Raw genomic sequence first — 115,343 nt, 5'->3', positions numbered from 1 at the left:
GCATCCGGAACTTCCTCATTATAAAGAGGAGGTAGTCTGTTTTAGGAGTGAATATAAAGACAGAAGTTATCCGGCAAATGAATGTTATTTCAATCGGGAACTTTATATGATATTCGTTCTTGAAGGTCGTTCGGAGATTCTGCTGAATGGAGAGTTTATTGCGATAGAACCGAATATGCTGCTTATTCATGGAGCAAATTATCTCACGGAGCATCTTTACTCAAGCCGTGATATTCAGTTTATTACTCTTGCCCTTTCCGAATCCATGCGGACAGACGACTCTTATTTGACACAAATAACGGCTATCTTATTGGCGACAATGAGGCAGAATAAACAATATACGATACAGTTGACAGAGTACGAAGCCCAAATCATCCGTAAGGAACTGGAAGTGTTGATGCGCCTGCTGAATATTGAACATCATTTTCTTTTCCGGCGCATACAGGCAGCGTGCAATGCTTTATTTCTTGATATAGCTGATTTTCTTTCCCGAAAGACAATTATTAAAAAAGAGGTCAGTCGTAAAGACCACGTTTTACAGGAGTTTCATGCATTGGTTACCCGGAATTTCAGGGAAGAACATTTTGTGAGCTTTTATGCGGATAAACTGGCTATCAGTGAGCAGTACCTGGCCCGTATTGTACGCGCCGGAACAGGCAAGACTATCAATAGTATTATAAACGAACTGTTGGTTATGGAAGCGCGTACCTTGTTGAGTTCTACAAAATCTACGGTTGGTGAGATTGCTTCCAAGTTAGGGTTTAGTGATGCGGCAGCTTTTTGTAAGTTCTTCAAAAGGAATGCAGGACAGACTCCATTGAATTATCGAAAAGGATTGTTACTTCATATCGAAATGAAATAGGTTGATGTAATTGTCTTAACCGACAATATACATCAACCTGTTGAATATATAGTGAATGGGTTTGATTTTAACCGATAAGTGCTGTGATATCTTCTACAATCTGCTCATCTGTCAAGTGATTGGCACGGAGAAACTCCTGTAAATCAAAACGATCTACAAATTCCTTTTTAGCTCCATAGTTCAGGACTTTCATGTCTGTAGCACCATAGTAGCGGGCAATTTTTTCACCGAAACCGCCATCCAATACACCATCTTCCAATGTTATCACTAACTCGTGATCTGCTTTCAGTTCATCCATCAGTTCGTTGTCTACACCGGTGATGTAACGCGGATTGATGAGTGTTGCGTCGACATTGTTTTTTTCTTTCAGAAGTGATGCAACCGACTGTCCTAATCCATAGAATGAACCCAAAGCCACAATGGCCACTTTCGAACCGCGATGAGTAACTTTGTAACGATTGAGAATGCTGTAATCGGAATCTACCGGTTCTCCGCTACTGATTACATCTGTTGCCGGCACGCGGATAGCAACCGGGTGTTCATTCTGACGGATACTCCATTCCAGCATGGCAATATATTCTTCCTTACAAGTCGGAGCCAGATAAACCATATTAGGAATATTGCTGATAAGCGGAATATCGAAGAAACAGAGATGAGTCACATCATTCATTCCGGATAACGTACCCCAGAAGACCAACAAAACAGCCGGATTGTTATTGATACAAAGGTCTTGTGAAAGTTGATCGTAGGAGCGTTGGATGAATGTACTATATACTCCGTAAACGGGTTTCCCACCATTGGCTGCGATACCCGAAGCAAGAGCTACTGCGTGTTCCTCGGCAATGCCTACATCTACGAATTGCTTGCCTGCTTCCTGACGACGGTCCGGAGTAAATCCCAGAACGGTGGGAGTACCAGAAGTGATTGTTACCACACGCGGGTCCTCCTTCATCTTTTTCAGCAGGTATTGGGCGGTTACCTCGCTGTAATCTTCTTCTTCATCACTCACTTTTGCTTCTCCGGTTTCTACATTGAATGGAGTACGCCAGTGGTAAGTCTCTTTATCTTGCTCGGCACGTGCATAACCCTTACCTTTTAATGTATTGATGTGTACTACTATCGGATGCTGAATATCTTTCACTTTAGAGAAAGCTTCAATCAATGCCTGTACGTTATTACCATCATTTACATACATATAATCCAGTCCCATTGCCTTGAAGAAGTTGCATTCGCACTGACCGTTACTGTCACGTAATTCTTTCAGATTCTTGTACAATCCTCCGTGGTTCTCGGCAATAGACATCTGGTTGTCATTAACGATAATAATCATGTTAGTACCAAGTTCTGCTACATAATCCAATCCCTCGAAAGCTTCACCTCCGCTTAAAGAACCATCCCCTATGACGGCTATGATATTTTCATTGCCGCCTGTAAGGTCGCGTCCCTTTGCCAATCCGCTGGCCAGGCTGACAGAAGTAGAAGTATGTCCGATGATGAAGAAATCATGTTCACTTTCTTGCGGTTCGGTATAACCTGATACGTTATCGTATTTTTCCGGATGAAGGAACGCATCTTTACGACCGGTCAGCATCTTGTGTACATAACTCTGGTGCGATACGTCAAATACAATTTTGTCTTTGGGTGAATTGAATACATAATGTAAAGCAATCGTTGCTTCCACCATTCCGAAATTAGGTCCGAAATGCCCGCCATGTTCACTTAATTTTTGCAGGAGTGCTGCACGGATTTCTCCACCTAACTCGTTTAGCTCTTTTTCCGACAGTTTCTTAACATCTGCAGGAGAATAAATATTTTCTAAATACATATCAAACAGTTTTTCTAAATAATGTTTTTACTTATTTCTTTATGACACCGCAAAGATACTGCAGGATTTGAAATCTGTTTGTATATGAATTACGGATTAATTTACCCATATTACAGTTCCCCATAATAGGATAACTCAACTTTTATAAGGAAAAGTATTGATGTGTTATTAAAAAAAGAAACGTTTTCATTTTTGTGGAAGCATTTATAGATTATATATGCGGAAAATACCTTATTATTATGAGCGATAAATATTCATAAGGTTATTTATGCAGTAGCATAATACGGCCATCTTTCTTATTTACAACAATATTATTTTCTCTTGCCAACCAATAGCTAAAACTGCTTCTTCAAAAGTCATAGTTAGCTTTTGACACAACTCTTGTATGGAAAATTCGAATGTTCTTTTCTCAAGTTCATTCCATACACGTCCGGCATTACTGCCAATTTCTGTAATTCTTAAATTCATTTGTCCAATTACATTCTTTCTTAATATTCTACAATCTGTAATTGGGGTTATAATGTCAGTAATTCGTCTACAAACGGTCTCTTTCTTTCATCGTACTTTTGCAATGTTGAAAATAGGTAATCAATTTATTAATTATTAAAGCGCAAGAGATATGAAACGGATTTTATTATTAACGGTTGTATTTATGATGATGCTCGGAACCAGTTTTTCCTCAGCACAGACAAATGCTGATAATTTTTATAAAAGTGATTGGGTAAATGTAGAAAAAGTCTCTTTTTCTAACCAATATAAGATGAAAGTAGTGGGTAATCTTTTTCTGCCCGAGAGTATGAAAGAAGGGGAAAAATATCCTGCAATCATTGTAGGGCATCCGATGGGGGCTGTTAAGGAGCAGAGTGCGAATCTCTATGCAACGAAAATGGCGGAAAGGGGATTTGTTACACTGTCCATCGATTTGTCTTTCTGGGGTGAGAGTGAAGGCGAGCCGCGTAATGCAGTTTTGCCGGAGGTTTATTCGGAGGACTTTAGCGCTGCGGTTGATTTTTTAGGTACGCGTCCGTTCGTTGACCGGAATCTTATTGGTGTAATTGGAATTTGTGGGAGCGGAAGTTTTGCTATCAGTGCAGCGAAAATAGATCCTCGTCTCAAGGCCATTGCAACAATCAGTATGTATAATATGGGAGCAGCCAACCGTAATGGATTAAATCACTCATTAACGTTGGAACAGAGAAAGCAAATAATGGCTGAAGCGGCGGAACAGCGTTATACAGAATTTTTGGGTGGGGAAACTAAATATACCAGTGGCACTGTACATCAGTTGACAGAAACGTCCAATCCGATCGAACGGGAGTTTTATGAATTCTACCGTACGCAGAGAGGAGAATTTACTCCTGACGGAGCAACTCCTATGACCACTACACACCCTACGCTCTCAAGCAATGTGAAATTTATGAATTTCTATCCTTTCGAAGATATTGAAACTATTTCACCCCGGCCTATGCTTTTCATCACCGGAGAGAATGCCCATTCACGTGAATTTAGTGAAGACGCCTATCGATTGGCTGCCGAACCTAAAGAACTGTATATAGTACCCGGTGCCGGACATGTAGATCTTTACGACCGTGTGGGTCTTATCCCGTTTAGTAAGCTGGAATCTTTCTTTAAGGAGTATCTGAAGAAATAAGTTTCAATACTATAAATATGAGATACTATATAATAACAATTCTTGCTATACTGACATTATCAGTCGGTTCCGCATCATGTAGTGAAGATGAACCTATACAGGGAACAGGGCAACAGGTAATTCCGGGTAATGGCTCTAGTGATAATGGCAGTAATAATAGTGGTAATAACACTGGTGATAACGACGATAACAATGATGATAATCCTGTGAGTAATAATCTTAAAGTAACAATCGGGACTGTTTCATTCAATGCTACATTGGAAAATAATGAGACAGCAAAAGCATTTGAGAGATTGCTTCCTATGACAGTGAATATGTCCGAATTGAACAATAATGAAAAGTATTATTATCTACAAAACGGTTTACCAACAACCCCATCCAGCCCAGGTACGATTCGGACAGGTGATTTGATGCTTTACGGATCCACTTGTGTGGTACTTTTTTATGAAACTTTTTCCACTTCATACAGCTATACCCGTTTAGGGCGTATAACTAATCCTTCAGGGCTGCTTTCTGCCCTTGGAGCGGGAAGTGTAAATGTGATTTTTGAAATAACAGACTAAAAAATAAAATGATGCAACAAATAAGAAATAAAGAATATGGAGGCGAACGCCCTCTATTTGCAACCCATGACATTCAGTTGGAAGATGTAACGATTCATGCCGGTGAATCGGCACTGAAAGAATGTAGTAATATCATAGCGATAAACTGCCGTTTTGAAGGGAAATATCCTTTCTGGCACACCAATGGATTCATTGTGAAGAATTGTCTTTTTACAGAAGGAGCTCGTGCCGCCCTGTGGTATTCTCAAAGTCTACAAATGGCGGATACCTTGGTGGAAGCACCGAAGATGTTCCGTGAAATGGATGGGATAAAACTCGAAAATGTGCAGTTGCCCAATGCCTTGGAAACGTTTTGGTATTGTCGTAATATAGAACTGAAGAACGTACAGATTGATAAAGCAGATTATCTTTTTATACATAGCGAGAATATCCATATACAAAATTACGTTCAAAATGGAAACTATTCGTTTCAATATTGCAAGAATGTAGAAATCCGTAATGCAGTCATCAACTCCAAAGATGCTTTTTGGAATACGGAAAATGTAACTGTCTATGATTCGGAACTGAACGGAGAATATCTGGGATGGCATTCTAAAAACCTGCGTTTGGTAAATTGTAAAATTTCGGGTACTCAACCACTTTGTTACGCACATGATCTGGTGATGGAAAATTGTACGATGGCGGAGGATGCTGACCTTGCTTTTGAACATAGTAGCGTGCAGGCAACGATTAAAAGCCCGCTTCATAGTGTGAAAAATCCTCGTACAGGGAGTATTGTTGCCGAAAGCTTCGGCACAATTATTTTGGATGAAAATCTGAAAGCACCGGGAAATTGTGAATTGAAACTCTGGGACGACCTAACCTGTTTTGATTGAAATATGAAGTATAATTTCGATGAAATTATTTCACGCAGAGGTACGAATTCTTATAAATGGGACTCGTCCGCAGATGCGGATGTCTTGCCGATGTGGGTGGCTGATATGGATTTCCGTACGGCTCCCCCCGTCGTGGAGGCATTGAAGAAGCGGGTGGAACATGGGATTTTCGGATATGTACGCGTGCCTGACGCATACTACGAGGCGATAACCAACTGGTTTGCACGACGACATGCCTGGCGGATAGAAAAAGAATGGATTATTTATACTACCGGAGTTGTGCCGGCAATATCTGCTGCAATTAAAGCACTGACAGTACCCGGCGATAAAGTGATGGTGCAGACGCCTGTATACAATTGTTTTTTCTCCTCTATCCGTAATAACGGGTGCGAGATGATTGCCAATCCTTTAGTATATAGAAACAAAGGGTATCAGATTGACTTTGATGATTTGGAGAGGAAAGCTTCCGATCCGAAGATAAAACTCATGTTGTTATGTAATCCGCATAATCCTGTCGGAAGAGTATGGAGTAAGCAGGAATTAAGGCAGATAGGTGAGATTTGTATTCGGAATAATGTGTTTGTGATCGCTGATGAAATTCATTGTGAATTGGTTTTTCTGGGGCATGAATATACTCCTTTCGCTTCTATATCAGAAGAGTTTCTTGTGAATTCGGTAACCTTTGTTTCGCCTAGCAAGGCTTTCAATCTGGCAGGGCTTCAGATAGCCAATATTATTTCTGCAGATGCAAATGTACGGGTGAGGATAGATAAAGCGATTAATATAAATGAAGTATGTGATGTGAATCCTTTCGGAGTGGAGGCGTTGATGGCTGCTTACAATGAGGGTGAAGAATGGCTGGAAGAACTTAAAATCTATTTGTTTGCGAATTACATCTATTTAAAAGGTTATTTTGATGAATATCTTCCGGAATTTCCCGTAATGATGTTGGAAGGTACGTATCTGGTTTGGGTAGATTGCTCGGTCTTGAATCAAACGTCAGCAGAAATAGTAAAAGACTTGTTGAAGAAAGAAAAGCTTTGGGTGAACGAAGGCAGTCTGTATGGAGAGACTGGTGAAGGGTTTATCCGTATCAATATTGCATGTCCGCGACAGCGGTTGATAGAAGGATTAAACAGATTGAAGCGGGTACTGAAATCATAAATACGAATGAAAAGCTAATTGTTCCATTTCTGCAGGTGAAGCATCACCCCCATGAAACAGACACAGGTAATCGCTTTTCCATATTTACCAAGCAGGATAGAAAACCTTCTTCATATTTTAGATTTTCTGAAAGCATAATAGATGTTAATAGGGCTCATAGCTTGCGAACTAATTTTTGGTATGATATGTTGTCTAAAGTGAATAACGAATTAAAAAATGAACTAGAAAGTTAGACATGAACATACAATACATTTCTAATGATTTAGCAGATAAAACATTACATTTAAAAACTTATGAATATGAGAAAATCTATTATTTTATTAGCTTTTATATTGGGTGGCTTTACAGCAGCAAATGCCCAATCAGTTGTAGAAGGTACCAAACTTACAGATAATTGGTCTGTCGGAGTAAATGCCGGTGGAGTCACTCCCCTTACTCACAGTGCTTTCTTTAAAGGTATGCGTCCCGCTTTTGGAGTGGGAGTCTCAAAGCAATTAACTCCTATCTTCGGTTTGGGATTCCAAGGAATGGGATATATCAATACCACATCCAGTAAAACGGCTTTCGATGCTTCGGATGTCAGCGTATTGGGTAAAGTCAATCTGATGAATCTATTTGCAAGTTACACGGGCGAACCTCGTTTGTTTGAAGTGGAAGCTGTGGCCGGAATAGGTTGGTTACATTATTATGTGAATGGCGATGGCGATCAGAACTCCTGGTCTACGCGTTTGGGATTGAATTTCAATTTCAACTTGGGTGAAAGTAAAGCATGGACATTGGGAATCAAACCTGCCATTGTGTATGATATGCAAGGTACTTACCCTGAAACAAAGAGCCGTTTCAATGCTAATAACGCAGGTTTTGAGTTGACAGCCGGATTGACATACCACTTTAAGACAAGTAACGGAACACATCATTTTGCCAAAGTGAGAGTATATAATCAAGCCGAAATTGACGGACTGAACTCTTCAATCAATGCACTTCGTGCAGATGTAAACAACAAAGATGGTGAGATCAGCAATGCAAACCGACGTATCAACGGATTGCAGGAAGAACTTGAAGCATGCCGCACAAAAGTGGTTCCGGTGGAGACTGTAGTAAAAACCGCCCGTGTACCCGAATCTATCATTACTTTCAGACAAGGTAAATCGTCAGTTGACGCTTCACAACTTCCTAATGTGGAACGTGTAGCTGCCTACATGAAGAAGTATGCTGATTCAAAAGTGGTTATTAAGGGATACGCTTCTCCGGAAGGTAGTGTTGAAGTGAATGCCAGAATTGCTGCAGCACGTGCAGAAGCTGTAAAAACGATCTTGGTCAACAAGTATAAAATCAGTGCATCTCGTATCACTGCCGAAGGTCAGGGTGTAGGCGATATGTTTACTGAACCGGATTGGAACCGTGTAAGTATATGTACTATTGAAGATTAAACTGATGTATTACAGAAATAGAATAATGAAGGCTGCCCCCAAAGGCAGCCTTTGTTGTATATCTTGGGTTGTATTTTTGAATACTCTGAAAGTTTAGTAAACAGATTTCTTTGTACATTACATAAAATGGTTATTTTTGCAGGTATTGTTCATGCGCGTTCTGTGTTGAGTGTGCAAATATCAACCATTAAAAACTGTATTATGAAGAGAGTATTCGTTTTTCAAGATTTTAAATCGCAGAAATTCTGGAGTATAGATGTAGTCGGAACAGATGTTACTGTAAATTATGGTAAGTTGGGGACCGACGGACAAACACAAGTGAAAAACTACGCAACGACTGAAGAGGCTGAAAAAGCTGCCGGCAAACTGATTGCGGAAAAGACCAAAAAAGGGTATGTAGAAACTGCTGAAGAAACTGCACGTGAAATGAAAGTGGAAGCCAAGAAATATACTTTGAGTTACGATGAGTATGAAAACAATGTGAATCTTTTGGATAAGATATTGAAAGATAAACATCTCTCTGAATATAAACAAATAACAATCGGTTGTTGGGATTATGAGGGTGGCGACTGTTCTGCCTTATTACAGGGAATGATTGAAAATAAGGAGAAGTTCGCACAAATAGAAGGCTTGTTCTGGGGAGATATTGAGCAGGAAGAACAGGAGATTTCATGGATTGAACAAGCTGATATTAGTCCGCTGCTCGATGCCATGCCTAAATTGAAGGATCTGAAAATCAAAGGAACTAATAATCTGCGTTTGGGAAAGACTTCACGGCCGGAGTTGCGGTCACTGGAAATTATCAGTGGTGGCCTGCCTACTGAAGTGGTAGAAGATATTCTTGGTTCTGATTTCCCCAATCTGGAAAAACTGATTCTATATGTTGGTGTGGAAGATTATGGATTTGAAGCTGATATTGAGATATTCCGTCCGTTGTTCTCCAAAGAACGTTTCCCGAAGCTGACTTATCTGGGGATCGTCAACTCTGAAGAACAGGACAAGATTGTAGAAATGTTCCTGGAGTCGGATATTCTTCCCCAACTTGAAACAATGGATGTTTCGGCCGGTACTCTCAAAGATGAAGGTGCCCAATTATTGCTGGATAATATGGATAAGATCGCTCATTTGAAGTTTATCAATATGCGCTACAATTATTTGAGCAAGGATATGAAGAAACTGCTGCAGAATCTTCCTATGAAAATAGATATTGCTGAAACTGAAGAGGCGGATGAATATGATGGTGAATTGTGGTATTACCCGATGATTACAGAATAGGAGATGCAGATAATCGTTGTCAGCAACTCTTTGTCAAAACGTATAGAATACTTTATTGAAGCAGGTAAATACTTGCAGACGGAAGTTCGTTTTATGACTTACGGGGAACTTTTTAATTGCTTGCCGCAATTACGGCAGGCAGTTATCAAGCTGGAACCTTGTGTAAGCAATGAAACGGATTTCCTGAAATATGCGCTGTTGAATCAGGCATATAAGGAAACACTGCAACGTTTAGGCGAGATGAGGCTATCTGATGACGTGCACTTTTTGAACACTCCCCATGCTTTGTTGCGTGCTCTTGACAAAAAGGAGACTAAACAAGTGCTGGTGGACAGAGGTTTGAGAGTGACTCCGATGTTATCTTCTCCCCATTCTTTTGATGAGTTGAGAGAGCTTCTTGCCGATTGCGGTAGAGGATGCTTTTTGAAACCCCGTTACGGTTCGGGGGCGGGAGGCATTATGGCTGTTCGCTATCAACCCAACCGGAATAAATGGGTAGTCTATACTACCTTGCAACAAGTGGATGGAGTCATTCATAACACCAAACGTATCCACCGTTTGAGTACGGAAAAAGAGATGATCCCGTTGGCGGAAGCGGTGATGCAAACAGAAGCTATTTTAGAAGAATGGATTCCTAAAGAGCAGTTGCAGGGAGAGAATTATGATCTCCGGGTAGTGTGCCGGGAATCTGAAATTGATTATATCGTTGTGAGATGTAGTAAAGGAAGCATAACCAATCTGCATCTGAACAATAAGGCACATTGGTGGAACGAGTTGTCTTTGCCGGAAGTAGTGCGGCAACAAATCTATTTTCAGTGTCAGGAAGCGGTCCAATCCTTGGATTTGCAGTATGCCGGAGTGGATGTCCTGATGGAGAGAGGAGCAGATATACCTTATATAATAGAAGTCAACGGACAGGGAGATCATGTGTATCAGGATATGTTTGCTCATAATTCTATTTATATTCAACAGATAAAAAACATAAAAAAGAGATATAACCATGCAAATAGATGAACTGCCGGCTGGCGAACAGACCCAAAATCCGGATCTGGATATGAATCAGGTGGTGGGTACTCATGATATATTGATGCTTTGCTTTGATACCTTGCGTTATGATGTCAGCAAGGAGGAAGAAGCGGCAGGAAGAACACCGGTACTGAACAGTCACGGAAAAGAATGGGAAAAAAGACATGCGCCGGGAAATTTTACTTACCCGTCTCATTTTGCCATCTTTGCAGGATTTCTGCCTTCTCCGGCGGAACCTCATTCGCTACGCAGCCGTAAGTGGTTGTTTTTCCCTGTGCAAGCTGGTACGGGACGTATTCCGCCTGCGGGAAGTTATCCGTTTACGGAAGCAACTTTTGTGCAAAGCCTTGCCAATGTAGGTTATGAAACGATTTGTATAGGAGGGGTGAACTTCTTCAGCAAGCGTAATGAACTGGGGCGTGTGTTTCCCGGTTACTTTACTAAAAGTTATTGGCTGCCGACCTTTGGATGCACGGCACCCGATAGTACTGAAAAACAAATTGATTTTGCATTGAAGAAACTCGAAAACTATCCGGAGGACAAACGGATTTTTATGTATATCAATTTTTCTGCTATTCATTATCCGAACTGCCATTATGTGGAAGGCAAAATGAAGGATGATAAGGAATCACACGCTGCCGCGCTGCAATATGTCGACAGTCAGCTACCCCGTTTATTTCAGGCCTTTCAGAAGCGGGGAAATACGCTGGTGATTGCTCTTTCCGATCATGGCACTTGCTATGGAGAGGATGGATATGAATATCATTGCATATCTCACGAAACGGTTTATACAGTCCCTTACAAACACTTTATTTTAACGAAAAAATGAATCAACCGCTACCACGATATGTAGACTATATGTATAGTTATCCACATAAAACTGCTTATCGTTCTTTTCCGTCCCCGGTTTCGCTGGTTCCTTACCTGAAACAGGTGGAAGGACAGAAAGCATCGCTTTATTTCCATATTCCTTTTTGTAGCCATAAATGTGGATATTGCAACTTGTTTTCTCTGCAAACAAATCGTGCGGATTATATCGCAACTTATTTGGAAACTCTTCACAAGCAGGCTCAACAGTTGTCTCCACTCACTACCGGACTGGCATTTGATAGTTTCGCCATTGGAGGAGGCACACCGTTGCTCCTCACTGTTCCTCAACTGGAATACCTATTGGATACGGCTGCCTTATTCGGAGTGCATCCTTCACATACCTTTACTTCCGTAGAAACATCGCCGGAATATGCCGATCCTGCCCGTTTGGACTTGTTGAAGCAAGCAGGAGTGGCTCGTGTGAGTATTGGCGTACAGAGTTTCCTTGACGAAGAATTAACAGCTTTGAAAAGACGTCCCCGGCAAGACATGATTAATCAGGCGCTGGAGGCTATCCGGAAGAGGCAATTCCCATTTTTTAATATTGATTTGATTTATGGAATCAAAGGACAAACTGTAGCCAGTTTTCTTTATTCATTGGAACAGGCTCTTCTGTTTCAGCCTAACGAACTCTTTATCTATCCGCTATATGTACGACCGGGAACGGCTATCACGGAGCGGGAATCCGACGATGTCTGTTTTCAGATGTATTGTGCCGCTTGTGATTTGTTGAAAGACAGAGGTTTTCTACAAACTTCGATGCGACGTTTTATTCATCATCCGTCTATTGATGCGGAAATCTCATGTGGGGATGAAGTGATGCTGTCGTGTGGCTCCGGCGGACGCAGTTACCTGGGTAATTTGCATTATGCCACCCGGTATACTGTTTGCCAGCGTTGTATTGCCGGAGAGATAGATGATTATATGGGCACTACTGATTTTACAGTGGCTCGTAATGGATTTATTCTTTCGCAGGAAGAACAGCGACAACGTTTCATCATTAAAAATCTGATGTATTATATGGGGCTTGATAAGGCCGAATATAAGTGTCGCTTTGGAGAATCACCGGATAATGTGACGTTGTTCCGACAGTTAGCTGAACGGCAATGGATAGAAGATACGGATAACGGTCGTGTTTGTCTGACTTCCGAAGGAATGGCATACTCCGATTATATTGGTCAGTTGTTCATTACTCCTGAAATAAGAGAACTGATGGAAACTTATTCTTATTGAACGAAATAGAAATGGAAAACGAAGGCTCTTTACTTTCCTTCAGGCGTATATATTATCGCGGCAAATTGAATAGCTGCAACTATACCTGTTCTTATTGCCCTTTCGGCAAGAAGTCGCATCTGGCAGATACGACCCAGGATGAACAGGCATGGAATCGTTTTATAGCAGCTATTGAACAATGGAAAGGGGAGCCGTTGCAGTTATTTATTATTCCTTACGGTGAAGCATTGATCCATCGTTATTATCGGAAAGGAATGATGCATTTGGCAGCATTGCCACAGGTGGCCGGAATTTCCTGTCAGACTAACCTTTCTTTTCCGGCTAAACACTGGCTTGATGAGATTCGTGTGACTCCCACTGTGATAAGTAAGATAAGGCTCTGGGCTAGTTTTCATCCAGAGATGACTTCGGTAGAGAAATTTGCGCATCAGATTCATATACTCCATCATGCGGGAATACAGGTATGTGCCGGAGCGGTAGGAAATTCCTCTGCAAAGGCCGTACTCAATGATTTACGGAATACTCTTTTGCCGGATATTTATTTATTCATTAATGCTATGCAAGGGTTAAGAACACCATTAAGTCAGGAAGATATTCAGTTTTTCAGTCAACTGGATAATCTTTTTGAGTATGACTTGAAGAATGCTCCGGCACAATGGGAAGTTTGCGCAGGAGGAAGGAATAATTGTTTTATCGATTGGAAAGGGGATATGTATGCTTGTCCCCGAAGCCGGGTGAAGATTGGTAATTTTTATCAAGGTGATGGAGCTGTTGTGCCGCTATCTTGCGAGAGGAAGGTTTGTGATTGTTATATTGCGTTTAGTAACCTGAACAATCACCCTTTACATCGAATCATGGGAGAAGGGGCGTTCTGGCGAATACCTGACAAGCCACTTATTACGACTGTTTTCTTCGATGTGGATGGAACACTGACTGATTCACAGGGAAAAGTTCCTGAAAGTTATGCTAACGCTTTGCGATATATGGCACAGTCCGTTTCCTTATATCTTGCCACTTCTCTGTCGATGGAGCAGGTGAAGAAAAAGCTGGGAAAGGCTCTTTTCGATTTATTCAGGGGAGGAGTGTTTGCAGATGGAGGTTTATTATCTTATTCGGGCCAGATCAGGTGTTTGCCGGTGAAAGTATATCCGGAGGTATATGGAGAATCTGCAAAAGTCACTATTCATAGTTATGAAGGAGTGGTTTACAAGTATAGTATATTGGTACGTGATAAAGAACAGAGAGAAGCTATTCTTACCCGGTTGAAAGAGAATCCCTGCCAGGTCTTTCATAAAGCTCCGCTGATAACAGTCATTCATCCTGAAGCAAGTAAAAAAGAGGGGGTGATTCAGTTATGTAAGGCTTTGACTTTATCTTTTGAACACACCTTAGTTGTAGGAAATTCGTTAAAGGATTGGCCGATGATGTCCGTGGTTTCTCATTCTTGTGCCGTAATGAATGCGGAACCCTTATTAAAAGAACGCGCACGTTATACGCTGAATCCGGATCGGTTGGCAGCTTTCTTTCGTTTTTCTAACGGAGATCCTATAGATCAAACCTCGTCTGATAATAGTTGATATATAGCTAGTTACATCTCCATAAGAAAATAAAAACCGGTTAAAATTTGGTAATTATGAAAACAAAGCCCATATTTGCAGCCCTGAAATAGGGACAGGCATAAAAATCCTCATCGGAGGGTGCTATAATAATAATTATAGTGCTGGATAAGATGAATGGTGCAAATCATTCGCTTGTCCGGCACTTTTTTTATGTTGTAACAAAATAAGATAAAGAGGAAAAGTATCGAAGAAACTATGAAAGAGTTAGATTTGACACAAGGAAGCGTACCGAAGGTATTGTTGCAGTTTGCAGTACCTTTTTTAATTGCTAATGTACTTCAGGCACTTTATGGCGGGGCTGACCTTTTCGTTGTCGGACAATATGATGATTCGGCAAGTGTGGCAGCCGTAGCTATTGGTAGTCAGGTGATGCAGACAATAACAGGTATTATTCTGGGTATTACTACCGGGACAACAGTGCTGATTGCTATTGCTACCGGAGCCAAAGACAATCGGAAAGTAGCTTTTACTATCGGGTCTTCCGTATGGTTGTTTTCAATAACCGGTGTAGTGCTAACTTTGGTCATGGTACTTTTTCATGGTCGGATAGCAGAACTGATGCATACTCCCGTAGAAGCTATGGCAGATACGAAAAGCTATATTTTGGTATGCTCTCTGGGTATTCTGTTTATAGTGGGATATAATGTTGTATGTGGCATTTTGCGTGGACTGGGTGATTCTAAAACACCACTTTATTTTGTTGGGCTGGCATGTGTGATAAATATAGTGCTCGATTTTATATTGGTCGGTTATTTCCATTGGGGGGCTACGGGAGCGGCTATCGCTACTGTAACTGCACAAGGAGTCAGCTTTGGAATAGCGCTCTGGTTCTTATACCGGCACGGATTCCATTTTGACTTTTCACGGAAAGATATTCGATTGAACCGGAATCTGTCTAAAAAGATCTTGGTGTTGGGAGCACCTATTGCTTTGCAGGATGCTTTAATCAATGTTTCTTTTCTGATTATCACTGTCATTGTCAATCAGATGGGAGTCATTGCATCTGCTTCCCTGGGTGTTGTTGAGAAAATCATCGTGTTTGCTATGCTGCCTCCGATGGCTATATCATCGGCTGTGGCAACCATGACTGCACAGAACTATGGAGCGGGACTTATCAAGAGAATGAATAAATGTCTGGCTTCGGGGATTGGGATTGCTCTTGTTTTCGGTGTGTCGGTTTGCGTGTATTCGCAATTCCTGCCGGAGACTCTTACTGCTTTCTTTACGAAAGATGCTGCTGTGGTGGCAATGGCGGCAGATTATTTGCGAGGGTATAGCATCGACTGTATCGTGGTTAGTTTCGTGTTCTGCATTAATTCTTATTTCAGCGGACAAGGAAACTCGTTATTCCCGATGATTCACAGTCTGATAGCCACTTTCCTGTTCCGTATACCGTTGTCATACTGGTTCAGCCAGATAGATAGCTCGTCGCTGTTTATCATGGGATTTGCTCCACCCATTTCAACGGTCGTTTCATTATTGATTTGTATCTGGTATTTACGATATACCCAAAGGAAATTATATTTGAGAGGCACAATGATGCCTGCTATGTCGAATTAGGTGTTTTTAAGTGACATATATTAACTAAAATCTATTTTGTATGGAAGCTTATTTGAAGAAACTCTGTTTTGAGTATCAGGTGGATGAAAGAGAAGTGAAAGAGCTGTTGGCTCGAATGGAAATGGTGTATCTGGATAAAGGAGAAACGATTGCTTCTGCCACAATGCCGGAGCAGAGCTTGTACATTATTGTTTCCGGTATTTTGCATACATATACCACTCATGAAGGAGAGGAGAGAACCAACCGGTTTTTCTCTGCGGGTGATGCTGTGTTATGCTATAATTCAAGTCAGTATTCTATCAAGACACTGACGAAATGTGCTGCTTATTACATCAGTGAAGAGGAGATTGAAGAGTTGTGTGCATCTTCAATTTCATTTGCGAATCTGGTCCGTCAACTGATGGAGTATCAGTTTTACTTTAAAGAGGAAGAGGATATGAGTGCCTGCAAACTGACAGTAAGGGAAAGGTATCTCTCTTTATTGGCGGAAATCCCGGATATTCTGTACAGGGTGCCATTGAAGCACATTAATCATTACTTGGGGGCAGATGTAACCAGTTTGGGGTATCTGGCCGGAGATTCTAAATAGGAAATATAACCTAGACATATTTTTTCTATGTATTCCTTATCAGATGGCTCATGGCTTATTCAATCGAATCGATTTTGGAAAGTCTTTGGATTATTTGGTAAGGAATACTATTTTTGTATTCTGAATGAAAAACTCAATACCTCGATATACTTTTTATAAGCATAAGTATGGGAGTGAACTTTTGGTCGATGTAGTAGAACTGAAGTATGTGAAGAAGTTCCTGGCTAAAAGTACTGTCCACACTCTCAACTATTATGATATTACTTTCATAACAGAAGGTAAGGGAGCTTTTTCAGTCGATAACCAAACCTATGAAGCAATTCCATGTGACGTTCTTTTCTCTAAACCGGGGGAAATCCGGAACTGGGATACTCATCATATCATCAATGGGTATGCTCTGATTTTCGAAGAAGAGTTTTTGTCTTCCCTCTTTAAAGATTCTTTGTTTGTACGGCATCTTTCGTTTTTTCAGATAGAAAGTTTTTCATCGCGACTACATTTGTCTGATGAACTTTATACACGCATACTTGAAACCTTGCATGATATAAAGATGGAGATTGATTCGTATCAACAGGACGATGTACACGTTTTGAGAGCATTGCTTTATGAAGTCCTGATGTTGTTGGATCGTGCTTATCTTAAAAAGACTTCGATGGAAGAAGGCAGAAACAGGGAAGTTTCCAATAATCATGTAAGCAAATTCATGAATTTGGTTGCTACACATGCAAAAGAGCAACATTCGGTTCAATATTATGCAGATAAGCTCTGTATTACTCCTAATTATCTGAATGAGATGATAACCTCGACCATGGGGTTCAGTGCAAAACAATATATCCGGAACAAGGTGATGGAAGAGGCTAAAAGGCTGCTTGTTTATACGGACTTTCCTATAGCTGATATTGCATTTGAACTCTGTTTTTCAACAGTTTCTTATTTTATCCGTAGTTTTCGGCAGCATACGGGAGAAACTCCATTATTGTATCGTAAAGCACACAAACCGTAAAAAGTGCTATTTCTACCTTTCTTTTTATTGCATTACTTTTCTGGTATTTCTCTACTTTCGCATCAGATAATAAACCAATAATAAAAAGTAAAATGATGAGAGACGCGGAAAAAACAGTAGGCAACATGATTGATAAGCTGAAAACAGCTTTTATCGGTTCGGTAGACGGTGAAGGATTTCCTACCATCAAAGCAATGCTGCAACCTAGAAAAAGAGAGGGCATAAAAACGATTTATCTGACAACAAACACTTCGTCCATGCGTGTGGCGCAATACCGGGAGAATAACCATGCATGTATCTACTTCTGTGATACGAGATTTTTTAGAGGTGTTATGCTACGCGGCGCGATGGAGGTCTTGACGGACAGTGCCAGTAAAGAGATGATCTGGCAGGAGGGAGATACCATGTACTATCCGGAGGGAGTGACGGATCCCGATTACTGTGTATTGAAGTTTACTGCTGTTTCAGGACGTTTCTATAGTAATTTTAAATCGGAAGATTTTGTGGTCGAATAATGTCTATACTATTCCTCATAACATAATAAGTTCTGCCACTGGTTGATGATATTTTGCTTCCTTTATTTGATAAAGGAATCCGAGTAAACACTCTTATATTTTTATCTTAGCGGCAGTAGAGCTTATGTCTAACCCCACTTTATATGCATTCATATACCAAACATCTTAAATTAAACCCAATGTTTGACATCTGTGTCAGACGCAAATGTATGTAAAATATGGTAGATGCCGTGAGTCGTATTCAACGTTTTGGATTTAATTAGCGAATTGGAAAAATAGAAAGATGGGATGTGGAGGAGGAAAACGATTGTGTAAATAAAGAAGTAAATGAATTATTGTGTATTTATATTACCTGTAGAGCTGTTCCGAAATTTTTTCGTGGTGAATGCTAAAATTATTGCTTACTCTATTTTTGACAAAAGAAAACGTCGTTTTTAATAAACCCGAATCCTGTTTATAATAAACTTCTTGATAGTTTTAGTAAAACGGTATTCGAGTTTATTATAAACTATTTGATAGCAGTTTTAGAATTAGACGAGAGATTTTAAGCTGAATTATAAACAAAATGGGGCAATAATCATTCGACTATTGCCCCATATCATATAGGAGTCGGTATTGTAAAATACCGGGTTGTTTATGATTTATGTATGATTATTTCTATCTAATTTCATGCTTTTTATACTTTTTCTTTTCTCAAAGATACAACATAAAAAGTCATTTGTCAAGAGTCTGATGCGAAAAGTATCTTATCGGTTTTAAAAACAGAAGAAGAATTTTGCTTCTAATAACTGATTTTTATCCGGCTTGTGCGCGGTACTCATTGGGGGTAGTTCCAATGTTTTTCTTAAATACCCTGCTTAAATGATGGGGATATTTAAAACCGAGTTCGTATGCTATTTCGCTGATTGTTTTATTACTTTCAATCAATAGTTCTTTTACTTTTTCCATTATGGCCAGTTGGATATATTCCTGTGCGGACTTTCCGGTTTCCTTTTTTACCAGATCTCCAAAATAATTGGGAGAAAGGTGCATTTGTTCTGCACAGTATTGTACGGAGGGCAAACCGATCTCGGAGGGTTTGTCCGAATTGAAATATTGCTGAAGTATCTGTTCGAATTCGGTTAGTAAATCATGGTTGACTACTTCACGAGTGACGAACTGGCGTTCGTAAAAACGCACGCAATGATTGAGCAGGGTCTCTATATTGGAAGTCACAATTTGTTTGGTATGCTTGTCGATTGCATTTTCCAATTCTTCCCGTATTTCATGAAAACAGTTCAAGATGATCCGGCGTTCCCGGTCAGACATGTGAAGAGCTTCATTAGATTCATAAGAGAAAAAAGTATAGTCTTTCATTCTGCGGGCAAGGGGAGTACCATATAACAAATCGGGGTGAAACATAAGCACAAGACCTTTGGGATTTATAGTCTCACCGCCATCATTCACACCGGCTATTTGTCCCGGAGAAATGAAAACTAACGTACCATCTTCGTAATCGTATTTGTTACGACCATATTGAAGCACACCGCAATCAAGTTCTTTATAGAACACACAATAAAAGCCGAAATTCTTTCGACAGTGCTTGAGGGATTGGAGCGTAGAGAAATCGGTTACACTAACCAGAGGATGCAGGGTTTCTGCACCTAGAAGTCTGTTATATTCCTGGATAGTTTCCAGTTTAATTATATTCTCCATATTCATATTCTTTTGTTTCACAACAAAAATAAAGGTTTTCAATGAGAATGCCATACGGGATATGTCATAAAAGGTAATTTGTGTTTGATATTCTGTAATTTGTGTTAGTGTGCTGATTTGCAATATCGTGTGCTTAGTAAAAATGGTTATAATATCAGTAATTTGTCTATTGTGTTACTTTCTATATTCCGGTAACTTTGCATCATCGAAAGGTAATAACTAAAATGAAATTGAAGATGAGAAAATTAGTATTGATTATGATGATGTGTTTAGCGGCATTGAGTTCTTACTCATGTGCCCAAAGTGATGAACCGGTCACCCAGGTGAGTGGAAAGAAAATCCTTGTTGCTTACTTCAGCTGGGGAGGTACTACAAAACGTTTGGCGGAGGAGATTGCTTCACTTACAGGTGGCGATTTGTTTTCTATTGAAACCGTTACACCTTATCCAACGGATTATACTCCTTGTACGGAGGTGGCGAAAGAGGAATTGGAGAAAGGTATTCGTCCTCCATTAAAAGATGTTGTTAAGAATATGGATGATTATGATATTGTTTTTGTAGGCTGTCCGGTGTGGTGGCATACAGCTCCAATGGCGATATGGTCATTTCTGGAAAGTAAAGAATACAATTTGAAGGGAAAAATCATTGTACCATTCTGTACTTATGCAGCCACTTACCGAGATGAAACTTTGGCTAAAATAGTAGAACTTACTCCGGATTCAGAACATTTGAAAGGTTTTGGCTCTACAGGTAGTACAAGTGGAGCAAAAGGTTGGTTGAAAGAAATTGGAATAATAAAATAACAATAGATACAAATAGGATAAGTATTATGAAGTATAGAGAATTAGGAAATAGTCGGCTTCGGGTGTCTGCTATCTTTAATCATAAGAAAGCATCTCGTCGTCAATTTCAGATATTGCTTTCTTTTCTGCATCCGAGAGGGGGGCAATAAAATGATTCCAAATTTTATTTTGTAGGGGGCTTCGAGTTTGAGATATTCTGTAAGTTTGGCTTTTATCGGACGTGTCATGTCTGACATGTAGGCTTCACTGTTTTCAAATGGAATGTATGGTCTGCTATTACTTCTGTTGGTATTGCCAAGTATAATATTGTTAATTTATAAAAAGAGAGAACGAGCCGTTGATAAATAATTAATTTTGTAGCAACAAAGAGTGATATGGTAATGTGCATGGAACAGGGCATAAATGGACAGAGTAATGAAAATGATTGTAATATGTATTGTTGGCATTTGTAGCTTTTCTTTCTTATCTGCTCAAAATTTGGCAGATAATGTTATGGCGGAAAGAAGAGATAGTTTGCGTATCTCTACAACAACCAATTTTAGTAGAAGGCTTGATAAATTCTCATCTTCCCGTTTCTATCAGATGACGTATATCGGCATTCCGTTAATGGTTGGTGGCTTGATTGTAAAAAATGAGGACGATCATTTTCGAGGTTTACGTAACGACTATCTGCCCCGTTTCAATCGTCATTTGGATGATTATATGCAATATGTCCCTGCTGCAGTGATGCTTGGTATGAAAGCAGCCGGAGTGCAAAGTCGCAGCTCATGGGGTAGAATGCTCGTTTCCGACGCTTTTTCCGCACTGCTGATGGGTGGTGTGGTAAATACTTTGAAGCAAACGACAAACGTCGAACGTCCGGATGGCTCAAACAAACATTCTTTTCCATCCGGACATACGGCTACGGCATTTATGACTGCTACCATGTTTACCAAGGAATACGGACATAAAAGTCCATGGGTAGGTGTCGGGGCATATAGTGTGGCTACTGCAACCGGTCTTATGCGGATGGCAAACAACAAGCATTGGTTAAGTGATGTGCTGACGGGGGCAGGAATCGGAATATTGTCGACGGAAGTGGGGTATTATTTTGCAGATCTGATATTCAGGGAAAAAGGAATCAATAGGTTTGCAGGTGAAGATAGGTTCGACAGAATGGATAGGCCTTCATTTGTCAGTTTGTATCTTGGATTGAATATCCCGTTGAGCAGTTATGATATCGACGAACAAATGGAGTTTCGTACTTCATCAGGCAGTTCGGCCGGTGTGGAGGGGGCCTGTTTCTTTAATCCGTATGTAGGCGTGGGAGGGCGATTCACTGTTTCCAATACTTTGATTATTGTCAATGAAGAACAGGCAGAAAATAACACATTTGATGCGATATCGCTTTGCGGAGGAAGCTATTTTTCATATCCGTTGTCTTCACGATGGCTGATAGGCAGTAAACTTCTGGGTGGATACGTGCATTATCCACAATTGGAATTAACTGACCGGTCGGTTTCTGCAAGAAATGGTTTCTGCATGGGAAGTGGGGTTTCCTTGACGTTCAAAGCAAAGGAATATTATGGAATCCGTTTTTTTCTCGACTATGATTTGCTTCCGTCGCATAGTAGGAACAGTGGTGAGTATATGAATATGCTTACTTTAGGGTCATCATTTATGATTACGTTTTAAATCGTAGCATATTTTATTCTTGCCTTTTTATATAAAGACTAATTCTGTGAGCGGAATTCATTGGGGGTACAACCCGTAATCCGTTTGAACATCCGGCTTAGATGTTGCGGATATTGGAATCCTAGTCCGTAAGCAATTTCACTTGTAGTCTTATCTGTTGCCAGCAAAGCTTCTTTGGCGCGTTCGATCAGTTTATTCTGGATATATTCCGAGGCGGTCTGTCCCGTCTGTTTGCTAATCATATCTCCGAAATAGTTTGCTGATAGAAATACTTTGTCGGCAAAGTATTTAACAGTAGGTAATCCCTCTCGTAGCGGAGTCTCGTTGTCGAAATACTCATCCAGCAACCGTTCGAAACGGACAATGATGTCTTTGTTCACTTCTTCGCGTGTTGTGAACTGCCGTTCGTAGAAACGCATGCAATAATCGAGCAGTAGTCCGATATTGGCACAAATTAATCGGCGGCTGTGCTTGTCTATGTTGTGTTTCAGTTCTATTTCAATCTTATGCAGACAATCCATCACGGTCTCCCGTTCTTCCTCTGAAAGGTGTAATGCTTCACGGGTTTCGTAGGAAAAGAAAGAATAGTTCTTGATCTCCTGACCGAGTGCCGTGCCACGAATCAGGTCGGGGTGAAACAGGATGCCGTGAGCATTTGGCTGGACATTTTTAACCATCTTGGTTTCCGTTACCTGACCCGGAGCAAAACTGACAATCGTGCCGTCCTGATAGTCATAGTTCTGACGGCCATACATGATATTTCCGCAATAAGTATCTTTCAGAAAAAGAGCATATACGCCGTAGTTGATCTTGAAATGTTCCGGCCACTGCGTTGCTTTCGACAGATCGACAACACTTACCAATGGGTGTCGTGTTTCGAGTCCGAAAAGTTTGTTGTATTTATCTACCTCATCAAGTTTAATAACCTCTTCCATAATCCTTTCTTTTATATTCTTTATCGCAAATATAATTCATTTTATTTGAATTATAGATGGCTTTATTACAGAATCGAGGATTTGGGTACAAATATCAGTAAATCATATACAAGCCCACTCATTTTATTGCAGTAGATTTGCAATCAAAAGTTTAACAATGAAAAGATAGAAGATTATGGATCGCAGAAACTTTTTGAAAAGGGCATGCAAATGTCGATTGACTCAGCAAACCATATTAGTAACTTCATTCAATAAACGAAATGATTATGAACAAACTCCTTTTATTTTCAGTATTTAGTATTTTAACACTCAATGTTATGGCACAAGAAAAGATAGTACAGACGGCAGGACGTGACCAGTTAGGAACGTTTGCCCCCAAGTTTGCGGAACTCAATGACGATGTTCTCTTTGGAGAAGTTTGGAGCCGCACTGACAAACTCGGTCTGCGTGACCGCAGTTTAGTAACCATTACCTCCCTTATCAGTATGGGAATCACGGACAATTCGCTCGTTTATCATCTTCAGTCGGCGAAGAAGAACGGCATCACCCGCACGGAGATCGCAGAGATTATCACTCATATAGGTTTCTATGCAGGTTGGCCGAAGGCGTGGGCAGCGTTCAATTTGGCAAAAGGAGTATGGTCTGAAGATATTGTTGGTGAGGATGCCAAAACAGCTTTCCAGCGTGAGATGATTTTCCCTATTGGCGAACCCAATACAGCCTATGCACAGTATTTTATTGGTAACAGTTATCTTGCTCCGGTTTCGCGCGAGCAGGTGAATATCTCTAACGTTACTTTTGAACCACGTTGCCGCAATAACTGGCATATTCACCGTGCAACGAAAGGTGGCGGACAGATGCTTATCGGTGTAGCCGGTCGAGGATGGTATCAGGAAGAAGGTAAACCGGCGGTAGAGATTCTGCCTGGTACGGTTATCCATATTCCTGCTAATGTGAAACACTGGCACGGGGCTGCTGCCGACAGTTGGTTTGCTCATCTGGCTTTTGAAATTTCCGGTGAAAACACCTCCAATGAGTGGCTTGAACCGGTTACAGATGACGAGTATAACAAACTCGAACAGACGAAATGATGATTTCTGCTAATCCTGTTTTATCTTTTGAAAGGAAATACTATGACTACCGAGGAATTTAAGGAATATGTAAAGACGCGCAGGGCGCTTAATACAGAAGAAATACATCGTTTGATGGATGATATGAGTAATGAGGCAAGACGTATCACCTTCCAACTGAATACGGCATATCACACACCGGACGAAGTGCGCCGATTACTCTCCGAGTTGTTCGGTTATCAGGTGCCATCGTCGCTCCGGGTCTTTCCACCGTTTTATACGGATTTTGGTAAGAATATTACCGTTGGTGAGGGTGTGTTTATGAATGCCTGCTGTCATTTTCAGGATCATGGTGGTGTGACTATTGGTGATGGTTGTCAAATCGGGCATAATGTGGTTTTTGCTACACTTAATCACGGGTTGGCTCCGCAAGACCGTAAAACGACTTATCCTGCACCTATCGTACTCGGTAAGAATGTATGGATAGGTTCTAACGCGACGATTCTTCAGGGAGTGACTATCGGTGATAATGCTGTTGTTGGTGCCGGAGCTGTAGTGACAAAAGATGTGGAAGCGAATACGGTTGTGGGTGGTGTTCCTGCACATTTTATCAAAGTAATAGAAGAATGAGAAGCCTGTGGGGTTACTCCATCGTGATAATGTCTAAACTAATTAGTGATAAGAAATATTTAAAATCAAAATAAAATGAAACAGATTATATTCATATTTATGAGTCTCCTTTGCTTTAGCTGCTCATCAAAAGCGCAGAATCAGACAGCGGATACTAATGTACAGTCCGATAAGAAAATCCTGGTTGCCTATTTCTCTTGTACTGGAACTACAGAAAAAGTTGCCGATGCCATTGCAAAAACGATTGGCGGCAAACTTTACCGGATAACTCCCGTTACGGCCTATACCTCAGCAGATCTCGACTGGAACAATAAGAGTAGCCGTAGCTCAATTGAAATGACGACTGAAAATTCACGTCCGGAATTGGGTGGAGAAGCGCTTGATCTGAAAGATTACGACGTGGTATTCCTTGGTTATCCGATATGGTGGAATTTATGTCCGCGTCCGGTCAATACATTCCTTGAGAAATATGATTTCTCCGGTAAAACCGTTATTCCATTCGCTACTTCCGGAGGAAGCTCGATAACTAATAGTGTAAAACAACTCAAGAAACTTTATCCAAAAATTACATGGGGAGAAGGGCAGTTGTTGAACGGAAGCGTTAAGCAAGCCGGAGAGTGGGCGAAAGGAGTAATGTAAAAACGTAAATTTATGGTAGAGAACAATAAAATGAATATTAGCCGTCGCGGATTTCTCAAGGCGACGGCACTGGCGGGAGCAGCATTAGCTGTGCCAACTGGATTGGATAAGGTTTTTGCATCTGAAACGAAGCAACCCGAAACACCTCGTACTGACAATGAGTCTGCACGTATTAGAGAGCATCGGGTATTGGGTACAGGCAAGGCGGCTTTCGAAGTATCGGCACTCGGTTTCGGTGTGATGGGGATGACTTACAACCGCAGTCAACATCCGGACAAGAAACAGTGCATCCGCTTGTTGCATGAAGCGGTAAATCGTGGCATTACGCTTTTCGACACCGCTATTATCTATGGACCGCTAACAAATGAAGAACTGGCCGGGGAAGCATTATCCGAATTTAAAGGCCGGATTAACGTAACGACTAAATTCGGACATGAGGTAATTAACGGAAAAGCCACGGGGCGTCAGAACAGCCGCCCGGAAACCATCCGTCGTTATTGTGAAGAGTCACTCCGTCGTCTCCGACTCGATTCACTTCCCATGTTTTACCAGCACCGCGCTGATCCGGATACTCCGGTGGAAGAGGTAGCATCGACTATTGCCGACCTGATGAAAGAAGGGAAGGTGCAGCGTTGGGGAATGTGTGAAGTGAGTGCCGAGAGTATTCGCAAGGCTCATGCTGTATGTCCGCTCACAGCGATTCAAAGTGAGTATCATTTGATGCATCGTTTGGTGGAAGAAAACGGAGTGCTCGACACCTGTCGGGAATTGGGTATCGGGTTTGTTTCATACAGTCCGTTAAATCGCGGTTTTCTAGGTGGTTGTATCAATGAATACACGGTTTTTGATCCGAACAATGATAACCGCCAGACCTTGCCACGTTTTCAGCCGGAAGCGATGCGGATGAATACCCGTATCGTGAATGTTCTACAAGCTTTCGGCCGCACGCGAGGCATGACCTCGGCGCAAGTAGCACTCGGCTGGCTGTTGCAGAAAGCACCTTGGATCGTACCCATTCCCGGAACGACGAAACTGTCACATCTCGAGGAAAACCTATACACATTGTCTTTTGCTCTTTCGCCCGAGGAGTGGAAAGAATTGGAGGATGCCGTTGCAGCTATTCCTGTTATAGGAGACCGGTATAATGCAGAACAGCAACGGCAGGTAGGTCGTTGAGAATCTCTTTTCTTTGTTATATAGAACTTGGAACAGGATAAGCATTTATTATCAACAAAAAAGGAGAATGATTTTACTCATTCTCCTTTGCGGTGCGTACGGAAGATGAACCTTTCTTCTATTCTTCACGTACTCAATATCTTAGCAAGCTCTTAATTCTTTCCCCCACTAATAACCCCACATGTGCAATTCTTTAGATTGCATGGTGTTGCGGTGGTTGTTTGAGTTGGTGCAAAGATAGGCGTTTATTATAGAGTAATAAAATAAAAGAGCCATATTTAACACGAAAATGCAGAGAGTTTTCTTACTTTTGCAATATGTTATATTACAGAAGAAAAATATTATTAGCATTGATTGAAGCATTTGGTGGTCATTTGACTGCCAAACAGCTTCAGAAATATTTGTTTCTTTTTACAAGGAAACAAGAGGAAAAAGCATTTGATTTTATTCCTTATTACTATGGTTGTTTTTCATTCCAAGCAAATCAGGATATAATGACATTAGCTAAATTGGGCTACTTAAGTATTATAAAAAGCGAGAATGGTCGTAGAATACAAATTTGTCAACCCAATAATTATTTGATGATGCTTGATATGTTTGAACAGCAAGCTATAAAAGAAATAAAAGAAAAATTTGGTTGTCTATCTCAAAACGAGTTAATTCGTTACACTTATATCAATTTTCCTTATTACGCAACAAAAAGTACAATAGCAATTAATTTGCTAAATGAGGAAGAATTAGCAGTAATAGATAAGCAAAAAAGAACCTTTGCAGAGCCTCAATTATTCACTATAGGATATGAAGGACGCTCTTTAGAAAAATACATTAATATTCTTCTCGTGAATGATGTACATATTCTCTGTGATGTCCGCAAAAATGCCTATAGTCAAAAATATGGATTTTCAAAAAGTCAATTAGAGAAAGCATGTACAGGAGTAGGTATAAAATATATCCATATACCGCAACTAGGAATAGAATCAGAACAAAGACAAGATTTAAAATCACAAAAAGATTATGAAATTCTTTTTGAGTCATATGAAAAATCTACCCTAAAAGAAAATTGGGATTATCTTTTATATGTCCGAGAATTGATTGATACAGAGAAACGTGTAGCTTTAACTTGCTTTGAAGAAAGTCACAAACAATGCCATAGAGGAAGAGTTGCGAAATATTTAATGCAACTACCTGACATAACTTACACCCTTAAACATCTATAAAACATGCCTACAACTCGAGTTCTAATTGCTGTAAAAACATATCCTACTCTATCGGAAAAATACGATGAATTAGTTTGTACTGCTGGTTTCTTGGAAGATGGCACTTGGATAAGAATATATCCTATTCCTTTTCGTAAATTAAGTTATGATAAGAGATATAGTAAATGGCAGTGGATAGAACTTGATTTGGTTAAAAACACAAGTGATTTTAGGAAAGAAAGTTTTCGTCCTGCAAATATAGATAATGAAATAAAAATAGTAGGAGAAATTGGTACAAAAAATGGCTGGGCAAAAAGAAAGTCTATTGTTTTAAAACATGTCCGTTATAATATGGCTGAGCTTATTGAAGAAGCTAAAAATCCCCAAATAGGAACATCATTAGCCGTATTTAAACCTCAAAGAATTATTGATTTTGTTTGGGAAGAATCTACAAGAGAATGGAATAAGCAGAAATTAGATGCTGTATATGCCAATCAAGCCCAACATAGTTTATTTGATGTAGAAGAAACTAAAAGAATATTCAAAGTAGCTAAAAAATTGCCTTATGAGTTCTCATATAAGTTTATATCAGAAGATGGTAAAGAACGAAAACTCATGATTGAAGACTGGGAATTAGGAATGCTTTATTGGAATTGCCTTGCAGCTGCTAATGAAAACGAACAAGTTGCATGTGAAAAAGTAAAAGAGAAATATTTCACAGAATGGTGTAAAAAAGATATATACTTCTTTTTAGGGACAACTAAGAAATTCCATAATGTAGGTACTAATCCTTTTATTATTATCGGAACTTTTTATCCACCCAAGGAGTTACAATTAAGAATTTCTTTTTGAAATATGTCCGAAAGTATTCCACAGTTCTATAAAAGAATCCAGCGTTGTGACCCTCAACTGGGTACAACTTACTCTAAAGAGAAACCATATTTCAATGTTCTTTCCCGACAATGTAATTTTGGGACAGTACAATTCAGTTACAGAGATTTTTATAAAGTCACATTGATTATTGGTGTGGGAAAATTATATTATGCAGATAAATGGATTTTAGTAAATCGTCCTGCTATGTTATTTTCTAATCCTTTAGTCCCTTATGCTTGGGAATCAATCAGTGAAGAACAGAAAGGAATGTTTTGTATATTTAATGAGCAATTTGTACAGTCAGAAGACAAGAACGGCTCTTTGGCTAATACACCATTATTCAAAGTTACTGGAGATAAGGTTTTCTTCTTGAATGACGAACAAGTTGCCAAAGTCATGGATATATACAGACAAATGCAGGAAGAAAATCAATCAGATTATGCAAAAAAATCTGATGTCTTACGCTGCTATCTTCATTTACTGATACATACAGCTTTGAAAATGCAGGAGTCGAATAAAAATGAATCACATCCGAATGCTTCGCAACGTATTACCGAATTATTTATAGAATTATTGGATAGACAATTTCCTGTTGATTATCCACATTCAGTATTGAGTTTGCGTACTCCTGCCGATTATGCAAACCGTTTGTCTATACACGTTAATCATTTAAATAAAGTGGTAAAAGATACTACTGGAAAAACTACCTCTACAATGATTGCGGAAAGAATAATCAAAGAATGTACCCAGTATTTATTACATAGTAATTTTTCTATTTCAGAAATTGCTTATAGCTTGGGATTTGAAAATATAGCCTATTTCAGTAAATTCTATCGTAAGCACACAGGAAAATCGCCAAGCGAAATTAGATAACAACAATTATTTGATTTGTGCAAATGATGCTTTGAATAGTGTTAATCAGCCATATTTCCATTACCTAATTTTGTACCGACTAAAAAATATAAATAATGAAGTACAGAAAATTAGGCAAAACAGAAGTAAACCTATCCGCTATCGGATTGGGTTGTATGGGAATGAGTGCTGCGTATGGAGTAGCTGATGAAAAAGAAAGCATTAAGACATTGCATCGTGCTTTAGAACTTGGCATTAATTTTTGGGATACTGCGGATGTGTATGGAAATGGTGCTAATGAAGAATTGCTATCCAAAGTGTTAGCAGAAAAAAGAAATCAGATTTTTATTGCAACAAAATTTGGTTTTCGCTTACGCAATAGTCAAGGTAGTGTGTTTGCCGGTGGTGAAAGTTATGTGGATGCTTCTCCAAAGTATGTAAAACAAGCTGTAGAGAACAGCTTGAAAAGATTAAATATTGAAACTATAGACTTGTATTATGCGCATCGGATTGATCCCACAATACCAATCGAAGAAACTGTTGACGCTATGGCAGAGTTAGTAAAAGAGGGTAAAGTACGCTACTTGGGATTAAGTGAATGTTCTTCTGATTCGTTGAGAAGGGCTTGTGCCGTTCATCCCATAGTTGCGGTTGAAAGTGAATATTCTTTATTGACCCGCGATGTAGAAAAGGAGATTTTGCTATTGACGAAAGAATTAGAAGTAACTTTAGTCCCATTTTCACCGTTAGGCAGAGGGCTGTTGACAAATACTGTCAACGTAAACTCTTTGGGAGAAAATGATTTCCGCAAACACCTACCACGTTACAATGGCATATATTGGGAGAATAACCGAAAGTTGGTTACTGAATTTGCAGAAATGGCGGAAAATAAAAATATAACTTCTGCCCAACTAGCTTTAGCTTGGATATTGAAACAGAGCGAGAATATTATACCTATACCAGGTACGAAACGTATCAAATACCTGAATGAGAATATAGAAGCTGTCAATATAGAGTTATCTAAAGAAGATATTGAAAATATAGAATGCTTATTAAGAAAGTATCCTATCATTGGAGATCGATATAATGAATTAGACTTCAATTTTGTGAATAAATAATCTTTTGTTCAGAAGATTCTACGAATAAGCCATATGAATACTGCCTGAAGCTGGATTGTAGAAAAAAGCAAAGCTCTGAAATCTTTGAATTTCAGAGCTTTGCTTTAATTTAATATTTGCTTTCGCGGTGCGTACGGGACTCGAACCCGTGACCCCATGCGTGACAGGCATGTATTCTAACCAACTGAACTAACGCACCAAATTTTAATTGGATTAACTCATTTCTATTCTCTTTGCTTCTTAATGAAAGAAGCGGTGCGTACGGGACTCGAACCCGTGACCCCATGCGTGACAGGCATGTATTCTAACCAACTGAACTAACGCACCAGAATTTCAATTTATTAATCTGCATCTCTCTCGATTGCGGGTGCAAAGGTAGTTGTTTTTTGTAAACCTGCAAGCGTTTTGAGAAAAGTTTTTTTCAAGAAAAAACGAGAAAAATGCTTAGTGTCTCATTTTGAGTACTTTTGTAATGAAAAAAAATATTCGTTTTTCTTCAGATCGGATAGTGACGGTATCCGGTTATTATAGTGACGCTATCACGATGGAATACCGTCACTATCCGAAGGCAATGGCGTCACTATCCTAAAGTTTGTCATTCTTTTCATTGAAAATAACTCCCGATATCTTTCTATCTGTAAGAAATCACCGTTTTTATATCAACTTTCTGCTTGAATAATTCGTAATTTTGCAATAAATCGTTATTTTTGCGGACTAAAATTAGAAAGGTGGAAAATAATCCGCCTAGAATCGTTAATTAGTAAAAAGAATGATGACAACAGCCAAACTGTTATTGCACTGTCCCGACAAACCGGGAATCCTTGCGGAAGTGACAGACTTTATTACGGTAAACAAAGGAAATATTATCTATCTGGATCAGTATGTAGATCATGTAGAGAACATCTTCTTCATGCGTATTGAATGGGAACTGAAAGATTTTCTGGTTCCGCAGGAAAAAATTGAAGATTATTTCAGAACACTCTACGGGCAAAAATATGAAATGGATTTTCGTCTTTATTTCTCTGATGTTAAACCGCGTATGGCTATTTTTGTATCCAAACTGTCACATTGTCTTTTCGATATGCTAGCCCGGTATACGGCAGGAGAGTGGAATGTAGAGATACCTCTTATTATAAGTAACCATCCGGATTTGCAGCACGTAGCAGAGCGCTTTGGAATTCCTTTCTATCTGTTCCCTATCACTAAGGAGACGAAAGAAGAACAGGAACGCAAGGAGATGGAGCTGCTTGCTAAACATAAGATTACATTTATCGTATTGGCACGTTATATGCAGGTGATCTCCGAACAGATGATTAATGCTTATCCGAATAAGATTATCAATATTCATCACTCTTTCCTTCCTGCGTTTGTAGGGGCGAAGCCTTATCACGCAGCTTTCCAGAGAGGGGTGAAAATTATTGGTGCAACTAGTCATTATGTAACGACAGAACTGGATGCCGGACCGATTATTGAACAGGATGTAGTGCGCATTACTCATAAAGATGCTATCGAAGACCTTGTAAATAAAGGAAAGGATTTGGAAAAAATCGTTCTTTCGCGTGCAGTGCAGAAGCACATCGAGCGCAAAGTTTTGGCTTATAAAAATAAAACAGTAATATTTAGCTGATGAAAGTAGCAGTTGTAAAATACAATGCCGGCAATATTCGTTCTGTGGATTATGCTTTAAAGCGGTTGGGGGTAGAAGCGGTGATTACTGCTGATAAAGAAGAACTCCAATCGGCTGATAAAATTATTTTTCCCGGAGTGGGAGAGGCGGAAACTACCATGAACCACTTGAAAGCAACGGGACTGGACGAACTGATTAAGAATCTCCGTCAGCCTGTATTTGGAATTTGTCTTGGCATGCAGTTGATGTGCCGGCATTCCGAAGAAGGAGAAGTCGATTGTTTGAATATCTTTGATGTGGACGTGAAACGTTTTGTCCCGCAGAAACATGAAGATAAGGTGCCGCACATGGGATGGAACACCATTGGGAAAACGAATAGCAAATTGTTTGAAGGGTTCACCGAAGAAGAGTTTGTCTATTTTGTGCATAGCTTCTATGTGCCGACCTGCGAATTTACTGCTGCTACAACTGACTATATTCACCCGTTCAGTGCTGCACTGCATAAAGATAACTTTTATGCTACCCAGTTCCATCCGGAGAAAAGTGGCAAGACAGGAGAGAAGATTCTGACAAACTTTTTAAACCTCTAAGATGCATATCTTAGTTTCTAAAATAGATTAGAGATACCCGAAAGCGTATGCAGCTAAATAATTAAATAGTAAATTGTCAAATAGTAAATAAACAGATGATAGAAATTATTCCAGCCATTGATATTATTGACGGAAAGTGCGTACGCCTTTCCCAGGGAGATTACGATAGTAAAAAGGTGTATAATGAGAATCCGGTGGAAGTTGCTAAGGAGTTTGAAGCGAATGGTGTTCGCAGGCTTCATGTGGTAGACTTGGATGGTGCTGCTTCTCATCACGTTGTTAACTATCGGGTGTTGGAACAAATTGCTGCACGCACTTCTCTCGTTATTGATTTTGGTGGAGGAGTAAAGAGTGATGAAGATTTGAAAATAGCTTTTGAGAGCGGTGCGCAGATGGTAACCGGAGGAAGCATTGCGGTGAAAGATCCGGAATTATTCTGTCATTGGCTGGAAATATACGGCAGTGAGAAGATTATTTTGGGGGCAGATGTGAAAGATCATAAGATAGCCGTCAATGGTTGGAAAGATGAAAGTGCCTGTGAACTTTTTCCATTTCTCGAAAATTATATAGATAAAGGTATACGAAAAGTAATCTGTACGGATATTAGCTGTGACGGAATGTTGAGTGGCCCTTCTATTGATTTGTATAAAGAGATGCTGGCAAAATTCCCTGACCTTTATCTGATGGCTAGTGGCGGGGTGAGCAAGGTGGATGATATTGTTGCCTTGGATGAGGCCGGTGTTCCCGGAGTTATTTTCGGTAAGGCATTATATGAAGGACATGTCACTTTACAGGATTTGAGAATCTTTCTATAATGAGCGTATCGGAATAAATAAGATGCCTTTATTATAAGGGAGATAAGAATCAAGCTTCAGGAATATAGATTATAAATTGTTGAACAATAAATAAAATAGGATTGTGTTAGCAAAAAGAATAGTACCTTGTCTGGATATAAAAGACGGACAAACCGTGAAAGGAACGAATTTTGTCAACTTGCGCCAAGCCGGTGATCCGGTGGAGTTAGGCCGTGCTTACAGTGAACAGGGAGCAGATGAACTTGTTTTTCTGGACATTACTGCAAGCCATGAAGGACGTAAGACTTTTACGGAATTGGTAAAACGGATTGCTGCTAATATCAATATCCCATTTACCGTAGGTGGTGGAATCAATGAATTAAGTGATGTAGATCGTCTGCTGAATGCAGGAGCGGATAAGATTTCTATCAATTCTTCCGCTATCCGCAATCCCCGGTTGGTTGACGAAATTGCAAAGAATTTCGGCTCACAGGTTTGTGTGTTGGCTGTGGATGCTAAACAGACCGAAAATGGTTGGAAATGTTACCTGAACGGAGGGCGCATCGAAACGGATAAAGACCTGTTCGAGTGGACTAAAGAGGCACAGGAACGCGGAGCAGGAGAAATACTCTTCACAAGCATGAATCACGATGGTGTAAAAGCCGGTTATGCAAATGAAGCACTTGCTGCTTTAGCGGATCAGCTCTCCATTCCCATCATAGCTTCGGGAGGTGCGGGCTGTAAGGAGCACTTCCGTGATGTCTTTTTACAGGGAAAGGCAGATGCTGCATTGGCTGCCAGTGTTTTTCACTTCGGAGAAATTAAAATTCCCGAATTAAAATCGTATCTTTGCGGCGAAGGAATTACCATCAGGTAATTGCTGTGCTGCAAAAATTAGCCTTTAGGCTGCGGCGAAGGAATTACCATCAGGTAAAAAAAACATTCGTAGGCGATAGATAGTAATTGTAAATTGAAATAGTAATTAGAACTTATATAAAAATGGAATTGGATTTCGATAAAATGAACGGACTCGTTCCGGCTATCATACAGGACAACGAGACACGTAAGGTCTTGATGCTGGGTTTCATGAATAAAGAAGCTTATGATAAAACGGTAGAAACCGGAAAAGTAACATTCTTTAGCCGTACGAAGAATCGTTTATGGACAAAAGGTGAAGAAAGCGGTAACTTCCTTCATGTTGTATCTATAAAGGCCGATTGCGACAATGATACATTACTGATTCAAGTAGAACCGATAGGCCCTGTGTGTCATACAGGCACAGATACTTGTTGGGGGGAGAAAAACGAAGAACCGGTCATGTTCCTGAAAGAATTGCAGAACTTCATAGACAAGCGTCACGAAGAAATGCCCGAAGGTTCTTATACGACCAGTCTGTTTGAGTCGGGAATCAATAAGATAGCTCAAAAAGTAGGTGAGGAAGCTGTGGAAACAGTGATCGAAGCAACGAACGGTACTGACGAACGTTTGATCTACGAAGGAGCCGACCTCATTTATCACATGATTGTATTGCTTGCTTCAAAAGGCTATCGCATTGAAGATCTTGCACGTGAACTGCAGGAAAGACATAGCAGTACATGGAAGAAGCATTAATAAGTAAAGATTAGAAATTAAAATTAAAACGGGAGTCGGCATGGATGACGGGGCGTTGATACAATATAAGAACGTAGAAATCCATCAACAGGAACTCTGTGTGCTAAGTGATGTAAATCTGGAATTGCACAAAGGAGAGTTTGTCTATTTGATCGGAAAAGTAGGCTCGGGAAAAACGAGTCTGCTCAAGACTCTTTATGGCGAACTGGACGTAATTGACGGTGAAGCGGAAGTGCTGGGCTATAATATGCGATCTATCAAACGTAAGCATATCCCGCAGCTGCGCCGCAAATTAGGCATTGTATTCCAGGATTTTCAGTTGCTTACAGACCGTACTGTATATAATAACCTGGAATTTGTGCTTCGTGCCACAGGTTGGAAAAACAAACAGGAGATACAGGATCGCATTGAAGAAGTGCTTCAACTGGTAGGAATGTCCAACAAAGGTTATAAACTTCCGAACGAACTTTCCGGTGGCGAACAGCAGCGCATTGTGATTGCACGTGCCGTACTCAATTCTCCGGCTATCATCCTGGCGGATGAACCTACCGGAAATCTGGATGTAGAGACAGGTAAAGCTATCGTTGAATTGTTGCACAATATCTGCGAATCCGGCTCATCGGTAGTGATGACGACGCACAATTTGCAACTGCTGAAAGATTATCCGGGCAGGGTATATCGTTGTGCCGACCATCAGATTGTAGATGTGACCGATGAATATATGCCCAGACAGAGAACAATAGAAATAGATTTAAATATAGATAACTAAAACAGTAACGAAAATGAAAGTTTTAAAGTTTGGAGGAACTTCCGTAGGTTCTGCTCAGCGCATGAAGGAAGTAGCCAAATTGATTACCGATGGTGAACAGAAGATTGTTGTTCTTTCTGCTATGTCAGGAACAACAAACACATTGGTGGAAATTTCGGACTATCTGTATAAGAAGAATCCGGAGGGTGCCAACGAGATTATTAATAAGCTGGAAGCAAAATATAAACAGCATATTGATGAGCTTTTTGCAACCCAGGAATATAAACAGAAAGGTCTTGAAGTTGTCAAATCCCACTTCGACTACATCCGCTCCTATACTAAAGACCTTTTCACTTTGTTCGAAGAGAAAGTGGTTTTGGCACAGGGAGAGCTTATTTCTACGGCGATGGTAAACTTCTACCTGCAGGAATGTGGTGTGAAGTCCGTGTTGCTTCCGGCTTTGGAATTCATGCGTACTGATAAGAATGCAGAACCGGACCCCGTATATATTAAGGATAAGTTACGTGCTCAACTCGATCTTTATCCGGATACGGAGATCTACATTACGCAAGGTTTCATCTGCCGCAATGCTTACGGTGAGATAGACAACCTGCAACGTGGTGGTAGCGACTACACCGCTTCTCTGATCGGCGCAGCAGTGAACGCTTCCGAAATCCAGATCTGGACAGATATCGACGGTATGCACAATAACGACCCGCGTATTGTTGACAAGACCGCTCCGGTGCGTCAGCTTCATTTTGAGGAAGCAGCCGAGTTGGCTTACTTCGGTGCAAAAATTCTGCACCCTACTTGTATCCAGCCGGCTAAATATGCCAATATCCCTGTCCGTCTGTTGAACACAATGGATCCGGAAGCTCCGGGTACATTAATCTCCAACGATACGGAAAAAGGTAAGATCAAGGCAGTAGCTGCAAAAGATAACATTACTGCTATCAAGATCAAATCCAGCCGCATGTTATTGGCTCACGGTTTCTTGCGTAAGGTGTTCGAAATCTTCGAAAGTTATCAGACATCCATCGATATGATCTGTACGTCAGAGGTCGGTGTATCTGTTACGATAGATAACACGAAACATCTTAATGAGATTCTGGATGACCTGAAGAAATACGGAACAGTAACCGTTGATAAAGGAATGTGTATCATCTGTGTTGTAGGTGACCTTGAATGGGAAAATGTCGGTTTTGAAGCAAAAGCACTCGATGCGATGCGTGATATACCGGTGCGAATGATTTCGTTTGGGGGAAGTAACTACAATATCTCCTTCCTCATTCGGGAGTGCGATAAGAAAGTAGCTTTACAATCGTTGAGCGATATGCTTTTCAACGGCAAGTAATTCCATAAATAACACGAGCGCTTTTACCGAACTGATAAAAGCGCTCTTTTTTAACCAACTAAACAAGTTTTTCGAATTATGAAGGGAATATTTCCAATCGATAAATTCCGCACTTTGCAGACACCTTTCTATTATTACGATACCAAAGTGCTGCGTGATACATTGTCGGCTATTAACCATGAGGTTGCCAAATATCCTAATTATTCAGTGCATTACGCTGTCAAAGCAAATGCCAACCCGAAAGTACTTACTATCATCCGTGAGAGCGGAATGGGAGTCGATTGTGTGAGCGGTGGAGAAATCCGCGCCGCTATCCGTGCAGGATTCCCGGCCAATAAAGTCGTTTTTGCAGGAGTAGGTAAAGCGGACTGGGAAATCAACCTCGGGCTGGAGTACGGAATCTTCTGTTTCAATGTAGAGTCTATTCCCGAACTGGAAGTAATCAATGAATTGGCTGCTGCTCAAAATAAGGTGGCTAATGTTGCTTTCCGTATCAATCCGGATGTAGGCGCACATACTCACGCAAATATCACTACCGGTTTGGCAGAAAACAAATTCGGTATCAGTATGCAGGATATGGACAAGGTGATAGATGTGGCACAGGAGATGAAAAACGTAAAGTTTATCGGCCTTCACTTCCACATTGGTTCGCAGATTCTGGATATGGGCGATTTTGTAGCTCTCTGTAATCGTGTTAATGAATTACAGGATAAATTGGAAGCTCGCAGAATTCTGGTAGAACATATTAACGTAGGAGGTGGTTTGGGTATTGACTATGGACATCCCAACCGTCAGGCTATCCCGAACTTCAAAGACTATTTTGCTACCTATGCCGGGCAACTGAAATTGCGTCCTTATCAGACGTTACATTTTGAATTGGGGCGTGCTGTTGTAGGACAGTGCGGTTCCTTAATTTCTAAAGTTCTGTATGTAAAACAAGGTGCTCGGAAGAAATTTGCCATCTTGGATGCTGGCATGACCGATCTTATCCGTCCGGCTCTGTATCAGGCATTCCATAAAATGGAAAATATTACTTCCGAAGAACCATTGGAAGCATACGACGTGGTAGGACCGATCTGTGAATCGTCGGATGTTTTCGGAAAAGCGATTGACCTGAACAAAGTGAAGCGTGGTGACTTGATAGCCCTTCGCTCTGCCGGTGCTTATGGTGAAATAATGGCTTCCGGATATAACTGCCGTGAACTGCCGAAAGGATATACCTCTGACGAACTGGTGTAAGTAAAAAGTGAACCGCTACAATCAAAGTGTGAATGTAGTTTAAAAATGTAGGGTGCGTGGAACAATTTTAACTGAAAGCTTGTTATTTTTGTAATGAGTTCAAAAAGAAACTACATTAACAACTTAATAAAAAATACGATTATGATTTCAGAAAAATTACAGAATGCAATTAACGAACAGATTACTGCTGAAATATGGTCTGCTAACCTGTATTTAGCAATGTCTTTCTATTTCGAGAGAGAAGGTTTCAGTGGATTTGCTCATTGGATGAAAAAGCAATCTCAAGAAGAAATGGGACATGCTTATGCCATGGCAGATTATATTATCAAGCGTGGAGGAGCTGCTAAAGTTGATAAAATAGATGTTGTTCCTAACGGATGGGGTACTCCTTTGGAAGTATTCGAACACGTTTACAAACATGAATGTCATGTTTCTCAATTGGTAGACAAGCTGGTAGACGTAGCTGCTGCTGAAAAGGATAAAGCGACACAGGATTTCTTGTGGGGATTTGTTCGTGAACAAGTAGAAGAAGAAGCTACAGCACAAGGCATTGTTGACAAGATCAAGAAAGCCGGTGATACCGGAATTTTCTTTGTAGACTCACAATTGGGACAGCGTTAATGATGTTACTCTGAAAATAGTTCTTTAATATATTATAGAAGCTGCCTGAATTCCAGTTCGGGCAGCTTCTTTTTTTTCACTTATTTGGCTTATGTTCGAAAATAAACTACCTTTGTATTACGAGTCAGAGAGAAATTAATCCCGGTTATTATAAATGAATGGTTTGAACAGAGGAATTGTAAGATTGCTCCTTTTATCTTTATTGCTCCTTTTAGGGGTGAGTAGTTGTTCTCAAAAAGAGGAACGACGTATTTTAGTTGTCCACTCTTATGAGGAAACTTATGCAGCTTATCCGGAATTTAACCGGATGATAGCGGAGCAATTTGAAAAAGAGAAAATTGATGCTGATATTCGTACCGTTTATTTAGACTGTGAATCTTATTGGGAGGAACCGGAACTGGAACGGATGCGCTTTCTGGTTGATTCCGTTTCGAGAGACTGGCGACCGGAAGTGATTCTGGTGAATGAAGACCAGGCCACTTATTCATTGATGAAATGTGGAATTCAGTTGGCGAAAGAAGTGCCTGTGGTTTTTGGTGGTGTCAATTATCCGAATTGGGGATTGTTGAAACATCATCCCAACGTGACAGGTTTTCATGACAAGATAGCCTTTAATGAGAATATCAGTGTGGCAAAAGAGCTCTTCGGTGAGCACGTCCGCTTGTTTACCATGCTCGACACTACCTATATCGACAAACAAATCAGACGAGATGCAAAGGAGCAGTTTAAAGGATGTAAAGTGACCGGATTCATAGATAATCCTGAACTTTCTCCGGAAGAACAGATACGTTTGGTGCAGGAAGAAGGTTATACCCGCTTCATGGCTATTCCTTTGCGTAATGCCAGAAATCATTCGGATGCCACTTTTATGTGGGTTTTAAACAGGAGCTACCGCGACCAATGTTATATTCAGTTGAAACGTGATTACACCACTATTAATATTGGAAGCATCTGCGGTAGTCCCAGTCTGACAGCCATTAATGAAGCCTTTGGGTTTGGTGAGAAGTTGTTGGGTGGATACATCACTTCGCTACCTATTCAGGTAGAAGAAGAAGTGAAAACTGCCGTTCGCATATTACATGGTACAAGCCCCTCGGATATACCCATTGTTGAAAGTCGGAAAGAGTATGTCGTAGACTGGAATACAATGAAACAAATTGGCTTGGGCAAGGAAAGTATTCCTGCAAAATATAGCATTATTAATATTCCGTTCAGAGACAAGTATCCATTTCTTTGGGGAACTTTAGTCGCTTCACTAATTCTTTTCCTGACATTTCTTTTTGCTTCGCTTTGGTGGTTATACCTTCGGGAACAGACGAGAAAAAAACAGGCGCTTATAGCATTGGCTGATGAAAAAGAAACATTGTCATTAGCTATTGAGGGTGGAATGACGTATGCTTGGAGATTGGATAACGGTTGTTTTGTTTTTGAAGATGCATTCTGGTCGTCGCAAGGGCTGAATCCTAGACAACTTTCGTTTAAGGAATTCATGAGCTTTATTCATCCCGATCATTGGGAAGGAGTGAAGTTCAACTGGCAAAATCTGAAAACAGCCCAAAAGAAAGTAGTACGGGAGCTTTGTAACTTCGACGGTAAAGGATATCAGTGGTGGGAGTTCCGTTATACTACTAAACAGCTACCGGGTGGCGAATATAAAACAGCAGGTTTGCTGCTCAACATACAAGATATAAAGGATCGTGAAGAGGAACTGGAAGCTGCGCGCTTGCTCGCTGAAAAGGCAGAATTGAAACAATCCTTCCTGGCAAATATGAGCCATGAGATACGTACTCCGCTTAATTCGATTGTTGGTTTTGCCAATATTCTGGCATTGGAAGATGGGTTGAGTTCCGTAGAACGCGAAGAATATATCGGTACCATTAACAAGAACAGCGAGTTGCTGCTCAAACTGATTAACGATATTCTGGAGCTTTCCCGTATCGAATCAGGCTATATGTCTTTCTCATTCAAGAAATGTAGGGTGAGAGAGCTGATTGATGACATTTATATGACTCACCAGGTATTGATTGCCCCACGTCTGGAATTCCTGAAAGAAGTGGATAATATACCTTTGGAGATTAATGTGGATAGGGAGCGTTTGATACAAGTTCTAACAAACTTCTTGAATAACGCCAGTAAGTTTACGGAAACCGGGTATATCAAATTAGGGTATATTTATCTACCGGATGAAGGTAACGTGCGGATTTATGTAGAAGATACCGGAAAGGGTATTCCACGTGAAGAACAACGGATGATTTTTAGCCGTTTTTACAAACAGAACGAATTCTCACAGGGAGCAGGATTGGGACTTTCTATTTGTCAGGTGATTATAGAAAAGTTGGGTGGAAGGATTGAACTCAAATCCGAAGTAGGCAAGGGAAGTCGCTTTACGGTCATCCTTCCTTGCCGGGTAGTGTCTTGATAAAAACTAATGGAAGGGAATGCCAACCGTATTATTTCTTGTTTTTCCCTTTCTCCATTGTTCCCAGGTAAATCTCCAGTGAACGGGTGGAAATCTGTATTTCGCGGAAAGATACGCCTAGAGAAGCTATCAACAGAATCAGTGCCAGTCCGAATACGTAAGCGGAAAATAATTGCAGTCCGATATAAATAAGAAACATACTGACTACGCAGAGAAAAAGGCTTGCAATACCCAGTCCTTGCATTGTACGGGTCAGATTCAACCGTTTCCGTAAATTCTCGATTTGAGCTTCAGTGATATCCGAAGGGTTTTCCACGTAGCGGTCACGTAGTTGGCGTACAAGTTGGGCATACGATAAGAAACGGTTGGTATAAGCTAGTAAAATCAATGAAACTGCCGAGAAAAGCAGGGTAGGAGTAGTGAGGGTTAATTCTTCCATAATCTTTTTATAGTTAAGCAGCGGTTCAAAATTCATTAAATAAAAGAGATTTTTTAGGCACGGATTACACGGATTTCACGGTTTTTAGAAATATGCTTGCATAAAGCAACAGCGTAATCCGTGTAATCCGTGCCTAAAAATGGATTCTGCAAGGAAACCTTGCTTCGGAGTTATTCCGTTTTCAATACGTTAAGCTCTTTACCTACCTTGATAAAGGCAGCGATACACTTGTCAAGATGTGCTTTTTCGTGTCCTGCAGAAATCTGTACACGGATGCGGGCCTGATCTTTCGGCACTACCGGATAGTAGAAACCTGTTACATAGATCCCTTCTTCCTGCATGCGTGCAGCATAAATTTGAGACAGTTTCGCATCATACAGCATTACCGCACAAATAGCACTTTGTGTCGGTCTAATATCAAATCCGGCAGCCGTCATCTTATCACGGAAATAGTTTACATTTTCAACCAACTTGTCATGCAGTGTATTGCTCTCTTTCAGCATCTTGAAAACTTCAAGACTTGCACCGATGATACCCGGAGCCAATGAATTGGAGAACAAATACGGGCGGCTGCGTTGACGGAGTAAATCAATGATTTCTTTGCGTCCGGTGGTAAATCCTCCCAGTGCACCGCCGAAAGCCTTACCCAACGTTCCTGTGTAAATATCTACACGTCCGTGAGTCTTATACAACTCGCTTACGCCATGACCAGTGGCACCTACCACACCGGCAGAGTGAGATTCGTCCACCATTACCAACGCATCGTATTTCTCGGCAAGATCACAAATCTGATCCATCGGAGCTACATTGCCGTCCATTGAGAACACACCGTCCGTAACAATAATACGGAAGCGTTGTGCCTGCGCTTCTTGCAGACATCTTTCCAAGTCTTTCATGTCAGCATTGGCATAACGGTAACGTTTCGCTTTGCAAAGACGTACCCCGTCAATGATAGAAGCGTGGTTTAGCGAATCCGAGATAATGGCATCCTCTTCGGAGAAAAGCGGTTCGAATACACCGCCGTTAGCATCGAAGCAGGCAGCATACAGAATCGTGTCTTCAGTCTGGAAATAGTCCGAGATAGCAGCTTCCAGTTCTTTGTGTATATCTTGTGTTCCACAAATGAAACGGACAGACGACATTCCGTATCCACGGTTATTCATCATTTCCTGTGAAGCCTTGATTAATCGGGGATGATTGGACAATCCTAGATAGTTGTTTGCGCAGAAGTTTAATACTTCCTTACCTTTTACAGTGATGGCAGCTTGCTGCGCACTTTCAATCAGTCGTTCTTCTTTATAAAGTCCGGCTTCCTTGATTTCAGCCAATGTTTGGCGGAGATATTCTTGCATTTTACCGTACATAGTGTTTGGGTGATTAAGTTATATTGCAAAGGACACAATTTTTCTTGGAATAACAATGTCTTTTTGATTAAAATCTGAAAAAAAAGTGCTTACTTTGCGCACTATTTAAGCTTGATATTCTAAGTCAGAAGAAAAAATGGAACACATTTTGATTATTGGAGCTACCGGACAGATAGGGTCGGAGCTAACGATGGAGCTACGGAAACGTTACGGAAATGCAAATGTAGTAGCAGGTTATATTCCGGGTGCAGAACCTAAAGGGGAATTAAAGGAGTCGGGACCGTCGGCAATTGCTGATGTAACAGATGGCGATGCAATTGCATCTGTAGTAAAAGAGTATCACATTGATACGATTTATAATTTGGCTGCTCTGTTGTCCGTAGTTGCCGAGTCGAAACCCAAGTTGGCTTGGAAAATAGGCATCGACGGATTGTGGAATGTGCTGGAAGTGGCACGTGAACAAGGGTGCGCAGTGTTTACTCCGAGTTCTATCGGTTCGTTTGGAGCTAGTACGCCTCACACGAAAACACCGCAGGACACCATTCAGCGTCCGCGTACCATGTATGGAGTCACCAAAGTAACGACAGAGTTATTGAGTGATTACTATTTTAATAAATACGGTGTCGATACCCGTGCTGTCCGTTTCCCGGGCATTATTTCGAATGTGACCCCTCCGGGAGGAGGTACGACTGATTATGCTGTCGATATTTACTACTCGGCAGTGAAAGGAGAAAAGTTTGTGTGCCCCATTAAGCAAGGCACTTTAATGGATATGATGTACATGCCGGATGCGCTGAACGCAGCAATTACGCTGATGGAAGCCGATCCGGCAAGATTGATACACCGCAATGCTTTCAATATCGCTTCCATGAGTTTCGACCCGGAAACGATATATCAGGCTATCAAGAAGCATGTGCCGCAGTTTGAGATGATCTATGATATAGATCCTCTGAAACAGCGTATAGCCGATAGCTGGCCCGATAGCCTGGACGATACCTGCGCTCGTGAAGAGTGGGGATGGAAGCCGGCCTACAATTTGGAAAGCATGACGGTAGATATGCTTGAAAAGTTAAGAGAGAAACTGAAATAATGAAAAAACTAATTGCAGGGGTCATACTGCTCGGTATATTGAGCTCTTGTGGAAACAAGAAAACAAATATTGACCCTTTCGCATCTATTACTAAAGAGGTGGATTCAATCCGGCAGATAGCCGATTCTAGCCACCATGATAAATCGCCGGAAGATCCGCAGCCTATACAGGCAGATGAATCTTTCGATGATTTTATCTACAATTTTGCTTCCGATGAAGTGTTACAGCGTCAGCGTGTGAAATTTCCATTGCCCTACTACAATGGAGATAAGAAATCAAACATCGAGGAACGCAACTGGAAGCATGATGACTTGTTTACCAAGCAGCATTATTATACTCTGCTGTTTGATAGAGAAGAAGACATGGATTTAGTAGGAGATACCTCCCTCACTTCTGTGCAGGTAGAGTGGATGTTCGTGAAAACGCGAATGGTGAAAAGATACTATTTTGAACGTATCAAAGGTGCATGGATGCTGGAGGCAATCAACCTGCGGCCCATTGAGCAAAGTGATAATGAGAACTTTGTTGAGTTTTTCGGACATTTTGCAACGGATAGTCTTTTTCAGAGTCAGCGTGTGAGGGAGCCGTTAGCTTTTGTAACTAGCGATCCGGACGATGATTTCTCCATTTTGGAGACAACCCTCGATCTTAATCAGTGGTTTGCCTTCAAACCGGTACTTCCTGTCGACCGCCTTTCTAATATTAATTACGGACAGCGGAATGGCGATGATTCGCCCACGAAAATTCTGGCGTTGAAAGGTATCGGCAATGGTTTTTCCAATATCCTTTATTTCCGCCGGAAAGCCGGAGAATGGGAATTGTATAAGTTTGAAGATACAAGTATCTGATACAGGTTACGACGCACTATAACAGTATAACTTATAACTAGAAATATATGTATTCTCTTTTGCCCTACAATACATTCGGCATCGATGTCAGTGCCGCTCGTTTTTTAGAATATTCTTCGGTTGAAGAATTGAAGAAGCTGATTGTGCAAGGTGCCGTTGTGACACCTTTTTTGCATATTGGTGGCGGCAGTAACCTGCTGTTTACCAAAGATTACGACGGATTGATACTCCATTCCCGCATTGAAGGAATCGAAGTGACGGAAGAAGATGAATACTCTGTATCGGTACGAGTGGGAGCGGGGGTAGTATGGGACGACTTCGTTGCATATTGCGTAGAACATGGATGGTATGGAACGGAGAATCTGTCGCTCATTCCCGGTGAAGTGGGAGCGAGTGCGGTACAAAACATTGGAGCTTATGGCGTTGAAGTGAAAGATCTGATAACAGCAGTGGAAACAGTGAACATTCAAGCTGAAGAACGCGTTTATTCGGTGGAAGAGTGTGGGTATACCTACCGTAACAGTATTTTTAAACGTCCGGAAAACAAGTCGGCTTTTGTCACCTATGTCCGTTTCCGGCTTAGTAAAAAAGAATATTATACGTTAGATTATGGAACCATTCGTCAGGAGCTTGAAAAATATCCGGCATTGACGCTTTCTGTTGTACGGAAAGTGATAATTGAGATTCGTGAGAGCAAGTTGCCCGACCCGAAAGTAATGGGTAATGCTGGCAGCTTCTTTATGAATCCCATTGTGCCGAAAGAAAAACTGGAAGCCTTGCAGCAGGAATATCCCCGGATACCATACTATGAGCTGTCAGACGGTCGGGTGAAAATCCCGGCAGGATGGATGATCGATCAATGCGGCTGGAAAGGTAAGGCTTTAGGTCCGGCTGCCGTGCATGATAAACAAGCACTGGTATTAGTGAATCTTGGTGGAGCAAAAGGTAGCGATATCCTTGCGCTTTCAGATGCAGTTCGAACCTCTGTTCGTGAGAAGTTCGGCATTGATATCCACCCGGAAGTTAACTTAATAAATTGAGAAGTAAAAATTGAGAATGAAGAATAGCTATATGAATAATGAAAAGTGTTCAGGTGTAGAAATACTCTATAACCTTTCTTTTTTTCGTTCTCAATTCCAAAATTCTCATTCTCAACTATTATTTTTTAATTCTCAATTTTCAATTCTCAATTAAACAAGTGAAAGTAAGAATCATTGGAAGTGGAACATCGACGGGAGTACCCCAAATCGGCTGTACATGTCCGGTTTGTACTTCTGCCGATCCGAAAGATAACCGATTGCGTGCATCTGCTATTGTCGAGACAGATGATGCGCGGATTTTGATAGATTGCGGTCCGGATTTCCGGACACAGGTATTGCATCTTCCTTTTGAGAAGATAGATGGTGTGCTCATTACGCATGAACATTATGACCATGTGGGCGGGTTGGACGATTTACGTCCGTTTTGCCGGTTTGGTTCAGTGCCTATTTATGCGGAAAATTATGTGGCGCAAGGCTTGCGTTTGCGTATGCCCTATTGCTTTGTCGACCATCGTTATCCGGGCGTTCCCGACATTCCTTTGCAGGAAATTTCTGTGGGGCAGGCCTTTTCTGTTAACCACACGGAGGTGCTTCCTTTACGTGTGATGCATGGGCGATTGCCTATTTTGGGATATCGTATCGGGCAATTAGGTTATATCACTGATATGTTGACTATGCCCGAAGAATCTTATGAACAATTGGCGGGAATAGATGTTTTGGTAGTGAATGCACTTCGGATTGCCTCGCATCCTACCCATCAGAATCTGGAAGAAGCATTGGCAGTGGCGCGGCGCATTCAAGCAAAGAAGACGTACTTTATACACATGAGTCATGATATGGGCTTACATGCGGAGGTTGAAAAGAGCCTTCCGGAAAATATTCACCTGGCATTCGACGGATTGGATATCTATCTTTGATTATCGGTGAAATTTTTAGCAAAAGTTTTGTTTTCTTTGTAGAAATTATTATTTTTGCACTTAGCCGATAAACAGCGAATATTATGAAACTTCGTACGATAGTGAAAATAGCGATCACGTCTTCTGTTGTACTTTTGTGCTCAGGTTTCGCATTGTACTCTTTTTTTAGACTGTCGGCGGCCGAAGGGCAGAAGGATTTTAATCTTTATGAACTGGTTCCGTCCACCACTTCAGCCGTGTTTGTTACTGATGATGTGCTCGAATTTGTAGCGGAGGTCGATGATCTGACTTGTAGTAAAAATCAGCAATATCTTTATGTGTCCAAACTTTTTTCTTATCTGAAACAAAGCCTTTATGCCCTCTCGGAAGATACTCCTCATGGTTTGAGCCGGCAAATGAATCAGATGCTGATTAGTTTCCATGAACCGGATAACGAACGGAACCAGATACTTTATTGCAGATTGGGAAATGGGGATAAGGAGTTGGTAAACAAGTTTGTGCGTAAATATATATCTTCGCTTTATCCGCCGAAAACATTTGCTTACAAAGGAGAGGAAATAATCATTTACCCGATGGCGGATGGTGATTTTCTTGCCTGCTATCTGAAGTCTGACTTTATGGCATTAAGTTTTCAAAAAAAACTGATTGAAAACGTTATTGATGCATATAAGAGTGGCAAATCGCTGGCGGATGATCCTACCTTTACAGGGGTGCGTGCTCCGAAAAAAAGTGCAGCGGCCGCCACAATCTATACCCGTATGAAAGGGATGATGGGATGGACGGAATTTGATATGAAGATGAAAGATGATTTTATCTATTTCTCCGGCATTACTCACGATGCGGATACTTGCTTTGCATTTATAAACCAGCTTCGCCAACAGCAATCAGTCAAAGGCTTCCCGGGTGAGGCACTGCCTTCTACTGCTTTCTATTTTAGCAGACAGGGGATTGCGGACTGGACATCTTTGCTTTCTTATGGAAATGCGCAGGAGCAGAATGAGACGGTTCGCACGAGCGAAGTGCAGAATAGAGATAAAGAATTTTCTCGCTATCTGATGGAAAATGCCGGACAGGACTTGGTTGCCTGTCTCTTTCTGCGTGAAGATACGTTACAGGATCAGGATGCGGCGGCAGTCTTGAGCCTGTCTGTGGCAGATGTGACGGAGGCTGAAAGAATGCTTCGTACCCTTGTCAATACTGCTCCGGCAGATGAAGGAAGAAAAACTCCCCGAATTACTTTTTGTTATACTGTAAATAAGGCATACTTGGTCTATCGGTTGCCTCAAACAACCTTGTTTAAACAACTGACCGGTTTCGTAGAGCCGACTTTGGATATGTATGCGGCATTTTATGGTGGACGCTTGTTGCTTGCTCCGGATGAGAACAGTCTGTCGCATTATATTCGTCAATTGGATAAAGGTGAAGTGCTCAATGGTGCAATAGCTTATCAGACGGGTATGGATCACTTGTCTGATTCGTACCATTTTATGTTGATGGCAGATTTCGACCACGTATTCCGGCAATCGGAAAATTATGTCCGTTTCATACCGGATTTCTTTCTGCATAATGCCGGCTTCTTCCGTAATTTTACACTCTTTGTCCAGTTTGCCTGTACGGACGGAGTAGTATATCCCAATATTATTTTGAAATATAAATCAGAATAAAAATTACGGTTTATATACAATTGTTTATCTCTATGGTTTTGGAGCGGATTATCTGTATGAATAAAAATATCTTCAATTATAAAAAAACTCCCGATAGGATTATCCCGTCGAGAGTTTTTATGCTTATGCGTCGGATGAATGACTTTCAGTTTAGAATGGCAGATCGTCTTTTGCATCACCCGGAGTAAATTCGGGCATAGCCGATGGAGCCGGGGGAGGAACGGGAGAACCAGAAGCCATTGGAGCACCTGCACTGACGCGCTCTACTTTCCATGCGCGGATACTGTTGAACCAACGGTCATTCCATTGGCGGGCGTCAACGTCGAATGATACGGTCAGTTCTTCACCCATTTGAATGTTGAATTGCTCGATTTTGTCTGCACCAAATACGTCGAAACACATTTTGCGCGGATATTGATCATGGTTTTCAATAACGTACTCTTGTGATTTCCACTCGTTGCCGCTAGTTTTTGAAACTCCGCCTCTCGGGGGGAGGATAGCGATGATTTTTCCTGTAAATTCCATTGCGATAATTTTAAATTCTGCGGCGAAGTTACAATTTTTTAGTAATATCCCTCACACAATGCCTGTTTTTTTCTTTTGTTTTATTGGGCAGCCCAAATCTTTTTTCGTAACTTTGTGCGATAGAACATTTAAAACTTAAATACACGAAAATATATGAAATTTATCGTTTCAAGTACTGCTCTTTCCAGCCATTTACAGGCCATCAGCCGTGTGATTAATTCAAAAAATGCGCTGCCAATTCTCGATTGTTTCCTCTTCGAATTGGAAGACGGAACATTGTCTGTGACTGTATCCGACAGTGAAACAACGATGGTGACTACCGTAGAAGTGAATGAAAGCGATACGAACGGGCGTTTTGCCGTAGTAGCGAAAACATTGCTTGATGCACTGAAAGAAATCCCGGAACAGCCACTCACATTCGAAATCAATCCGGATAATTATGAAATAACAGTGCAGTACCAGAACGGAAAATACAGCCTGATGGGGCAGAATGCGGATGAATTTCCGCAATCGGCTACATTGGGTGATAATGCAGTCCGTGTAGAGATGGAAGCAAGTGTACTTCTGGGAGGTATCAACCGTTCGGTGTTTGCTACTGCCGATGACGAACTTCGTCCGGTGATGAACGGTATTTATTTCGATATTACTACAGAAGATATTACAATGGTTGCTTCAGACGGTCATAAACTGGTGCGTTGCAAGACATTGGCAGCCAAAGGTAACGAGCGTGCAGCTTTCATCCTTCCGAAGAAACCGGCTACGTTGCTTAAAAATCTTTTGCCGAAAGAACAAGGCACAGTGACGATCGAATTCGATGAACGCAACGCTGTATTCATGCTCGAAAGCTACCGGATGGTTTGTCGTCTGATTGAAGGACGTTACCCGAACTACAACTCGGTAATTCCGCAGAACAACCCGCACAAAGTCACCGTAGACCGCCAGCAGTTGGTAGGAGCTTTGCGTCGTGTGTCTATCTTCTCGTCGCAGGCAAGTAGCTTGATAAAACTTCGTATGCAGGAAAACCAGATTGTGATTTCCGCACAAGATATTGACTTCTCTACTTCTGCTGAAGAAACACAAGTTTGCCAGTATGCAGGTGCAGCAATGAGCATCGGTTTCAAATCGACATTCCTCATTGACATCCTGAACAACATTTCAGCAGACGAAGTAGTCATCGAACTGGCGGATCCTTCACGTGCCGGAGTAATCATCCCGGTAGAGCAGGAAGAAAACGAAGACCTGCTGATGCTGCTGATGCCGATGATGCTAAATGATTAATGTTAATTCACCACAGAGGACGCAGAGGACACAGAGGATAAATTTGAATATTTGTTAAATAACCCTCTGTGTCCTCTGCGTCCTCTGTGGTGACCCAATAAAAAAATAGAAATGAAATTAAACCTGAAAAATCCCATTGTTTTTTTTGATTTAGAAACAACCGGAACCAATATCAACACAGACCGAATTGTTGAAATCTGCTATCTGAAAGTATATCCGAATGGAAATGAAGAAGCAAAAACATTACGTATCAACCCTGAAATGCATATCCCGGAAGCATCTTCTGCTATACATGGCATTTATGATGCCGACGTAGTCGATTGCCCAACTTTCAAAGAAGTGGCGAAAAACATAGCCAGGGACATTGAAGGTTGCGATTTGGCAGGATTTAATTCCAATCGTTTTGATATTCCTGTCCTTGCCGAAGAGTTCCTTCGCGCCGGAGTGGACATTGATATGACGAAACGCAAATTTGTAGACGTACAGGTGATCTTCCACAAAATGGAACAACGCACCCTGTCTGCTGCCTATAAATTCTATTGCGACAAGAATCTGGAAGATGCACACACTGCCGAAGCAGATACACGGGCCACTTACGAAGTGCTGAAAGCACAGCTCGACCGTTACTCCGATCTTCAGAATGATATTGCGTTCCTGGCAGATTATTCAAGTTTCAGCAAGAATGTAGACTTTGCCGGACGCATGGTGTACGATGATAATGGAGTGGAAGTATTCAACTTCGGAAAATATAAAGGAATGTCTGTAGCCGAGGTTTTGAAGAAAGATCCCGGATATTACAGTTGGATTTTGAATAGTGATTTCACGCTGAACACTAAGGCGGCATTGACAAAAATCCGTTTGCGTGAAATGAGTAATTTGATTACAAAATAATGCTAAAAGGAAAAAAAATAATTCTTGGAATTACCGGCAGTATTGCCGCGTATAAGGCGTGCTATATCATTCGCGGACTGATAAAACAAGGAGCGGAAGTGCAAGTTGTCATTACTCCGGCGGGAAAAGAATTTATTACTCCCATCACTCTTTCGGCTTTGACCAGCAAACCGGTCATTAGTGAGTTTTTTGCTCAGCGTGACGGAACGTGGAATAGCCACGTCGATCTCGGACTGTGGGCGGATGCTGTACTGATTGCACCTGCCACCGCCTCTACTATCGGCAAAATGGCAAATGGAATAGCCGACAATATGCTCATAACAACTTATCTTTCGGCAAAAGCTCCCGTGTTTGTTGCTCCGGCAATGGACCTCGATATGTTTGCCCATCCCGCCACCCAGAAAAATCTGGATATATTGCGTTCCTACGGTAATCACATTATCGAGCCGGGAACAGGAGAGTTAGCTAGCCACTTGGTGGGAAAGGGACGTATGGAAGAGCCGGAAAACATTATCCGGGTATTGGATGAATTCTTCGCTTCGAGTGACGAACTATCCGGAAAGAAAGTGATGATTACAGCCGGACCGACTTACGAAAAGATTGACCCGGTGCGTTTCATAGGCAATTATTCTTCCGGAAAGATGGGATTCGCATTAGCAGAAGAATGTGCCCGTCGCGGAGCGCAGGTGACATTGATAACAGGTCCTGTGCAGCTCAAAACGCAACATTCCCGTATCCGGCGTGTAGATGTGGAATCAGCAGAAGAAATGTATGCGGCTTCACAGATCTATTTTCCAGATGCTGATGCAGGTATTCTTTGCGCGGCAGTAGCCGACTATCGTCCGGAAACAGTGGCCGACAAGAAGATTAAGCGGGAGAAAGAAGAGGAACTAACCCTCCATCTTCAGGCAACACAAGACATCGCTGCCAATTTAGGAGCACTAAAAAGGAAAAATCAGTTATTGGTTGGCTTTGCCCTCGAAACCAATAATGAGCAGCAGAATGCCGAAGGAAAGCTCGAACGCAAAAATTTCGACTTTATCGTGCTCAACTCGTTGAATGACGCTGGAGCCGGTTTCCGCCATGATACCAATAAAATAAGTATCATCGACAGGAAAGGTCGTACAGACTATTCCCTGAAACCGAAAATAGAAGTAGCCCAGGACATCATCGACCGTCTGGTAGCCACCCTATCTTCGAATTTTTAATTTTCAATTCTCAATTTTTAATTAAATATAAGGTGTTACGTTCACTATACATTCAGAATTATGCATTGATAGAAAAACTGGATATCAGTTTTGAAACAGGCTTTTCCGTTATAACAGGTGAAACGGGAGCCGGAAAATCAATTATTCTGGGAGCTATCGGACTCCTGCTAGGACAGCGTGCCGATGTGAAAGCGATTCGCCACGGAGCTTCCAAATGTATCATAGAGGCACGTTTCGATCTATCTGCCTATGGTATGCGTCCGTTTTTCGAAGAAAACGAGTTGGAATATGATGAAGAGTGCATTTTGCGTCGTGAGGTACAAGCTTCCGGTAAGAGCAGGGCATTCATCAACGATACTCCTGCTTCGCTGTCACAAGTGAAAGAGCTGGGCGAACAGTTGATAGATGTACATTCGCAACATCAGAATTTATTGCTCAATAAAGAAGGATTCCAGTTGAATGTGCTTGATATTCTGGCACATAATGATGCAGCATTGGAGAAATACCATCTGTATTATGATGAATGGAAACGGACAGACCGCGAACTGGCTGAATTAGTGTCGCTGGCAGAGAAAAGCCGCTCCGATGAAGATTATATCCGCTTCCAACTCGAACAGCTCGAAGAAGCCTGTTTGGTGGAAGGTGAGCAGGAAGAACTGGAGCAGGAAGCTGAAACATTAAGTCATGCGGAAGAGATAAAAGCCGGACTTTACCGGGTGGAACAGTCGTTTGCTTCGGATGAAGGCGGATTGCTTTCTTACCTGAAAGATAGCCTGAATACGCTGAATAATCTGCAAAGAGTATATCAGCCGGCCAAGGAACTTACCGAACGTATGGAGAGTGCTTATATCGAACTGAAAGATATTTCGCACGAAGTCTCTTTACAAAGTGACTCCGTTGAATTCAATCCGGTCCGTCTGGACGAAGTGAATGAACGGTTGAATCTGATTTATTCCTTACAGCAGAAACATCGGGCACAAACCCTTGGCGAATTGATAGCGCTAACGGATGAATACCGCAGCAAATTGTCGGACATCACTTCCTATGATGAGCGTATTGCCGAACTGACTGCTCGTAAAGAGGAACAATATAAACAAGTGAAACAACAGGCGGAAGTGTTGACCAAGGCCCGTGCGAAAGCTGCGCGTGAAGTAGAAAAACAACTGGCCGCCCGGTTGATTCCATTAGGAATGCCGAATGTTCGTTTCCTGATCGAAATGGGACTGAAAAAAGAGCCGGGATTGCAAGGAGAAGATACAGTCAACTTCCTGTTTTCCGCCAATAAGAACGGCACTTTGCAGAATATCTCTTCCGTAGCTTCAGGAGGTGAAATTGCCCGTGTCATGCTTTCCATCAAGGCAATGATTGCCGGAGCCGTCAAGCTGCCGACCATCGTATTTGATGAAATAGATACCGGAGTCTCCGGTGAAATAGCCGACCGTATGGCGGACATGATGCAGGAAATGGGCGACCGCAACCGTCAGGTAATCAGTATTACCCACCTGCCACAGATTGCTGCCCGTGGGCGTGCTCATTATAAGGTATACAAAAAAGACAGCGATACGGAAACCAACAGCCATATCCGCCGTCTCACTGACGAAGAACGGGTAGAGGAAATAGCTCACATGCTTAGCGGCGCCACTCTCACCGAAGCTGCCCTTAGCAATGCCAAATCCCTGCTTGCCCGCAACTGATAAATAGTGAATAGTAAATAGTAAAATAGTAAATCAACCAGATGTTAGATAAAAGTGAAATGATTTTCGGCGTTCGTGCCGTGATAGAAGCCATTCAGGCTGGAAAAGAGATAGATAAGATCCTCGTGAAGAAAGATATTCAAAGTGATCTTTCCAAGGAGCTTTTTGCAGCTTTGAAAGGTACGCTGATACCTGTTCAGCGTGTTCCGGTAGAACGTATCAACCGTATAACCCGTAAAAATCATCAGGGAGTGATCGCTTTCATTTCTTCTGTGACTTATCAGAAAGCGGAGGATCTTGTTCCTTTCTTGTTTGAGCAAGGAAAAAATCCGTTTTTTGTTATGCTCGACGGAGTGACCGATGTACGCAATTTCGGGGCAATTGCACGTACCTGCGAATGTGCAGCTGTCGATGCTGTGATTATTCCTGTTCGAGGCAGTGCGTCAGTCAATGCTGATGCCGTGAAAACGTCGGCAGGAGCGCTACATACTCTTCCTGTATGCCGTGAACAGAACCTCCGTTCGACTCTGCAATATCTGAAAGACAGTGGTTTCCGCATTGTGGCTGCTACCGAAAAAGGGGATTATGACTATACCAAAGCTGATTATACAGGTCCTCTCTGCATCATAATGGGAGCGGAAGATACAGGAGTTTCTTATGAAAACCTTGCCCTCTGTGATGAATGGGTGAAAATTCCGATGCTGGGCACCATCGAATCCCTGAATGTCTCTGTAGCTGCCGGTATCCTGATTTACGAAGCTGTGAAACAAAGAAACAATGACTGATATGAAGAAGATTTTAATTCTACCTTTGCTGCTTTTCTTCCTGGTACAGGGAAGCATGGCACAAACCCCAAAATGGGTAGAGAAGGCAAAACGTGCAGTCTTCTCAATAGTGACTTATGACAAGAATGATAAAATGCTGAATACGGGAAACGGATTCTTTGTGTCCGAAGACGGATTGGCTTTATCAGATTATACTCTTTTTAAAGGAGCCGAACGTGCGGTGGTGATTACTTCCGAAGGCAAACAGATGCCGGTCAGCCTGATACTGGGAGCGAATGACATGTATGATGTTATTAAGTTCCGTGTGGCTATCACCGAGAAGAAAGTGCCTGCGCTGATCATTGCCAAAACAGCCCCGGTGGCAGGAGCCGAAGCGTGGATGCTTCCTTATTCTACGCAGAAAAGCATTGCTTGTGTCAATGGTAAGGTGAAAGATGTTTCCAAAGTAGCCGGCGAATACCATTATTATACATTGAGTATGCAGATGAAAGATAAGATGGTGAGCTGCCCGGTGATGAATGCGGAAGGTCAGGTATTTGGTATTGCGCAGAAATCATCCGGTATCGATACGGTGACTACTTGCTATGCGGCGGGAGCTGCTTTTGCCATGTCGCAGAAAATCAGTGCCCTTTCTTTGGGAGACGCTGCCTTGAAAAGCATTGGTATTCGGAAAGGTTTACCCGAAACGGAAGATCAGGCATTAGTATATCTGTTTATGGCCTCTTCGAGCCTCTCGGGCGAGGACTATGAAAAGCTGTTGGACGATTTCATCCGCCAGTTCCCTGCCAATGCAGATGGTTATCTCCGTCGTGCCAATTATTATGCATCTAAAGGTAAAGACGACCAGACCTGGTATGATAAAGCCGTTGCCGACTTTAATCAGGCACTGAAAGTAGCCCAGAAGAAAGATGATGTATATTATAATATCGGTAAGCTGATGTATGCTTATCAATTATCGAAGCCGGAGAAAACTTACAAAGACTGGACGTATGACACCGCTTTGAAGAATGTCCGTCAGGCAATCGCTATTGATCCGCTGCCAATTTACACTCAAATGGAAGGCGATATACTGTTTGCCCAACAAGACTATGCCGGTGCTTTGGCTGCTTATGAAAAGGTAAATGCCAGCAATATTGCTTCTCCGGCCACTTTCTTTAGTGCTGCCAAAACGAAGGAACTGTTGAAAGGGGATCCGAAAGAAGTGGTAGCCTTAATGGATAGCTGTATTGCCCGTTGCCCGCAACCGATTACGGCCGACTTTGCTCCATACTTGTTGGAGCGTGCGCAGATGAATATGAATGCCGGTCAGGCGCGAAATGCAATGCTCGATTATGATGCTTACCATACGGCAGTCAAAGGAGAAGTGAACGACGTGTTCTATTATTATCGCGAACAGGCAGCTTTGAAAGCCCGTCAGTTTCAACGCGCTTTAGACGATATTGCCAAGGCCATCGAGATGAATCCGACAGACCTCACCTATCAGGCAGAGCATGCGGTTGTAAACCTCCGTGTAGGACGGTATGAAGAAGCCATTCAGATTTTGAATAATATATTGAAGACTGATCCCAAATATGGTGAGGCTTACCGTTTATTGGGACTTTGCCAGATACAGCTGAAGAAGACAGATGAAGCTTGCGGCAACTTTAAGAAAGCGAAAGAATTGGGTGATCCGAATGTCGATGAGCTGATTACAAAATACTGCAAGTAAAAAGATCATCTTCTTGAAGATAAAAAATAAATCCCTGCCAACTCGAAAATTGGCAGGGATTCCTCGTTTTTGGGGACGTTGTATAAAAAACTCTCTCTCTTTTTTATTTTCCCCACTTCACTTGTTAAGCTCAGGTTGTAGGTTTTAATGATATTATGGTTTGATTTCTCTTTTTTCCTCTGTTATAAGTTAAATGCACGGTTATTGAAAATACTGCATGTCTTCACTTATTTTTTTTAGAAATAAATTGAAAATCCATCTAAAATAGTGAGTAAATTAAAAATTGTGGTTCATTTTATCTATAATCTTACTATATTCCGCACGTTTTTAATAACACGTATGAGATAAGTTATAATTTATGGAAAAAAATCGATTTACTATTTGTGCAAACAATTACATTGATTGTTTGCGACAAGAGGGTCGTTATTCTACGGCCCATGTGTATAAACACGCTATTCGTTCTTTTTCGCAGTTTTGTGGAACTCAATCCATCACGTTTAGTAAGATAAACCGTGAAACTCTAAAGAGGTATAGCAACTACCTGATGGCTTCCCGTTTGAAGCCCAATACGATTTCTACGTATATGCGTATGCTGCGTAGTATCTACAATCGTGGTGTCGATATGCATCAAGCTCCTTATGTGCATGGTTTGTTCCGGGATGTTTTTACCGGGGTAGACACACGTCAGAAGAAAGCTATCCCGATCGGCGAACTTCACATGCTATTAAACAAAGATCCTCAATCGGAAAAGCTTCGCCGGACGCAAGCCATTGCCAATCTGTTATTTCAGTTTTGTGGAATGCCTTTTTCTGATTTAGCCCATTTGGAAAAGTCCAATTTGGAGCGGGGACTTTTAAAGTACAATCGCATCAAGACCGGTACTCCTATGAGCATAGAAGTGTTAGAGTCAGCGCAGAATGCAATTGGGGGACTGTATAATAAATCAGATGCCCGGAGTTCCGATTATCCTGATTATCTTTTCCGGATATTAAGCGGAGCGTACAAGCGGAATGAAGAAGGAGCCTATCGTGAGTATCAGTCAGCTTTGAGACGTTTTAATAATGAGTTGAAAAGCCTGTCCAGAAAATTAAGGCTACATTCGCCCGTCACGTCGTATACGCTTCGTCATTCTTGGGCTACGACTGCCAAGTACAGAGGTGTACCTATCGAAATGATTAGCGAATCACTAGGACACAAATCTATTAAAACAACACAGATATATTTAAAGGGTTTCGAATTGGAAGAAAGAACAAAAGTGAATAAATTGAATTATTCTTACGTTTGTAATTTTAAAATGTTCTGATTAGTATTATTAAAGCATTATGGATTAGGGATTTAATGCTAGTGTTACTTCTTAGGTAACGGAAATATATTCGCTACAAAGATAGGTAAAAATATTAATAGCAAACAAACAAAAAACTTCTTTTTTTCCTTTTTCTCTAAAATATGCAACATGAATCTATCTGAACATGAAGGATAACATCTTCATGCTCAAAGACTTTTTATTACCTAAATTCAAGAATGCTTTATATTGAATGTTAGGTACCTGCTTTTATATTCCCTCATAATCGATTTTTTATCTTTTTTCACAACGATGTGTATTCTAAATGTGTGTTGTCCGTTACCTAAGAAGTAACGGAATAACATGGGGTAAAAAAATATGATTTTAACGAAACCGAAATCAGTAAATGCCGGGCCTAGTAGTGGGACAGGGGAAGGCGTAGCACACTCAAAACGTTGGTATGTAGCACTTGTTCGAATGCATCATGAGAAGAAAGTTGCCGAACGTTTATCTAAAATGGGAATTGATTCTTTTGTTCCCGTTCAGCAGCAAATTCATCAATGGAGCGACCGTCGTAAGATGGTTAATACAGTCTTACTCCCAATGATGGTTTTTGTACATGTCAATCCAAAAGAACGTATGGAAGTTCTTTCATTTTCTACGGTCAGCCGTTATATGGTGATGCGTGGAGAGAGTACTCCTGCCGTTATTCCTGACGAGCAGATGGCACGTTTCCGTTTTATGCTCGATTATTCCGAAGAAGCAGTCTGTATGAATGATACTCCACTGGCGCGTGGTGAGAAAGTTCGTGTCATAAAAGGTCCTTTGAGCGGGCTTGTCGGCGAACTTGTGACTGTAGCCGGAAAGAGTAAGATTGCCGTTCGTTTAAATATGCTTGGCTGTGCTTGTGTCGATATGCCAATCGGTTATGTAGAACCTACAAAGATTACCAATGACGATACTAAAAAACTTTAACGTATTTCTATTCATTCTGCTGTTGGGAGTTTGTTCTCCCTTAATGGCTCAAAACATGAGCGACTCTCAAGTTCTTGAATATGTCAAGGACGGCATCCGCCAGGGTAAAGAACAAAAGCAACTAGCCTCCGAACTGGCACGCAAAGGCGTGACCAAAGAGCAGGCAACGCGTGTGAAGCAACTATATGAGCAGCAAAACAATGTCAATGCTTCCAATGCAACAGGTACCGATGTCAATGAATCACGCCTGCGTGAGGAAATGAAAGAAAATACTTCCGATATGCTGGAAGACCACCCAAGCACTCAAGACCTCGCACGTGGCAACCAGGTTTTCGGACGAAACATCTTCAACACCCGTAATCTGACTTTTGAACCCAGCGTCAACATCGCCACTCCCTTAAGCTATCGTCTGGGTCCCGGTGATGAAGTGATTATCGACATCTGGGGAGCCAGCCAGAACACTATCCGTCAGCATATTTCTCCTGACGGCACGATCAACATTCAGAAAATAGGTCCTGTCAACCTGAACGGACTAACCATTGCTGAAGCCAACGACTATCTCAAAAAGACATTAAACAAGATATATAATGGTCTTAATAATACGAATGATCCCACCTCTGACATCCGTCTGACTTTGGGTAGCATACGTACTATCCAGATCAATGTAATGGGTGAGGTTGTCCAACCAGGCACTTACTCCCTCTCTTCTTTTGCCACAGTTTTCCATGCACTTTACCGTGCGGGTGGAGTCAGTGACATAGGAAGCCTTCGCAATGTCCAGCTGGTACGTAACGGCAAAAATATCGCCACGATCGACGTCTACCAATTTATCATGAAAGGAAACATTCAGGATGACATCCGCCTTCAGGAAGGCGATGTAGTGATTGTCCCCGCCTATGACGTATTGGTTAAGATCGACGGAAAAGTGAAACGCCCAATGCGTTTCGAAATGAAAAAGGATGAAAGTCTATCCACTCTTATCAGCTATGCCGGTGGCTTTGAAGCTGACGCTTACACCCGTTCCTTACGTGTCGTACGTCAGAACGGACAGGAATATGAAGTAAACACAGTCAAAGACCTTGACTATAGTGTCTATAAAATGAGAAACGGTGATGTTGTGACCGCCGAAGCCATCCTTAACCGCTTCATCAATAAACTTGAAATCCGTGGAGCCGTTTATCGTCCCGGCATCTACCAGCTGAATGGAAAACTGAATACAGTCCGTGAACTGGTAAACGAAGCTCAAGGCCTGACTGGTGATGCCTTCTTAAACCGTGCTGTTCTCTACCGTCAGCGTGAAGACTTGACTACCGAAGTTGTTCCGGTAGACATCAAAGCCATCATGGACGGTACTTCTCAAAATATCATCCTGATGAAAAATGACATCCTTTATATTCCGAGTATTCATGACTTGGAAGACAGAGGCAATGTCGTAATCCACGGTGAGGTAGCCAAACCGGATTCTTATCCTTATGCTGATAACATGACCCTTGAAGACTTGATCATTCAGGCAGGTGGATTGCGTGAAGCCGCTTCTGTAGTCCGTGTAGATGTATCCCGAAGAATTAAGAATCCTCGTAGTACAGTAGACAACGATACTATCGGCCAGATATATACATTCTCCCTGAAAGAAGGTTTTATAGTGGATGGTACTCCCGGCTTTGTCCTTCAACCTTATGATGAAGTTTATGTACGTCGTAGTCCGGGTTATCAGGCTCAACAGAATGTAGTTGTTGAAGGTGAAATTCTGTTCGGAGGGTCTTATGCTATGACCAGTCGTGAAGAACGTCTTTCGGACTTGATTAATAAAGCGGGAGGTGCAACGAATTATGCCTACTTACGTGGTGCCAAATTGACTCGTGTGGCCAATGCAAGTGAAAAGAAACGCATGGGTGATGTGATCCGCTTGATGAGTCGACAGTTGGGTGAAGCTATGATGGACTCTTTGGGTGTTCGTGTGGAAGATACCTTTAGTGTTGGTATTGACTTGGAAAAGGCGCTCGCGAATCCTGGTAGTACAGCAGATATTGTATTACGTGAGGGTGATGTGATTTCTATTCCGAAAAACAATAATACGGTTACAATTAATGGTGCCGTAATGGTTCCAAATACAGTTTCTTATATGGAAGGAAAGAATATAGACTATTATCTGGATCAAGCTGGTGGTTATTCTGAAAATGCAAAGAAGAGTAAGAAATTTATAGTTTATATGAATGGTCAGGTAACTAAAGTGAAAGGTAGTGGTAAGAAGCAAATTGAGCCAGGTTGTGAGATAATTGTACCTAGTAAAGCTAAGAAAAAGACTAATATTGGAAATATCTTAGGTTACGCTACTACATTCAGCACTTTAGGAATGATGGTTGCTTCTATTGCTAATTTAATCAAGAAATAACGAATACCTTATAATACCTTTATTATATCTACTTTGATGGAACAATCGTCTGAAAAGGAAACAAAACAGTTGCACAATACTCACAATGATGATGAGATTGAAATCGATCTGATGGATCTTCTTCGTAAGGTTATAGGTATTCGTAAGAAAATTTATAAAGCGACTGGCATCGGACTGATAATTGGCATTATTATAGCAATCAGTATCCCTAAGCAGTACACGGTTGAAGTCACCCTTTCTCCGGAAATGGGTAATAACAAAGGTGGGGGAATATCCGGTTTGGCGGCTTCTTTTTTAGGAAGTGGAGTTTCTATGGGTGACGGCACTGATGCTTTGAATGCTTCTTTGTCTGCTGATATTGTCTCTTCTACCCCTTTTTTGTTGGAACTTTCTAATATGAAAGTTTCTGTATCAGGGAGTGAAGAAATATCTTTAAGCTCCTATTTAGATGAGGAGTCATCCCCTTGGTGGAGCTATGTTATTGGATTTCCCAGTATGGTAATTAGTGGGGTAAAGTCCTTGTTTACTGAAAATGAGGATGAATCTGATTTTTCGGATAAAGTGAGCCAAGGTACAATTGAATTATCCAAAAAGGAGTCTCAGAAGATTGAATCACTAAAGAAAAAGATTGCCGCTTCTGTAGATAAGAAAACCTCTATGACTACCGTTTCCGTGACTTTGCAGCATCCTAAGGTTGCTGCAGTTGTTGCTGACTCTGTAGTTAAGAAATTGCAGGAATATATCATAGACTATCGTACCTCCAAATCTAAAGAGGATTGTCTCTATTTGGAGAAATTGTTTAAAGAACGTCAGCAGGAATATTACGAAGCACAGAAAAAATACGCCGATTATATGGATTCTCATGATAATGTCATATTGCAGAGTGTTCGTTCTGAACAGGAACGTTTACAAAATGATATGAGTCTTGCTTATCAGGTATATAGTCAGGTTGCCAGTCAGCTTCAGGTCGCTAGAGCCAAAGTTCAGGAAGAGAAGCCTGTATTTGCGGTTGTAGAGCCTGCGGTTGTGCCATTATATCCTTCAGGAACTAGTAGGAAGGTATATGTTTTAGCTTTTGTTTTTCTGTCAGTTTGTTTTGTTGTATTCTGGAATTTATTTGGAAAAGATCTTCTGAATAAGTTCAAAGAAGTATGTGCCTAAAATCAATCTTTAATATGATATGGTATCAACCGCCAGTCAAATCAATAAATTTATAGAATTTATAGCAGTTCTGGGAGATCTGATCATTCTGAATTTGGTTTTGTTCTTTCTCCTTTTCTTTTGGGAAGAAGCTTTTGTCTCTTTGCCTTTTTCCTGTAGGGTCTCATGGATGATGACTTCATTAAGTCTCTGTTACCTGGCCTGTTCGGGTTCTCGTGGTAGGGTTTGGGATAGTCGGGGAATTCGTCCCGACCAGCTAGTGTTGCGTGTATTGAAGAATATTATAGCTTTTTCCATCTTTTGGGCATGTATCATGACTTTTAGTGGAATTTCTATATATTCTCCTATTTTCTTTGTCTCCTATTTTTCTTTCCTCTTTGTCATTTTAAGTATTTATCGCATTATTATCCGTCATGTCCTGATAGTCTATTGTGCTAAGGGAAAGCATAGACGTTATGCCGTTTTTATAGGAGGAGGTAATAATATGCAGGTTTTGTATGAGGAGATGGAGAATTCCCTGACTTCTTCTCTGTATGAGGTTGTAGGTTATTTTGATATAAAACCGAATGATGCTCTTTCCTCTCAATGTTCTTATTTGGGCAATCCTGATGTTTTTTCAGATTTTATGTTTGCACATCCGGGCATCAAGCATGTCTTTTGTTCTTTGTCAATGGAGGAGGGCCGCTATAATTTTTCTATCATGAATTATTGTGAGAACCACTTGCTTTATTTTCATGGTGTTCCTAATGTATGTAAAGGTTTTCCCCGTCGTATCTGGCACAGTATGGTTGGCAATATGCCTATCTTGAATCTGCGTTATGAGCCTTTGGGTAAGATGGAGAACCGTATATTGAAACGGATGTTTGATGTTGTTTTCTCCGGTCTTTTTCTGGTTACTGTTTTTCCCTTTGTTTATCTCATAGTTGGAAGTATCATAAAGTTGACTTCTCCCGGTCCTGTATTTTTTAAGCAAATGCGTACGGGTTTGAATGGTGTCGATTTTGTGTGTTACAAATTCCGCTCCATGAAAGTGAATGATGAAGCTGATAGCAAACAGGCTACGGTTGATGATCCCCGAAAAACTCGTTTTGGGAACTTTCTCCGTCGTTCTAATATTGATGAACTTCCCCAGTTTATCAATGTCTTTAAGGGGGATATGTCGATAGTAGGTCCTCGTCCACATATGTTGGCTCATACGGAGACTTACGCCCGGTTGATTGATAAGTATATGGTACGGCACTTTATAAAACCTGGGGTAACAGGCTGGGCTCAAACACATGGTTTTCGTGGTGAAACGAGGGAACTTTCACAGATGGAAGAACGTGTTAAGGCTGATATTTGGTATATGGAGCATTGGACAATGTTGCTTGATATATATATCATTTATAAGACTGTGGCGAATGTGGTTGTGGGGGAGAAGAATGCCTACTAAATAAAAGAGCTCTTCGATTAGGCTAATTGATTTATGATTTGTGAAATATAACCTATTTGTTTAATTTAAAAACGAGAATCAGAGAGTATTGCTGGTTTGATATTATTATGAAAATAGTTGCTTTACTTACCGGACGCGGAAATAATACGTTGAAAGATAAGAATGTATTGCCAGTTTTAGGAAAACCACTTCTTTATTATCCGGCTATGGCAGCAAAATCTTGTGAATTGATTACGGACTTTTATGTGAGTAGTGATGATGATAAAATATTGAATGCAGCAGCACAATGCGGATATAAAAAAATTGTGCGTCCGAAAGAATTGGCTTTACCTACCGCACAACATGAGGATGCAATAATACACGCATTAGAGGTTATGAAGGAAACGGGTATAGTGCCTGATATTTTAGTTGTTTTACTTGCTAATTCAGGTATTGTAAAAAAGGAATGGATAGAGGAATCTATAATGAATATAGTAAATAATGATGATATTTCAGCATCTGTCCCTGTATTGTTGGAAATGGATAATCATCCTTATCGGTCAAAAAGACTCAGAGCAGACGGATGTTTGGATACATGGTTTGATTTTTCAGGACAGAAGATTTCTACCAATCGGCAGGACTTACCTGCAAATTTTGTTTTATGCCACAATTTTTGGACGCTTAATTTGAAAAAGTCAATTTATGGAAAAGAAAGTGGACAACAGCCTTGGATGTTTATGGGGAATAATATAAAACCTATAATTGTAAAAGAAAGTTTTGATGTACATGATGAAGAGGATCTTATTAGAACTGAAAAATGGCTTCAAAAGGAAGGCATAAATTATGATGGTAAGTAACATGATGAATAGATAGTTTTTACTCATATTGCTAAAACGCTAAGGTCGTTCTATTATTATGATGTGTATTTTACTCTAGATGTTGTGTATTTTACTGAAATGTATGTTTCTTATAAAAGAGAAGTGTAAAGAATCGTATAGGACAGAAGCCATTGCTCCATATTATGAATGAGCTCATTCCAAGGATATTGATTGGGAGGAAGATTTTACTCTTGCTGAAATTATATATCAAGGTATATATAATAATAGCGTCTGATAATTGTAACAACAAATATCTAAAGTAGTGAAATATTAGGTTTATGGCTCTATTAATGGAAAGTTGAAACGCTAATTGTATATAATAATTTATTGTTCTAATAAAATGAATAAATCTAAAACCTCAAGGGTATGTATACCTTGCTCTACATATGTACTTACTTTCTATCTATTGATGAGTAGTCAAAAGGAGATTGACAATACATTTTTCTTTTTTGCCCATACAATACCTGAAAATATCAGAAATAAGTTTCCTAATTCTACATTTATTGATTTAAAGGATTTTTGGCATAAGAATAAATATGTTCTGGTTTTATATACTCTTGTAAAAAGGAGAAAGGACTGGGCTTTTATTTTTGATGCTGATATTTATGGGTTAGATTTTTATTGGGATCTATTGAGAGGACTGAAAATGAATTATATTGAAGATTGTCCTAATGTTTTAGATATTTGGGAAAATTCAAATCTCTATCGCGAATATAAAGAATTTGAAACATATTCTCTCTTGAAAAAAAAGCTAAAACGTTTACTCTTTGGAGATTATTACCAACATCCTGTAGGAACAAGCAGTATGGTTACAACTATTTATACATCTTCCCCTTATAATAAGCCTTATCATAAAAAGAAAAAGAATATAGTAAAAAGATTATCTGAAGAATGGGAAAGTAGTTCTAAGGAAAAGAAGCAATATATTCTTGGCATATTTGATTTAAACAAAGAGGATCTTCAAAAATTAGCAAGTCGTAAAGTGCTACTTCTTACCCAAGCTTTTGTTGAAGATGGGAAAATGTCAGATAAAGAACAGATTGAAATGTACCGTACAATAATCGCACATTACGGTGAGGAAAATATCATTATAAAAAAACATCCGCGTGATGGAAGGAATTATGAGAAAGAATTTCCAAAAGCGTTGCATTTTAATAAGGATATGCCAATGCAAATGCTTGCTTTCATGGGAGTTTCGTTTGAATGTGTGGTAACAGTTAACTCTTCCTCTGCTTTATCTTTCGGAGCAGATGCCAATATAGATTGGTGGGGTGAACAGATGGATGAGGAACTTATTCGCGATGAGGGGTTCTTGACGCTGAAAGAAGCTAAACAGGTTTTATTCCATTAATTGTGTTGTATTGTAGAATGCAAAAGACTACCTATGGGGCGTAGTGATAAACTAGTAAAGAATATTTCTTTTATAGTAATTGGTAACATTGGCTCTAAATTGATGGGGTTCTTCATGTTGCCGTTTTATACAAACTGGCTTTCACCCGCTGATTATGGAACTACTGATCTTTTGATTATTTATGCAAATTTGTTACTCAATGTAGTTGCTTGTGACATAAGCGATGCTATATACATATATCCGGTAGGAGCCACGAAGCAAAAAGTATGTAATTACTTTTCTACTGGGTTTATATTTCAGTTTTTGTGTTCCATAATATGCATGTTTGTATTTTGGGGTATCTCTTATTTGCCTATGAAAAATATTTTCATAGATAATATATGGTTTATCTATGGAATTCTTATTTCTAATGTTTTTCAAAAATATACACAGGACTTTTGTCGAGGTATCAACCAAATGTCTGTGTTCAGTTTTACAGGTATTGTACAGACGATAACGACAGCATTTCTTTCTTTTCTTTTGATACCTACCCAAGGAGTATATGGCTTTGTATTAGCAACTATTGGAGCCAATATTGCTACGGCATTATTTACATTTTTTTATTCTAAATCCTATAAGTATTTGTCTATTAATGATTGGGATAAGGAAGCTTTGATAGAAATGCTTCGTTTTTCTATTCCATTGATACCTACTTCTATATTGTGGTGGCTAATTTCGGGGTTGAACAGACCTTTATTAGAAGATTATGTAGGTTTATTTGCTCTTGGGTTGATGGCGGTTGCAGGGAAATTACCGGGAATTATGAATTTAGTTTTTAATTTTTTCCAGCAAGCGTGGATTGTTACTGTTGTTGAAGAATATAAGAAACTTGATTTTGCTATCTATTACAATAAAATGTTTCAGATGATTATGTTTGTGCAGATGTTGGTCTATTTTATCATATTGATGTTTGCTAAACTTTTTATCAATTTAATGACAGCAAAAGAGTTTCATGAGGCATGGGTATATATTCCACTGCTAACTATTTCAGTAATTTTTTCAAATGCTAGTGCCTTTTTAGGCACTATATTTTCAGCTGTACGACAAAGTAAATATACTTTCTATTCAGTAGTTGTAGGTGGAGTAGCAGCGGTGATATTTAATTTTTTACTGATTCCTAAATGGGGGTTATGGGGAGCCAGTGTGGCTATTTGTTTATCTCATCTGTTGACAGCTCTTTCTCGAGTGTATTATTCTCGTAGGTTTGTGAAATTCACCTGTAGTTGGTATATGGTGAAACAATTATTGATATTAATGTTAGCATATGTAGTGATTTTGATTTTGGATGATTGGAAGCTTGTCTTTGCTTATACTGCATGTTTATTACTTTATTTATATTTTAATAAGCAGAATATGCTGAATATGAGCGCTTTTGTCTTAAATAAAATATCGAAAAGGCGGAAGGAATGAGAAAAATTTGTTTTGTTACGTGTGGTGCTTTGCCTGTACCGGCTATAAAAGGAGGTGCTATTGAACAATTAATAGAACTATTGATAAATGAAAATGAGAGAACCCCAAAATTCGAGTTTACAGTAGTGGAGTGTTATGATTCAATGGTTGAACAAGAGTTTAAGAAATACAAGTATACCCATTTTATACAGTTAAAACATCCTAAATATAGAGAGAATAAACTTTGGTGGAAATTAAGAGGAGGGGTGAGGAAATTAACAGGAAATGATATATCAATCATACTTCCTTTTAATCGTAGAGTGAAAAACTTTTTGTGTAATGAAGGAGCTGAATTTGATTATATAATCAGTGAAGGTTGTGAAGTTGGTGTCTTCTCTAAGCCCTCCAAAATGTATGGAGCCGATAAATTTGTCAATCATATACATTGTGAGACTTTCTCCACTCCTTTTCTGGAAAATACATTTGGTCATATTATTGCAGTAGGTGATTTTGTTAAAAAGCAATTCATGTCATCTATGACTAAAAAAGATATGTCTATATTGGTTTTAAAAAACAGGATAGACTTGTCTAAGTTTGCTAAGAATATTCACTTCAAGGAGAAATCTGAAATACGTCGGAAATTAGGGCTTTCATTGGATGATTTTGTAATAATTTACTGTGGAAGGGTTATCAAAGTAAAAGGAGTGAAAGAACTGATAGAAGCTGTCCTTTCTATTGATAATCCTAAAATAAAAGTGATGATTGTGGGTTCGTCCGATTTTAAAGGAGCCAAAATGACAGATTATCAGTCCTCTATTTGCAATATGGCTGCTCAGCATAAAGATAGGGTTGTATTTACCGGCTATATTGATAATATGAACCTGTATCTTTACCATAAATCGGCTGATATAGCAGTAGTGCCAAGTATTTGTGAAGAAGCTTTTAACATAGCAATATTAGAATTTTTAGCTTCGGGAATCCCTACTATTGCAACCCGTTCGGGGGGGATGGTTGAAGAGGGTACGCCAGCAACAACTTTGTTTATAGATAAAGAACATGATCTTGTGAATAATATCCAGAAAGCGATTATGGAGTTGTATAATGATCCTTCTAAACGTACTGTTATGAGTCAAAATAGTGTTGAACGTTCGCGTTTGTTTGATAAAAATATGTATCTAAACGAATTTGAGAATGTTATAAATCAGTTAGGGCAAAACGAATAAAACATCTGAGATAAAACATAATTCTTGAGTATGTTGCATATATTGGTAATACTTATCATATTAATACATTTTTGCCTATGCTTTAAGTCGTTGGCTTATGGTTGTGCATTTTATATTGCAATAAAAATGATTATACCTACTCCGACACGGGTTGCAGGATTAAGTTTATACACTTTTATGCTGATTATTCTCATCTTTTTTGCTATGGTAAGGCATATGAGATGGAGAAAAAGTAAGAAGAATGTAAAAGCCGCTACATTTCCTTTCGTTTATCTCATTTTTCCAATTGCGGTATTGGGCGTTTTTGGTGTAGTCGATTATAGTTTTCAATATCGAAGTCTTATACAGTTTGCGTTAACGGAAGTTTCACCCTTTTTTTTGATAATGATTGCCATAAAGAATGAAGATGAACTTCGCTTGTGTGTGAAAACATTGATTATTTCTTATCTGATAATAGGAGTTTGGGGAATTGTCACTTATATCACCCATATAAACTTGTACGTCTTGCTTTTTGCGAATGCATTCGATTATTCGGGGGAGTTGTATGTAGGGAACGGTACGGAAATATTAAGAGGGGTTTTAAGCTCAAGTGCATCAGGAAATCAATCAGAAGGAGCCATACCTTGGGGACAGATTTCATTGATTATGCTGACTTTTGGATTATTCTATCAGAAAATAGACAATAAGATTTTAAAGAATAGTTTTATCATATTAGCAGTCCTGAATTGTTTTCTTTCTACTAAGCGCTCTGTTATTGTGCCAATGTTATTACTTCTTGGCTGTATATTTGTGAACAAAGGTATTTTTACAAGAAAGAATCTGATAAGAGGCATAGCTATCGTGATTGTCGGTATTGTTTTGTATATCAATGTTCCGGTTGTGCGCGATGTTTACCATTCCAATATTGAGACGGCTTTGTTTTTCTGGGATGATGATTTGGCTGCCGAACATGATTTTAAAGGGTCAGATAAAAGTATGCGTGTAAGACAAGCCATTTATGTCAATCATCTTATTTCCGACCATTTTTTTGCTGGGTTGGGGTATGGTTATCCGATAGTGCATAACATGAAGTATCATGGTGCTACAGATGCTTGGTACTTTGAAAGCCTTTATTTGGACGCTATTGCTTCTTCTGGTTATATAGGTCTTTTGGTTTGGATATTCTTTTTCTTTTTGTTGATAAATAGAACCAATATTGCCTGTAGGAATAAACTTGATAACTATTTGTTGCATGGAGGATACGTGTTGTCAGTCTTTCTGACTAATATTTATTGTTCGTTTGCTTATTATATGATTGTAACGGCATTGTTCATTAAATACAAGCAGCTTTATATTTATTCTTGTTATCGTCCTCAATGTTTTATAAAAGAAGCTGAATCTAAATAAATGGATATGAAAATAGAGTTGTCGATAATTATTCCTGTCTACAATGTTGAAGAATATATTGAGAAATGTATCCAATCTGTTATTGATCAAACATATAATGAAGGGATAGAATGCATTATAGTGAATGATTGTTCTCCTGATGCTAGTATGGAAATCGTAGGAAGAATACTGAACGGATATAATGGTCCCATTCGTTTTACGATAAAACACAGACAAAAAAATGGCGGGTTGTCTGCGGCACGTAATGAGGGAATCTATATGGCTCATGGATTTTATTTATATTTCTTGGATAGTGATGACTGGCTGGTGCCGGAATGTCTCGAACAGCTAATGAATATGGCTCATAAATATCCGCAAGCTGAAATTGTACAAGCTGGTGCTGTAGTTACAAAGCCTGGATATGAGTATCTCAGTATGATGAATAATAAACGTGTATCTGAGTATACTGATGATGAAAAGATTATAAAAAGATATATGTTACGTTCGATTTATCCGCCTACTGCCTGGAATAAATTAATAAAACATGAATGGTTGGTTCAGCATGACTTGTTTTTCAAGGAAGGACTTTTGCATGAAGATGATTATTGGAATTTCTTTGCTGCTAAATGCGTAAAATCTTATGCTATCTGTAAAATGGATACCTATGTTTATAACATTCGTCAGGGGAGTATTACACAACTTCCCAGTAAAAAAAACATAGAATCACGCCTGATAGCTATCGATGATTTTATAGCGCATATAGATGAATTTTGTATCGGTGCTCAACGTGATTTAATTTTTAGATTGGCTTATTCAAATTATGTAAATTCAATAGATAACCATTATCGTGATATGTTTCGCAATAAGTTGGAGATTTTATACTCCCACTGTGGATTTACGGGGAAAATGATAATATGGTTGATACTACATTTTTCATCTTCTGTTCATCGGATTAATGTCGTGAAGTGGGGAATAGAACGTGGGCTGTCTAAATTGATGTAAATTTATTATCAATGAAAGTATCAGTAATAGTGCCGGTTTACAACTGTGAAGATTGGTTGAGACAGTGCATAGATAGTCTGATTTGTGAAGACAGTCCGTGCGAACAGGAAATAATATTGGTAGATGACGGGAGTACCGATGGTTCAGGCAAGATCTGTGATGAATATACTTCTCGATATAAATGCCTAAAAACCATACATACAGTAAATCAGGGAGTAAGTTGCGCTCGGAATTTAGGTCTGGAGCAGTCGTCAGGTGAATGGATTTTGTTTATAGATGGAGATGATGTGTTGATAAAGAATGCTTTGAATATTCTTTATCATCAGATACAATTTTATAAATATGATTTGACGCGTTTTGGAATGTATCTTTTTAAAAACAGTAAAAAGATACATTCATATGAAGCGTCTTTTAGTTGCGACAGAGAGGAATATATAGATTTGGTGATACAACGGAAAGCTAATTTGGGTGTTGCGGGGGGGATTTATAAGCGTTCTCTTTTCTTTGAACATGAAATTCGTTTCCCCCCTGGTATTCGTATTGGTGAAGATTGGATTGTGTTGTTTAAGCTATTGTGTCATGCGAATAGCTTTTATTATTACAATGCTGAGTTATACGGATATCGAGTGAATCAGAATAGTGTAACAAGAAACAGAAAAATCTGTAGTGTCAGAGCTGATGCTTTGATAGTGTTTAATATAATTCTTGATTATACAAGGCAACATCAAATTGCTGTCAATCCGAAGTCTATATATAAAGCAAAATCTGATTTAAGACGTAATGTCATGAAAGAAGCTATATTGAGCAAGTCTAAAAGTATATATGAAGAGACAGAAAAGGTGCTGGCTCAATATGCTGATCAATCGTTATGGAGGGATTGGTTTTATAGTGAGAAAATGAAGCATAAAGTCGGTTTTTTAGTTTATAAAATTTTATCCTGGACTTATCGGGTTAGATGATTTAGAATAATATAAAGCTAAGAAAATATGACAAATGTTTTAATGTGTGGTTCTGCTCTTTCTATAAAAGGTGGAATGGTGTCGGTAGTGAATAACTATCTTAATAGTAAAGATTGGAAGGATGTGAAAATATCCTATATACCTACTCATATTAATGCACATAAATATATTCTGATATTGTACTTTATGTGGGCATATATTAGGATATTATGTCTGACTCTAATAGGTAAGGTTGATATAGTGCATTTACATACGGCAGAACGAGGAAGTTTCTTTAGAAAAGCATTTTTAGTACAAACGTTCAGTTTTTTAGGTATTAAAACTGTGATGCATCATCATGCGGCGGAGTTTGAACAATTTTATGCAAATCTTCCCGAAAAAAGAAAGAAATATGTCAGGCATATCCTTGAGTTGACTGATTTGAATATAGTTTTAGGTGAAAGTTTTGTCCGTTTATTGAAGGAGAAAGCCCCGAATGCTAAAGTAAAAGTTTTACATAATGCAGTGAGAACCTATTCTTATAATCCATATAATAAAGATGCGAAAAACATTCTTTTTCTTGGAGTGATCTGTGAGCGTAAAGGTATATACGATTTATTACAAGCCATAAAATTGTTAGACTCTCAGATTGATAAAAATATAAAGTTATATTTATGTGGTGATGGAGAAATAGATAAAGTTCAACAAATGATAAATGAATTAGGTATCAGTTATCGTATTGCTCATATAGGTTGGATTGTGGGCGAACAAAAAAAGATTTTTATGGAGCATACAATGGTTAACATTCTGCCTTCTTATAATGAAGGACTTCCTATGACTATTCTTGAAACAATGGCTTATGGTATTCCTAATATTAGCACGGATATAGCTTCTATTCCGGAAGTATTGCATAACAATAAAAATGGCTTTTTGGTAAAGCCTGGTGATATTGATGCTTTAGCAGAGACAATGAAAGAAATTATAGAAAATAGATCTTTGAGAGAAGAATTTAGTCAAGAATCCTATCAACTGATATCTGAATCATTTTCTCTTGATAAAAATATAGAAATTTTAAAGAGCTATTACAAATCTCTCATTTAAATAAAACAGTTTTTTATGAATAAAGTAATGTTGGTTTTCGGTACACGTCCGGAGGCTATAAAGATGGCACCTTTGGTTAAGGAGTTTCAACTACGTTCCGATGAATTTAAAACTATAGTATGTGTAACGGGGCAACATCGTGAAATGTTGGACCAGGTTCTTCAAATTTTTGATATCCAGTCGGATTATGATTTGAATATTATGAAGCAGGGGCAAGACTTATATGATGTGACAGCTCGTGTTCTGACAGGTATGCGTGATGTACTTAAGGCCGTTCAGCCAGATTTGGTATTGGTACACGGTGACACTACAACTTCTACAGCTGCTGCATTGGCTGCTTTTTATCAGCAAATCCCAGTAGGGCATGTAGAGGCAGGGTTGCGTACTCATAATATTTACAGTCCGTGGCCGGAAGAAATGAATCGGTTGATTACTGGACGCATTGCTGGCTATCATTTTGCTCCGACATCATTGAGCAAACAGAATTTATTAAATGAAGGTGTGTCGGAAGAAAAAATAGTAATTACGGGTAATACTGTAATCGATGCACTTCATATAGTGGTGAATAAGATAAAAAATGATGACGACTTGGATGCTTTTTTGAGAAATGCTTTAAAGAGAAACGGTTATAATATGGGGCGTTTAATCAACGGTAAGAAGTTGGTTCTTATAACAGGGCATCGGCGTGAAAATTTCGGTGATGGATTTATTTCAATGTGCCAGGCTATAAAAGCATTAACAATAAAGCATTCTGATGTAGATTTTGTCTACCCAATGCACTTGAATCCTAATGTTCGTAAACCAATTCATGAGGTTTTTGGTGAGAATCTGACCGACTTGGGAAATATGTTCTTTATAGAACCTTTGGAGTATCTTTTATTTGTTTATTTGATGGAAAAATCCACTATTGTTCTTACTGATAGCGGTGGTATTCAAGAAGAAGCTCCTGGTTTGGGAAAGCCTGTTTTGGTTATGCGTGATACAACGGAACGTCCGGAAGCATTGGAGGCGGGAACTGTAAAACTAGTAGGAACTAATTATGATAAGATAGTGGCAGAAGTTTCTGAATTGCTTGATAATAAGATTCATTATGAACAAATGAGTAGAGCGGTTAACCCTTATGGTGATGGTAAGGCTTGTAGACGCATTGTGGATTTTCTTATAAAACAAATGAAATGAAGGTTATTCCGGTAAAAATTAAAAATGTGAATGTATATCCGTTTCAGGATATGGAGGAATTGATAGATTATACGACCGATAAAAAGAAACTGTTATTGTCATTGAATGCTGAAATTATAATGAGGGCAGAAGGAAAAGTGGCAGATATAATCAATTCCAATATCGGGTATGCAGATGGTTGTGGAGCTATAAAGGCTATGTACCGTAAAGGTGAGAAGGGGTTAAAACGTATTCCGGGGTGTGAATTGTGGCTGGAATTAATAAAAAGGTATCATTCCTTGAAAACATTTTATTTAATTGGAAGTACAGAGGATACTATTTGTGCCACAGTAAAGAAATTGAAAGAGCTTTATTCGGATATTAATATTGTAGGATATCGCAATGGTTTTATCAAGGAAACTTCAGAAAAAGAGGCTTTATTGGTTGATGTGAAGGAAAAGCAGCCGGATTTTGTTTTCGTGGCAATGGGATTTCCGGTACAAGAATTGTTGATGGATGAATTGTATAGAATTCATACTGCTACTTATTTGAATTTAGGAGGTAGTTTTGATGTTTTTACCGGCAAAGTAAGTCGTGCTCCAAGATGGATTCAAAATATAGGAATGGAATGGTTTTATCGTTTTATTACTCATCCGAGTCGCTATAAACGTCAAGTTGTATATTGGCAGTTTTTATGTGCTTATTATGGGGGGCGTCTATAATAGAGGGTATAAGTATAAATAAGCTAGCAAGAGTTGGGGCGTTTGATTGTATAAGTTGATATTCATGAAAATAATTATGGTATAAAATAAATGTTGAAAATGTTGAGATGTAATAAACACGTGAGTGTTTCGCATGTGAGATGAAAAAATGTAGGTCCCTAGCTTCGTGCTGTAAAAAGCATGATTCTCCTACATTGTGGATTGGAAATAGCACGACGGTGCATTTCTGATCTACGCCCTGACATCGGAGGTTAAAGCCGATGTGAATTTCCCACTATATCAACTGTCTGTGAAGATCGTTGATATTTCTTTTTATTCTCATAATACTGGATAATAATATCAGATTTCTTTGTTTATATGTTGAAATATTTGTAACTTTATAGCATAGAAAACAGTAATAAGGAAACGATGGAACATTCAGATTTTGTAGTGAAATGTTATAATAAACAAGAGTTGGCCCAGATGTATTTTCCGGATTTGACAATTCGTGCTTCGGTCAATAAACTCCGGAGGTGGATGCGGAGATGCAAGCCGCTGATGAATGAGATACTATCTACGGACTTTCATCCGAAGACAAAGGCATTTTCTGTGAGAGAAGTACGGCTTATTACCTATTACTTGGGAAAGCCGGGAGAACTATAAATGATATAAACATAAAAAAGAATTACGGGAGACTGCACTTTCGCCAGCTCCCGTAGTTCTTTTTATATATCCATATACTCCTTTTGACTGTCAAAACAAGGACAAGCTTTATGGATCGAAGCACTAAGCTGATAATGTCCCAGGATTTGCGCATCCGGATACTGATGTTTGAGAATCGTCAACAAGTCAAGTAGCGCGAAGCGCTGCGCCTGTGTTCTCGTATCCGCCGGACGACCTTCTTCATCCAACCCACCTTCATAGCAAATTCCAATACTATGCCGGTTGAAACCTCGCACATGCGCACCGGGCTCCGATACCGGGCGACAATGATGAAGTTCCCCGTTACGGGTGATGTAAAAATGATACCCTATATCTTTGAAACCTCGTTGCAGGTGACATTGTCGAAGCTGTTCTACGGTGAAGGAAACATTGCAGCGCGTTGCGCTGCAATGAATCACCAACAACTTAATCTCACGTGGGAGATAGCTTTCTTCTGAATATTCCATATCGGTCAGCAGGAGATTAATGCCCCACGCAGGACGTTACACCGATAGCTGAAATGATTGAAGTTGCGATAGTCACGATAAACTGGAGAATGTTTTTCCAAAGTTGCTTTTTCATATAAATTTGAATTAAAGAATAAATACTACTGATACATCATAAACTCAATAACCAACCCGTAACTGACGGATTAAGCTGCCGGATCCGGAGCTTCCCCGCTGCCGGAACCTCCCTGATTATCATCACCGCCATCATCAGGAAGCGGATCTTTATCCGAATCAGTGGAAGAATCACTCTTATATAATGTATAATCCAACGTCTTACACAACTTGCGGAGATCACTACCCGGATAGAAAAGCACTTTGCCCTTATTGATGCACGATGCCTTGAATTCCTTTGCCGTATCGGTAGGAGTACCGGTCTTGATACTCATACGGAAATTACCCAAATCCCCCATCTGGACGATATTTCCTTCCTCCAGTACATTGACGATTTCGAGCAAAAACTCACCGATACAACCTTCCAGTTCACCTTTGGAATAAGAAGAACGTTCAGTGATACGTTTACAAACTTCTTTGACCGTCACTTTACGACCGCTACGCGCCACTGCATAGTACTTCGGAGTTTCATTAGGTTTCAACAGGTTCTTACGAGCCATGAGAGTGTAATTCTGTGCCATAACTTTTAATTTTAAATCATTAATTTTTAATTGCCTTGTAATCGATTACATGACAAAAGTACTACATCGGGAAAGCGGCATGACGCATAGTGACGCACACAGGCGTACAGATAAAAAGAAAAAACACCGGGAGATTTGTATCGAAACTTCCCAATGTTTGATTTCAATCATTGCGATGTTTTTTTCAAATCTCCCGATGTTTTTCCGGACTCTTCAAAAGGACAAAAGGACAAAAAGGACAGATGTGACTATTGCTCATTCATCTTGGTGTAAGAACCATGGGATATCTTATTGATCTTTACTCCATTAAGCGATTTTAGCAGACGTGTTACCTTACGATGGTTGAAATCATATTTTGCGCCAATCTGAATCGCTTCATCTGTCGTGAAACTGTCGGGCAACTCTTGAACGAAATTACGAATAGTGTCCGGATTCTTCAGTGGACGGACCGAAGGAGACGGCATGGATGAGTGCAACAAACGGCTATGCTCGTAACAACATAGAACGATTTGAAGAGAACGCTCAAAATCAGCATCCGTGCAATAAATCTCGGAAGAAAGATCGGATGCCTCAAATTGCCGGATACGGGTCTGGATCATGCTGATGCGCATCACCAGAAAAGCATAGCGTTTCACTACGGCTTGGAGGTCATCGTTGCCTTCCAATGCCACCTCGGACAGCATACGTGAGAAAATCTCATTCAGACGGTTCCATTGCAGGCGGTTGAAATGAAAAAGAACCGGATGAGCCAGGCAGAAGTTATATAATTCAGAAACACGATGCGCGATCGGTTTGAAAGAATCTTCCAGCGAGATGCAGTCGTCGCCCATCTCTTTCCAGTGCGGGGCTTCGCGGAAAGTGTAAATCAGGGTGCGGCTGGGCAATCCGTTTTCGTAGCTGCTCAACAGACCGTCTATTTGTCCGGGAGTACCCGTCAGCAGCAAAGCCAATTTGGGATGGCGTATATAGATCGGAATGAGGCCGTTGGCTTTGTAGGAAGACTCTATATTTTCGTGCTCAAAAGCCTTGCGGAGCATATCGTCGAAATTGCCACAATCCAGATGATTGGCTGTGGATAGCGTTTGTGCTTCCGTGTCGAAAATGATGCTTCCCTGTGGACCGTTGTCCTGCATCTGCATTTGCATGCGGGTATAACTGGTGGTGGCAGGAATGAATAACATCTTGAAAGGAGGTCTTTGCGGTTCTTCGGAGCATGCATCTCCTTTCTTTTTCTGTTTTTGACATTCTGATTGCCAGTTATTATGTACAGTTTGGTAGTTTTTCATCATGGATTCACTGGTGGCAAGAATTTCTGAATGTATTTCTTCCAACAGGTATCGACCGGTTTGGGCGATGCTTTTACCACTGGCGGCAGGCGAAAGTATGACACTGAATATATGCGTGGAGTATTTCTTATGATTATAAATTCCGAAAGTCTGCGGGAGTGCTGCGCTCAAGGCTGTGAGATCGGAAAGGAGAGCGACATCTTGTTCGCGTTCGCTTCCGTCTTCGATGATACAGTCATTCAGTAAATCGGGAAGATTATTGTACAAACTTCGGGGAAATAAAGGAGTTCCCTTCCGGAATTCCTCTCCCAACCAATAGGCTTCGTCGTCGGCATCGGAATTTTCTGTAGTACCATAAGGTCTTTTTGTCCTTATGTCCTTTTGAAAGGAGGGCTCATTGGCTGAGGTGGAAGTGAATGCATGTTCATTAACTTGTTTGTATCCAGACGATAAAACACTTGTTAGCTCTTCGGGACGAAAATCTGTGTGTTCGAAAAATGCGGTAAGTTCGCGTAATATGCTTTCCTGGGGATAGTGCCGGCGGCAGGCTTCACAGGCAAGTTTGAAGACGTTGGAATGGCGTTGACCGGCTGTTAGCGGATGAAAGAAAATATAGGACGAAATAAATTGGGAGATTTCTTCTTCAGATACATTTTCCGGTTCTTCTTTCACAGGCGGTTCCAGAACAAATGCCTGATAAAGACTGGCAATATAACCGTTGGGGGAATAGCTGAAATAACAGAGGCGGCTTTCATCTTTACACGCCGGATCGCTTTCCAATCCGAGCAACTGGTTGTAATAACGGCTCACCAGTTGTTGCCCCTCACGATGGCGGCCTTCGATACCTTCCACATAGGCGAAGACTTTCACACCGTCGGTCGGACTTTCTATTGCTGCCACCGTATGAGGATCTGCCGCGCATCGTTGAATAACTTCCAGACGATTGGCTACATGGTCGTAATCAAGCCCGACAATATGGCTGGGGAGCAGAAAATGTTTGATGGCATGCGCTCCGTCAAATGTGCCCGCCGGAGTGAAGCAGGGGAGTTGACTCTTCAATTTCTGTGCGGCGGCATGGTCTCCTTCCGCATGATATCGGCGGATAGAGTTGATAATCGTTGCATAAACAGGATGAATACACATGATGATGACCTCAAGGAAAGACATGACTTGGGGCTTTTTTGAATACACGTTTTTGTAAACTGAGACTTTGATTTCTTCTAAGACTTTCATATAAAATTGTTTTTGTAGGATTGCGCTACCTGATTATCAGATAACGGGAACAAAGGTCGGGATATTAAAAATAGGGTTGCTTCCCTATGTGGATAGTACTTGATAAAGCAAATAAAAAATGAAATATTATAATTTATTAATCATCGAGTGACATGGCAAAAGAAAAACAGGAACCTTATGAGTTCTTAAGCAATTTGGTATTGGCTTTAATGGATACGGATCGTATTTTTAGTAACAATTTTTTCATAAGCGAATTAGCTATCTCTCCTAAAACATTAGGGGAGATAAGGCGGGGAGAGGATATGTGCATTTATCAGTATGTACGGGTGATCCGGTGTATGACGAAATATCTTCATTTAATCATTCAAATGGATATGTTGCTGAAGGAGTTAAGAATCGTACTGTCTTCCCATTGTGACTTGGTGGTCGCTACGGTTCCGCACCGTTCTTGCGGAACTTGTCAGCCGACAGAGTGGGTGGCAGTGATGCATTGGGATGGAGTGAAATTGTGATGTGGAAGTTGACAAGCCGGAGTTTTTTGTCACTAACCTATTTGTTATTCAATATTTTGTATAAATTTGTAGAATAAATAATCAATCTATCGAATATGTATATGTTAAGCACAATAATCTCTCAAACTGGTGAATGCAATGCACAGCACGCGACAGACCCTTGTTTTTTAAATCAATGGGGGTATTCTACCCTTTTGTTAATCATTATCGGGATAGGTTTAGTATACCTGCTTTTTAAGAAACGGAAATTCTTGGTGGATAACCTGAAATGGATTGCAGGTACAGTATTTATTGCAGGTTTCCTGATATATTGGTACGCTTTCAATGAGGGAGGGAGTGACAGTAATTCGATAGCATTGGCATTTAGGTCTGCTCTGTCTTCTATGGAAATGTTCGCTTCGCATTCCGATCTTTTGGAGGTTCCTAAAGAACTGCATCATGATCCTTTCTACATGACGATATTTTCTGTGATACATTTCCTGGCCGTTATAGTGAGTGCGGTTTTTATCATCAAACTGTTAGGATTCAGATTCATCTCATGGGTGCGGTTATGTGTGGCGAATCTTCCAAGTAAGAAGAAATGCCGGCTGTTTATTTTCTGGGGTGTCAATGATAATGCGATATTGCTTGCTGACAGTATAAGAAAAAAAGCGGCAGAGCCCACGGGGAAGAATGAAGAAGGATGGGAGAATTGCAAGTTCATTTTTGTGAGGTTGCTTTCTGCTAATGAAAGCAGTTCTCATGGTCGGTTCACATTCAGTCATTTCTTTAATTCGTCTCATGACGGAACTGAAAAATTCATAGAAAAGATAGAAGAGCTTGACGGCATACTGGTTAACTCTAAATTTGGAATTACAGGCCGGGTTATAGATAAAGTCAAATCGGAATTTGATTTATACAAATATCTCGGATTGAGGAGATTGGGAAACCTAATCAAGAAGTACCCGCAGGCAACTTTCTATTTTTTATCTCCCAATGAAGAACTGAATCTGGAGGCGGTGTCTGTTTTTAAGGAAATGGCGAAATGTAAAGAAGACAGAGTCCATAATCAGGTTCAGATTTATTGCCATGCGCGTAAGAACAACCAGAACCAGAAGTTGGAAATATGTGATGGGTTGAAACATCAGATTCATATCATCGACTCGTCTAATCTTGCTGTATTGCAATTAAAAAAGAATGTAAGGAATCATCCCGTGAATTTTGCAGATGTCGATACTTCGAAGGCCTGTGTAAAGAAACCTTTTACGTCGATGATTATTGGTTTTGGAGAAACCGGGCGTGACGCATTTCGTTTTCTATATGAGTTTGGGGCATTGATCGATGCAAATGGCAATAGGAATCCTCGAAAAATATATGTGGTTGATGAACATATGGATGAATTGAAAGGTGATTTTTTAATGAAAGCACCTGCCTTGAAGGAGAGGAAAAATGAGTTGGAATGGTGTGAAGAAATGTCTATCCATTCCGAACGTTTCTGGGAAAAACTCTCTGAAATCATTCATGATTTAAACTATGTTGTAATTGCTATAGGAAATGATAATGAAGGGATGGCATTGGCGATTGATCTCTACGAATATGCCTATCGATATAGGAAGGATTGTTTCAATGACTTTAGGATTTATCTGCGCGTCAATGGAAGTTGCAACACCATTCAGCTGAAGCAAATAAAAGAGTATTTTAATATTTATGGCAATACCCGGAATGTAATCATAACTTTTGGAGCGAAGGAAGAAATATTCTCATACGATGTGGTATCGACAGATGTGCTTGAAGTATTGGCAAAGGAATTTTATTATGCATATCAGAAAATTATGATTGACGCAATGCCTGAAACGAATGAGAAGGAAATTGAAGAGAAGAAGAAAGCGAAGGAAAGCCTGAAGCAAACAGCGGAAGAAGAATGGAATGCGCGTAGAGAGGCATTGCGGGACAAACATAGCTTGGATGCACAAATTAAATTGGCTTATCAGGAAGAGCAGGATAGGGCTAACGTATGGCATATCGATACCAAAAAGTTTTTAGCCGGGGCCATGGGAGAGGATGGCAAAGATAATAAGGAAAGGTTGAAAGAAATGGTTGAACTGACGCAGCGTGAAGCCCATACATTGAACTATTCTAAGGTTTGTGATGTTGTTTCCAGTACATTATTTGATAATTTGAGTAAGTGCGAACATTTGCGTTGGAATGCATGTATGGAACTGCAAGGATTTGTAACGTGTGACGGAGATAAAGATTTTCAGCAGAAGAAGCATAAATGCATCGTCGATAATGATGTTTTAAGAAGTAAATATCCGGAAACCATCCCTTATGATCAGTGTGTGGTTGAGCTAAGTTTTAGATTGAAAAAGAACTGAAAATTGTTCCGCTAATATATAAATAATGAATCATAAAATGAAAGAGTATATTCCCAATCCGGTGGATACAGGACATATCCAACTCCCGAAGGAGTTGGAATACCTGGTAGAAGAGATGGCTAAGAATGTTCATGAAGTCTGGTCGAAAACCAGAATAGAACAAGGTTGGACGTATGGAAAAAAGCGGGATGATGTGTTGAAGCAGCATCCGTGCCTGGTTCCGTATGAAGAATTACCTGAAGAAGAAAAGGTGTACGACAGAAATTCTTCGGTGGAAACCTTGAAACTGATTATGAAACTAGGGTTCAAGATCTCGAAGGATGAGGAATAGGCGCTCTGCCTGCATCCAACAAGATAAATGGTGCCCAATATTTACTGTCTGCATATCCGTTCTCACGAAGGTACTGTTGTGCTTTGATAAGAGCCTGTCGTTCGGATAACCCTGAAATGATGTTCTCATAGAATTTAGTCATGAGAAGCATGGAGGCCTGGTCGTCAACAGCTGAAAGTGTCATGAGGATGGTTTGTACTCCTGCATTCTTGAAGCCTCGTTGAAGACCGAAAAGACCATCCGCACCAAGAGTACCTTGACCGGTGTTGCAGGCAGAAAGAACAACCATACGACAACCGCGGAGGTTTAGTACACTGATCTCATCTGCACGGAGCAGTCCGTCGTTATTCTCTTCCGTGGCATTGGCGCCGGACATAATCAGGAAGCAATGCTTCATCGCATCATCGGCTTCACGTCGCTTCAATTCTTTATAGTCTCCGTGAGTAGCTATGTGAATTAACGAAACAGCTTTGCCGTCGAGTGCTCGGAACTGCTTTTCCGTTCCGTTTTCACCTACGAATAGATTGGTTTTAATCTTCTTTTTTTTCAACAGGGAATTTACGTTATTTACTTCATTGAGCGTATATGGTAACTCATGATACCCATTCTGTCCGTTACGGAATTTCCCGGAGTTATGATCTGTAGAAACAATATTGCGGACTTTGGTTGAAGCCATTTCGTAGTCCAATCCTCCGAAAAGTGCGGCTGATGAGTAGTTCTGCGAAGCTCTGTCGAGTGCGATTTCTTTTGTTGACGATAAACGATAGACGGCTTTCCGGAATGCTAACGGCAGGTTACCCGCTCCATACGGAAGATATTCTACAGGCAACTGGTGAAGTATCCCGTCAGGTGAAAAATAAATGGTATCCGCTTTGCTGATATATTCATCCAGCGCTTTCCAGAAATGTGCCCCGTTTTCGGTTGCGGTGAAAGCCGTAGGCGATTGCATCTCTTTCAATAGCAATTTCTGACTCATTAACTTGATTGCGGTGGGAGACGCGTCGCCCGGACGAAGTACGAAAGCGGCCAGATGTTTGTCCGGAGCTAGTAATTCATCGTCTATGAGAGCAAATTCTATGGCGATGGAGTTTCCATGCAGATGCTTTTGTACGTCTTGCCATTTGACGGAAAGATAACGGGTATAGTCGCCGAAATCAGTAGACTTTCGCATCAGGTTCAGTTGCAACTGTTCATACTCCTCTTTCTGGCGGATGATATTTTTCTGTGCTTCCGTCTGATTGGTTGCATTCGGGAGTTCACTTTGCATGGATAAAATTTGTTCCGCCATAAGGGCAGCCTTGTTGTATTGGTCGAGCAGAGACTTATCTCCCGAAGCGCGGATCAGAGACTCCAGTTCAATAGACGAATTAAGCATAATACCTTTCGAAAACAATAATGCATCGTAACCTAACCGGGCAAAACGTTGTTTTTGTTCAGGCGTACCTGTTGCGGCGATATTGGCTGCACGGAGGGGAATACTGTCCAGTGAGGAACGGATATCCTTCCAGAATGCCAGGCGTTCATCGGCTTTCGAGAGACGGAAAAGATTACGCAGTGCGGTTGTTTCGCCGGAGAGGAAAGGTTCCATATAGGCTAATGCCTTGTCGGTCTGTCCTTGGGTATAATAGATATCGGCGATAGTCCCTAATGCGGAGACATACATCAACCCGTCTTCTCCCCATTGCAGGCGATAAGCATCCAGTTGTTCAAGACTCTCTTTTAATAGCCTGTTTAAAACCGCCATTCGCTGACGTTCCGCATCCTGTTCTGTCTGTCTGGCGGCTGTCTCATTGCCCATCATGGTGTGGCAACGATTCAGACTGCTAAGTGCATCCTGATATTTTACATCACTACCGGGAAGAACTTTGTAAATGTCTGCAGCCTGTTGGTAGTTTGCTGCCGATTCTGCATATTGTTTCTGTCGGTATAAGATACTTCCTCTGGAACGGAGAATTTCCCCCATCTTGTCTGACTTATTACCCGTCGGAAGCTGTTTTTCGGCTTTTGCAAGTATTTCGAGGGCTTTTCCATACTCCTTGGTAAATCCATAATTACGGCATAATGCAATGGAGGTGTCTACATATTTGTCCAGTCTGTCCGGCAACATCTGTGCATAAACCGACAGTGCCTGGTTGAGCATACGATTGGAGGCCTCATACTTGGCAGCAATGCTATAATTGAGTCCGCCCAGATAAGATTCCAATGCAAATTTAGCCTGTTCGGCAGGATTGTTGCGAAGGATGTCTGCTGCCAGTTCGTAGTATTCGCCGGCGGATGCGTGATCTTGTATTCCGGAGAGAAATTGCGCATAGTAGTGGCGTACCTTAAAAACGATCTCCTTATGGGTATTCACATCGCATTTCTTTAAAGCATCCAGAAAATGTGCCCTTGCCTTGTCGTTGTCACCTATACTGGCAAAATACTGGGCGCGCTCGGTCAGGCAACCGGGCTCGTCGCAAGGCTTTTCCAGTTCTTTTTTATTGTGAGCTTCTGCCAATTTCATATATTCCAATACTTTCGGCTGATTGTTCAATTCCAGATAGATGGACGATATCCAATTGAGAAGTTGCTCGTATTCTTTTGAATCGTCAGGAAAGATGTTGAAGGCCTGTTCATAATAAGTTACCCCTACGTCTTTACGTTCCGACAGGTAGTACAACGAACCTATCTGCTGGAGTTGACGGGCTACTGAAAGGGACTTTTCGCCATACCTCTTTTTACTGATGGCTATTTCTTCTTCTACGATGGCACTTGCTTTATCCATTTCTCCTAAAGCTATGTAGCAGCGGGCGAGATTGAGATGAAACATGGATGCCTGTTCGGGACGAGGCTGAATGCGACTGCACAGTTTCCATGTCTTGCTGTGAATTTCTGTTGCTTTATGATAGTCTTTTGCAACAGTCAGGTAGTAGAGTCCTATGTTGTTCAGGGAGGAAATATATTTGATATCTGTTTCACCCAGTATGGTCTTGCGCATATCTGCTGCCATTTGTGTATAGGTTAGTCCTTCGGGACGCTCCAGATTCAGATAACAGCGGCCTAAAATGTGCAGGCAGGTAGCACGTTCCGCACTCTGTGTCTTTCCCGTTTTGACATATAATTCGTCCGCTTGTTTCAGTTGGGTAATGGCGGTTGTGTAATCTTGTTTACTTTCTAGTTTTTGAGCTTCTTCAACCAGTAGGTCGGCTTGGCTTGCAGTCTGTGAATAGGCTGTCAGACACAGACAGGCTAATAGAGATAGAATGAATTGTCGCATATAATAGAGATTTTAGTAGATTAAAATAAGATCAAGGCAAAGCTCCCGTCTCTCTTGCTTCTATTGGTGATCGAGACGATGATTTTATACCGCTCGTCCGAGCTAACCTTTTCTTTTCGGAAAGGAAGCCCTTTCCGGACGCTGTCATTACATTTGTATTCCCGTTCACTTTTCGATTGATAACCGATTGTCTTTATTTTCCAACTGAAAGAACGGTTCACCTCTGCCACACAGCCTATCTGCGAGGTTCCCGAACAGCTCGGAATCTCGAAAGTACAGGTCTGACCGGCAGCCACCATTTTGGTATCTAATCTTACTTTGTTGGCGGAATCCTTATCACCTCTCATCCTCGCTTCTGCTGCATACTTGTCCGCGATTTCATAGATTGTTTCATTATCAACGCAGGCTTGAATAAATTCGTAATCAAAGACCAGATGTCCTTTCAGGCTCAAGACATCGCCCTGAGTTTGTTTGACGGTTAATGGGATAGGGGCTGCATCACGCAGCGTTTTGCTTACTGCCAGCAGTTGCTCACCACTGGCAAAGCCGCCTTCCAATGCTTCACATGCTTTCTTACAGGCGTCGAACACCATTTCAAAGGGTGTCGTTGTCTGTGCATTGACACTTATTTGCCCTCCGATGGAAAAAAACAGGAGGATGAATACTCTGAAAATAGTTTTCATGCTCATTTTTATTCTGCATTCATTGTGTTATTGAATAGGATTAAGTACCACACGAAATCCGATATGTGGTTCTGATGTATCGTAAGTCTGTACGCTGCGATGGCGAATGTCCATATCACGTTCGTTGGCCAGGTAGCTGCCTCCTCTCACAATCTTTTTATGGTGTCCGGGATTTTCTGCCGGACCTTGGGGATCTGTGACCCGTGTATTTTCATACCGGTTCATCCAGTCCGTACACCATTCGGCGGCGTTGCCTGACATGTCGTATAAGTCGAACCCGTTTTCGTGTTTCTCACCAACGGGATGCAAGCGTTCATTGGCATTGGAGGCGTAGTAAGCTACATCACGAATGTTGTCTGAACCGGCATAAGGATAACTTTCGCCTCCGGTGGCTGCATATTCCCATTGCGCCTCCGTAGGGAGGGAAAAAGGTAAACCGGTGAGCTTGTTCAGCTCCTTGGTGAAGGCTTCGGCATCATTCCACGTTATATGTGTCATAGGCAGCATGCCTTTTTCCGTAACAATGGAGTCATTCATAACGGCATACCACAGCGAGCGTGTTACTTCGTATTTACACATATAATAATCGGAACTCAATACAACGGTGTGCTGTGGTGAGTCATACCCTTTTCCTGTAGCTTTTCCCATGATGAATTCTTTGTTTTTGGCCGGAATCAGCAGCATATTGTTCATCATGTCCACCAGGGAGCGGAGCTGGGGCAGTGTGATCGTAGGATTCCATTTTACGTCTACCCATTCTTTCTCTCTGTCTTTTATATCCCTGTTTCCGGTGTTGTTCACGGAGGCGCGTCCGTCATTCCGGAGCGCGTTGAATTCATGCAGGATAGAGTCGCACGTCGATTTCAAAGAACTGTCCGGGTGTTTCTTTATGAAACTACTGTAATCGTCATAAGTGCGACACTCCTTGAATTCCAGTTTTTGTTCTGCCGTTCTTTGGATGGAAGTATAAGTTTTGCTTCCTGCTACTATTAATAATAGGGCAATGAAAGTCATCATAAGCCATTTGGCAGATACATAAGAAGGCTTTGACAACATTTGCTTCAGGAGGTCACCTTTTATATCTTTGAATCGGGCTACTCGTGAGTTGCTGTAAAATACAGCTTGAAAGTCTTTCAATCCACTAATGTCCGGGGGGAGTTGCAGGGTAGCGAAATCATAGCTTTCACTTTCCTGCGGAGCAATCGGAATGATATTTATCTGTTTGGGGGTTCTACTTTGGCGACGTAACGCACGGCCTAATTCTATCCGGACAAAATCGATCTCTCCGGTACGGCTGATCTGTTTAATTTCTGTTTCAAACTCTTCATTGGTCAAGGACGCCATCCGTTCGTAGAAAGCCACTTCTTCCATGTCCCATGTTGCTTTTTCGCCTGCCTCAACCGCTTCTTCATTGAGCGGGCGGATCGTTGTAAACGTCTCCGGCACCATGAACATAATGAAGTCTTTACATTCATCAATGCGGCGAATCAACTCAACATCAAACCGACCGTTTAAATTGTCTTTGTCAAAGCTCACCCTTTTGCGGAATCCGGATTCTTCCAGCATCAGTTGTAGCATTTCAGGCTTGTCGCCCGAACATTTCTTACGGTAACTAATGAATATGTCGTAATTATGCTTGCTCATCAGCTGCTAAGATAATAAAAAGAAACAGATTTGTCAATCTTAATCGAAATTTATTTTTATCTTTGAAGTTCAGTAAACAGAAAAAAGAAATATATATGAAAAAAGTAATTTGCAGTGAGAAAGCTCCGGGGGCTATCGGCCCTTATAGTCAGGCGATAGAAGCCAATGGTATGGTATTTGTGTCCGGTCAGTTGCCTATCGATGCCGCTACGGGACAGATGGCGGAAGGCATAGAAGGACAAGCGCGCCAGTCGTTGGAGAATGTCAAACACATTCTTGAAGAAGCAGGATTGACAATGGGAAACATTGTCAAAACTACTGTATTTCTTCAGGATATGTCCCTGTTTGCAGGGATGAACGGTGTGTATGCCACGTATTTTGACGGAGCTTTTCCGGCACGTTCGGCGGTTGCCGTAAAAGCTCTGCCAAAGGATGCGTTAGTAGAGATTGAGTGTATCGCGGTTCGCTAACAAATCTGCGACAATGAAACTGCTGCCTCCTACAAAGATCAGATCTTTGGGGGGGCAGTTCTTTTTTGCCGCCTGTACAGCTTCTACAACAGTGGGGTAGGTGGTACCTTTCAATCCGGCTTCTTCTGCCAATGCCAGCAGTTCATTTTCCGGAAGCGCGCGTTTGACGCTTGCTTTGGTAAAATAATAGGTGGCATATTTCGGCAATGCTCGCAGAACCCCCCGGATGTCTTTGTCATTGACCATGCCGAATACAAAATGGATCTCCTGATCGAAGGTTTTGTGAATGACATTGAGCTGTACATGGATATATTCGATTCCATCCACATTATGTCCCGTGTCACAGATAATATCCGGATAGCTGTGCACTTTCTGCCAACGCCCCATCAGACCGGTGAGCTGACATACGTTTGCAAGACCTTCGCGATAGTCCTGGGATCTGATGTTGTAGTTCAGACGGTTCAGTGTCGCAAGGGCTTTTAGGATGGTGAACATATTTTCGAATTGGTAAGCTCCGCTCAACTCGGTGAAAAGTCCTAAAGGAAACATCTCATTGTGGATTTTGATAGCATCTTTTCTTTTGTCGAGTATCTGGTCTAGCGCACGTAGACTGTCTGGCAGGTCTAACATGAGTAATGCTTGCCGCATCTGATTTGCCTCTTCTTCTGACTGTTCGTCCATTGCTTCGATCATTTCGCGCATGCTCTGAATTGCGTTGTCCATCACCGGTCTTATTTCTTGCAACTTCGAATAAGGAACTATTTCCATGTCCCAGTACCGGGTATTTTCACGGGCATATTCGATGGGCGCATTCTTTTCTTTGGCTTTCATGGTAAATACACGTTTCACCGCCCCTTGGGCTCTGCCGATAATGACCGGAACTCCTTCTTTGATAATTCCGGCTTTCTCTTTGGCAATCTTCGTCAGCGTGTCACCCAGATATTGGGTGTGGTCGAGGCCTATGTTGGTGATAACGCACAAATCCGGATGGATGATATTCGTACAGTCCAATCTTCCGCCCATGCCTACTTCGATAACTGCTACATCTACTTTCTGGTCGGCAAAATAACGGAATGCCATAGCGGTGGTCAGTTCGAAGAATGAAGGGTGCAGCGGCTCGAAGAAGGAGCGATGCTCTTCTACGAAATTGACTACATACTCTTCCGGTATCATCTCACCGTTGATACGGATACGTTCGCGGAAGTCGATTAAATGGGGGGAGGTGAATAGCCCTACCCGGTAACCGGCGCATTGTAATACGGCTGCGATAGTATGCGAGCAGGAACCTTTTCCATTGGTTCCGGCGATATGTATCGTTTTGAATTGTTGATGAGGATGCCCGAAATGTTCGTCCAATTGATGTGTGGTCTCTAAACCCGGCTTATATGCTTTGCTTCCTATTTGTTGAAACATTGGCGCACTCTCATATAAGTACTTTAAAGTGTTCTGATAGTCCATGTTTTATAATATTTAACGTCGGGCAATCTTTATTGCCCGCTAATTTGTTTATCTTTAGAACCGTCAATCTGACTATAAATGGGGGATTGGCGAATGAGATTGCAAATATCAACATTTAAATCTAAGAAATCATGGGAACTAAGAAAAATTTTGTGCTAGACACGAATGTTATTCTTCACGACTACAATTGCTTGAAGAATTTTCAGGAAAATGATATTTACCTCCCTCTTGTTGTACTCGAAGAACTGGATAAGTTCAAAAAAGGAAACGAGCAGATAAATTTCAATGCTCGTGAGTTCGTGCGCGAATTGGATGTGCTGACAAGCGACGAGCTTTTCTCCGACGGAGTGAAGCTTGGCGAAGGATTGGGACGTCTGTTTGTGGTGACGAGCAATGTACCGGCTACCAAAGTGTGGGAGTCGTTTCCTATAAAGAAACCCGACCATTTGATTTTGGCGGCAACCGAATACCTGACCGAAGAGGATCCGGAAATGATGACTATTTTGGTGACCAAAGATGTGAATCTGCGTATGAAAGCTCGTTCCATCGGTTTGCTTTGCGAGGATTATATTACGGATAAGGTGTATAACGTAGATGTGTTCGAGAAGTCCAATGAGATCTTTGAAAATGTAGATCCGGCATTGATCGACCGTATTTATTCTTCAAAGGAGGGCATTGACTTGAGTGAATTCGACTTTAAGGATTTGATTCACCCCAATGAATGTTTTATATTGAAGAGTGACCGGAATAGTGTGCTTGCACGCTACAATCCTTTTACCCATTCTATTATTCGTGTGATGAAAGGCAAGAATTATGGAATCGAACCACGGAATGCGGAACAGAGTTTTGCTTTTGAGATTCTGAATGACCCGGAAATTAAACTGGTGGCTCTGACTGGAAAAGCAGGAACGGGGAAGACATTGCTGGCTTTGGCTGCTGCTTTGGGCAAACTGACGGATTACAAACAGATTTTGCTGGCACGTCCTGTTGTGGCGCTTTCCAATAAGGATATCGGTTTCCTTCCGGGAGACGCGCAGGAGAAAGTGGCTCCTTATATGCAGCCGTTATTTGATAACCTGAACGTGATAAAACGTCAGTTTGCTGCAAACTCTACCGAAGTGAAGCGCATAGAAGATATGCAGAAAAGCGAGCAGCTGGTGATTGAAGCTTTGGCATTTATCCGTGGTCGTAGTTTGAGCGAAATGTATTGCATCATCGACGAAGCGCAGAATCTGACTCCGAATGAAATAAAGACAATCATCACCCGTGCAGGTGAAGGTACGAAGATGGTATTTACGGGAGATATCCAACAGATTGACCAACCTTATCTGGATAGTCAGTCCAATGGTCTGGTATACATGATTGATCGTATGAAAGACCAGAATATCTTTGCACACGTCAATTTGCTGAAAGGTGAACGAAGTGAATTGAGTGAGTTGGCAAGTAACTTGCTGTAATGATGAAAAAATAAATTTGGCACGGATTACACGGATTTCACGGTTTCTCCAATTATCTTAAACCGCGTAATCCGTGTAATCCGTGCCTGATTTTTACTTCTTGCTTTTCTTTATTATTCTTTCTTTCCGAAATATTTCAGGAACTGTGTACGTTCGAATGTATTAACACCCTGAACATCCTTAATATTCAGTTTGCCTTTGAATTGAGCTATATTTTTGAATCCTTTGCGTTCCATCCATGCAGAGAGGAAGCGGTTGGCTTCTCCGATGAATGCATTTGTATTCAGATAGACTGCGCTGCAAACTTCTACGGCTGAAGCACCGGCAAGGATAGCTTTCACTACTGATTCTGCGTTGGCAACACCACCGGAAGCTGCATAGTCGATTTTGTCTACTACTGCAGACGCAATTCCGATCCAACGGAGCGGAGTGGCAAGGTCGGAAGCATTGCTGAATACTTCTCCTGAAATATGCTCCATCTTTTCGATGTTGATGTCCGGTTGATAGAAACGGTTGAAGAGAACAACTGCTGCTGCACCGTTGGCATACAACTGATCGATTAATGCCACAGGATTCGTCAGGTTATCACCCAGTTTCATGATTACAGGTATCTTGACTGTTTTTTTGATGTGGCGGAGAATATCAATGTGGCGTTGTTCGAATGAACCGTATGTATATTGCACTTCCGATTGCAGGGCAAGGATATTGATTTCCAATGCATCGGCACCGGCCTCTTCAATCATCTTTGCAAAGTCAATCCATTCGGAATCAGTGTAGCAGTTGATGCTGGCAATGATAGGAATGGGGCATACCTTCTTGCTTTCTTTTATTAAAGTCAGGTATTCGGATAGCTTGTGTTCACGGATGTATTCTTCCAGATAGTCACTGGCTTCCGGATAGAAAGCCGGATCTTTCAGTTGGTCTGCTTCCAGCATGATTTGTTCCTCAAACAGTGATTTCAGAACAATTGCACCGGCACCATCTTCTGCCAATTTTTTGTTTTTGCCGGCACTGTTGGTCAGCCCCGAGCTACTAATGATGATAGGGTTTCTAAGGGAAAGCCCTGCGAAAGTAGTTTTTAAATCGGTCATAGCAATATGTTTTTTTTAACACTTAATCAGTAAATTCGTTCTCCGAAAATCTTGCTTCCTACTCGTACCAGCGTACTTCCTGCGGCAATGGCTTCGTGGTAGTCATGTGACATTCCCATTGATAGCTCACAGAAAGTATCGGAGTGGATGAACCAAGTTGTTTTTATCTCGTTAAAGAGCCCATTTAGTAAACAAAATTCCCGATTGATTTGTTCAATACAATCGGTGTTGCTGGCCATCCCCATTAAGCCGCAGATGCGTACATGAGTCAGCTCTTTCCATTCTCCGGCATTCAACATCTCCTTGCATTCTTCGGGACTGAAACCAAATTTGGTTTCTTCCTGCGCAACGTGAATCTGCAACAGGCAGTTCACTGTACGTCCCGCTTTGACAGCTTGTTTGTTGACTTCGACCAGCAGTTTATAACTATCAATTCCATGAATCATCGCTACGTATGGTATCATGTATTTGATTTTGTTCGTCTGCAGGTGTCCGATGAAATGCCATTCAATGTCTTTGGGCAAACTTTCGTATTTAGCTGTCATTTCCTGCACTTTGCTTTCTCCAAAAATACGCTGTCCCGCCTGATATGCTTCTTCTATCGCTTCATTGGGATGGAATTTTGAGACAGCAACCAGCCGGACTCCTTGCGGGAGTTCGGCCAGCACTTGCTTTAAATTGTCAGCAATACTCATTGTTACTTATGCTTTTGACGGATCAAACTCCGGTTTGTCATTCGGTTCGGCGCTGTAAGGATATACATCCATGAGCGGAGTTTCGGATACCATACCGATCTGATAATCAGCCATGGTTCCTTTCATCCCTTCATCCAGCTTCTTGACTGCGTCACGCAAGTCGGCAGCTTGTACCAATACTTGAGTGGAAGTCTTTTTTTCAGCACCGCTTTTTTCATCCAGAGTGATGAAAATAAGTTTGCATTTGAACCAGCGGTCGGCACTTTCTTCGTCGCTGGGGAAAAGTTCGCTATAGTTGGCACGTTTAATATCCGAAACGGTAAATTCTCCGGAGATAAACGGAGTCATTTCTTCAATAATCCGTGCTTCTGCTTCTGTAAAACTGAGTGCGTCAACAAGATAAGGTTCAGTTACTTTCTTCTGCATTCCGTTTTCCATTACTTTTTCATAACGGATCTTGCACTCAAACCATGTATGCATTGCCATAATTTTCTTCCTTTTTAATTAATTGATTGATGTAAATTGCCTACAAAGATAAACAAAATCCCAAAGTAAGTGCCGAAAGCTTTTTATTTTCTTTTATGTAGATTCTTTAGTTCAAATGAAAGCATGACACGGAAAAGTCCGATGATGAGGAAAGCAAAAGAAATCATATACACTGCGTAGAGCGCTCCTATGGCGGGTTGCCATAATATTAAAAGAGAGCACAGGATGGCAAGAATACCGAAAGCCATGTACCAGCCCCAGTCGCGGGTTCCGTAACGTTTCAGGTCGATGGAATAGCCGGTGGAGGAGAAGCCGCGGAACATAAGCCAGAAGGCGATAATGAAAGGAATAACTTCCATACTGACCATCGGATAGGCAATCAGGTAAATACCCAGAACGAGGTCGATCAGTCCTCCTACGATATACCATCCCCAGCTCGGGACGCCTTTCCGGTTGCTAAGAGCGAAGATGATTTCCAGAATACCGCTTATCAGCATCGATACACTGAAAATGATGCTTAGAGCTACATAGGTGCTTACGGGTGAGAACATGAGCCAAAGGGCTACAATGATATACACGATTCCCAAAAGAAGAGAAGTCCACCAATTTTTTACTGAATGTTGAATCTCATTGAATACAGTTTCCATACATTTTATATTTTAAATTGAACACTAAAGTGATTTCGTTGGTGAATAACAAATTGAATTTAGAAAAGGTTTTCCGTGAACATATTTGGGGGAATAGTTGTTTCCTATATAAAGTAAATTTTAAATATACATGCATTATGGCAACAACAAATTTCAAAGGACAACCGGTGAAACTGATCGGTGAATTTATACAAGTAGGTAAGGTAGCTCCTGACTTCGAGCTGGTAAAAACAGATTTATCTTCTTTCTCTCTGAAAGATTTAAATGGTAAAAATGTGATTTTAAATATTTTCCCCAGTCTGGATACCAGCGTATGTGCAACTTCTGTACGTAAGTTTAATAAGATGGCTGCCGGACTGAAAGATACGGTAGTATTGGCTATTTCTAAGGATCTTCCTTTTGCACACGGCCGTTTCTGTACGACAGAAGGTATTGAAAATGTAATTCCATTGTCTGATTTCCGTTTCTCTGATTTCGACGAAAGTTACGGAGTGCGTATGGCAGATGGACCGTTAGCAGGACTTTTGGCTCGTGCCGTAGTTGTGATTGGCAAAGATGGCAAGATTGCATATACGGAACTTGTTCCTGAAATCACTCAGGAGCCTGATTATGACAAAGCCTTAGCTGCGATACAATAATAAAGTATTAAGTATAAAGTATTAAGTATTAACCGCGGCAAATCAGCGGCTACGACTAATACTTAATACTTAACACCTAATACTTATTTAAACTTTTTGACCTAATGGGAACTGGTAAAAAGGCTTGGTAAACTGCCATAGCTCCGTTCTTGTTAGGTTGTGTTTTTTCTACACTAAACCTCAACTATCATGAACAAAATGAAAACTCTATTCATCGCCCTGTTATGTATGGGCGCTGGAACTTTATCGGCCCAAACTGCCGATAGTACACAAACTTCTCCCTGGACAAAAGAAGGATTTGCCGGACTGAAACTAACGCAAGTGAGCCTCACTAATTGGGCTGCCGGAGGTGATAACTCTGTTGCCTTTGACTTGCAGGGCACTTATCAGATTAACTATAAGAAAGGAAAACATCTGTGGAATAACCGTATTGAACTGGCTTATGGATTAAATAAGACTGGTGATGACGGAACCCGGAAAGCGAATGATAAAATTTATTTGAATACGAATTATGGCTATTCTATTGCCAAAAACTGGTATGCCAGTGCGTTCGCCACTTTCCAGACACAGTTTTCTCCGGGATATGACTACTCTGTTAATAAAGACATTGCTATCTCCGAATTTATGGCTCCTGCCTATTTGACTACCGGTTTGGGCTTTACGTATGATCCGGGTAAGATATTTACCGTTGTATTGTCTCCGGCTGCGTGGCGCGGAACATTTGTACTCAATGACCGTCTCTCTGACGAAGGAGCTTATGGAGTTGATCCGGGCAAACATCTATTATCCAGCTTCGGTGCTAACTTGAAAGGAGAAGCCAAATATGAATTCTTAAAGAATATGACAGTATATTCACGTTTGGATCTATATTCCGATTATCTGCATAAGCCGCTGAACATAGATGTGAACTGGGAAGTACAAATAAATATGATTATCAATAAATGGTTCTCAACCACACTTACTACTAACCTGATGTATGACGATGATGTGAAAATCGTGCAAAAGGATGGTACAAAAGGTGCTCGTGTGCAATTTAAAGAGATATTGGGAGTAGGAGTCCAGTTTAATTTCTGAGTACCAAGTATCCAGTATTAGGTATTAAGTATTACCATGGCTGTTTGATTAATTGTGTAAACAACAATTAGAGCAAAATACCAGCTACGGTTAATACCTAATACTTAATACTTAATACTTATTTTTTCTTTTTCAGCCCTTTATAAGCCAGAAAACCGATTACCATTGCCACCACTGCTATAATGACATAGCCAATTTCGTGACTGTATTCGGTTGCCATTACATAGACATCATTAGTCGTTTTGAGGTCTGTAAAACGGTAAATCAGGTATCCGAGCAAAGCTAATATACTGTTCCATATAGCAGCGCCGAGAGTTGTATAAAGCAGGAAAGAACCTATTTTCATGCCGGCTAATCCTGCAGGAATACTGATAAGTTGGCGTACAGCCGGAATGAGGCGGCCAAAGAAAGTGGAAGCTGCACCGTGCTTTCTGAAATATTCTTCCGCATGATGTATTTTTTCTTCATCAATAAGGCACATGTGCCCTAAACGACTGTTAGCAAATTTATAAATGATAGGGCGACCCAGCCAACGGGCGAGGTAATAATTTACTAATGCACCGATATCGGCTCCTATGGTTGCAAATAGGATGACGAGAAAGATATTCATACTGTCGTCAGCCATTGCTTTCCATGCGGCAGGTGGCACTATGGCTTCCGAGGGGAAGGGAATAAAAGAGCTTTCGATAGCCATAAAAATGGTGACTACCCAATAGTTCAAGTTTTCTAATACCCATTTAAGAAGTTCTGCTACTGATTCCATGTTTTTTGAGGATAGAATTTATAAATTGATTTATTTTTTTCCTTTCGTTTTTTTCTTATTCTCTTTTTTCATGCGTTCCCATACTTCTTTGAGAGTTCTTTCGTCTTCTTCTCTATGTTCGGGACTGTTCAACAGATCCAGAATCATGTCTTCTTCCAATGGATGCTCGCATTCCTTATTATATTTAAAGAAGTTGTCGATTTCGCCGTGCATAAGGCAAAGAACACTCAATTTCTCCGTCACGTCTTCGTATTTCGGATTCATCTGGTATGCTTTCTCAAAGTATTCTTTCGCTTCGAACAGATAGTCACTTTCCGAATAAGCAGAGGCAATCATATACCACATTTCTATGTTAGGGTTCGTCTCTATCGCTTTTTCGAAAGAGATGGCAGCTTCGTCTTCCAGTTCCTCTGCGAGGTATAGTTTCCCCTCTGTCAGATAAATCAATCCCTCATTCGGGTTTATCTCTTTGGCTTTTTCGCATAACTCATGCGCTTCTTCATACCTTGCCAGATGTGACAGGGCGAAAGCTTTGCTGGTATAAGTGTCTATCAATAAAATAGACTGTTTGTCTCCGTTTTCTTCAAAACGTGCGATTACTTTGTCGTAATAGTCATCGGCTTTCTGCCATTCTTCTTTATTGCCGTAGGATATTCCCATAAACATATAACCCAGTTCGGGGGGAATGGATTTGAACTCAATCGCCTTTTGGTAATTCTCGATGGCTTCATCCGAATTGTTCAGATAGAAGAAACAATGTGCCTTGTAGGCGTAAGCTTCTCCGTACTGATCGTCGGCTGCCAATGCAAAATCACAGGCTTCGATGGCTTTGTCTATTTGTTCCTGAACAAAGTAACATTTCACCAGCCCCATCCAGTAGGACGGGTTGAACGGGGATTTGTCAATGAGTTTGTTGTAATAGGTGATGGCCGGTTCTACCTGATGGGTCGATGCCAGATAATCGGCTGTGAGAGCCATATATTCTTCATCTTCGGCATAGCGGGATTTCCCTTTGTCAAGCCATTCTTTGGCTGCTTCCGGATATCCCATGTCCAGATAGAGAAAGACAACATCAATGATTGTTTCCAGTTCGTCGGCATCCGCTATTGTGCTTAACAGCCATTGGGCTTCTTCCAGTTTTCCTCCATTCAGCAATAGTTCGGCTTTCAGCAGTTTCACTTCGGAGTCAAATTCTTCGGTAATTGAATCTGCCACTTTCTTTGCTTTTTGTAGCTTTTGGGTGTCCAGGTAAAGATAGGCTTGTTCTATAAGCAAATCTGTATTTCCCGGATGTATTTTAAGCCCGTAAGTGATTGCTTCTTGTGCTTCTTTGAATTTTCGTTCGGAGGCATACCAGTCAGCGATGTCAGCCAATTGGTCAGCATCCAGATAAAGTTGTCGGTTTTCTGCTTTTGCTTCTTCGTAGTTTGTGATTAGTGTGACTAGTTCCTTTTTTGCTGATGGTGAATTTTTCCTACCCATTTTATTTTAGATTTTTAATTGCTAAGATGGGGCTGTTGCAAAAGTTTTGATGATGATCCTTTTGACACAGCCCCATTGTAAAGTTAAGCTTGAAAGCTTAGTTATTTATTAATCTTCCCCCATGTGTCTTTCAACCCTACTGTGCGGTTGAAGATTAGTTTTTCCGGGGTTGATTCTTTATCGATATTAAAGTAACCGATCCGTTGGAACTGCAGGTAGGAGAGTGGAGGCAGGGTAGCTGCGAACTTCTCTATGTAGCAGTTGGGCAGAATTTTCAATGAGTCCGGATTAATGATTTCCTTCATGGCTTCCAGTGCTTCACAATTTTTTGCTTCGCGGATGGCAGCCAGTTCGTCGCGTGGATTTTCCACTTTCCACAGGCGGTCGTACAAACGTACTTCTGCTTGCAGGCAGTGGTTACAGCTTACCCAGTGGAGCGTACCTTTCACCTTGCGGTTAGCATCCGGCATACCACTGCGGGTATTTGCGTCATATTCGCAATATACTTCTGTGATTACACCGTTTTCGTCTTTCTTGCAACCGGTACATTTCACGATATAAGCATTTTTGAGACGTACTTCCTGTCCCGGTGTCATGCGGAAATATTTCTTGGGAGCATCTTCCATGAAGTCTTCGCGTTCCATCCACAACTCGCGGCTGAACTCGATCAGGTGACTTCCTGCTTCCGGATCTTCCGGATTGTTGATTGCTTCCAGTTCCTCAACCTGTCCTTCCGGATAGTTGGTGATAATCAGTTTTACCGGGTTGATAACGGCAGATATACGGGTAGCACGGCTGTTCAAATCATCCCGGACAGAGCTTTCCAACAGGGCGATGTCGTTCAGGGCATCGTAAGTGGTATAACCGATTTTATCGATAAACTTATGAATGGACTCCGGTGAATAACCGCGACGGCGGAAACCGCAGATAGTCGGCATACGGGGGTCGTCCCATCCGTTTACCAATCCTTCTTTCACCAGTGTGAGCAGGTTACGTTTGCTCATCAGGGTGTAACTTAGATTCAGTTTGTTGAATTCAGTCTGACGGGGACGGTTGTCGTTCAGGTCTTTTCCTTCTTTCAACCAATCGATGAAGAGGTCGTAAAGCGGACGGTGTACCACAAATTCAAGTGTACACAGAGAATGAGTCACTCCTTCGAAGAAGTCACTCTGTCCGTGGGCGAAGTCATACATCGGATAAGCTTTCCAAGTAGTACCCGTACGGTGGTGCGGGTGTTTCACTACACGGTAAATAATCGGATCGCGGAAGTGCATATTCGGATTAGCCATGTCAATCTTGGCACGAAGTACCATGGCGCCTTCTTCGATCTCGCCGCTATTCATTTTCTTAAAAAGTTCGAGGCTCTCTTCGATAGGACGGTTCCGGTAAGGGCTTTCCACACCCGGTTGGGTAGGCGTGCCTTTCTGCTGTGCGATCAGTTCGGAACTTTGTTCGTCGATATATGCTTTTCCCTCCTGTATCAGGCGGATCGCGAAATCCCATAATTGCTGGAAGTAGTCAGAAGCATAATATTCATTTCCCCACTGGTAGCCTAACCATTGGATATCTTCTTTGATAGCTTCTACATATTCCACATCTTCCTTGGTAGGGTTTGTGTCGTCGAAACGAAGGTTACATACACCGCCGTGTTTTTCTGCGATGCCGAAATCAAGGCAAATAGCTTTGGCATGGCCGATGTGAAGGTAGCCGTTGGGCTCGGGCGGGAAACGCGTCTGCACTTTTCCACCATTTTTACCTTCTTTCAAGTCTTTCTCTACTGCCTGTTCAATAAAGTTCAAGCTTTTCTTTTCGCCTGCTTCTTCGTTTTTAATATCTGTCATAACGGTTAATGTTATCTGTATTTAGGCTACAAAAGTAGGACATTTTTTTTATTTAACCGGAATATAACCGCTCTTTTTTATAATGTCTTGTCCGTCGGATGAAAGAATAAACTGAATCAGGGGACTAACTTGTTCCTTATTTTTTACATTATAATAGTAGTAAAGCGGGCGGACGATAGGGTAGGTCTTGTTGGTGGCATTCTCTACCGTAGGGGTGGCGTAGTGGCTTCCGTCATAAGATACGGAAAGCGTTTTGACACGAGGAGATACGTAGGCAAGTCCGACATATCCGATGGCTCCTTGGGTCTGGCTGACAGACTGGATAATGGCACCCGTTGCCGGCATGGAAAGGCTGCTTGCCATGTAGTTTTTATTTTTCAATACGCTCTCTTTGAAAAATTCGTAAGTGCCGGACGATGTTTCACGCGAGTAGACCACTATTTTTCGGTTGTCTCCGCCTACCTGTTTCCAGTTGGTTATCTTCCCCCGGAAAATATCCTCCAGTTGTTGGCGGGTCAGCTGTTTCACCGGATTGGAGGGATGCACCACCACGGCGAGGGCGTCGTAGGCAACAATCACTTCGTTTACTTCTTCTCCTGCCGCTTTAATTTTCATCTTCTCGCTGAACTTGATCGGGCGGGAGGCCATTGCAATGTCCGTTGTATGATCCATTAAGGCGGAGATACCCACACCGGTTCCGCCACCGGTTACTGTGACACGGGCATCCGGATGCTGGTTCATAAACCGCTCTGCTGTCTGTTGTGCGACAGGTAGTACCGTGTCGCTACCTTTTATACGTTGCGCGTTGGCACCGAGCGAGAGTAAGGAAAGGGCGATTAATAAGTTTCTTCTCACTTTCATATTTCTTCTTTTTATTGACTTTGCAAATTAAGCAATCGGATATTACATTTCCATTTCATCCGGAATGGAAATATTGCTTGTAACACAAATGTAATACGATTGAAACATTTCCTTCAAACATTAGTCATACCTCCTTAATAAAGAGACGCTTTCTTTGCATCAGAAATCATAGTAGGTATGAAAAAGGTATTTGAAAGGATTGTGGAAGGAATGTTGACTTGTAGCGGTTTCGTGACAAGTATTACTATTCTGCTGATTGTACTCTTCCTTTTCACGGAAGCTTTCGGGCTGTTCAAGAGCAAGGTGATTGAAGAGGGATATGTGTTGGCGCTGAATAAGAGCAACAAAGTTAGTGTGTTGAGCCCTGCACAGATAAAAAATGTTTTTGATGAGGAGATTACAAACTGGAAGGAGCTCGGTGGGGAAGATCTCCCTATCCGGGTTTTTCGTTTGGAGGATATAACGCAGTATTATACGGAAGAGGAGCTGGGACCTGCTTATGAATATGCAGGCGACAAGATTACGGAACTGGTAGAGAAAACACCGGGTATCGTAGCTTTTGTTCCGCAGAAGTTTATTGTTCATCCGGACGCGGTGCATTTCATAGAAGATAACACCATTTCCGTGAAAGATGTATTTGCGGGTGCCGAATGGTTTCCTACGGCCACTCCGGCAGCTCAATTCGGCTTTCTGCCGTTGATTACCGGTACGTTGTGGGTGAGTCTGTTCGCCATTCTTTTTGCTTTGCCGTTCGGGCTTTCGGTTTCTATCTATATGTCTGAAGTGGCAAACCCGAAAGTGCGGAACTGGCTGAAACCGATTATCGAACTATTGAGCGGTATTCCTTCGGTGGTCTATGGCTTTTTCGGGTTGATTGTCATCGTTCCGTTGATTCAGAAGTTGTTTAATCTTCCGGTAGGAGAGAGCGGCCTGGCAGGGAGTATCGTACTGGCTATTATGGCATTGCCTACCATCATAACGGTGACGGAGGATGCGATGCGCAACTGTCCGCGTGCAATGCGGGAAGCGAGCCTGGCATTGGGGGCTTCTCAATGGCAGACTATATATAAGGTAGTGATTCCTTATTCTATTTCGGGTATTACATCCGGTGTGGTACTTGGCATCGGACGTGCTATCGGGGAGACGATGGCGGTATTGATGGTGACGGGTAATGCGGCCGTGATTCCGACAACTATTCTTGAGCCTTTGCGTACCATTCCGGCTACGATTGCCGCCGAACTGGGAGAGGCTCCTGCAGGTGGTCCGCACTATCAGGCATTGTTCCTGTTGGGTGTCGTACTGTTCTTCATTACATTGATTATCAACTTTAGTGTGGAATATATTTCTTCTAAAGGATTAAAGCGTAGTAAATAAGATGGAAATACGGAGTAATAATAAAGCTAAACACCGTTCGCAGAAATTTGCTTTCGGAATTTTCCGGTTGTTGAGTCTTTGCATTGTATTGATATTGTTTGCGATTCTGGGATTTATCATCTATAAGGGAATCGGTACTATCAGTTGGGATTTCATCACTTCGGCTCCTACGGACGGAATGACGGGTGGCGGTATCTGGCCGGCTATTGTAGGTACCTTCTATCTGATGGTGGGAAGTGCGCTGTTTGCATTTCCGATAGGGGTGATGAGTGGTATTTATATGAATGAGTATGCGCCGAAAGGCAGGTTGGTACGCTTTATCCGGGTGATGACCAATAACTTGAGCGGTATTCCCTCCATCGTATTCGGATTGTTCGGTATGGCGCTGTTTGTCAATTATATGGGGTTCGGTGATAGTATTCTGGCAGGCTCTTTGACATTAGGTTTGCTTTGCGTACCTTTGGTTATCCGGACAACGGAGGAAGCCTTGAAAGCCATTCCTGACAGTATGCGTGAAGGTAGCCGGGCATTGGGAGCGACGAAGTTGCAGACGATAGGACGCGTCATTCTGCCGATGGGTATGCCGAACATTATAACAGGGTTGATTCTCGCATTGGGACGTGTTTCGGGAGAGACGGCGCCGATTCTGTTTACTTGTGCCGCATACTTCCTGCCGCAACTGCCTACCGGCATTCTGGATCAGTGTATGGCCTTGCCTTACCATTTGTATGTGATTTCCACCAGTGGAACGGATATGGAGGCACAACTGCCGCTGGCTTATGGCACGGCATTGGTATTGATTATGATGATCCTGTTGGTGAATCTGCTGGCTAATGCCTTGAGAAAGTATTTTGAGAAAAGAGTAAAAACGAACTAAATTAGTATATGGATACAGTGAAAATTGATACGCGTGATGTGAACTTCTGGTATGGGGACTTTCATGCATTGAAGGGCATCAGCATGCAGATTGAGGAAAAATCGGTTGTTGCTTTTATCGGACCGTCCGGTTGCGGTAAGTCTACTTTCCTCCGGCTTTTCAACCGGATGAATGATTTGATTCCTGCTACCCGCCTGGAGGGAGAAATCCGTATCGACGGACATAATATCTATGCGAAAGGCGTGGAAGTGGACGAACTCCGCAAGAATGTGGGAATGGTGTTCCAACGTCCCAATCCTTTCCCGAAAAGCATATTCGAGAATGTGGCTTACGGACTTCGTGTGAACGGAATAAAAGATAATGCTTTCATCCGCCAGCGTGTAGAGGAAACGTTGAAAGGAGCGGCTCTTTGGGAGGAGGTGAAAGATAAGTTGAAGGAATCGGCTTATGCACTGTCCGGCGGACAGCAGCAGCGTCTTTGTATTGCCCGTGCGATGGCTGTCTCTCCTTCGGTATTGCTGATGGATGAACCTGCCTCTGCGCTCGATCCTATTTCTACGGCGAAAGTGGAGGAGTTGATTCATGAACTGAAGAAGGATTATACGATTGTAATCGTTACGCATAATATGCAGCAGGCAGCCCGTGTCAGTGATAAGACGGCGTTTTTCTATATGGGAGAAATGGTGGAATTCGATCAGACGAAAAAGATATTCACCAATCCGGAGAAGGAGGCTACCCAGAATTACATAACGGGACGCTTCGGGTAATGAATTAGGCACGGATTACACGGATTTCACGGTTTTTAGAAATATGCTTGTTTAAAGCAACAGCGTCATCCGTGTAATCCGTGCCTAAAATTTATCTCTGAAATCTAATTAGCAGAATATTAATCATTTATATATAATAGACTATGGTAAAGTTTATAGAATCGGAACTCATCCTATTGAAGAAGGAAATTGATGAAATGTGGACCTTGGTGTACAACCAGCTTGACCGTGCCGGAGAGGCTGTGTTGACCCTTGACAAGGAGTTGGCTCAACAGGTGATGGTTCGCGAACGCAGGGTGAATGCTTTCGAATTGAAGATAGATAGTGATGTGGAAGATATTATCGCATTGTATAATCCGGTGGCGATTGATCTTCGTTTTGTGTTGGCTATGTTGAAAATCAATACGAACTTGGAACGTTTAGGTGACTTTGCGGAAGGGATCGCCCGTTTTGTACTTCGTTGCAAAGAACCGGTATTAGATGCGGAACTGTTGTCTCGTCTTCGCCTGGCAGAAATGCAGGCAGAGGTGTTGTCGATGCTGGAACTGGCGAAACGTGCCTTGAATGAAGAGAGTAATGATTTGGCGGCAGGAGTGTTTGCCAAGGATAATTTGCTGGATGAAATCAATGCGGATGCAACAGGGATTCTTTCAGACTATATTATCGAACATCCGGAAGCTGTACATACTTGCGTAGATTTAGTCAGTGTGTTCCGTAAACTGGAACGCTCGGGAGATCATATTACCAACATTGCCGAGGAGATTGTTTTCTTCATTGATGCCAAAGTGTTAAAACATCGTGGAAAAACGGATGAAAATTACCCGGAAAAGTAATTTTCTGCCGATTTTTAAACAGAAATTAGGGCTCCTTAAAAAATTATCTTATATTTGTCTCCTGTAACGGACAAGTTACAGGAGTTTTTGCTTCAAATGATAATAAATCCAAAGAATTTTCAAAAAGATGTTATATGACATGTTTTATAATTTGGATAGTATCGGTAAAACCGCCTATATTTGCACCGTTATCCTGAAAACAATCTTTTTACCTTAAAAAAAAACTAATACCTATTGAAAACTGAAAAATGGGGCTTTGTGAAAAGCCCTATTTTTTTTTGCTCTTATTTTTTAAGCTCCTTTCTAATTCGTATCTTTGACCCTTGCATTAAAAGAGTATTTTCAATCGTAAAATAGTAAATAGTAAATCAAAATAGTAAATAGTAAATCGTAAAAGAGTAAATAAAATTATGTTTTCTGGAATCGTAGAAGAATATGCTACTTTGGTAGCACTGGTGAAAGACCAGGAGAATATACACTTTACATTTAAGTGTTCGTTTGTGAATGAGTTGAAAATTGACCAGAGTATTTCTCACAATGGTGTATGCCTGACGGTGGTGACTCTGACGGATGATACGTATACGGTGACTGCCATGAAAGAAACGTTGGAGCGTTCTAACCTCGGTTTGTTGAAAGTGGGGGATAAGGTGAACGTTGAACGTAGCATGATGATGAACGGTCGGCTGGATGGACATATCGTTCAGGGGCATGTGGACCAGACTGCCACTTGTATTGATATTAAGGATGCGGAAGGCAGTTGGTATTTTACATTCCGGTATGCGTTTGACAAGGAGATGGCGAAACGCGGATATATCACTGTGGATAAGGGTTCGGTGACTGTGAACGGCGTTAGCCTGACGGTATGTAATCCGACGGATGATACTTTCCAGGTGGCTATCATTCCTTATACTTACGAGCATACGAACTTCCATACATTTGAGATTGGCAGTGTGGTAAATATCGAATTTGATATTATCGGCAAGTATATCAGCCGGATGATTCAATATAAATAAGGAAATATAAATAAGTGACCGGAGGATTGGAAATGGCATATACTGATTTTCTTCAATTGGTGCAGGCTCGTCAAAGTGACCGTTCGTATGATAAGGAACGTCCGGTGGAGCCGGAAAAGTTGGAACGGGTGCTTGAAGCTGCACGTTTGGCGCCTTCGGCCTGCAACGCACAACCTTGGAGGTTTGTGGTCATCACAGACAAGGAACTGGCTCAAAAAGCCGGGAAAGCTGCTGCTGGCTTGGGAATGAATAAGTTTGCCAAAGATGCTCCCGTGCATATTCTGGTTGTAGAAGAATCTGCTAATATCACTTCCCTGCTTGGTGGAAAGGTTAAAGGTAAGCATTTCCCGTTGATCGACATTGGAATAGCGGCTGCTCATATTTCTCTGGCTGCTGAAGCCGAAGGATTGGGCTCTTGTATTCTGGGTTGGTTCGATGAAAAAGAGATGAAACAACTTGCCGGTATTCCTGCTTCGAAACGTTTATTGCTGGATATTGTCATTGGCTATCCGGCAAAGGAAAAACGTAAGAAGATGAGGAAGCCGAAAGAAAAGGTGATTTCATACAATCGTTATTGATTGAAAAATAATTATATTCTTAGGCTTTTAGGATAAGCATATAACAGAAAGCATCGTTGGTTTAAAAGGAACGTTCCCTTCCTTTAAAACCAACGATGCTTTCCTTTTAAAGGAACGACCTGTTTCTTTAAAACCAATAATGGCTTTTCTAAGGTGTTGATAATTAACTTATTATTGATGCCGCTTTTCCGGCGGCATCAATAATGCAGTATTTATTTCTTTTTTGACAAATCTTTTAATAGGTAGTCTACTGCTGCTTTCAGTTGCGCGTCTTCTCCTTTCAGGCTGGCTGCCGGTTCGTTATAGACTAGAATATCAGGTTGCAAGGTCTGATTTTCGAGATAGTTGCCTTGCATATCCATGCAACCTACCTGTGGGATACCGAATACAATAGACGGATCTATCTGGCGCTCCCACCACACGGCTGTCATCGTTCCTGCCACCGGGGCGCCTATCAGTTTACCAATGCCTAGAGTCTTATATACGTAAGGAGTGCCATGTGCATTGCTGTAATTGTCTTCACAAGTTAGCATGCATGAGGCTTTCAGCCATTTGTTGAATGGATCGCTGCCGATATATTGTCCGCGTGGCACGAAACGTTGATATTCCTTTCCGCTAAGTAAGGTGACCACATCATCGTGCAGCCATCCACCACCATTATGACGGGTATCTACCACTACGGCTTCTTTATTGCGATAACGACCGAGCAATTCGGAATAGATCTTGCGGAAGCTGGGGCTATCCATACCTTTAATATGTACATAAGCAATGCGTCCGCCGGAAAGCTCTTCAACTTTCTTGGCGCAGCGCTCTACCCAACGTTTGTAAAGCAGCTCGCTTTGAGTGCCATAGCTGATGGCCTTTACAGTTTCTTCAAAACGTTTTTTAGTGGAAGGATCGTATACGGTAAGTACTACTTTGCGTCCGACTTTGCCTTCAAATAACGGGAAGTAATCAGCACCGGCTTCAATCGTTGTGCCGTCTACTTTTTCAATGATGCAACCTGCCTTCACTTCTGTCTTTTTCTGGGTGAAAGGACTTTGCTTCATGATTTCCTTGATCTTTAACCCGGCACCGTTGTATGACTCATCGTAAAAGACTCCCAGAGTAGCGGTAGGCATTGCGCTGCCTCCTGCTGCAAACCGGGCTCCGGTATGGGAGCCGTTCAGTTCGCCGAGCAATTCACTCAACATTTCTGTGAAGTCATAATTGTTACTGATGTGGGGCAAGAAGCGTTCGTATGCTTTTTTATATCCTTTCCAGTCTACTCCATGCAGGTCGGCAATATAGAATTTGTCATTTACTTGCTGGCAAACGTGGTCGAAGATGTATGCACGTTCATCATAAGGGCGGTAATCGAAGAATGCTTCAAATTCTATCGGTGTAATTTTGCTACCGGCAATCTCTATTTTCTTCAATCGGCCGCCTGTGCACATAAAGATATTCTTTCCTTCTTTATCCGGTATGAGTGAGCCGCCGCCAACTCCTTTTAATAATATTTTAGTTGTGTTTTCTTTCAGTTTATGCTCCCAAAGGTCGTAGTCTCCTTCAAAAGCTGCCAGGTAATAAAGAATATCACCCTTCGGACTCATGACAGCGTCACCCAGGCGGGAAGAATTTACAGTTAGACGAACGATACGGTCAAAACGATTTTCCAAATCGAATGTAAGAGGTTTTACCTCTGTACTGTCTTTTTTCGCATTCTCATTCTGGGCAGTTTTCTTCTTACTGTCTTTAGTATCTTCTTTCTTCTCTGCCTTTTCTTTCTTGGCTTTTTCTTTTTCTGCTTTCTCTGCCTTTTCCGCTTCTTCAAGTAAGGCAATGTCTTCTTTGCTCATCAGGAAGCGGTTGTAGGCATCGACGTCGAAAAACATAATATAGGTGTCGTCTTCACTTCCCCAGCTACCATGGCTACGGTATCCGGCACGGTCACTGTTCCATATCATCGCTTTTCCACCCAACACCCATTTGGCGTTGCTGTCGCTGTATCCGCTTTCGGTAAGATTGACCATTTCGCCTTTTCCGTCGGCTTTCAGCAAAACGACGTCTTTATTGTTCCAGCCTCCTATGCCGATGAAGTCTGATAGAATCCATTTGCTGTCAGGGCTCCATTGGAACCATTGGTCACCGTCGGCATAAGAATATTGATATTTGGCATCCATCACTGTGCGTACAGCCTTGCTTTTCAGATTGATGACACGGATAGCGGTACGGTTTTCGAGGAAAGCAACCTCTTTACCGTCAGGGCTGAATTGTGGTTGGAAAGAAGCCACTTTGGAGTTTGTCAAACGTTCTTCTTTCAATTCTGTGGCATAGGTGAATTGTTTCTCCTCTTTGCGTACGATGGTGGAAGTGTAAAGCTGCCACAATCCATCGCGTTCTGAAGAATAGACGAGTGTGCGTCCGTCGGGTGCGAAACTGATGTTACGTTCCTGATCGGGTGTGTTGGTGATTTGTTTGGTTGTTTTGTAGTCAATAGAGGTTACGTAGACATCACCGCGCATAATGAATGCAACTTCTTTTCCTTTGGGAGACACAGCGATATCGGTAGCTCCGTTGGATTTGATTTGGCGGATAATATCTTTGTCATTCTTGTCTGCCAGGATACTAATGTTCACCTTTTGGGGGTGTTTGCCCGGAACAAGTGTATAAATCTCGCCGTCATAACCATAACAAAGCGTGCCTGTAGTTGAAATGCTTAGAAAGCGTACGGGATGTTTGGTATGGAAAGTGATTTGTCGGGAAGTAGTGGATCCGGGAGTACGTTGGAATATATTGAAGGACCCTTTCTCTTCACTTAAATAATAGAATGATTGACCATCAGGACTCCATACCGGTTCACGGTCTTCACCTCCGAAGGTTGTTTGTTTTTGATAAATAGGGGCTTTTCCGGGAGTGTATGTCCAGATGTCGCGGGCAATAGGGGATACCTGATGTTTACGCCAATAGTCTTCGTATCCTTTCTTGTCTTGATAGAGCATCACTCCCTCCTTATTGATAGAGATGCATTCCATTGGCATGGATGAGAACATAGTGGGGCGTCCTCCCGTCACGGGCACTTCGTATACTTGCTGGAACTGACCGGAAGGAAATCCGGCATCTTCGGCAGAGGGAGCAATGTTGGCTGTGAATAAAATGTGTTTGCTGTCTTTGTAGGCAACGGGTTTCTCACTGCCCGAATGAGTGGTCAGTCGCTGGGGCGTTCCTCCTTCACTGGATACGACGAAAACGTCGAGACTTCCCATTCTGTCCGATGCAAAGGCAATCTGTTTGCTGTCGGGACTCCACACCGGTTCTGTATCAAAAGCCGGATTGGTAGTGATTTGTGTGGCACGTCCGCCGGTTGACGGTACCGTGTAGATGTCTCCTTTGTAGGTGAATGCAATGGTGGTTCCGTCTGGCGAAAGAGCGCAGTGGCGCATCCATAAAGGAGATTCTTGTGCAATGCTTGTCCCTGCTAGACAGATGACAAATGCACTTAGCAGTAGCTTTTTCATTTTTTCTAATCTAATTGTGTTAAGTTCTTTTTCGCGATTTAAGTTTTGGCCTTCCTACAAATCCTTCAGTAATACTTTACTTGCTTTTTTATAGTATTCTTCTCTGGATTCGGTCAGCACCTTCCATTCGTCGTTGAATTCTTCGTCTTTGTCAATTTTGAAATTCTCGGATCCGTATGTGTCCAAACGGTCTAGCAGGACAGCCACATTCAATTGATTGATATCCATTGAAGGCTGGTAACCGATTTCTTCACTTTTTTCGTCGGTAACCACCTCGTGAATCAATTCTATTTCCTGTAACTGATAAAGTACTTGGTTTGTCAGCCGGATAGGAATCTGGTGTTCTTCCGATATTTCTGCAGCCGTATAGGGCGGTTTGTTCTTTTCGAATCGTTTGGCTATGAGTGACATAATCAGGATGGATATAAAATCCCGGTATCGTCTGCTGATGTTACGGGTGTCCTGGTCAAAGCTGAAGCTGCGGATATTTTGTCCGGCATACGTCAGTTCAGCTCCAAACAAACAGATTGTCCAGGATATCTGCAACCAAAGCAGAAATAGGGGGAGTGCGGCAAAACTACCATAAATGGCATTGTACTTTGACACCCACAACTGGCTGTTGATGTACAGAAACTGAAAAGCCTGATAAGCGGACCCTGCCAGAATACCTGCAATGAGTGCATGCTTGAATTTCACTTTCGTATTCGGCATAAAGATATACAGCCCGGTGAACATCAGCCATGTCAGGACGAAAGGAATAAGCCGTATCATGAATTTCATGACAGGAGCGAGCAGAACGAAATCATCCATCTGTTTGAGAATGGTGCTCATAAACAGGGAAAGTCCTCCGGATACCACGATCAGAATCGGCATCAGCAGGAACATGGAGAAATAGTCCGTAATCTTGCGATACATGGATCGTGCTTTTTTCACTTCCCAGATACGGTTGAAGGTGATTTCAATATTACTGACCAGATTGATAACCGTCCATAACAACATCACCAAACCGACTCCAATGAAAATACCTCCTTTAGTCTGGGAAAGATAGGAATTGACAAATGAGAGAATGGCCTCCGTTGTTTCTATATTCCCTCCGAAGCCGTTGCGGAACTGATGTTCCATCAGGTTGTCAAATCCGAAACCGCGTGCTACGGCAAACAGAATGGCAAGTATCGGTACAATGGCAAGCAATGTGCTATATGTCAGTGCAGAAGCCTTATTGGCCATTTGGTCTTTGGTAAACCGGTTGATGCAAAGATAGACGGTCTTTATAATATTGTAGAGTGAGAACTTGGTCCGGGTCACTTCGTCTTCCGTAATGCGCCAGATGTCATACGTAAGAAACTTCCATATATCGGTGATTTTCTTCTTCATGGTTCTTCGCTGATTACTAATTGCAAGCAACTAATTACTGATTACAACAGCCATGCTCGAACAGTCGATCCTCATCCATTAGTCATTTGTAATTAAATGGATAATTAAAAGAAAAAGCAGTCAGCCTATAAGCCGAGTTCTGTACCCCATATAATTTCCGATTATTAATCTTTAATTATATCAGGTGCCTGTCATTTATCTGAGTGGCGTGTCACCACGACACTTTAGCGGTCTACCCTCCGACATGGAGCGAGCAACTCTCATAACGCCGGTTTACATGACCTTACAACTCCTAAGACGTACAGCCCGCATGTCGCCATGCGACTGGTGGGCTCTTACCCCACCTTCTCACCCTTACCTCTCCCCGAAAGGAGCGGCGGTTATTTTCTTCTACGTTACTCTACCCTCGCGGACAGCTTTCTGTTAGGAAGTAGGATGCTCTATGTTGCCCGGACTTTCCTCCTGCACGAAACATGCACGCGACAGACCGGCCAACTGCTTTAGACTGCAAAAATACGTCATTTATTTTGTTTTAGCCAAAGAAAGTGTCACAAATAGAAATAATTTCTAACTTTGCTATCATTAAAATGGATTTTAATGAAGAAGAATATCCTCCTTTTCTATTGTTTTCTGGCGATGACGGCAGCTAGCCTGAAAGCACAGGAAATACGCCCCATGCCTGCCGATTCGGCTTATGGGGTAGTACATATTTCAGTTTGCAATTTGCGCGAGGAAGGCAAATTTACTTCCGGTATGAGTACGCAGGCATTGTTGGGAATGCCGGTCAAGGTACTTCAGTATAATGGTTGGTACGAGATACAAACACCGGATGATTATACCGGATGGGTGCACCGGATGGTGATTACCCCCATGTCGAAAGAACGGTATGATGAATGGAACCGGGCGGAAAAGATAGTGGTTACCTCGCACTACGGATTTGCGTATGAAAAGCCGGATGAGAGTTCCCAACCCGTATCCGATGTTGTTGCGGGCAATCGTTTGAAGTGGGAGGGGAACAAAGGACATTTCTATCAAGTATCTTATCCCGACGGTCGGAAAGCATATCTTTCGAAATCCATTTCCCAACCGGAAACAAAATGGCGTGCTTCACTGAAACAAGATGTTGAAAGCATCATTGAAACCGCTTACTCAATGATAGGAATTCCTTATCTTTGGGCAGGAACCTCTTCCAAGGGAGTGGATTGTAGCGGACTGGTACGAACCGTACTTTTTATGCATGACATTATTATCCCTAGAGATGCCTCTCAGCAGGCCTATGTGGGCGAACATATCGATATTGCCCCTGACTTCTCTAATGTCAAACGGGGGGATCTGGTGTTTTTCGGCCGGAAAGCGACTGCGGAACGTAAAGAAAGTATTTCTCACGTTGGCATTTACCTCGGAAACAAGCAGTTTATCCACGCGTTGGGAGATGTGCACGTCAGCAGCATGAATCCTGCGGATCAAAACTATGATGAATTTAACACGAAGCGTTTACTTTTTGCTGTCCGTTTCTTACCTTATATAAATAAGGAGAAAGGAATGAATACCACAAATAAGAACCCCTTTTATAAATAAAAGAATGCAGAACAGGAGAGATTTTTTGAAAACGGCAGCTTTGGCTGCTTTTGGTTCGGGGTTAGTAGTCCGTCAGGCATTAGCCGGAGAATCGTCGCTTTCTACCATTCATATAAATAAGCTCGGTTTGGGAGGGAAGATGAAAATGACTTTTTTTCCTTATGAACTGAAGTTGAGGCACGTGTTTACAGTTGCCACTTATTCGCGTACAACAACTCCCGATGTGCAGGTAGAAATAGAATATGAAGGCGTGACGGGGTACGGAGAAGCCTCTATGCCTCCTTATTTGGGAGAAACAGTAGAGTCTGTGATGAATTTCCTGGGGAAAGTGAATCTGGAACAGTTTAGTGATCCTTTTCAGCTGGATGACATTTTGTCATACGTTGACAGCCTCTCACCAAAGGATACGGCAGCGAAAGCTGCGGTAGATATCGCCCTTCATGATCTGGTAGGGAAACTGTTGGGCGCTCCCTGGTATAAGATATGGGGATTGAACAAAGAAAAGACACCTTCCACTACCTTTACGATAGGTATCGATACGCCGGATGTGGTACGGGCGAAAACAAAAGAGTGTGCCGATCAGTTTAATATATTAAAGGTGAAACTGGGACGGGACAATGATAAGGAGATGATTGAAACCATTCGTTCGGTAACAGACCTTCCGATAGCAATAGATGCCAATCAAGGATGGACAGACCGCCAATATGCGCTCGATATGATTCATTGGTTGAAAGAAAAAGGCGTTGTGATGATAGAACAGCCCATGCCTAAGGAGAAGCTAGAGGATATTGCCTGGATAACGCAACAGAGCCCGCTACCGATATTTGCGGATGAATCCTTGCAGCGTCTGGGAGATGTAGCCGCTTTGAAAGGTGCTTTCACGGGAATCAATATAAAGCTGATGAAGTGTACCGGTATGCGTGAAGCATGGAAGATGGTGACATTGGCTCATGCACTCGGCATGCGTGTGATGGTGGGCTGTATGACAGAGACTTCCTGTGCTATTTCTGCAGCTTCACAGTTTTCGCCATTAGTTGATTTTGCCGATCTGGATGGCAACCTGCTTATCTCTAATGATCGTTTTAAAGGGGTGGAAGTGGTGAAAGGAAAGATCACCCTGAATGACTTACCCGGAATCGGTGTCATGAAAATCTGACTTTACTGAATGAATGTCAGAGTGTTAAAGCCATCTGACATACAACGAATGTAAATTTGTCAGGTGTTGTCGTTAACCGCTGTTAAGCTCCAAATATTCTCTGTTAAAAGTGGACAAAAAAGAGTGACAAGTAGAATAAGTGAACGATATTTGTTATTATTTTAACGTCGTAAAAGTTAAAACAATGTCGAATATTAACATTTTAAAGAATTATAAATCATGAAACAAACAACAAAGAACATTCTGGGAGTAGGAGCAATCGTTCTTCTTAGCTCAGGAGTTGCAGGATTGACAACTTACAAACTGTTGCAATCTAACGAAGCTGCCAAAGAGACGTCTTTCAATGAGATGTTCAAGCAGAATCCCAATGTAAAATTGGCTGCTTTTGATGCTGTGAACGCTCAACCTGTTGATTTGACCCAGGCTGCTGAGAATTCGCTTCATGCTGTCGTACATATAAGGTCTACTCAAGAAGCTAAAACAAGAACTGTTCAGCAAGCGCCGGACATTTTCGATTTCTTTTTTGGTGATGGACGCGGACAGCAACGTCAGGTACAGTCTCAACCTCGTGTAGGTTTTGGTTCGGGAGTAATCATCTCGAAGGATGGATATATCGTAACGAACAATCACGTGATTGAAGGTGCGGATGA

General features: G+C 41.3%; 103 protein-coding genes, 2 tRNA genes and 1 other RNA gene (2 of these 106 only partly in view). 78 read left to right on the top strand and 28 right to left on the bottom strand.

All coding sequences use genetic code 11. The features are described 5' to 3' along the window. On the top strand, window positions 1–862 hold the 3' portion of the coding sequence (locus AB3G73_RS07765; protein ID WP_009000001.1) for an AraC family transcriptional regulator. 44 nt of this gene lie to the left of the window's left edge; 862 of the gene's 906 nt are visible here — the last part of the coding sequence; its start codon lies beyond the left edge, outside the window; the stop codon is at window positions 860–862. A gap of 67 nt (window positions 863–929) precedes the next feature. Here the strand turns inward: AB3G73_RS07765 and AB3G73_RS07760 are convergent, their stop codons facing one another. Further along, entirely contained in the window at window positions 930–2,687 is a 1,758-nt protein-coding gene (locus AB3G73_RS07760) for a 1-deoxy-D-xylulose-5-phosphate synthase (protein WP_099146804.1), read from the bottom strand. Between the two features lie 300 nt (window positions 2,688–2,987). Then, on the bottom strand, window positions 2,988–3,155 hold the full coding sequence (locus AB3G73_RS07755; RefSeq protein WP_081352720.1) for a winged helix-turn-helix domain-containing protein: 168 nt from the start codon (window positions 3,153–3,155) through the stop codon (window positions 2,988–2,990). 151 nt (window positions 3,156–3,306) lie between these two features. On the opposite strand from AB3G73_RS07755, the gene AB3G73_RS07750 reads away from it, so the two are divergent. The 14 genes from AB3G73_RS07750 to AB3G73_RS07685 all read left to right on the top strand — a co-directional run bounded on the left by AB3G73_RS07750 (window position 3,307) and on the right by AB3G73_RS07685 (window position 18,060). After that, entirely contained in the window at window positions 3,307–4,338 is a 1,032-nt protein-coding gene (locus AB3G73_RS07750; protein ID WP_195650350.1) for an alpha/beta hydrolase, read from the top strand. 17 nt (window positions 4,339–4,355) lie between these two features. Continuing rightward, window positions 4,356–4,901 (top strand): cyclophilin-like fold protein, encoded by a 546-nt coding sequence (locus tag AB3G73_RS07745; protein ID WP_148364936.1) that lies wholly within the window; start codon window positions 4,356–4,358, stop codon window positions 4,899–4,901. Between the two features lie 11 nt (window positions 4,902–4,912). Then, entirely contained in the window at window positions 4,913–5,776 is an 864-nt protein-coding gene (locus AB3G73_RS07740; protein ID WP_195650364.1) for a DUF3737 family protein, read from the top strand. A 3-nt stretch (window positions 5,777–5,779) separates the two neighbouring features. Continuing rightward, complete coding sequence (locus AB3G73_RS07735; protein WP_195650352.1) at window positions 5,780–6,940, top strand: MalY/PatB family protein; 1,161 nt, start codon at window positions 5,780–5,782, stop codon at window positions 6,938–6,940. 293 nt (window positions 6,941–7,233) lie between these two features. Next, window positions 7,234–8,370, top strand: a complete 1,137-nt coding sequence (locus AB3G73_RS07730) for an OmpA family protein (RefSeq protein ID WP_195650353.1) — start codon at window positions 7,234–7,236, stop codon at window positions 8,368–8,370. Between the two features lie 201 nt (window positions 8,371–8,571). Then, window positions 8,572–9,645: an STM4015 family protein gene (locus tag AB3G73_RS07725; protein ID WP_367744299.1), complete on the top strand. Its 1,074-nt coding sequence runs from the start codon at window positions 8,572–8,574 to the stop codon at window positions 9,643–9,645. 3 nt (window positions 9,646–9,648) lie between these two features. Then, window positions 9,649–10,659 (top strand): STM4014 family protein, encoded by a 1,011-nt coding sequence (locus tag AB3G73_RS07720; protein WP_367744297.1) that lies wholly within the window; start codon window positions 9,649–9,651, stop codon window positions 10,657–10,659. Beyond that, window positions 10,646–11,500, top strand: a complete 855-nt coding sequence (locus AB3G73_RS07715; protein WP_367744295.1) for an STM4013/SEN3800 family hydrolase — start codon at window positions 10,646–10,648, stop codon at window positions 11,498–11,500. Before AB3G73_RS07720 ends, AB3G73_RS07715 begins: the two co-directional genes overlap by 14 nt. Further along, window positions 11,497–12,774, top strand: a complete 1,278-nt coding sequence (locus AB3G73_RS07710) for an STM4012 family radical SAM protein (protein WP_367744292.1) — start codon at window positions 11,497–11,499, stop codon at window positions 12,772–12,774. Before AB3G73_RS07715 ends, AB3G73_RS07710 begins: the two co-directional genes overlap by 4 nt. Window positions 12,775–12,785: 11 nt before the next feature. Continuing rightward, the gene (locus AB3G73_RS07705) at window positions 12,786–14,351 is read left to right on the top strand and encodes an STM4011 family radical SAM protein (RefSeq protein ID WP_367744288.1); all 1,566 of its coding nucleotides are present in this window, start codon (window positions 12,786–12,788) and stop codon (window positions 14,349–14,351) included. Window positions 14,352–14,588: 237 nt separating this feature from the next. Next, window positions 14,589–15,953, top strand: coding sequence for an MATE family efflux transporter (locus AB3G73_RS07700; protein ID WP_008648610.1), 1,365 nt, complete (start codon window positions 14,589–14,591; stop codon window positions 15,951–15,953). Window positions 15,954–15,993: 40 nt separating this feature from the next. Beyond that, window positions 15,994–16,542, top strand: coding sequence for a Crp/Fnr family transcriptional regulator (locus tag AB3G73_RS07695; RefSeq protein WP_367744282.1), 549 nt, complete (start codon window positions 15,994–15,996; stop codon window positions 16,540–16,542). 124 nt (window positions 16,543–16,666) lie between these two features. Then, entirely contained in the window at window positions 16,667–17,545 is an 879-nt protein-coding gene (locus AB3G73_RS07690) for an AraC family transcriptional regulator (protein WP_148364945.1), read from the top strand. A gap of 92 nt (window positions 17,546–17,637) precedes the next feature. After that, window positions 17,638–18,060 carry a pyridoxamine 5'-phosphate oxidase family protein gene (locus AB3G73_RS07685; RefSeq protein WP_167511767.1) on the top strand — a complete coding sequence of 141 codons (423 nt, stop codon included), beginning with the start codon at window positions 17,638–17,640 and terminating at the stop codon, window positions 18,058–18,060. Window positions 18,061–18,855: 795 nt separating this feature from the next. Here AB3G73_RS07685 and AB3G73_RS07680 read toward each other — a convergent pair. Then, a complete protein-coding gene (locus AB3G73_RS07680) occupies window positions 18,856–19,755 on the bottom strand; it encodes a helix-turn-helix domain-containing protein (RefSeq protein WP_367744275.1) in 900 nt (299 codons plus the stop codon). A gap of 236 nt (window positions 19,756–19,991) precedes the next feature. Between AB3G73_RS07680 and AB3G73_RS07675 the strand changes: the two genes are divergently transcribed. Together AB3G73_RS07675 and AB3G73_RS07670 are read left to right on the top strand one after the other, a co-directional pair. Continuing rightward, window positions 19,992–20,558: a flavodoxin gene (locus AB3G73_RS07675; RefSeq protein WP_195359450.1), complete on the top strand. Its 567-nt coding sequence runs from the start codon at window positions 19,992–19,994 to the stop codon at window positions 20,556–20,558. 414 nt (window positions 20,559–20,972) lie between these two features. Next, window positions 20,973–22,232: a phosphatase PAP2 family protein gene (locus AB3G73_RS07670; RefSeq protein WP_367744269.1), complete on the top strand. Its 1,260-nt coding sequence runs from the start codon at window positions 20,973–20,975 to the stop codon at window positions 22,230–22,232. A gap of 38 nt (window positions 22,233–22,270) precedes the next feature. Here the strand turns inward: AB3G73_RS07670 and AB3G73_RS07665 are convergent, their stop codons facing one another. Further along, on the bottom strand, window positions 22,271–23,167 hold the full coding sequence (locus AB3G73_RS07665; protein ID WP_148364949.1) for an AraC family transcriptional regulator: 897 nt from the start codon (window positions 23,165–23,167) through the stop codon (window positions 22,271–22,273). Window positions 23,168–23,433: 266 nt separating this feature from the next. Between AB3G73_RS07665 and AB3G73_RS07660 the strand changes: the two genes are divergently transcribed. The 8 genes from AB3G73_RS07660 to AB3G73_RS07625 all read left to right on the top strand — a co-directional run bounded on the left by AB3G73_RS07660 (window position 23,434) and on the right by AB3G73_RS07625 (window position 30,721). Beyond that, window positions 23,434–24,258 carry a carboxymuconolactone decarboxylase family protein gene (locus AB3G73_RS07660; RefSeq protein WP_195650359.1) on the top strand — a complete coding sequence of 275 codons (825 nt, stop codon included), beginning with the start codon at window positions 23,434–23,436 and terminating at the stop codon, window positions 24,256–24,258. Window positions 24,259–24,300: 42 nt separating this feature from the next. After that, entirely contained in the window at window positions 24,301–24,867 is a 567-nt protein-coding gene (locus AB3G73_RS07655) for a sugar O-acetyltransferase (RefSeq protein ID WP_367745421.1), read from the top strand. Between the two features lie 75 nt (window positions 24,868–24,942). Next, a complete protein-coding gene (locus tag AB3G73_RS07650; protein ID WP_234133868.1) occupies window positions 24,943–25,506 on the top strand; it encodes a flavodoxin in 564 nt (187 codons plus the stop codon). A 12-nt stretch (window positions 25,507–25,518) separates the two neighbouring features. Continuing rightward, window positions 25,519–26,682, top strand: a complete 1,164-nt coding sequence (locus tag AB3G73_RS07645; protein WP_367744257.1) for an aldo/keto reductase — start codon at window positions 25,519–25,521, stop codon at window positions 26,680–26,682. A gap of 317 nt (window positions 26,683–26,999) precedes the next feature. Continuing rightward, a complete protein-coding gene (locus AB3G73_RS07640) occupies window positions 27,000–27,899 on the top strand; it encodes a DUF488 family protein (RefSeq protein ID WP_125041963.1) in 900 nt (299 codons plus the stop codon). Window positions 27,900–27,902: 3 nt separating this feature from the next. Beyond that, window positions 27,903–28,730 carry a hypothetical protein gene (locus AB3G73_RS07635; protein WP_148364955.1) on the top strand — a complete coding sequence of 276 codons (828 nt, stop codon included), beginning with the start codon at window positions 27,903–27,905 and terminating at the stop codon, window positions 28,728–28,730. A gap of 3 nt (window positions 28,731–28,733) precedes the next feature. After that, window positions 28,734–29,624 carry a helix-turn-helix domain-containing protein gene (locus AB3G73_RS07630; RefSeq protein ID WP_148364956.1) on the top strand — a complete coding sequence of 297 codons (891 nt, stop codon included), beginning with the start codon at window positions 28,734–28,736 and terminating at the stop codon, window positions 29,622–29,624. Window positions 29,625–29,719: 95 nt separating this feature from the next. Next, on the top strand, window positions 29,720–30,721 hold the full coding sequence (locus AB3G73_RS07625; RefSeq protein ID WP_148364957.1) for an aldo/keto reductase: 1,002 nt from the start codon (window positions 29,720–29,722) through the stop codon (window positions 30,719–30,721). A gap of 125 nt (window positions 30,722–30,846) precedes the next feature. Here AB3G73_RS07625 and AB3G73_RS07620 read toward each other — a convergent pair. Together AB3G73_RS07620 and AB3G73_RS07615 are read right to left on the bottom strand one after the other, a co-directional pair. Further along, a tRNA-Asp gene (locus AB3G73_RS07620) sits at window positions 30,847–30,920 on the bottom strand. A gap of 54 nt (window positions 30,921–30,974) precedes the next feature. Continuing rightward, window positions 30,975–31,048 (bottom strand) — tRNA-Asp (locus AB3G73_RS07615). Window positions 31,049–31,490: 442 nt separating this feature from the next. Between AB3G73_RS07615 and purU the strand changes: the two genes are divergently transcribed. From purU to AB3G73_RS07565, 10 genes are all read left to right on the top strand, one after another. Then, window positions 31,491–32,348, top strand: a complete 858-nt coding sequence (purU, locus tag AB3G73_RS07610) for a formyltetrahydrofolate deformylase (RefSeq protein WP_004297049.1) — start codon at window positions 31,491–31,493, stop codon at window positions 32,346–32,348. Continuing rightward, entirely contained in the window at window positions 32,348–32,938 is a 591-nt protein-coding gene (gene hisH, locus AB3G73_RS07605) for an imidazole glycerol phosphate synthase subunit HisH (RefSeq protein ID WP_195650146.1), read from the top strand. Before purU ends, hisH begins: the two co-directional genes overlap by 1 nt. A gap of 95 nt (window positions 32,939–33,033) precedes the next feature. Then, entirely contained in the window at window positions 33,034–33,753 is a 720-nt protein-coding gene (gene hisA / locus AB3G73_RS07600; protein ID WP_148364959.1) for a 1-(5-phosphoribosyl)-5-[(5-phosphoribosylamino)methylideneamino]imidazole-4-carboxamide isomerase, read from the top strand. 103 nt (window positions 33,754–33,856) lie between these two features. Further along, the gene (gene hisF, locus AB3G73_RS07595; protein WP_009000029.1) at window positions 33,857–34,609 is read left to right on the top strand and encodes an imidazole glycerol phosphate synthase subunit HisF; all 753 of its coding nucleotides are present in this window, start codon (window positions 33,857–33,859) and stop codon (window positions 34,607–34,609) included. A gap of 122 nt (window positions 34,610–34,731) precedes the next feature. Next, window positions 34,732–35,343, top strand: coding sequence for a bifunctional phosphoribosyl-AMP cyclohydrolase/phosphoribosyl-ATP diphosphatase HisIE (hisIE, locus tag AB3G73_RS07590; protein WP_320978900.1), 612 nt, complete (start codon window positions 34,732–34,734; stop codon window positions 35,341–35,343). A 40-nt stretch (window positions 35,344–35,383) separates the two neighbouring features. Next, the gene (locus AB3G73_RS07585; RefSeq protein ID WP_004304028.1) at window positions 35,384–36,112 is read left to right on the top strand and encodes a cell division ATP-binding protein FtsE; all 729 of its coding nucleotides are present in this window, start codon (window positions 35,384–35,386) and stop codon (window positions 36,110–36,112) included. 13 nt (window positions 36,113–36,125) lie between these two features. After that, complete coding sequence (locus AB3G73_RS07580) at window positions 36,126–37,445, top strand: aspartate kinase (protein WP_099146807.1); 1,320 nt, start codon at window positions 36,126–36,128, stop codon at window positions 37,443–37,445. Window positions 37,446–37,523: 78 nt separating this feature from the next. After that, window positions 37,524–38,684, top strand: a complete 1,161-nt coding sequence (gene lysA / locus AB3G73_RS07575; RefSeq protein ID WP_099146808.1) for a diaminopimelate decarboxylase — start codon at window positions 37,524–37,526, stop codon at window positions 38,682–38,684. Between the two features lie 141 nt (window positions 38,685–38,825). Continuing rightward, window positions 38,826–39,305 carry a ferritin gene (locus tag AB3G73_RS07570; RefSeq protein WP_099146809.1) on the top strand — a complete coding sequence of 160 codons (480 nt, stop codon included), beginning with the start codon at window positions 38,826–38,828 and terminating at the stop codon, window positions 39,303–39,305. Window positions 39,306–39,459: 154 nt separating this feature from the next. Then, the gene (locus AB3G73_RS07565; protein WP_321020127.1) at window positions 39,460–41,724 is read left to right on the top strand and encodes a sensor histidine kinase; all 2,265 of its coding nucleotides are present in this window, start codon (window positions 39,460–39,462) and stop codon (window positions 41,722–41,724) included. A gap of 31 nt (window positions 41,725–41,755) precedes the next feature. Here the strand turns inward: AB3G73_RS07565 and AB3G73_RS07560 are convergent, their stop codons facing one another. Both AB3G73_RS07560 and kbl read right to left on the bottom strand, forming a co-directional pair. After that, the gene (locus AB3G73_RS07560) at window positions 41,756–42,163 is read right to left on the bottom strand and encodes a DUF2721 domain-containing protein (RefSeq protein ID WP_149939683.1); all 408 of its coding nucleotides are present in this window, start codon (window positions 42,161–42,163) and stop codon (window positions 41,756–41,758) included. A 170-nt stretch (window positions 42,164–42,333) separates the two neighbouring features. Next, entirely contained in the window at window positions 42,334–43,527 is a 1,194-nt protein-coding gene (gene kbl / locus AB3G73_RS07555) for a glycine C-acetyltransferase (RefSeq protein ID WP_367744243.1), read from the bottom strand. Window positions 43,528–43,663: 136 nt separating this feature from the next. Between kbl and AB3G73_RS07550 the strand changes: the two genes are divergently transcribed. The 5 genes from AB3G73_RS07550 to AB3G73_RS07530 all read left to right on the top strand — a co-directional run bounded on the left by AB3G73_RS07550 (window position 43,664) and on the right by AB3G73_RS07530 (window position 49,086). Next, window positions 43,664–44,617 (top strand): NAD-dependent epimerase/dehydratase family protein, encoded by a 954-nt coding sequence (locus tag AB3G73_RS07550; protein WP_148364965.1) that lies wholly within the window; start codon window positions 43,664–43,666, stop codon window positions 44,615–44,617. Beyond that, window positions 44,617–45,465 carry a DUF4348 domain-containing protein gene (locus tag AB3G73_RS07545; protein ID WP_217721042.1) on the top strand — a complete coding sequence of 283 codons (849 nt, stop codon included), beginning with the start codon at window positions 44,617–44,619 and terminating at the stop codon, window positions 45,463–45,465. Before AB3G73_RS07550 ends, AB3G73_RS07545 begins: the two co-directional genes overlap by 1 nt. Before the next feature lie 47 nt (window positions 45,466–45,512). Then, on the top strand, window positions 45,513–46,505 hold the full coding sequence (gene murB, locus AB3G73_RS07540) for a UDP-N-acetylmuramate dehydrogenase (RefSeq protein WP_148364967.1): 993 nt from the start codon (window positions 45,513–45,515) through the stop codon (window positions 46,503–46,505). 158 nt (window positions 46,506–46,663) lie between these two features. After that, a complete protein-coding gene (locus tag AB3G73_RS07535; RefSeq protein ID WP_148364968.1) occupies window positions 46,664–47,422 on the top strand; it encodes an MBL fold metallo-hydrolase in 759 nt (252 codons plus the stop codon). 83 nt (window positions 47,423–47,505) lie between these two features. Next, window positions 47,506–49,086 carry a DUF3352 domain-containing protein gene (locus AB3G73_RS07530; protein WP_367744239.1) on the top strand — a complete coding sequence of 527 codons (1,581 nt, stop codon included), beginning with the start codon at window positions 47,506–47,508 and terminating at the stop codon, window positions 49,084–49,086. A 150-nt stretch (window positions 49,087–49,236) separates the two neighbouring features. Here the strand turns inward: AB3G73_RS07530 and AB3G73_RS07525 are convergent, their stop codons facing one another. Further along, the gene (locus tag AB3G73_RS07525) at window positions 49,237–49,611 is read right to left on the bottom strand and encodes a DUF3127 domain-containing protein (RefSeq protein WP_087318232.1); all 375 of its coding nucleotides are present in this window, start codon (window positions 49,609–49,611) and stop codon (window positions 49,237–49,239) included. A gap of 153 nt (window positions 49,612–49,764) precedes the next feature. Between AB3G73_RS07525 and dnaN the strand changes: the two genes are divergently transcribed. The 22 genes from dnaN to AB3G73_RS07415 all read left to right on the top strand — a co-directional run bounded on the left by dnaN (window position 49,765) and on the right by AB3G73_RS07415 (window position 76,204). Then, entirely contained in the window at window positions 49,765–50,889 is a 1,125-nt protein-coding gene (dnaN, locus tag AB3G73_RS07520) for a DNA polymerase III subunit beta (RefSeq protein ID WP_004297029.1), read from the top strand. 111 nt (window positions 50,890–51,000) lie between these two features. Then, window positions 51,001–51,780: a 3'-5' exonuclease gene (locus AB3G73_RS07515; protein WP_004297028.1), complete on the top strand. Its 780-nt coding sequence runs from the start codon at window positions 51,001–51,003 to the stop codon at window positions 51,778–51,780. Further along, complete coding sequence (coaBC, locus tag AB3G73_RS07510; RefSeq protein ID WP_367744229.1) at window positions 51,780–52,988, top strand: bifunctional phosphopantothenoylcysteine decarboxylase/phosphopantothenate--cysteine ligase CoaBC; 1,209 nt, start codon at window positions 51,780–51,782, stop codon at window positions 52,986–52,988. The genes AB3G73_RS07515 and coaBC overlap by 1 nt, the downstream gene beginning before the upstream one ends. A gap of 32 nt (window positions 52,989–53,020) precedes the next feature. Then, window positions 53,021–54,682 (top strand): DNA repair protein RecN, encoded by a 1,662-nt coding sequence (gene recN / locus AB3G73_RS07505; RefSeq protein ID WP_148364971.1) that lies wholly within the window; start codon window positions 53,021–53,023, stop codon window positions 54,680–54,682. A 41-nt stretch (window positions 54,683–54,723) separates the two neighbouring features. Continuing rightward, window positions 54,724–55,467 carry a 23S rRNA (guanosine(2251)-2'-O)-methyltransferase RlmB gene (gene rlmB, locus AB3G73_RS07500; protein ID WP_148364972.1) on the top strand — a complete coding sequence of 248 codons (744 nt, stop codon included), beginning with the start codon at window positions 54,724–54,726 and terminating at the stop codon, window positions 55,465–55,467. 1 nt (window position 55,468) lies between these two features. Further along, window positions 55,469–57,175 (top strand): serine protease, encoded by a 1,707-nt coding sequence (locus AB3G73_RS07495; protein WP_148364973.1) that lies wholly within the window; start codon window positions 55,469–55,471, stop codon window positions 57,173–57,175. Between the two features lie 358 nt (window positions 57,176–57,533). Beyond that, window positions 57,534–58,478, top strand: coding sequence for a site-specific integrase (locus AB3G73_RS07490; protein ID WP_148364976.1), 945 nt, complete (start codon window positions 57,534–57,536; stop codon window positions 58,476–58,478). 357 nt (window positions 58,479–58,835) lie between these two features. Continuing rightward, the gene (locus tag AB3G73_RS07485) at window positions 58,836–59,432 is read left to right on the top strand and encodes a UpxY family transcription antiterminator (protein ID WP_195650139.1); all 597 of its coding nucleotides are present in this window, start codon (window positions 58,836–58,838) and stop codon (window positions 59,430–59,432) included. Further along, window positions 59,410–61,824 carry an SLBB domain-containing protein gene (locus tag AB3G73_RS07480; RefSeq protein WP_367744214.1) on the top strand — a complete coding sequence of 805 codons (2,415 nt, stop codon included), beginning with the start codon at window positions 59,410–59,412 and terminating at the stop codon, window positions 61,822–61,824. Before AB3G73_RS07485 ends, AB3G73_RS07480 begins: the two co-directional genes overlap by 23 nt. Window positions 61,825–61,848: 24 nt before the next feature. Next, on the top strand, window positions 61,849–62,985 hold the full coding sequence (locus tag AB3G73_RS07475; protein WP_234133905.1) for a chain-length determining protein: 1,137 nt from the start codon (window positions 61,849–61,851) through the stop codon (window positions 62,983–62,985). 19 nt (window positions 62,986–63,004) lie between these two features. Next, complete coding sequence (locus tag AB3G73_RS07470; RefSeq protein ID WP_234133903.1) at window positions 63,005–64,417, top strand: undecaprenyl-phosphate glucose phosphotransferase; 1,413 nt, start codon at window positions 63,005–63,007, stop codon at window positions 64,415–64,417. 107 nt (window positions 64,418–64,524) lie between these two features. After that, complete coding sequence (locus tag AB3G73_RS07465; protein ID WP_298047607.1) at window positions 64,525–65,253, top strand: CMP-N-acetylneuraminic acid synthetase; 729 nt, start codon at window positions 64,525–64,527, stop codon at window positions 65,251–65,253. 361 nt (window positions 65,254–65,614) lie between these two features. After that, window positions 65,615–66,625: a glycosyltransferase family 52 gene (locus AB3G73_RS07460; RefSeq protein ID WP_234133901.1), complete on the top strand. Its 1,011-nt coding sequence runs from the start codon at window positions 65,615–65,617 to the stop codon at window positions 66,623–66,625. 33 nt (window positions 66,626–66,658) lie between these two features. Beyond that, complete coding sequence (locus tag AB3G73_RS07455) at window positions 66,659–68,074, top strand: polysaccharide biosynthesis C-terminal domain-containing protein (RefSeq protein ID WP_234133900.1); 1,416 nt, start codon at window positions 66,659–66,661, stop codon at window positions 68,072–68,074. Beyond that, window positions 68,071–69,276 carry a glycosyltransferase family 4 protein gene (locus AB3G73_RS07450; RefSeq protein ID WP_234133899.1) on the top strand — a complete coding sequence of 402 codons (1,206 nt, stop codon included), beginning with the start codon at window positions 68,071–68,073 and terminating at the stop codon, window positions 69,274–69,276. The genes AB3G73_RS07455 and AB3G73_RS07450 overlap by 4 nt, the downstream gene beginning before the upstream one ends. Before the next feature lie 30 nt (window positions 69,277–69,306). After that, a complete protein-coding gene (locus AB3G73_RS07445) occupies window positions 69,307–70,662 on the top strand; it encodes an O-antigen ligase family protein (protein WP_367744199.1) in 1,356 nt (451 codons plus the stop codon). 6 nt (window positions 70,663–70,668) lie between these two features. After that, window positions 70,669–71,643, top strand: a complete 975-nt coding sequence (locus tag AB3G73_RS07440) for a glycosyltransferase family A protein (RefSeq protein WP_298047596.1) — start codon at window positions 70,669–70,671, stop codon at window positions 71,641–71,643. An 11-nt stretch (window positions 71,644–71,654) separates the two neighbouring features. Beyond that, window positions 71,655–72,602 (top strand): glycosyltransferase, encoded by a 948-nt coding sequence (locus tag AB3G73_RS07435; RefSeq protein WP_234133896.1) that lies wholly within the window; start codon window positions 71,655–71,657, stop codon window positions 72,600–72,602. Between the two features lie 27 nt (window positions 72,603–72,629). Next, a complete protein-coding gene (locus AB3G73_RS07430; protein ID WP_298047592.1) occupies window positions 72,630–73,682 on the top strand; it encodes a glycosyltransferase family 4 protein in 1,053 nt (350 codons plus the stop codon). Window positions 73,683–73,697: 15 nt separating this feature from the next. Then, window positions 73,698–74,861 carry a non-hydrolyzing UDP-N-acetylglucosamine 2-epimerase gene (gene wecB, locus AB3G73_RS07425; RefSeq protein ID WP_298047589.1) on the top strand — a complete coding sequence of 388 codons (1,164 nt, stop codon included), beginning with the start codon at window positions 73,698–73,700 and terminating at the stop codon, window positions 74,859–74,861. Next, on the top strand, window positions 74,858–75,562 hold the full coding sequence (locus AB3G73_RS07420; protein ID WP_234133893.1) for a WecB/TagA/CpsF family glycosyltransferase: 705 nt from the start codon (window positions 74,858–74,860) through the stop codon (window positions 75,560–75,562). Before wecB ends, AB3G73_RS07420 begins: the two co-directional genes overlap by 4 nt. 408 nt (window positions 75,563–75,970) lie before the next feature. Then, window positions 75,971–76,204, top strand: a complete 234-nt coding sequence (locus tag AB3G73_RS07415; protein WP_004296628.1) for a DUF4248 domain-containing protein — start codon at window positions 75,971–75,973, stop codon at window positions 76,202–76,204. 62 nt (window positions 76,205–76,266) lie between these two features. Here the strand turns inward: AB3G73_RS07415 and AB3G73_RS07410 are convergent, their stop codons facing one another. The 4 genes from AB3G73_RS07410 to AB3G73_RS07395 form a co-directional block, all read right to left on the bottom strand. Next, complete coding sequence (locus tag AB3G73_RS07410; RefSeq protein ID WP_195650444.1) at window positions 76,267–76,710, bottom strand: N-acetylmuramoyl-L-alanine amidase; 444 nt, start codon at window positions 76,708–76,710, stop codon at window positions 76,267–76,269. A gap of 16 nt (window positions 76,711–76,726) precedes the next feature. Beyond that, window positions 76,727–76,825 (bottom strand): smalltalk protein, encoded by a 99-nt coding sequence (locus AB3G73_RS07405; RefSeq protein WP_004303901.1) that lies wholly within the window; start codon window positions 76,823–76,825, stop codon window positions 76,727–76,729. A gap of 70 nt (window positions 76,826–76,895) precedes the next feature. Further along, window positions 76,896–77,384: an HU family DNA-binding protein gene (locus AB3G73_RS07400; protein ID WP_148367888.1), complete on the bottom strand. Its 489-nt coding sequence runs from the start codon at window positions 77,382–77,384 to the stop codon at window positions 76,896–76,898. Window positions 77,385–77,632: 248 nt separating this feature from the next. Beyond that, window positions 77,633–79,903, bottom strand: coding sequence for a DUF3987 domain-containing protein (locus AB3G73_RS07395; protein ID WP_367744176.1), 2,271 nt, complete (start codon window positions 79,901–79,903; stop codon window positions 77,633–77,635). A 152-nt stretch (window positions 79,904–80,055) separates the two neighbouring features. Here AB3G73_RS07395 and AB3G73_RS07390 point away from each other — a divergent pair, with 152 nt between their 5' ends. The 3 genes from AB3G73_RS07390 to AB3G73_RS07380 all read left to right on the top strand — a co-directional run bounded on the left by AB3G73_RS07390 (window position 80,056) and on the right by AB3G73_RS07380 (window position 83,100). Beyond that, the gene (locus tag AB3G73_RS07390; protein WP_148367890.1) at window positions 80,056–80,415 is read left to right on the top strand and encodes a hypothetical protein; all 360 of its coding nucleotides are present in this window, start codon (window positions 80,056–80,058) and stop codon (window positions 80,413–80,415) included. A gap of 95 nt (window positions 80,416–80,510) precedes the next feature. Continuing rightward, window positions 80,511–82,769, top strand: a complete 2,259-nt coding sequence (locus AB3G73_RS07385) for a hypothetical protein (RefSeq protein WP_367744172.1) — start codon at window positions 80,511–80,513, stop codon at window positions 82,767–82,769. A gap of 37 nt (window positions 82,770–82,806) precedes the next feature. Continuing rightward, complete coding sequence (locus tag AB3G73_RS07380; RefSeq protein WP_004303891.1) at window positions 82,807–83,100, top strand: RyR domain-containing protein; 294 nt, start codon at window positions 82,807–82,809, stop codon at window positions 83,098–83,100. Here the strand turns inward: AB3G73_RS07380 and AB3G73_RS07375 are convergent. Genes AB3G73_RS07375 through AB3G73_RS07365 form a run of 3 tightly spaced genes read right to left on the bottom strand, consistent with a single transcriptional unit; the run spans window position 83,075 to window position 88,683 of the window. Beyond that, a complete protein-coding gene (locus AB3G73_RS07375; protein WP_367744163.1) occupies window positions 83,075–86,356 on the bottom strand; it encodes a CHAT domain-containing protein in 3,282 nt (1,093 codons plus the stop codon). The genes AB3G73_RS07380 and AB3G73_RS07375 overlap by 26 nt on opposite strands. Before the next feature lie 20 nt (window positions 86,357–86,376). Continuing rightward, entirely contained in the window at window positions 86,377–87,039 is a 663-nt protein-coding gene (locus AB3G73_RS07370; protein WP_229128693.1) for a hypothetical protein, read from the bottom strand. 27 nt (window positions 87,040–87,066) lie between these two features. Then, window positions 87,067–88,683 (bottom strand): SUMF1/EgtB/PvdO family nonheme iron enzyme, encoded by a 1,617-nt coding sequence (locus AB3G73_RS07365; protein ID WP_297284950.1) that lies wholly within the window; start codon window positions 88,681–88,683, stop codon window positions 87,067–87,069. 95 nt (window positions 88,684–88,778) lie between these two features. On the opposite strand from AB3G73_RS07365, the gene AB3G73_RS07360 reads away from it, so the two are divergent. Continuing rightward, complete coding sequence (locus AB3G73_RS07360; protein ID WP_148367895.1) at window positions 88,779–89,153, top strand: RidA family protein; 375 nt, start codon at window positions 88,779–88,781, stop codon at window positions 89,151–89,153. Here AB3G73_RS07360 and AB3G73_RS07355 read toward each other — a convergent pair. Further along, complete coding sequence (locus tag AB3G73_RS07355; protein ID WP_195650450.1) at window positions 89,121–90,611, bottom strand: folylpolyglutamate synthase/dihydrofolate synthase family protein; 1,491 nt, start codon at window positions 90,609–90,611, stop codon at window positions 89,121–89,123. The two genes, AB3G73_RS07360 and AB3G73_RS07355, sit on opposite strands and share 33 nt — an antisense overlap. Before the next feature lie 131 nt (window positions 90,612–90,742). On the opposite strand from AB3G73_RS07355, the gene AB3G73_RS07350 reads away from it, so the two are divergent. Then, a complete protein-coding gene (locus AB3G73_RS07350) occupies window positions 90,743–92,068 on the top strand; it encodes a PhoH family protein (protein WP_148367896.1) in 1,326 nt (441 codons plus the stop codon). Window positions 92,069–92,181: 113 nt separating this feature from the next. Here the strand turns inward: AB3G73_RS07350 and AB3G73_RS07345 are convergent, their stop codons facing one another. The 4 genes from AB3G73_RS07345 to AB3G73_RS07330 all read right to left on the bottom strand — a co-directional run bounded on the left by AB3G73_RS07345 (window position 92,182) and on the right by AB3G73_RS07330 (window position 94,987). Then, window positions 92,182–93,159, bottom strand: a complete 978-nt coding sequence (locus AB3G73_RS07345; RefSeq protein WP_074558993.1) for a dihydroorotate dehydrogenase-like protein — start codon at window positions 93,157–93,159, stop codon at window positions 92,182–92,184. 26 nt (window positions 93,160–93,185) lie between these two features. Beyond that, a complete protein-coding gene (locus tag AB3G73_RS07340; RefSeq protein ID WP_074558994.1) occupies window positions 93,186–93,854 on the bottom strand; it encodes a YggS family pyridoxal phosphate-dependent enzyme in 669 nt (222 codons plus the stop codon). Between the two features lie 6 nt (window positions 93,855–93,860). Continuing rightward, window positions 93,861–94,340 (bottom strand): DUF4494 domain-containing protein, encoded by a 480-nt coding sequence (locus AB3G73_RS07335; RefSeq protein WP_004296648.1) that lies wholly within the window; start codon window positions 94,338–94,340, stop codon window positions 93,861–93,863. Window positions 94,341–94,423: 83 nt separating this feature from the next. Continuing rightward, window positions 94,424–94,987, bottom strand: a complete 564-nt coding sequence (locus AB3G73_RS07330) for an HdeD family acid-resistance protein (protein ID WP_004296649.1) — start codon at window positions 94,985–94,987, stop codon at window positions 94,424–94,426. A gap of 137 nt (window positions 94,988–95,124) precedes the next feature. On the opposite strand from AB3G73_RS07330, the gene tpx reads away from it, so the two are divergent. Both tpx and AB3G73_RS07320 read left to right on the top strand, forming a co-directional pair. Further along, the gene (gene tpx, locus AB3G73_RS07325; protein ID WP_074559007.1) at window positions 95,125–95,625 is read left to right on the top strand and encodes a thiol peroxidase; all 501 of its coding nucleotides are present in this window, start codon (window positions 95,125–95,127) and stop codon (window positions 95,623–95,625) included. Window positions 95,626–95,814: 189 nt separating this feature from the next. After that, window positions 95,815–96,699 (top strand): DUF3078 domain-containing protein, encoded by an 885-nt coding sequence (locus tag AB3G73_RS07320; protein ID WP_074558996.1) that lies wholly within the window; start codon window positions 95,815–95,817, stop codon window positions 96,697–96,699. A gap of 118 nt (window positions 96,700–96,817) precedes the next feature. On the opposite strand, the gene AB3G73_RS07315 is transcribed toward AB3G73_RS07320, so the two are convergent. The 4 genes from AB3G73_RS07315 to AB3G73_RS07300 all read right to left on the bottom strand — a co-directional run bounded on the left by AB3G73_RS07315 (window position 96,818) and on the right by AB3G73_RS07300 (window position 101,646). Continuing rightward, window positions 96,818–97,462, bottom strand: a complete 645-nt coding sequence (locus tag AB3G73_RS07315) for a DedA family protein (protein ID WP_367744145.1) — start codon at window positions 97,460–97,462, stop codon at window positions 96,818–96,820. Window positions 97,463–97,492: 30 nt separating this feature from the next. Beyond that, window positions 97,493–98,944, bottom strand: a complete 1,452-nt coding sequence (locus tag AB3G73_RS07310) for a lipopolysaccharide assembly protein LapB (RefSeq protein ID WP_074638587.1) — start codon at window positions 98,942–98,944, stop codon at window positions 97,493–97,495. 101 nt (window positions 98,945–99,045) lie between these two features. Next, window positions 99,046–100,785, bottom strand: a complete 1,740-nt coding sequence (locus tag AB3G73_RS07305) for a glutamine--tRNA ligase/YqeY domain fusion protein (RefSeq protein WP_074638588.1) — start codon at window positions 100,783–100,785, stop codon at window positions 99,046–99,048. Between the two features lie 48 nt (window positions 100,786–100,833). Next, window positions 100,834–101,646 carry a PstS family phosphate ABC transporter substrate-binding protein gene (locus AB3G73_RS07300; RefSeq protein ID WP_099147584.1) on the bottom strand — a complete coding sequence of 271 codons (813 nt, stop codon included), beginning with the start codon at window positions 101,644–101,646 and terminating at the stop codon, window positions 100,834–100,836. A gap of 177 nt (window positions 101,647–101,823) precedes the next feature. On the opposite strand from AB3G73_RS07300, the gene pstC reads away from it, so the two are divergent. The 6 genes from pstC (at window position 101,824) to AB3G73_RS07270 (ending at window position 107,088) form a co-directional block, all read left to right on the top strand. Then, window positions 101,824–103,020, top strand: a complete 1,197-nt coding sequence (gene pstC, locus AB3G73_RS07295; RefSeq protein WP_234133887.1) for a phosphate ABC transporter permease subunit PstC — start codon at window positions 101,824–101,826, stop codon at window positions 103,018–103,020. 1 nt (window position 103,021) lies between these two features. After that, a complete protein-coding gene (pstA, locus tag AB3G73_RS07290) occupies window positions 103,022–103,897 on the top strand; it encodes a phosphate ABC transporter permease PstA (protein ID WP_148367901.1) in 876 nt (291 codons plus the stop codon). Window positions 103,898–103,905: 8 nt separating this feature from the next. Then, entirely contained in the window at window positions 103,906–104,664 is a 759-nt protein-coding gene (pstB, locus tag AB3G73_RS07285) for a phosphate ABC transporter ATP-binding protein PstB (RefSeq protein WP_148367902.1), read from the top strand. Between the two features lie 143 nt (window positions 104,665–104,807). Then, window positions 104,808–105,497: a phosphate signaling complex protein PhoU gene (phoU, locus tag AB3G73_RS07280; RefSeq protein WP_004296659.1), complete on the top strand. Its 690-nt coding sequence runs from the start codon at window positions 104,808–104,810 to the stop codon at window positions 105,495–105,497. A gap of 410 nt (window positions 105,498–105,907) precedes the next feature. After that, complete coding sequence (locus AB3G73_RS07275) at window positions 105,908–106,510, top strand: riboflavin synthase (RefSeq protein WP_004303876.1); 603 nt, start codon at window positions 105,908–105,910, stop codon at window positions 106,508–106,510. A gap of 32 nt (window positions 106,511–106,542) precedes the next feature. Next, on the top strand, window positions 106,543–107,088 hold the full coding sequence (locus AB3G73_RS07270) for a nitroreductase family protein (protein ID WP_099147586.1): 546 nt from the start codon (window positions 106,543–106,545) through the stop codon (window positions 107,086–107,088). Between the two features lie 212 nt (window positions 107,089–107,300). Here the strand turns inward: AB3G73_RS07270 and AB3G73_RS07265 are convergent, their stop codons facing one another. The 3 genes from AB3G73_RS07265 to rnpB form a co-directional block, all read right to left on the bottom strand. Further along, entirely contained in the window at window positions 107,301–110,585 is a 3,285-nt protein-coding gene (locus AB3G73_RS07265) for a S41 family peptidase (protein WP_367744128.1), read from the bottom strand. A gap of 54 nt (window positions 110,586–110,639) precedes the next feature. Beyond that, on the bottom strand, window positions 110,640–111,959 hold the full coding sequence (locus tag AB3G73_RS07260) for a YihY/virulence factor BrkB family protein (RefSeq protein WP_099147404.1): 1,320 nt from the start codon (window positions 111,957–111,959) through the stop codon (window positions 110,640–110,642). A 112-nt stretch (window positions 111,960–112,071) separates the two neighbouring features. Continuing rightward, window positions 112,072–112,458: RNase P RNA component class A (rnpB, locus tag AB3G73_RS07255), an RNA gene on the bottom strand. 98 nt (window positions 112,459–112,556) lie between these two features. Here rnpB and AB3G73_RS07250 point away from each other — a divergent pair. From AB3G73_RS07250 to AB3G73_RS07240, 3 genes are all read left to right on the top strand, one after another. Next, complete coding sequence (locus AB3G73_RS07250) at window positions 112,557–113,537, top strand: NlpC/P60 family protein (protein ID WP_234133884.1); 981 nt, start codon at window positions 112,557–112,559, stop codon at window positions 113,535–113,537. Window positions 113,538–113,541: 4 nt separating this feature from the next. After that, window positions 113,542–114,693, top strand: coding sequence for a dipeptide epimerase (locus tag AB3G73_RS07245; protein WP_148367907.1), 1,152 nt, complete (start codon window positions 113,542–113,544; stop codon window positions 114,691–114,693). Window positions 114,694–114,912: 219 nt separating this feature from the next. Further along, window positions 114,913–115,343, top strand: partial view of a trypsin-like peptidase domain-containing protein gene (locus AB3G73_RS07240; protein WP_148367908.1) — the 5' end (the start) only. The gene runs 1,105 nt beyond the window's last position; only the first 431 of its 1,536 coding nucleotides appear in the window; its start codon is at window positions 114,913–114,915; its stop codon lies off the right edge, out of view.

Origin of the sequence: Bacteroides sp. L008, from assembly GCF_040812255.1 — a bacterium.
In the GTDB taxonomy this organism is placed as follows: Bacteria; Bacteroidota; Bacteroidia; order Bacteroidales; family Bacteroidaceae; genus Bacteroides; species Bacteroides vicugnae.
This window is presented reverse-complemented; position numbering and strand designations above follow the sequence as displayed.

What these genes read in the sequence shown, in the direction of transcription:
- AB3G73_RS07760 (WP_099146804.1), bottom strand. Translation starts at nt 2,687, where the DNA reads ATGTATTTAGAAAATATTTATTCTCCTGCAGATGTTAAGAAACTGTCG.
- AB3G73_RS07755 (WP_081352720.1), bottom strand. Translation starts at nt 3,155, where the DNA reads ATGAATTTAAGAATTACAGAAATTGGCAGTAATGCCGGACGTGTATGG.
- AB3G73_RS07750 (WP_195650350.1), top strand. Translation starts at nt 3,307, where the DNA reads ATGAAACGGATTTTATTATTAACGGTTGTATTTATGATGATGCTCGGA.
- AB3G73_RS07745 (WP_148364936.1), top strand. Translation starts at nt 4,356, where the DNA reads ATGAGATACTATATAATAACAATTCTTGCTATACTGACATTATCAGTC.
- AB3G73_RS07740 (WP_195650364.1), top strand. Translation starts at nt 4,913, where the DNA reads ATGCAACAAATAAGAAATAAAGAATATGGAGGCGAACGCCCTCTATTT.
- AB3G73_RS07735 (WP_195650352.1), top strand. Translation starts at nt 5,780, where the DNA reads ATGAAGTATAATTTCGATGAAATTATTTCACGCAGAGGTACGAATTCT.
- AB3G73_RS07730 (WP_195650353.1), top strand. Translation starts at nt 7,234, where the DNA reads ATGAATATGAGAAAATCTATTATTTTATTAGCTTTTATATTGGGTGGC.
- AB3G73_RS07725 (WP_367744299.1), top strand. Translation starts at nt 8,572, where the DNA reads ATGAAGAGAGTATTCGTTTTTCAAGATTTTAAATCGCAGAAATTCTGG.
- AB3G73_RS07720 (WP_367744297.1), top strand. Translation starts at nt 9,649, where the DNA reads ATGCAGATAATCGTTGTCAGCAACTCTTTGTCAAAACGTATAGAATAC.
- AB3G73_RS07715 (WP_367744295.1), top strand. Translation starts at nt 10,646, where the DNA reads ATGCAAATAGATGAACTGCCGGCTGGCGAACAGACCCAAAATCCGGAT.
- AB3G73_RS07710 (WP_367744292.1), top strand. Translation starts at nt 11,497, where the DNA reads ATGAATCAACCGCTACCACGATATGTAGACTATATGTATAGTTATCCA.
- AB3G73_RS07705 (WP_367744288.1), top strand. Translation starts at nt 12,786, where the DNA reads ATGGAAAACGAAGGCTCTTTACTTTCCTTCAGGCGTATATATTATCGC.
- AB3G73_RS07700 (WP_008648610.1), top strand. Translation starts at nt 14,589, where the DNA reads ATGAAAGAGTTAGATTTGACACAAGGAAGCGTACCGAAGGTATTGTTG.
- AB3G73_RS07695 (WP_367744282.1), top strand. Translation starts at nt 15,994, where the DNA reads ATGGAAGCTTATTTGAAGAAACTCTGTTTTGAGTATCAGGTGGATGAA.
- AB3G73_RS07690 (WP_148364945.1), top strand. Translation starts at nt 16,667, where the DNA reads ATGAAAAACTCAATACCTCGATATACTTTTTATAAGCATAAGTATGGG.
- AB3G73_RS07685 (WP_167511767.1), top strand. Translation starts at nt 17,638, where the DNA reads ATGATGAGAGACGCGGAAAAAACAGTAGGCAACATGATTGATAAGCTG.
- AB3G73_RS07680 (WP_367744275.1), bottom strand. Translation starts at nt 19,755, where the DNA reads ATGGAGAATATAATTAAACTGGAAACTATCCAGGAATATAACAGACTT.
- AB3G73_RS07675 (WP_195359450.1), top strand. Translation starts at nt 19,992, where the DNA reads ATGAGAAAATTAGTATTGATTATGATGATGTGTTTAGCGGCATTGAGT.
- AB3G73_RS07670 (WP_367744269.1), top strand. Translation starts at nt 20,973, where the DNA reads ATGAAAATGATTGTAATATGTATTGTTGGCATTTGTAGCTTTTCTTTC.
- AB3G73_RS07665 (WP_148364949.1), bottom strand. Translation starts at nt 23,167, where the DNA reads ATGGAAGAGGTTATTAAACTTGATGAGGTAGATAAATACAACAAACTT.
- AB3G73_RS07660 (WP_195650359.1), top strand. Translation starts at nt 23,434, where the DNA reads ATGAACAAACTCCTTTTATTTTCAGTATTTAGTATTTTAACACTCAAT.
- AB3G73_RS07655 (WP_367745421.1), top strand. Translation starts at nt 24,301, where the DNA reads ATGACTACCGAGGAATTTAAGGAATATGTAAAGACGCGCAGGGCGCTT.
- AB3G73_RS07650 (WP_234133868.1), top strand. Translation starts at nt 24,943, where the DNA reads ATGAAACAGATTATATTCATATTTATGAGTCTCCTTTGCTTTAGCTGC.
- AB3G73_RS07645 (WP_367744257.1), top strand. Translation starts at nt 25,519, where the DNA reads ATGGTAGAGAACAATAAAATGAATATTAGCCGTCGCGGATTTCTCAAG.
- AB3G73_RS07640 (WP_125041963.1), top strand. Translation starts at nt 27,000, where the DNA reads ATGTTATATTACAGAAGAAAAATATTATTAGCATTGATTGAAGCATTT.
- AB3G73_RS07635 (WP_148364955.1), top strand. Translation starts at nt 27,903, where the DNA reads ATGCCTACAACTCGAGTTCTAATTGCTGTAAAAACATATCCTACTCTA.
- AB3G73_RS07630 (WP_148364956.1), top strand. Translation starts at nt 28,734, where the DNA reads ATGTCCGAAAGTATTCCACAGTTCTATAAAAGAATCCAGCGTTGTGAC.
- AB3G73_RS07625 (WP_148364957.1), top strand. Translation starts at nt 29,720, where the DNA reads ATGAAGTACAGAAAATTAGGCAAAACAGAAGTAAACCTATCCGCTATC.
- purU (WP_004297049.1), top strand. Translation starts at nt 31,491, where the DNA reads ATGATGACAACAGCCAAACTGTTATTGCACTGTCCCGACAAACCGGGA.
- hisH (WP_195650146.1), top strand. Translation starts at nt 32,348, where the DNA reads ATGAAAGTAGCAGTTGTAAAATACAATGCCGGCAATATTCGTTCTGTG.
- hisA (WP_148364959.1), top strand. Translation starts at nt 33,034, where the DNA reads ATGATAGAAATTATTCCAGCCATTGATATTATTGACGGAAAGTGCGTA.
- hisIE (WP_320978900.1), top strand. Translation starts at nt 34,732, where the DNA reads ATGGAATTGGATTTCGATAAAATGAACGGACTCGTTCCGGCTATCATA.
- AB3G73_RS07585 (WP_004304028.1), top strand. Translation starts at nt 35,384, where the DNA reads ATGGATGACGGGGCGTTGATACAATATAAGAACGTAGAAATCCATCAA.
- AB3G73_RS07580 (WP_099146807.1), top strand. Translation starts at nt 36,126, where the DNA reads ATGAAAGTTTTAAAGTTTGGAGGAACTTCCGTAGGTTCTGCTCAGCGC.
- lysA (WP_099146808.1), top strand. Translation starts at nt 37,524, where the DNA reads ATGAAGGGAATATTTCCAATCGATAAATTCCGCACTTTGCAGACACCT.
- AB3G73_RS07570 (WP_099146809.1), top strand. Translation starts at nt 38,826, where the DNA reads ATGATTTCAGAAAAATTACAGAATGCAATTAACGAACAGATTACTGCT.
- AB3G73_RS07565 (WP_321020127.1), top strand. Translation starts at nt 39,460, where the DNA reads ATGAATGGTTTGAACAGAGGAATTGTAAGATTGCTCCTTTTATCTTTA.
- AB3G73_RS07560 (WP_149939683.1), bottom strand. Translation starts at nt 42,163, where the DNA reads ATGGAAGAATTAACCCTCACTACTCCTACCCTGCTTTTCTCGGCAGTT.
- kbl (WP_367744243.1), bottom strand. Translation starts at nt 43,527, where the DNA reads ATGTACGGTAAAATGCAAGAATATCTCCGCCAAACATTGGCTGAAATC.
- AB3G73_RS07550 (WP_148364965.1), top strand. Translation starts at nt 43,664, where the DNA reads ATGGAACACATTTTGATTATTGGAGCTACCGGACAGATAGGGTCGGAG.
- AB3G73_RS07545 (WP_217721042.1), top strand. Translation starts at nt 44,617, where the DNA reads ATGAAAAAACTAATTGCAGGGGTCATACTGCTCGGTATATTGAGCTCT.
- murB (WP_148364967.1), top strand. Translation starts at nt 45,513, where the DNA reads ATGTATTCTCTTTTGCCCTACAATACATTCGGCATCGATGTCAGTGCC.
- AB3G73_RS07530 (WP_367744239.1), top strand. Translation starts at nt 47,506, where the DNA reads ATGAAACTTCGTACGATAGTGAAAATAGCGATCACGTCTTCTGTTGTA.
- AB3G73_RS07525 (WP_087318232.1), bottom strand. Translation starts at nt 49,611, where the DNA reads ATGGAATTTACAGGAAAAATCATCGCTATCCTCCCCCCGAGAGGCGGA.
- dnaN (WP_004297029.1), top strand. Translation starts at nt 49,765, where the DNA reads ATGAAATTTATCGTTTCAAGTACTGCTCTTTCCAGCCATTTACAGGCC.
- AB3G73_RS07515 (WP_004297028.1), top strand. Translation starts at nt 51,001, where the DNA reads ATGAAATTAAACCTGAAAAATCCCATTGTTTTTTTTGATTTAGAAACA.
- coaBC (WP_367744229.1), top strand. Translation starts at nt 51,780, where the DNA reads ATGCTAAAAGGAAAAAAAATAATTCTTGGAATTACCGGCAGTATTGCC.
- rlmB (WP_148364972.1), top strand. Translation starts at nt 54,724, where the DNA reads ATGTTAGATAAAAGTGAAATGATTTTCGGCGTTCGTGCCGTGATAGAA.
- AB3G73_RS07495 (WP_148364973.1), top strand. Translation starts at nt 55,469, where the DNA reads ATGAAGAAGATTTTAATTCTACCTTTGCTGCTTTTCTTCCTGGTACAG.
- AB3G73_RS07490 (WP_148364976.1), top strand. Translation starts at nt 57,534, where the DNA reads ATGGAAAAAAATCGATTTACTATTTGTGCAAACAATTACATTGATTGT.
- AB3G73_RS07485 (WP_195650139.1), top strand. Translation starts at nt 58,836, where the DNA reads ATGATTTTAACGAAACCGAAATCAGTAAATGCCGGGCCTAGTAGTGGG.
- AB3G73_RS07480 (WP_367744214.1), top strand. Translation starts at nt 59,410, where the DNA reads ATGACGATACTAAAAAACTTTAACGTATTTCTATTCATTCTGCTGTTG.
- AB3G73_RS07470 (WP_234133903.1), top strand. Translation starts at nt 63,005, where the DNA reads ATGGTATCAACCGCCAGTCAAATCAATAAATTTATAGAATTTATAGCA.
- AB3G73_RS07465 (WP_298047607.1), top strand. Translation starts at nt 64,525, where the DNA reads ATGAAAATAGTTGCTTTACTTACCGGACGCGGAAATAATACGTTGAAA.
- AB3G73_RS07460 (WP_234133901.1), top strand. Translation starts at nt 65,615, where the DNA reads ATGAATAAATCTAAAACCTCAAGGGTATGTATACCTTGCTCTACATAT.
- AB3G73_RS07455 (WP_234133900.1), top strand. Translation starts at nt 66,659, where the DNA reads ATGGGGCGTAGTGATAAACTAGTAAAGAATATTTCTTTTATAGTAATT.
- AB3G73_RS07450 (WP_234133899.1), top strand. Translation starts at nt 68,071, where the DNA reads ATGAGAAAAATTTGTTTTGTTACGTGTGGTGCTTTGCCTGTACCGGCT.
- AB3G73_RS07445 (WP_367744199.1), top strand. Translation starts at nt 69,307, where the DNA reads ATGTTGCATATATTGGTAATACTTATCATATTAATACATTTTTGCCTA.
- AB3G73_RS07440 (WP_298047596.1), top strand. Translation starts at nt 70,669, where the DNA reads ATGAAAATAGAGTTGTCGATAATTATTCCTGTCTACAATGTTGAAGAA.
- AB3G73_RS07435 (WP_234133896.1), top strand. Translation starts at nt 71,655, where the DNA reads ATGAAAGTATCAGTAATAGTGCCGGTTTACAACTGTGAAGATTGGTTG.
- AB3G73_RS07430 (WP_298047592.1), top strand. Translation starts at nt 72,630, where the DNA reads ATGACAAATGTTTTAATGTGTGGTTCTGCTCTTTCTATAAAAGGTGGA.
- wecB (WP_298047589.1), top strand. Translation starts at nt 73,698, where the DNA reads ATGAATAAAGTAATGTTGGTTTTCGGTACACGTCCGGAGGCTATAAAG.
- AB3G73_RS07420 (WP_234133893.1), top strand. Translation starts at nt 74,858, where the DNA reads ATGAAGGTTATTCCGGTAAAAATTAAAAATGTGAATGTATATCCGTTT.
- AB3G73_RS07415 (WP_004296628.1), top strand. Translation starts at nt 75,971, where the DNA reads ATGGAACATTCAGATTTTGTAGTGAAATGTTATAATAAACAAGAGTTG.
- AB3G73_RS07410 (WP_195650444.1), bottom strand. Translation starts at nt 76,710, where the DNA reads ATGGAATATTCAGAAGAAAGCTATCTCCCACGTGAGATTAAGTTGTTG.
- AB3G73_RS07405 (WP_004303901.1), bottom strand. Translation starts at nt 76,825, where the DNA reads ATGAAAAAGCAACTTTGGAAAAACATTCTCCAGTTTATCGTGACTATC.
- AB3G73_RS07400 (WP_148367888.1), bottom strand. Translation starts at nt 77,384, where the DNA reads ATGGCACAGAATTACACTCTCATGGCTCGTAAGAACCTGTTGAAACCT.
- AB3G73_RS07395 (WP_367744176.1), bottom strand. Translation starts at nt 79,903, where the DNA reads ATGAAAGTCTTAGAAGAAATCAAAGTCTCAGTTTACAAAAACGTGTAT.
- AB3G73_RS07390 (WP_148367890.1), top strand. Translation starts at nt 80,056, where the DNA reads ATGGCAAAAGAAAAACAGGAACCTTATGAGTTCTTAAGCAATTTGGTA.
- AB3G73_RS07385 (WP_367744172.1), top strand. Translation starts at nt 80,511, where the DNA reads ATGTATATGTTAAGCACAATAATCTCTCAAACTGGTGAATGCAATGCA.
- AB3G73_RS07380 (WP_004303891.1), top strand. Translation starts at nt 82,807, where the DNA reads ATGAAAGAGTATATTCCCAATCCGGTGGATACAGGACATATCCAACTC.
- AB3G73_RS07375 (WP_367744163.1), bottom strand. Translation starts at nt 86,356, where the DNA reads ATGCGACAATTCATTCTATCTCTATTAGCCTGTCTGTGTCTGACAGCC.
- AB3G73_RS07370 (WP_229128693.1), bottom strand. Translation starts at nt 87,039, where the DNA reads ATGAAAACTATTTTCAGAGTATTCATCCTCCTGTTTTTTTCCATCGGA.
- AB3G73_RS07365 (WP_297284950.1), bottom strand. Translation starts at nt 88,683, where the DNA reads ATGAGCAAGCATAATTACGACATATTCATTAGTTACCGTAAGAAATGT.
- AB3G73_RS07360 (WP_148367895.1), top strand. Translation starts at nt 88,779, where the DNA reads ATGAAAAAAGTAATTTGCAGTGAGAAAGCTCCGGGGGCTATCGGCCCT.
- AB3G73_RS07355 (WP_195650450.1), bottom strand. Translation starts at nt 90,611, where the DNA reads ATGGACTATCAGAACACTTTAAAGTACTTATATGAGAGTGCGCCAATG.
- AB3G73_RS07350 (WP_148367896.1), top strand. Translation starts at nt 90,743, where the DNA reads ATGGGAACTAAGAAAAATTTTGTGCTAGACACGAATGTTATTCTTCAC.
- AB3G73_RS07345 (WP_074558993.1), bottom strand. Translation starts at nt 93,159, where the DNA reads ATGACCGATTTAAAAACTACTTTCGCAGGGCTTTCCCTTAGAAACCCT.
- AB3G73_RS07340 (WP_074558994.1), bottom strand. Translation starts at nt 93,854, where the DNA reads ATGAGTATTGCTGACAATTTAAAGCAAGTGCTGGCCGAACTCCCGCAA.
- AB3G73_RS07335 (WP_004296648.1), bottom strand. Translation starts at nt 94,340, where the DNA reads ATGGCAATGCATACATGGTTTGAGTGCAAGATCCGTTATGAAAAAGTA.
- AB3G73_RS07330 (WP_004296649.1), bottom strand. Translation starts at nt 94,987, where the DNA reads ATGGAAACTGTATTCAATGAGATTCAACATTCAGTAAAAAATTGGTGG.
- tpx (WP_074559007.1), top strand. Translation starts at nt 95,125, where the DNA reads ATGGCAACAACAAATTTCAAAGGACAACCGGTGAAACTGATCGGTGAA.
- AB3G73_RS07320 (WP_074558996.1), top strand. Translation starts at nt 95,815, where the DNA reads ATGAACAAAATGAAAACTCTATTCATCGCCCTGTTATGTATGGGCGCT.
- AB3G73_RS07315 (WP_367744145.1), bottom strand. Translation starts at nt 97,462, where the DNA reads ATGGAATCAGTAGCAGAACTTCTTAAATGGGTATTAGAAAACTTGAAC.
- AB3G73_RS07310 (WP_074638587.1), bottom strand. Translation starts at nt 98,944, where the DNA reads ATGGGTAGGAAAAATTCACCATCAGCAAAAAAGGAACTAGTCACACTA.
- AB3G73_RS07305 (WP_074638588.1), bottom strand. Translation starts at nt 100,785, where the DNA reads ATGACAGATATTAAAAACGAAGAAGCAGGCGAAAAGAAAAGCTTGAAC.
- AB3G73_RS07300 (WP_099147584.1), bottom strand. Translation starts at nt 101,646, where the DNA reads ATGAAAGTGAGAAGAAACTTATTAATCGCCCTTTCCTTACTCTCGCTC.
- pstC (WP_234133887.1), top strand. Translation starts at nt 101,824, where the DNA reads ATGAAAAAGGTATTTGAAAGGATTGTGGAAGGAATGTTGACTTGTAGC.
- pstA (WP_148367901.1), top strand. Translation starts at nt 103,022, where the DNA reads ATGGAAATACGGAGTAATAATAAAGCTAAACACCGTTCGCAGAAATTT.
- pstB (WP_148367902.1), top strand. Translation starts at nt 103,906, where the DNA reads ATGGATACAGTGAAAATTGATACGCGTGATGTGAACTTCTGGTATGGG.
- phoU (WP_004296659.1), top strand. Translation starts at nt 104,808, where the DNA reads ATGGTAAAGTTTATAGAATCGGAACTCATCCTATTGAAGAAGGAAATT.
- AB3G73_RS07275 (WP_004303876.1), top strand. Translation starts at nt 105,908, where the DNA reads ATGTTTTCTGGAATCGTAGAAGAATATGCTACTTTGGTAGCACTGGTG.
- AB3G73_RS07270 (WP_099147586.1), top strand. Translation starts at nt 106,543, where the DNA reads ATGGCATATACTGATTTTCTTCAATTGGTGCAGGCTCGTCAAAGTGAC.
- AB3G73_RS07265 (WP_367744128.1), bottom strand. Translation starts at nt 110,585, where the DNA reads ATGAAAAAGCTACTGCTAAGTGCATTTGTCATCTGTCTAGCAGGGACA.
- AB3G73_RS07260 (WP_099147404.1), bottom strand. Translation starts at nt 111,959, where the DNA reads ATGAAGAAGAAAATCACCGATATATGGAAGTTTCTTACGTATGACATC.
- AB3G73_RS07250 (WP_234133884.1), top strand. Translation starts at nt 112,557, where the DNA reads ATGAAGAAGAATATCCTCCTTTTCTATTGTTTTCTGGCGATGACGGCA.
- AB3G73_RS07245 (WP_148367907.1), top strand. Translation starts at nt 113,542, where the DNA reads ATGCAGAACAGGAGAGATTTTTTGAAAACGGCAGCTTTGGCTGCTTTT.